This is a genomic window from Burkholderia sp. AU45274 (assembly GCF_030482505.1).
Classification (GTDB): Bacteria; Pseudomonadota; Gammaproteobacteria; order Burkholderiales; family Burkholderiaceae; genus Burkholderia.
On the sequence record NZ_JAUJQE010000001.1, the window covers coordinates 225,952 to 338,520 of the forward strand.

103 protein-coding genes and 2 pseudogenes (2 of these 105 cut by a window edge) are annotated in these 112,569 nt (G+C 68.5%); 50 read left to right on the plus strand and 55 right to left on the minus strand.

Features of this window, described 5'->3' with window-relative positions; all coding sequences use genetic code 11:
* Positions 1-406 carry the 3' portion of an ABC transporter substrate-binding protein gene (locus tag QZM35_RS01075; RefSeq protein ID WP_089428293.1) on the plus strand. 383 nt of this gene lie to the left of the window's left edge, so only the last 406 of its 789 coding nucleotides appear in the window; its start codon lies off the left edge, out of view; the stop codon is at positions 404-406.
* 51 nt (positions 407-457) lie between these two features.
* Positions 458-1,648, plus strand: coding sequence for a porin (locus tag QZM35_RS01080; RefSeq protein WP_301775236.1), 1,191 nt, complete (start codon positions 458-460; stop codon positions 1,646-1,648).
* A 51-nt stretch (positions 1,649-1,699) separates the two neighbouring features.
* Here the strand turns inward: QZM35_RS01080 and QZM35_RS01085 are convergent, their stop codons facing one another.
* Positions 1,700-2,719, minus strand: a complete 1,020-nt coding sequence (locus QZM35_RS01085; protein ID WP_301775237.1) for an NAD(P)-dependent alcohol dehydrogenase — start codon at positions 2,717-2,719, stop codon at positions 1,700-1,702.
* A 126-nt stretch (positions 2,720-2,845) separates the two neighbouring features.
* On the opposite strand from QZM35_RS01085, the gene QZM35_RS01090 reads away from it, so the two are divergent.
* A complete protein-coding gene (locus tag QZM35_RS01090; protein WP_089428290.1) occupies positions 2,846-3,757 on the plus strand; it encodes a LysR family transcriptional regulator in 912 nt (303 codons plus the stop codon).
* A 45-nt stretch (positions 3,758-3,802) separates the two neighbouring features.
* Here the strand turns inward: QZM35_RS01090 and csgH are convergent, their stop codons facing one another.
* From csgH to QZM35_RS01120, 6 genes are all read right to left on the minus strand, one after another.
* Positions 3,803-4,123 (minus strand): curli-like amyloid fiber formation chaperone CsgH, encoded by a 321-nt coding sequence (csgH, locus tag QZM35_RS01095; protein WP_089432162.1) that lies wholly within the window; start codon positions 4,121-4,123, stop codon positions 3,803-3,805.
* 71 nt (positions 4,124-4,194) lie between these two features.
* Entirely contained in the window at positions 4,195-5,571 is a 1,377-nt protein-coding gene (locus QZM35_RS01100; RefSeq protein ID WP_089432163.1) for a hypothetical protein, read from the minus strand.
* A gap of 132 nt (positions 5,572-5,703) precedes the next feature.
* Complete coding sequence (locus tag QZM35_RS01105) at positions 5,704-6,243, minus strand: hypothetical protein (RefSeq protein WP_301775238.1); 540 nt, start codon at positions 6,241-6,243, stop codon at positions 5,704-5,706.
* A 31-nt stretch (positions 6,244-6,274) separates the two neighbouring features.
* Positions 6,275-7,159 carry a CsgG/HfaB family protein gene (locus QZM35_RS01110; protein ID WP_254600260.1) on the minus strand — a complete coding sequence of 295 codons (885 nt, stop codon included), beginning with the start codon at positions 7,157-7,159 and terminating at the stop codon, positions 6,275-6,277.
* A 79-nt stretch (positions 7,160-7,238) separates the two neighbouring features.
* Positions 7,239-7,676, minus strand: coding sequence for a curli assembly protein CsgF (locus QZM35_RS01115; protein WP_089428285.1), 438 nt, complete (start codon positions 7,674-7,676; stop codon positions 7,239-7,241).
* A gap of 30 nt (positions 7,677-7,706) precedes the next feature.
* Complete coding sequence (locus QZM35_RS01120; protein WP_143329867.1) at positions 7,707-8,075, minus strand: CsgE family curli-type amyloid fiber assembly protein; 369 nt, start codon at positions 8,073-8,075, stop codon at positions 7,707-7,709.
* A gap of 826 nt (positions 8,076-8,901) precedes the next feature.
* On the opposite strand from QZM35_RS01120, the gene QZM35_RS01125 reads away from it, so the two are divergent.
* From QZM35_RS01125 to QZM35_RS01155, 7 genes are all read left to right on the plus strand, one after another.
* On the plus strand, positions 8,902-10,860 hold the full coding sequence (locus tag QZM35_RS01125; RefSeq protein ID WP_301775239.1) for an arylsulfatase: 1,959 nt from the start codon (positions 8,902-8,904) through the stop codon (positions 10,858-10,860).
* 16 nt (positions 10,861-10,876) lie between these two features.
* Positions 10,877-11,926 carry a formylglycine-generating enzyme family protein gene (locus tag QZM35_RS01130; RefSeq protein ID WP_089432168.1) on the plus strand — a complete coding sequence of 350 codons (1,050 nt, stop codon included), beginning with the start codon at positions 10,877-10,879 and terminating at the stop codon, positions 11,924-11,926.
* Positions 11,923-12,732, plus strand: a complete 810-nt coding sequence (locus QZM35_RS01135; protein WP_089432169.1) for a MetQ/NlpA family lipoprotein — start codon at positions 11,923-11,925, stop codon at positions 12,730-12,732. Before QZM35_RS01130 ends, QZM35_RS01135 begins: the two co-directional genes overlap by 4 nt.
* Positions 12,726-13,712, plus strand: coding sequence for a YkgJ family cysteine cluster protein (locus tag QZM35_RS01140; protein WP_301775240.1), 987 nt, complete (start codon positions 12,726-12,728; stop codon positions 13,710-13,712). Before QZM35_RS01135 ends, QZM35_RS01140 begins: the two co-directional genes overlap by 7 nt.
* Positions 13,713-13,777: 65 nt before the next feature.
* Entirely contained in the window at positions 13,778-14,104 is a 327-nt protein-coding gene (locus tag QZM35_RS01145; protein WP_039354446.1) for an antibiotic biosynthesis monooxygenase, read from the plus strand.
* Between the two features lie 197 nt (positions 14,105-14,301).
* Positions 14,302-14,511 (plus strand): hypothetical protein, encoded by a 210-nt coding sequence (locus QZM35_RS01150; protein WP_301775241.1) that lies wholly within the window; start codon positions 14,302-14,304, stop codon positions 14,509-14,511.
* A 189-nt stretch (positions 14,512-14,700) separates the two neighbouring features.
* Complete coding sequence (locus tag QZM35_RS01155) at positions 14,701-16,002, plus strand: hypothetical protein (RefSeq protein ID WP_301775242.1); 1,302 nt, start codon at positions 14,701-14,703, stop codon at positions 16,000-16,002.
* Between the two features lie 322 nt (positions 16,003-16,324).
* On the opposite strand, the gene QZM35_RS01160 is transcribed toward QZM35_RS01155, so the two are convergent.
* The gene (locus tag QZM35_RS01160; RefSeq protein WP_089428277.1) at positions 16,325-17,257 is read right to left on the minus strand and encodes a LysR family transcriptional regulator; all 933 of its coding nucleotides are present in this window, start codon (positions 17,255-17,257) and stop codon (positions 16,325-16,327) included.
* Between the two features lie 206 nt (positions 17,258-17,463).
* On the opposite strand from QZM35_RS01160, the gene QZM35_RS01165 reads away from it, so the two are divergent.
* The 4 genes from QZM35_RS01165 (at position 17,464) to pdeR (ending at position 25,958) form a co-directional block, all read left to right on the plus strand.
* Positions 17,464-18,237: a putative hydro-lyase gene (locus QZM35_RS01165; protein WP_089474194.1), complete on the plus strand. Its 774-nt coding sequence runs from the start codon at positions 17,464-17,466 to the stop codon at positions 18,235-18,237.
* A gap of 83 nt (positions 18,238-18,320) precedes the next feature.
* Positions 18,321-19,619, plus strand: coding sequence for an MFS transporter (locus QZM35_RS01170; protein WP_089432173.1), 1,299 nt, complete (start codon positions 18,321-18,323; stop codon positions 19,617-19,619).
* Between the two features lie 120 nt (positions 19,620-19,739).
* Complete coding sequence (locus QZM35_RS01175) at positions 19,740-23,390, plus strand: hydantoinase B/oxoprolinase family protein (protein WP_301775243.1); 3,651 nt, start codon at positions 19,740-19,742, stop codon at positions 23,388-23,390.
* A gap of 564 nt (positions 23,391-23,954) precedes the next feature.
* The gene (pdeR, locus tag QZM35_RS01180; RefSeq protein WP_089428273.1) at positions 23,955-25,958 is read left to right on the plus strand and encodes a cyclic di-GMP phosphodiesterase; all 2,004 of its coding nucleotides are present in this window, start codon (positions 23,955-23,957) and stop codon (positions 25,956-25,958) included.
* 48 nt (positions 25,959-26,006) lie between these two features.
* On the opposite strand, the gene QZM35_RS01185 is transcribed toward pdeR, so the two are convergent.
* A complete protein-coding gene (locus tag QZM35_RS01185; protein WP_089432175.1) occupies positions 26,007-26,870 on the minus strand; it encodes a crotonase/enoyl-CoA hydratase family protein in 864 nt (287 codons plus the stop codon).
* Between the two features lie 476 nt (positions 26,871-27,346).
* Here QZM35_RS01185 and QZM35_RS01190 point away from each other — a divergent pair, with 476 nt between their 5' ends.
* Positions 27,347-29,317 (plus strand): APC family permease, encoded by a 1,971-nt coding sequence (locus QZM35_RS01190; RefSeq protein ID WP_301775244.1) that lies wholly within the window; start codon positions 27,347-27,349, stop codon positions 29,315-29,317.
* Positions 29,318-29,453: 136 nt separating this feature from the next.
* On the opposite strand, the gene QZM35_RS01195 is transcribed toward QZM35_RS01190, so the two are convergent.
* Positions 29,454-29,612 (minus strand): hypothetical protein, encoded by a 159-nt coding sequence (locus QZM35_RS01195; protein ID WP_179255077.1) that lies wholly within the window; start codon positions 29,610-29,612, stop codon positions 29,454-29,456.
* 189 nt (positions 29,613-29,801) lie between these two features.
* Complete coding sequence (locus tag QZM35_RS01200; RefSeq protein WP_069250820.1) at positions 29,802-29,990, minus strand: hypothetical protein; 189 nt, start codon at positions 29,988-29,990, stop codon at positions 29,802-29,804.
* 267 nt (positions 29,991-30,257) lie between these two features.
* Between QZM35_RS01200 and QZM35_RS01205 the strand changes: the two genes are divergently transcribed.
* Together QZM35_RS01205 and QZM35_RS01210 are read left to right on the plus strand one after the other, a co-directional pair.
* A complete protein-coding gene (locus tag QZM35_RS01205) occupies positions 30,258-32,180 on the plus strand; it encodes a DUF3857 domain-containing protein (RefSeq protein ID WP_301775245.1) in 1,923 nt (640 codons plus the stop codon).
* A gap of 56 nt (positions 32,181-32,236) precedes the next feature.
* On the plus strand, positions 32,237-32,404 hold the full coding sequence (locus tag QZM35_RS01210) for a hypothetical protein (protein WP_174976067.1): 168 nt from the start codon (positions 32,237-32,239) through the stop codon (positions 32,402-32,404).
* A gap of 76 nt (positions 32,405-32,480) precedes the next feature.
* On the opposite strand, the gene QZM35_RS01215 is transcribed toward QZM35_RS01210, so the two are convergent.
* A complete protein-coding gene (locus QZM35_RS01215; protein ID WP_089428271.1) occupies positions 32,481-33,530 on the minus strand; it encodes an AraC family transcriptional regulator in 1,050 nt (349 codons plus the stop codon).
* Between the two features lie 70 nt (positions 33,531-33,600).
* Between QZM35_RS01215 and QZM35_RS01220 the strand changes: the two genes are divergently transcribed.
* Positions 33,601-34,812, plus strand: coding sequence for an MFS transporter (locus tag QZM35_RS01220; RefSeq protein ID WP_089428270.1), 1,212 nt, complete (start codon positions 33,601-33,603; stop codon positions 34,810-34,812).
* A gap of 30 nt (positions 34,813-34,842) precedes the next feature.
* Here QZM35_RS01220 and QZM35_RS01225 read toward each other — a convergent pair whose 3' ends face one another.
* From QZM35_RS01225 to QZM35_RS01240, 4 genes are all read right to left on the minus strand, one after another.
* Entirely contained in the window at positions 34,843-35,688 is an 846-nt protein-coding gene (locus QZM35_RS01225) for a helix-turn-helix domain-containing protein (protein WP_301775246.1), read from the minus strand.
* Positions 35,689-35,736: 48 nt separating this feature from the next.
* The gene (locus QZM35_RS01230) at positions 35,737-36,294 is read right to left on the minus strand and encodes a carboxymuconolactone decarboxylase family protein (protein WP_089432178.1); all 558 of its coding nucleotides are present in this window, start codon (positions 36,292-36,294) and stop codon (positions 35,737-35,739) included.
* A gap of 114 nt (positions 36,295-36,408) precedes the next feature.
* The gene (locus QZM35_RS01235; protein ID WP_301775247.1) at positions 36,409-37,170 is read right to left on the minus strand and encodes an isocitrate lyase/phosphoenolpyruvate mutase family protein; all 762 of its coding nucleotides are present in this window, start codon (positions 37,168-37,170) and stop codon (positions 36,409-36,411) included.
* Positions 37,167-38,219, minus strand: a complete 1,053-nt coding sequence (locus tag QZM35_RS01240) for a trans-acting enoyl reductase family protein (protein ID WP_301775248.1) — start codon at positions 38,217-38,219, stop codon at positions 37,167-37,169. Before QZM35_RS01240 ends, QZM35_RS01235 begins: the two co-directional genes overlap by 4 nt.
* Before the next feature lie 118 nt (positions 38,220-38,337).
* Here QZM35_RS01240 and QZM35_RS01245 point away from each other — a divergent pair, with 118 nt between their 5' ends.
* Positions 38,338-38,931: a TetR/AcrR family transcriptional regulator gene (locus tag QZM35_RS01245; RefSeq protein ID WP_089432181.1), complete on the plus strand. Its 594-nt coding sequence runs from the start codon at positions 38,338-38,340 to the stop codon at positions 38,929-38,931.
* 36 nt (positions 38,932-38,967) lie between these two features.
* Here the strand turns inward: QZM35_RS01245 and QZM35_RS01250 are convergent, their stop codons facing one another.
* Positions 38,968-39,435, minus strand: a complete 468-nt coding sequence (locus QZM35_RS01250; RefSeq protein ID WP_174976071.1) for a MarR family winged helix-turn-helix transcriptional regulator — start codon at positions 39,433-39,435, stop codon at positions 38,968-38,970.
* Positions 39,436-39,516: 81 nt separating this feature from the next.
* On the opposite strand from QZM35_RS01250, the gene QZM35_RS01255 reads away from it, so the two are divergent.
* Both QZM35_RS01255 and QZM35_RS01260 read left to right on the plus strand, forming a co-directional pair.
* Entirely contained in the window at positions 39,517-39,885 is a 369-nt protein-coding gene (locus QZM35_RS01255; RefSeq protein ID WP_089428263.1) for a hypothetical protein, read from the plus strand.
* Positions 39,886-39,973: 88 nt separating this feature from the next.
* Positions 39,974-40,591 carry a glutathione S-transferase family protein gene (locus tag QZM35_RS01260; RefSeq protein WP_069250828.1) on the plus strand — a complete coding sequence of 206 codons (618 nt, stop codon included), beginning with the start codon at positions 39,974-39,976 and terminating at the stop codon, positions 40,589-40,591.
* A 128-nt stretch (positions 40,592-40,719) separates the two neighbouring features.
* Here QZM35_RS01260 and QZM35_RS01265 read toward each other — a convergent pair whose 3' ends face one another.
* The 5 genes from QZM35_RS01265 to QZM35_RS01285 form a co-directional block, all read right to left on the minus strand.
* A complete protein-coding gene (locus QZM35_RS01265; RefSeq protein WP_089432182.1) occupies positions 40,720-41,442 on the minus strand; it encodes an HAD family hydrolase in 723 nt (240 codons plus the stop codon).
* A gap of 23 nt (positions 41,443-41,465) precedes the next feature.
* Positions 41,466-42,437: an ornithine cyclodeaminase family protein gene (locus QZM35_RS01270; protein WP_089428261.1), complete on the minus strand. Its 972-nt coding sequence runs from the start codon at positions 42,435-42,437 to the stop codon at positions 41,466-41,468.
* 109 nt (positions 42,438-42,546) lie between these two features.
* Positions 42,547-43,677, minus strand: coding sequence for a DSD1 family PLP-dependent enzyme (locus QZM35_RS01275; RefSeq protein ID WP_089428260.1), 1,131 nt, complete (start codon positions 43,675-43,677; stop codon positions 42,547-42,549).
* A gap of 133 nt (positions 43,678-43,810) precedes the next feature.
* Positions 43,811-44,737 carry a LysR substrate-binding domain-containing protein gene (locus tag QZM35_RS01280; RefSeq protein WP_174976073.1) on the minus strand — a complete coding sequence of 309 codons (927 nt, stop codon included), beginning with the start codon at positions 44,735-44,737 and terminating at the stop codon, positions 43,811-43,813.
* A 147-nt stretch (positions 44,738-44,884) separates the two neighbouring features.
* Positions 44,885-45,799, minus strand: a complete 915-nt coding sequence (locus tag QZM35_RS01285; protein WP_301775249.1) for an NAD(P)/FAD-dependent oxidoreductase — start codon at positions 45,797-45,799, stop codon at positions 44,885-44,887.
* A 156-nt stretch (positions 45,800-45,955) separates the two neighbouring features.
* Here QZM35_RS01285 and QZM35_RS01290 point away from each other — a divergent pair, with 156 nt between their 5' ends.
* The 4 genes from QZM35_RS01290 (at position 45,956) to QZM35_RS01305 (ending at position 51,823) form a co-directional block, all read left to right on the plus strand.
* A complete protein-coding gene (locus tag QZM35_RS01290; protein WP_089428257.1) occupies positions 45,956-46,396 on the plus strand; it encodes an Rrf2 family transcriptional regulator in 441 nt (146 codons plus the stop codon).
* A gap of 251 nt (positions 46,397-46,647) precedes the next feature.
* Positions 46,648-47,235, plus strand: coding sequence for a DUF2760 domain-containing protein (locus QZM35_RS01295; RefSeq protein ID WP_069250834.1), 588 nt, complete (start codon positions 46,648-46,650; stop codon positions 47,233-47,235).
* Entirely contained in the window at positions 47,232-49,073 is a 1,842-nt protein-coding gene (locus QZM35_RS01300; RefSeq protein WP_089428255.1) for an Hsp70 family protein, read from the plus strand. Before QZM35_RS01295 ends, QZM35_RS01300 begins: the two co-directional genes overlap by 4 nt.
* A 5-nt stretch (positions 49,074-49,078) precedes the next feature.
* A complete protein-coding gene (locus tag QZM35_RS01305; protein WP_301775250.1) occupies positions 49,079-51,823 on the plus strand; it encodes an Hsp70 family protein in 2,745 nt (914 codons plus the stop codon).
* A 153-nt stretch (positions 51,824-51,976) separates the two neighbouring features.
* Here the strand turns inward: QZM35_RS01305 and ctlX are convergent, their stop codons facing one another.
* Together ctlX and QZM35_RS01315 are read right to left on the minus strand one after the other, a co-directional pair.
* Complete coding sequence (ctlX, locus tag QZM35_RS01310) at positions 51,977-52,981, minus strand: citrulline utilization hydrolase CtlX (RefSeq protein WP_301775251.1); 1,005 nt, start codon at positions 52,979-52,981, stop codon at positions 51,977-51,979.
* A gap of 59 nt (positions 52,982-53,040) precedes the next feature.
* Positions 53,041-54,120 (minus strand): ornithine cyclodeaminase, encoded by a 1,080-nt coding sequence (locus QZM35_RS01315; RefSeq protein ID WP_301775252.1) that lies wholly within the window; start codon positions 54,118-54,120, stop codon positions 53,041-53,043.
* Positions 54,121-54,414: 294 nt separating this feature from the next.
* Between QZM35_RS01315 and QZM35_RS01320 the strand changes: the two genes are divergently transcribed.
* Entirely contained in the window at positions 54,415-54,846 is a 432-nt protein-coding gene (locus QZM35_RS01320) for an Lrp/AsnC family transcriptional regulator (protein ID WP_006479718.1), read from the plus strand.
* Between the two features lie 45 nt (positions 54,847-54,891).
* Here the strand turns inward: QZM35_RS01320 and QZM35_RS01325 are convergent, their stop codons facing one another.
* Genes QZM35_RS01325 through QZM35_RS01340 form a run of 4 tightly spaced genes read right to left on the minus strand, consistent with a single transcriptional unit; the run spans position 54,892 to position 58,501 of the window.
* Positions 54,892-55,485 (minus strand): peroxidase-related enzyme, encoded by a 594-nt coding sequence (locus QZM35_RS01325; RefSeq protein WP_089428251.1) that lies wholly within the window; start codon positions 55,483-55,485, stop codon positions 54,892-54,894.
* On the minus strand, positions 55,482-56,012 hold the full coding sequence (locus QZM35_RS01330; RefSeq protein WP_089474216.1) for a CMD domain-containing protein: 531 nt from the start codon (positions 56,010-56,012) through the stop codon (positions 55,482-55,484). The genes QZM35_RS01325 and QZM35_RS01330 overlap by 4 nt, the downstream gene beginning before the upstream one ends.
* Before the next feature lie 45 nt (positions 56,013-56,057).
* Entirely contained in the window at positions 56,058-57,488 is a 1,431-nt protein-coding gene (locus tag QZM35_RS01335) for an NAD(P)-binding domain-containing protein (RefSeq protein ID WP_301775253.1), read from the minus strand.
* Positions 57,485-58,501: a LysR family transcriptional regulator gene (locus QZM35_RS01340; protein ID WP_089428248.1), complete on the minus strand. Its 1,017-nt coding sequence runs from the start codon at positions 58,499-58,501 to the stop codon at positions 57,485-57,487. Before QZM35_RS01340 ends, QZM35_RS01335 begins: the two co-directional genes overlap by 4 nt.
* Before the next feature lie 354 nt (positions 58,502-58,855).
* Between QZM35_RS01340 and QZM35_RS01345 the strand changes: the two genes are divergently transcribed.
* The 5 genes from QZM35_RS01345 (at position 58,856) to QZM35_RS01365 (ending at position 64,074) form a co-directional block, all read left to right on the plus strand.
* Positions 58,856-60,049 carry an ABC transporter substrate-binding protein gene (locus tag QZM35_RS01345; RefSeq protein WP_089428247.1) on the plus strand — a complete coding sequence of 398 codons (1,194 nt, stop codon included), beginning with the start codon at positions 58,856-58,858 and terminating at the stop codon, positions 60,047-60,049.
* A gap of 40 nt (positions 60,050-60,089) precedes the next feature.
* Positions 60,090-61,901, plus strand: coding sequence for an ABC transporter permease (locus QZM35_RS01350; RefSeq protein WP_089428246.1), 1,812 nt, complete (start codon positions 60,090-60,092; stop codon positions 61,899-61,901).
* 11 nt (positions 61,902-61,912) lie between these two features.
* Positions 61,913-62,770 (plus strand): ABC transporter ATP-binding protein, encoded by an 858-nt coding sequence (locus QZM35_RS01355; RefSeq protein WP_089428245.1) that lies wholly within the window; start codon positions 61,913-61,915, stop codon positions 62,768-62,770.
* A complete protein-coding gene (locus QZM35_RS01360) occupies positions 62,767-63,531 on the plus strand; it encodes an ABC transporter ATP-binding protein (RefSeq protein ID WP_039354526.1) in 765 nt (254 codons plus the stop codon). The genes QZM35_RS01355 and QZM35_RS01360 overlap by 4 nt, the downstream gene beginning before the upstream one ends.
* A gap of 96 nt (positions 63,532-63,627) precedes the next feature.
* The gene (locus tag QZM35_RS01365) at positions 63,628-64,074 is read left to right on the plus strand and encodes a hypothetical protein (protein WP_301775254.1); all 447 of its coding nucleotides are present in this window, start codon (positions 63,628-63,630) and stop codon (positions 64,072-64,074) included.
* 43 nt (positions 64,075-64,117) lie between these two features.
* Here the strand turns inward: QZM35_RS01365 and QZM35_RS01370 are convergent, their stop codons facing one another.
* Together QZM35_RS01370 and QZM35_RS01375 are read right to left on the minus strand one after the other, a co-directional pair.
* Positions 64,118-65,539, minus strand: coding sequence for a sensor histidine kinase (locus QZM35_RS01370; protein ID WP_089432193.1), 1,422 nt, complete (start codon positions 65,537-65,539; stop codon positions 64,118-64,120).
* Complete coding sequence (locus QZM35_RS01375; RefSeq protein WP_069250848.1) at positions 65,526-66,191, minus strand: response regulator transcription factor; 666 nt, start codon at positions 66,189-66,191, stop codon at positions 65,526-65,528. The genes QZM35_RS01370 and QZM35_RS01375 overlap by 14 nt, the downstream gene beginning before the upstream one ends.
* Positions 66,192-66,453: 262 nt before the next feature.
* On the opposite strand from QZM35_RS01375, the gene QZM35_RS01380 reads away from it, so the two are divergent.
* Together QZM35_RS01380 and QZM35_RS01385 are read left to right on the plus strand one after the other, a co-directional pair.
* Positions 66,454-67,470 (plus strand): ABC transporter substrate-binding protein, encoded by a 1,017-nt coding sequence (locus QZM35_RS01380; protein WP_301775255.1) that lies wholly within the window; start codon positions 66,454-66,456, stop codon positions 67,468-67,470.
* A 100-nt stretch (positions 67,471-67,570) separates the two neighbouring features.
* Positions 67,571-68,881 carry an MFS transporter gene (locus tag QZM35_RS01385; RefSeq protein ID WP_089432194.1) on the plus strand — a complete coding sequence of 437 codons (1,311 nt, stop codon included), beginning with the start codon at positions 67,571-67,573 and terminating at the stop codon, positions 68,879-68,881.
* A 66-nt stretch (positions 68,882-68,947) separates the two neighbouring features.
* Here the strand turns inward: QZM35_RS01385 and QZM35_RS01390 are convergent, their stop codons facing one another.
* Positions 68,948-70,747 carry a sensor histidine kinase gene (locus tag QZM35_RS01390; RefSeq protein ID WP_301775256.1) on the minus strand — a complete coding sequence of 600 codons (1,800 nt, stop codon included), beginning with the start codon at positions 70,745-70,747 and terminating at the stop codon, positions 68,948-68,950.
* Positions 70,744-71,388: a response regulator transcription factor gene (locus QZM35_RS01395; protein ID WP_089428238.1), complete on the minus strand. Its 645-nt coding sequence runs from the start codon at positions 71,386-71,388 to the stop codon at positions 70,744-70,746. The genes QZM35_RS01390 and QZM35_RS01395 overlap by 4 nt, the downstream gene beginning before the upstream one ends.
* Positions 71,389-71,709: 321 nt before the next feature.
* On the opposite strand from QZM35_RS01395, the gene QZM35_RS01400 reads away from it, so the two are divergent.
* Together QZM35_RS01400 and QZM35_RS01405 are read left to right on the plus strand one after the other, a co-directional pair.
* A complete protein-coding gene (locus QZM35_RS01400) occupies positions 71,710-72,162 on the plus strand; it encodes a hypothetical protein (RefSeq protein WP_089432195.1) in 453 nt (150 codons plus the stop codon).
* A 102-nt stretch (positions 72,163-72,264) separates the two neighbouring features.
* Positions 72,265-74,283 (plus strand): LssY C-terminal domain-containing protein, encoded by a 2,019-nt coding sequence (locus tag QZM35_RS01405; RefSeq protein WP_301775257.1) that lies wholly within the window; start codon positions 72,265-72,267, stop codon positions 74,281-74,283.
* A gap of 16 nt (positions 74,284-74,299) precedes the next feature.
* Here QZM35_RS01405 and QZM35_RS01410 read toward each other — a convergent pair whose 3' ends face one another.
* The 5 genes from QZM35_RS01410 to QZM35_RS01430 all read right to left on the minus strand — a co-directional run bounded on the left by QZM35_RS01410 (position 74,300) and on the right by QZM35_RS01430 (position 80,231).
* Positions 74,300-74,629, minus strand: coding sequence for a DNA-binding protein (locus QZM35_RS01410; RefSeq protein ID WP_039354565.1), 330 nt, complete (start codon positions 74,627-74,629; stop codon positions 74,300-74,302).
* Positions 74,626-74,958, minus strand: a complete 333-nt coding sequence (locus tag QZM35_RS01415) for a type II toxin-antitoxin system RelE/ParE family toxin (protein WP_301775258.1) — start codon at positions 74,956-74,958, stop codon at positions 74,626-74,628. Before QZM35_RS01415 ends, QZM35_RS01410 begins: the two co-directional genes overlap by 4 nt.
* 354 nt (positions 74,959-75,312) lie before the next feature.
* The gene (locus tag QZM35_RS01420; protein WP_089428234.1) at positions 75,313-75,867 is read right to left on the minus strand and encodes a protein tyrosine phosphatase; all 555 of its coding nucleotides are present in this window, start codon (positions 75,865-75,867) and stop codon (positions 75,313-75,315) included.
* A gap of 211 nt (positions 75,868-76,078) precedes the next feature.
* Positions 76,079-78,529: an alpha/beta hydrolase fold domain-containing protein gene (locus QZM35_RS01425; protein ID WP_301775259.1), complete on the minus strand. Its 2,451-nt coding sequence runs from the start codon at positions 78,527-78,529 to the stop codon at positions 76,079-76,081.
* Entirely contained in the window at positions 78,516-80,231 is a 1,716-nt protein-coding gene (locus tag QZM35_RS01430; protein ID WP_089432198.1) for a GMC family oxidoreductase, read from the minus strand. Before QZM35_RS01430 ends, QZM35_RS01425 begins: the two co-directional genes overlap by 14 nt.
* 318 nt (positions 80,232-80,549) lie before the next feature.
* On the opposite strand from QZM35_RS01430, the gene QZM35_RS01435 reads away from it, so the two are divergent.
* Together QZM35_RS01435 and QZM35_RS01440 are read left to right on the plus strand one after the other, a co-directional pair.
* A complete protein-coding gene (locus tag QZM35_RS01435; RefSeq protein WP_301775260.1) occupies positions 80,550-81,581 on the plus strand; it encodes an AraC family transcriptional regulator in 1,032 nt (343 codons plus the stop codon).
* Positions 81,582-81,636: 55 nt separating this feature from the next.
* On the plus strand, positions 81,637-82,146 hold the full coding sequence (locus QZM35_RS01440) for a GNAT family N-acetyltransferase (protein ID WP_301775261.1): 510 nt from the start codon (positions 81,637-81,639) through the stop codon (positions 82,144-82,146).
* Positions 82,147-82,162: 16 nt separating this feature from the next.
* Here the strand turns inward: QZM35_RS01440 and QZM35_RS01445 are convergent, their stop codons facing one another.
* From QZM35_RS01445 to QZM35_RS01455, 3 genes are all read right to left on the minus strand, one after another.
* Complete coding sequence (locus QZM35_RS01445) at positions 82,163-83,116, minus strand: leucyl aminopeptidase (protein ID WP_301775262.1); 954 nt, start codon at positions 83,114-83,116, stop codon at positions 82,163-82,165.
* A 58-nt stretch (positions 83,117-83,174) separates the two neighbouring features.
* Positions 83,175-83,297 (minus strand): hypothetical protein, encoded by a 123-nt coding sequence (locus QZM35_RS01450; RefSeq protein ID WP_006766865.1) that lies wholly within the window; start codon positions 83,295-83,297, stop codon positions 83,175-83,177.
* A gap of 384 nt (positions 83,298-83,681) precedes the next feature.
* Positions 83,682-84,137 (minus strand): Lrp/AsnC family transcriptional regulator, encoded by a 456-nt coding sequence (locus QZM35_RS01455; RefSeq protein ID WP_089432202.1) that lies wholly within the window; start codon positions 84,135-84,137, stop codon positions 83,682-83,684.
* Between the two features lie 117 nt (positions 84,138-84,254).
* Between QZM35_RS01455 and QZM35_RS01460 the strand changes: the two genes are divergently transcribed.
* Positions 84,255-84,800, plus strand: coding sequence for an alpha/beta hydrolase (locus QZM35_RS01460; RefSeq protein ID WP_301775263.1), 546 nt, complete (start codon positions 84,255-84,257; stop codon positions 84,798-84,800).
* A gap of 196 nt (positions 84,801-84,996) precedes the next feature.
* Here the strand turns inward: QZM35_RS01460 and QZM35_RS01465 are convergent.
* Positions 84,997-85,116, minus strand: a pseudogene (locus QZM35_RS01465) (IS200/IS605 family transposase); the annotation flags it as partial.
* A gap of 83 nt (positions 85,117-85,199) precedes the next feature.
* Between QZM35_RS01465 and QZM35_RS01470 the strand changes: the two are divergent.
* Positions 85,200-86,402 (plus strand): annotated as a pseudogene (locus QZM35_RS01470) (RNA-guided endonuclease InsQ/TnpB family protein).
* 167 nt (positions 86,403-86,569) lie between these two features.
* Positions 86,570-87,838 (plus strand): YbfB/YjiJ family MFS transporter, encoded by a 1,269-nt coding sequence (locus tag QZM35_RS01475; protein WP_301775264.1) that lies wholly within the window; start codon positions 86,570-86,572, stop codon positions 87,836-87,838.
* 20 nt (positions 87,839-87,858) lie between these two features.
* Here the strand turns inward: QZM35_RS01475 and hpaC are convergent, their stop codons facing one another.
* On the minus strand, positions 87,859-88,404 hold the full coding sequence (hpaC, locus tag QZM35_RS01480; protein WP_089433257.1) for a 4-hydroxyphenylacetate 3-monooxygenase, reductase component: 546 nt from the start codon (positions 88,402-88,404) through the stop codon (positions 87,859-87,861).
* A gap of 352 nt (positions 88,405-88,756) precedes the next feature.
* On the opposite strand from hpaC, the gene QZM35_RS01485 reads away from it, so the two are divergent.
* Positions 88,757-89,389: a response regulator transcription factor gene (locus QZM35_RS01485; RefSeq protein ID WP_043178278.1), complete on the plus strand. Its 633-nt coding sequence runs from the start codon at positions 88,757-88,759 to the stop codon at positions 89,387-89,389.
* Between the two features lie 52 nt (positions 89,390-89,441).
* Here the strand turns inward: QZM35_RS01485 and QZM35_RS01490 are convergent, their stop codons facing one another.
* The 5 genes from QZM35_RS01490 to QZM35_RS01510 all read right to left on the minus strand — a co-directional run bounded on the left by QZM35_RS01490 (position 89,442) and on the right by QZM35_RS01510 (position 93,600).
* Positions 89,442-90,185, minus strand: coding sequence for an SDR family NAD(P)-dependent oxidoreductase (locus QZM35_RS01490; protein WP_301775265.1), 744 nt, complete (start codon positions 90,183-90,185; stop codon positions 89,442-89,444).
* Between the two features lie 59 nt (positions 90,186-90,244).
* Positions 90,245-91,369, minus strand: coding sequence for an amidase (locus tag QZM35_RS01495; RefSeq protein WP_301775266.1), 1,125 nt, complete (start codon positions 91,367-91,369; stop codon positions 90,245-90,247).
* A 38-nt stretch (positions 91,370-91,407) separates the two neighbouring features.
* Positions 91,408-91,926, minus strand: a complete 519-nt coding sequence (locus QZM35_RS01500; protein ID WP_301775267.1) for a nuclear transport factor 2 family protein — start codon at positions 91,924-91,926, stop codon at positions 91,408-91,410.
* 8 nt (positions 91,927-91,934) lie between these two features.
* Positions 91,935-92,312, minus strand: coding sequence for a hypothetical protein (locus QZM35_RS01505; RefSeq protein WP_011356094.1), 378 nt, complete (start codon positions 92,310-92,312; stop codon positions 91,935-91,937).
* Between the two features lie 94 nt (positions 92,313-92,406).
* Positions 92,407-93,600, minus strand: coding sequence for an acyl-CoA dehydrogenase family protein (locus tag QZM35_RS01510; RefSeq protein ID WP_089432209.1), 1,194 nt, complete (start codon positions 93,598-93,600; stop codon positions 92,407-92,409).
* Positions 93,601-93,744: 144 nt separating this feature from the next.
* On the opposite strand from QZM35_RS01510, the gene QZM35_RS01515 reads away from it, so the two are divergent.
* Positions 93,745-95,328, plus strand: coding sequence for a sensor histidine kinase (locus QZM35_RS01515; protein ID WP_089432210.1), 1,584 nt, complete (start codon positions 93,745-93,747; stop codon positions 95,326-95,328).
* Positions 95,329-95,387: 59 nt separating this feature from the next.
* Here the strand turns inward: QZM35_RS01515 and QZM35_RS01520 are convergent, their stop codons facing one another.
* The 3 genes from QZM35_RS01520 to QZM35_RS01530 all read right to left on the minus strand — a co-directional run bounded on the left by QZM35_RS01520 (position 95,388) and on the right by QZM35_RS01530 (position 97,739).
* Positions 95,388-95,774: a tautomerase family protein gene (locus tag QZM35_RS01520; RefSeq protein WP_089432211.1), complete on the minus strand. Its 387-nt coding sequence runs from the start codon at positions 95,772-95,774 to the stop codon at positions 95,388-95,390.
* Between the two features lie 181 nt (positions 95,775-95,955).
* Entirely contained in the window at positions 95,956-96,459 is a 504-nt protein-coding gene (locus QZM35_RS01525; RefSeq protein ID WP_301775268.1) for an aromatic-ring-hydroxylating dioxygenase subunit beta, read from the minus strand.
* The gene (locus tag QZM35_RS01530) at positions 96,456-97,739 is read right to left on the minus strand and encodes a Rieske 2Fe-2S domain-containing protein (RefSeq protein WP_089432213.1); all 1,284 of its coding nucleotides are present in this window, start codon (positions 97,737-97,739) and stop codon (positions 96,456-96,458) included. Before QZM35_RS01530 ends, QZM35_RS01525 begins: the two co-directional genes overlap by 4 nt.
* A 139-nt stretch (positions 97,740-97,878) precedes the next feature.
* Here QZM35_RS01530 and QZM35_RS01535 point away from each other — a divergent pair, with 139 nt between their 5' ends.
* A complete protein-coding gene (locus tag QZM35_RS01535; RefSeq protein WP_089433259.1) occupies positions 97,879-98,799 on the plus strand; it encodes a LysR family transcriptional regulator in 921 nt (306 codons plus the stop codon).
* A 265-nt stretch (positions 98,800-99,064) separates the two neighbouring features.
* Here the strand turns inward: QZM35_RS01535 and QZM35_RS01540 are convergent, their stop codons facing one another.
* Both QZM35_RS01540 and QZM35_RS01545 read right to left on the minus strand, forming a co-directional pair.
* The gene (locus QZM35_RS01540) at positions 99,065-100,057 is read right to left on the minus strand and encodes a PDR/VanB family oxidoreductase (protein ID WP_301775269.1); all 993 of its coding nucleotides are present in this window, start codon (positions 100,055-100,057) and stop codon (positions 99,065-99,067) included.
* A 157-nt stretch (positions 100,058-100,214) separates the two neighbouring features.
* A complete protein-coding gene (locus tag QZM35_RS01545; RefSeq protein ID WP_089432215.1) occupies positions 100,215-101,609 on the minus strand; it encodes an MFS transporter in 1,395 nt (464 codons plus the stop codon).
* A gap of 409 nt (positions 101,610-102,018) precedes the next feature.
* Here QZM35_RS01545 and QZM35_RS01550 point away from each other — a divergent pair, with 409 nt between their 5' ends.
* Positions 102,019-103,137: a porin gene (locus QZM35_RS01550; protein WP_089428215.1), complete on the plus strand. Its 1,119-nt coding sequence runs from the start codon at positions 102,019-102,021 to the stop codon at positions 103,135-103,137.
* A gap of 44 nt (positions 103,138-103,181) precedes the next feature.
* Here the strand turns inward: QZM35_RS01550 and QZM35_RS01555 are convergent, their stop codons facing one another.
* Together QZM35_RS01555 and QZM35_RS01560 are read right to left on the minus strand one after the other, a co-directional pair.
* A complete protein-coding gene (locus tag QZM35_RS01555) occupies positions 103,182-104,216 on the minus strand; it encodes a LysR family transcriptional regulator (RefSeq protein ID WP_089428214.1) in 1,035 nt (344 codons plus the stop codon).
* Positions 104,213-105,187 carry an AraC family transcriptional regulator gene (locus QZM35_RS01560; RefSeq protein ID WP_089432216.1) on the minus strand — a complete coding sequence of 325 codons (975 nt, stop codon included), beginning with the start codon at positions 105,185-105,187 and terminating at the stop codon, positions 104,213-104,215. The genes QZM35_RS01555 and QZM35_RS01560 overlap by 4 nt, the downstream gene beginning before the upstream one ends.
* Before the next feature lie 150 nt (positions 105,188-105,337).
* On the opposite strand from QZM35_RS01560, the gene QZM35_RS01565 reads away from it, so the two are divergent.
* Positions 105,338-106,453 carry an NAD/NADP-dependent octopine/nopaline dehydrogenase family protein gene (locus QZM35_RS01565; protein WP_301775270.1) on the plus strand — a complete coding sequence of 372 codons (1,116 nt, stop codon included), beginning with the start codon at positions 105,338-105,340 and terminating at the stop codon, positions 106,451-106,453.
* Positions 106,450-107,460, plus strand: coding sequence for a 3-hydroxybutyryl-CoA dehydrogenase (locus tag QZM35_RS01570; RefSeq protein ID WP_301775271.1), 1,011 nt, complete (start codon positions 106,450-106,452; stop codon positions 107,458-107,460). The genes QZM35_RS01565 and QZM35_RS01570 overlap by 4 nt, the downstream gene beginning before the upstream one ends.
* A gap of 131 nt (positions 107,461-107,591) precedes the next feature.
* On the opposite strand, the gene QZM35_RS01575 is transcribed toward QZM35_RS01570, so the two are convergent.
* Positions 107,592-108,929, minus strand: a complete 1,338-nt coding sequence (locus QZM35_RS01575) for an MFS transporter (protein ID WP_301775272.1) — start codon at positions 108,927-108,929, stop codon at positions 107,592-107,594.
* Positions 108,930-109,475: 546 nt separating this feature from the next.
* Here QZM35_RS01575 and QZM35_RS01580 point away from each other — a divergent pair.
* The 4 genes in view from QZM35_RS01580 to QZM35_RS01595 are tightly spaced (at most 56 nt apart) and all read left to right on the plus strand, a layout consistent with a single transcriptional unit that may run on beyond the window.
* A complete protein-coding gene (locus QZM35_RS01580) occupies positions 109,476-110,546 on the plus strand; it encodes a porin (RefSeq protein ID WP_254600345.1) in 1,071 nt (356 codons plus the stop codon).
* Between the two features lie 37 nt (positions 110,547-110,583).
* Positions 110,584-110,796 carry a DUF3311 domain-containing protein gene (locus QZM35_RS01585; protein WP_301775273.1) on the plus strand — a complete coding sequence of 71 codons (213 nt, stop codon included), beginning with the start codon at positions 110,584-110,586 and terminating at the stop codon, positions 110,794-110,796.
* Positions 110,793-112,271 carry a sodium:solute symporter gene (locus tag QZM35_RS01590; RefSeq protein WP_301775274.1) on the plus strand — a complete coding sequence of 493 codons (1,479 nt, stop codon included), beginning with the start codon at positions 110,793-110,795 and terminating at the stop codon, positions 112,269-112,271. Before QZM35_RS01585 ends, QZM35_RS01590 begins: the two co-directional genes overlap by 4 nt.
* A 56-nt stretch (positions 112,272-112,327) precedes the next feature.
* Positions 112,328-112,569: the 5' portion of an amidohydrolase family protein gene (locus QZM35_RS01595; protein WP_301775275.1), read on the plus strand. The gene runs 1,231 nt beyond the window's last position; 242 of the gene's 1,473 nt are visible here — the first part of the coding sequence; its start codon is at positions 112,328-112,330; its stop codon lies off the right edge, out of view.

A 112,569-nucleotide genomic window follows, 5' to 3' on the forward strand; every position in this document is an offset into this window, starting at 1 on the left:
GGCAGACGCGCTGAAGGGCAAGCGCGTGGGCGTCGAGCAGGGTTCCGCGCAGGCTGACTACGCGGTCGCGAACTGGCAGCCGGCCGGCGTGCAGGTCGTGTCGTACCAGAACCAGGATCAGGTCTATGCCGATCTCGTGACGGGCCGGCTCGACGCGGCGTTCCAGGCATCGATCGCGGCGAGCGACGGCTTCCTGAAGAAGCCGCAGGGCAAGGATTTCGCGTTCGTCGGCGCCGCGATCGACGACGTGAAGTACTTCGGGCAGGGCGACGGGCTCGGGCTGCGCAAGCAGGACAACGACCTGCGCGAGGCCTTCAACCACGCACTTGCGACGATCCTCGCGAACGGCACGTACCAGCGGATCAACAAGAAGTACTTCGACTTCGACATCTACGGCGCGAAGTAAGCGGCGACGCCCGGAAACGGGCAGTCACGACACGATAAATAAGGAAAACGAATGAACTGGAGATTGGCTTTCGTCGCGGTCCCGGCGCTGTGTGCGGCGCCCGCGCTCGCATTCGCGCAAGGCAGCGTCACGCTTTACGGGCTCGTCGATGCGGGCATCGACTACACGAACAACGTCGGCGGCCACAGCGCGTGGCAGATGGCAAGCGGCTTCGCGCAAGGCAGCCGCTGGGGGCTGAAGGGCACCGAGGACCTGGGCGGCGGCTACAGCGCGCTGTTCCAGCTCGAGAACGGCTTCAACGTGAACAACGGCACGCTCGCGCAGGGCGGCCGCATGTTCGGGCGGCAGGCGTACGTCGGGCTCAGCAGCGCGCGGTTCGGCACGCTGACGCTCGGCCGCCAATACGATGCGGTGGTCGACTATCTCGCGCCGACGACCGCGAACGGCAGCTGGGGCGTCTACCCGTTCTCGCATCCGCTCGACAACGACAACACCGGCAACACGTTCCGCGTGAACAACACGGTGAAGTATGCGAGCCCGGATTTCGCCGGCTTTTCGTTCGGCGGTACGTACAGCTTCAGCAACGACACGGGCTTCGCGAACAACCGGCAGTGGAGCGTCGGCGCGCAGTACGAGCAGGGCGGCTTGCTGGTCGGCGCGGCGTTCCTGAATGCGGACAACCCGGGCGCGACGTCGGGCGGCGCGATCGCGGGCTCGGGGTCGGTCGGCGCCGATGCGAACTTTGCGTCGGCGCGGCTGCGGATTTTCGGTGCGGGCATCAACTACACGGCGGGGCCCGCGACGGTCGGGTTCGCGTACACGAACAGCAACGTCACGCGGCCGACCGCGAACGTCGGCTACCTGTTCGGCGACGAAACGATCGAGCCGGTGACCGGCCCGCTCGCGGGGGGCACGGTGTCGTCGATCAAGTACCAGAACTTCGAGGTGAACGGCAAATACCAGTTCACGCCGGCGTTGTTCGTCGGGGCGCAGTACGTGTACACGACGGTGCGCTATAACGCGACGACGGGCAGCGCGAAGCCGAAGATCCATTCGCTCGGGCTGATGGCCGACTACAACCTGTCGAAGCGCACGGACGTGTACCTGATGGGCGCGTACCAGCGGATCGCGGGCGACGCGACGGGTTCGTCGCTCGACCAGGCCTATGTTCCCGGCGCGGCGGACCTGTCGTCGACTTCGAAGCAGCTGATGGTTCACGCGGGGATCCGTCACAAGTTCTGAGTGCGATGACGGAAGAGGCGGCGGGCCGAGCGACCCGCCGCCTCGACGCGCTTACTGCGCGACGCGGATCACGACCTTGCCGAAGTGCTGCCCCGACTGCAGGTGCGCATAAGCCTGCGGTGCTTCGTCGAAGCCGAACACGCGATCGACCACGGGCCTGATCTGCTTCGCGTCGACGAGGCGCACGACATCGTCGAGCATCGCGCGGCTGCCGACCATGATCCCGTGCAACTTCCGGATCCCGCCGATCAGCGACAGCAGCCCGAGTTCGGGGCCGGCGAAGCTGCTGAGGCCGCCGATCACCGACACGATGCCGCCCAGCTTCGTCGCGGCGACCGAGCGCGGCAGCGTGTCCTTGCCGCCGACCTCGACGACCAGATCCGCCCCCGCCCCGCCGGTGAGCCGCAGCACGTCGTGCTGCCATTCGGGCGTCGCGCGATAGTTGATGGTGGCGTCCGCACCGAGTGCGCGGGCGCGCTCGAGCTTCGCATCGCTCGACGACGTGACGATCGTGCGCAGCCCCGCCGCATGCGCGAGCTGCAGTGCGATGATCGACACGCCGCCGGTGCCGAGCAGCACGACGGTCGCGCCGGGCCGCAGGCCGCCGTCGGCGAACAGCGCGTTCCACGCGGTAATCCCGGCGCACGACAGCGTCGCCGCCTCGTCGTAGTTCAGATGCGCGGGAATCGCGACCAGCGCGGCTTCGTCGGATACGAAATGTTCGGCCAGCACGCCGTCGAATTGCGCGCCGGGCGACCCCGAGACTTTCTGCGGCGTCGGTGGCCCGTCGATCCAGTGCGGGAAGTACGTGTTGATCACGCGATCGCCCGGCTTGAAGCGCGTGACGTCGCGGCCGGTTTCGATGATTTCGCCGGCGCCGTCGGCCACCGGGATCAGCGCGTCCGTGCCGATGCCGAGATAGTCGCCGCGCGCGAACATCAGGTCGCGGTAGTTCAGGCCGGCGGAGTGGATCTTCACGACGACGTCGGTCGGCCCGACCGCGCGGCGTGTCGCGTCGATGCGCCGAAGCCCGGCCGCGCCGTCGCCCGGTTTCACTTGCCATGCGTGCATGTCGACTCCTTTTCGAGATAGAGCGGACTATCATAGTGTTGCGCACGGGGACGCATTGGCGAGAATTCGGCCGATGACTGTCGCCTGTGTGGACACAAACCTGTGACCCAACTGGAGCGGAATCGCATGGACGAGCGGCTGAGAGGCGTGGCCGAATTTGTCGACGTGGTGGAGTCGGGCAGCTTCGCGGCGGCTGCGCTGCGGCTCGGCGTCACGCGCTCGGCCGTCGCGAAGGTCGTCGCGCGCCTCGAACGCCGCCTCGGCGCGCGGCTCCTGCAGCGCACGACCCGCCAGCTCGGCCTGACCGACGAGGGGCTCGTCTATTACGAGCAGTGCCGGCGGCTGCTGGCCGAACTCGGCGAGACGGAGGCCGCGCTCGACGCGGGGCAGCGCGAGCCGGCGGGGCGGCTGCGCGTCAGCGTGCCCGTGCTGTTCGGGCGGCAGTGCGTGGCGCCCGTCATGCGGCGCCTCGTCGAGCGCCATCCGCGGCTCGAGATCGACGTGTCGTTCAGCGACCGCGTGGCCGACCTGGTCAATGACGGCTTCGACATCGCGGTGCGCATCGGCGAGCTGGCCGATACGAGCGCGCTGGTCGGCCGCAAGCTCGGCGTGCAGCGCATGGGGATCTGCGCGTCGCCCGCGTATCTCGACCGTCATGGCCGGCCGGCGGGGCTCGACGCGCTCGCGTCGCACGTCGGCATCGCGTATTCGCGCGGCGGGCAACCGACGCCGTGGCGGGTCCTCGGCGCGGACGGCGCGGTGCACGACCATCGCCCGGCCGGCCGCCTGCGGCTCGACGACCTGCAGGCGATCGCCGATGCGGCCGCCGCCGGCGCGGGCCTCGCGTGGCTGCCGTGCTGGCTGATGGCGCCTTACCTGCGCGACGGCCGCCTCGCGCTCGTGATGGACAGCAACAGCGTGTCGGGCGCCGAAGTGTTCGCGGTGCGGCCGGCCTCGCGCCAGGTGCCGTCGAAGGTGCGCGTCGTCATCGATGCGCTCGTCGACGAGATACCGCGCATGCTGGCGTCGGACGATTGAGGCGGGCGCGGTGCGGCGATCGCGACAGGCGCACGCCGCACCGGCTCAATTCGTGGCCCGGTGCGGATTGCAGTCCACCGAATACTCCGCGTGCTCGCCATTGACGTGCAGGACCAGCGTCGCCTGGCAGATGTCGCCCGAATCGACGCTCAGCCGCAGCGTCGCCAGCGACTGATCCTCGCCGCCGGCGAGTCGCGATTCGCCGGAGCGCGTCAGCGAGGCCGAGCCGGCGCCGCCGGTCCTGGTGATGCGCAGGCTGTACGACACGTCGACCGGCGCGGCCGCCCGCACGTGCGGCACGATGTTCACGCCGCCGGCACTGGCGGCGATGTCGAAATAGGCGTTGAGATCGTGAATGCCGACCATGATCGTCCCCTGTCGAATGAAAAAAAGGCCGAACGGGCAACCGTCCGGCCTTTTCGTTACGCCGGCGGTGCTTAGTGCTGCTTGAGCGAAACGGTGTTGTTGAAGCCGTTCTGGTTGATGCTCGCGTAGTTCGCGTTGCCTTGCTGTACCAGCGTGGCGTTGTTGTTGTAGCCGATCTGCGTCACGTAGCCCTGGTTGCCCGTGCCCGACACCTGCGACGCGTTGATGATGTTGAAGCCGCCGGCCTGCGACAGGCTCAGCACGTCATCCGCGCCCGTCTGCGACGCATTGGCGTAGTTGCCGATGTCGCCCGACTGGCTCACCGTCACCGACGAGCCCGATGCGGCCGACTGCGTCACCGCCGCCAGGTTGTCCGCCGACGCCTGCGTGATGGATGCCGTCGAACCGGCCGAGTTGCTCTGCGTGATCGACGCCGTGTTGAACGCGGCCGTTTGCGTGATGGACGCGCCGTTACCGTAGCCGTACTGCTGCGTGATCGTCGCGTTGTTCGACGCGGCCGACTGGTTGATCGTCGCGTTGTCGCCGAACTCGAACCACTGATTGACGGTTGCATTGTTGCCGTCGGCGGTCTGCGTGATCGACGTCGCGTTGCCGGCCGCCGCGAGCTGGTGCACCGTGGCGTTGTTGCCGCTCACGCCGCCCGATTGCGAAATCGTCGTCGTGTTGCCGCCGCCGAACGACGAGTTCACGGTGGCGGTTTCGGTGCCGCTCTGGGTCGTCGTGACCTGGTCGCCAGCCTCGGCAAACTGCGTCACGCTGGCGTTGGTCGTGCCGCCCGTTTGCGTGATCGACGTCGCGTTCCCGCCGCCCCAGGTCGTCTGGACGTTCGCGGTGCCGTTGTTGCCGGTCTGCGCGATGCCGACGGTGTTGCCGACCGTGTCCGTCTGCGCGACGGTCGCGTTGTTGCCGATCGCCGACTGGCTCGGCGTGCCCTGGTTGATCGTCACGTTGTTCCAGCCGCCGCCTTGCTGCGAAATCGACGCGCTGTCGATGTAGCTGTACTGGTTGATCGTGTTGGTGTCGTATTGCGGGCCGCCCGTGTAGGCCGACGTCGTCTGCGTGATGGTCGCCGAGAAGTCGCCGCCGCCGGACTGCGTCACGTAGTTCCGCTCGTTCGACGTGCCCGTCTGCGACACGTTCACGCTCGAATACGGCTGCGCCCACCAGGAGTTCTGCTGGATCACGGTCGTGTCGCCGTTGCCGCCCTGCGTCGTCACGTTGGCGACGAACCCGTAGCGGGGATCGTTGCCGGCTGCCGACTGGTTGATCGACACCGCATCACCGTTCGTCGCCGTCTGTTCGACGGTGGCCGAGTTGAAGTTGCCGGTTTGCCCGATGTTCACGGTGTTACCCGACGAATCGGCCTGTGCGGCAGCCGATGCGAGCATCAGCACTGCGATTGCGATTGCAGACTTGGTCACCTTCATTTGTTGCTCCTGATTCGAAAGAAAATTCGCCGGAAAAGCGGATCTTTTGCCGGCACCCCCGCCAATTGAGGACGCTCTCACGTCCCGCACCTCACACCACTTGAAGCAAAGCACCTGCAAACTGCATAACCGTTACCGCGTCAGCACCGTGGCGCGCGCACCGTTGCCGGTCTGGATCACCTGGATGCCGGTGTTCGATCCGCCCTGCACGAGGTTCACCGCGTTGTTGCTGCCGTTCTGCGTGACGCGCGCCGACAGCGATGTGCCGACCTGCGTCGAGTCGACCGAATTGCCGGCGCCGTTCTGTTGCACCTGCAACGTGTTGCCGTTGCCGCGCTGCGTCGCATGCAACCTGTTGCCGACGCCGGCCTGCGACGCAGCGATCCAGTTCTGCGCACCGGCCTGCCGCGCGACGATCGCGTTGCCGTCGCCGGCCTGCCAGATCAGCGCACCGTTGTGGCCGGCCTGGTCCAGCGACGCGGCATTGCCGACACCGCTCTGGCGGACCGCGACGATGTTGCCGCTGTAGTCGAATGCCGGTTCGGGCGGGCCGAGATCGTTGAGCGGCACGGGTGCCGCAAACGCCGCCTGCATGGCGGCCGCTGCCCACACGGTCGCGAGCGCCTGCCGCGCCACGCGGGCGCGCCCGTTCCGATCATGGTGTCGATTCATCCTGTTTTCTCCGCTGGCCGGCGTGGGCCGGTTAATGAGTGGACGCGCCCTGGCGATCGATCTTCTGCGGGTCGTACGCGGTGTTCGCGTCTTCCATGTCCTGCGCGTATTTCCGGTCTTCCTGCAGATACCGCTGCATCGTCGGGTCGTACCAGTCCTGGTCGTTCTTCAGCACCCAGGTCTGGTTCGCGACGCCCTGGACGATCAGGTGCGTGAGCGCCGATTCGATTGCTTCGTTCACGCAGATCTGCGCGGGTTCGTTACGTGTCAGCCCGGCTTCCGCCTGCAGCAGGTCCTTGAAGCCGACGAAGCGATAGATGCCCGTGTCGACCTGATACGAGTAGACGGTCTTGGTCGTCGACACGCTGTTGAGCACCTGGCCCGTGCGGATGTCGATCGCGCGCAGGTTGACCGTGACCTGGTCGATCCGGTACTGCGTCGACCCGCTGATCCCGAGGTAGGCGACACCGGCCCCGCCGGTCCGGACGTTCGTGTCGTAGCCGACGATGCCGCCTTCGAGCACGATGTTCGCGGGCATCAGCGGTGCCATCGCATCGTTCTGCGCCTTCTTCGCATCCGCGCCGTCGGTGGCGCGCATGATCTTGCGTTCGGTCAGCAGGTCCTGCAGGTTCTCGCGTTCCACCGGCGTGAACCAGCCGGAGTCGCGCATCGCCTTGACGAGGAACGACGCGCCGCCCTGCGTGACCTGCGACGAGAAGGAGCTGTCCGGCGATGCCTTGTACTGCCCCGTCAGATCGCGAAAGCCGTACACGGCCGCGACGATCTTGCCCTTCGGCGGCGGCAGGTGCGTGAGGTCGCGCGTGGTGCGCGTCGGCGGCGTCAGCGTCGCGTTGCTCAAGGCCGGCATCGGCCGCGTGACGCAGCCGACCAGCGACAGCAGCAACAGCGCGCCCATGGCGATCCGTGTCGTCCCCGTGTTCAAGCGTGTGCGTTCAGCATTTTTTTTCATGATTCGCTCAGTCTTTTTTTTCGATTTATTGGCCGTTGCTGACGATGAACGTCGAGGTCGCTCCCGTCGTCTTGTCGGTGGTCGTCACTTGCAGGTTGCCGTTGCCGGCCGCACTCACGACGATCGTGAAGTTGCCTGTGCTGATCGTCCCCGGCTTGAGCTCGCCGTTGGTGCCGACGATCGAGTTCGTCACCGAGCCGGCGACGCGCGACAGGATTGCCTGCTGCAGCTGCGCATTGAACTGGTCGAGCGATGACGTGGACGTCGGCGATGAAAAGGCCGACAGCGACGGATCCGTGTGCTTGTTTTGCGCGTTGGCCTCGTTGAGCAGATTGGGGCCGTTTGCCGGGTTGCCGCCGAAGTTCGGGTTGTTCGGCTGATAAACCAGCGTCGACGACCACGCATACGGCGACACCGCGGTCATCGCGACCAGCGCGATCACGCTCAATCTGATTCGATTCATTTTCCCTAACCCCTGTTTTTGATTAATCGACTAAATCTCGTCTTTGGCCAGATCCGAATCGGGAAACAGCAAATTCGACAGATCGTCCTGAATGACGGTTTGAAAGGAAATACTGGCGGCGCTTTCGGCCACGGCCTTGACGTTTGCGCGTGCGATCGGCAGGAAGGTCTGGAACACGCGCTTTTGCTGGAATTCGACCCAGATCAGGCTGCCGTAGCGCCCAGAAGGGCGTTCGTGAATGGCGACCATGTAGCGCTCGCTCAGCGGGATTTCCGACCACGTCTGCGAGAAGTAGGTATAGAAATCGCGGCCGGCGAGCGTCACGGCATCGGTCGTGACCGTGCCGCCGAGCTGGTCTTCCGGAAGGGCATGGCGGGCGGCGGCCCGGGCGCCGGCCAACGCGGCGCCGGTGGCCGGCTTCGCCGCGGCCGGGCCCGCGCCGGGCGCGGGCTTCGGTGCTTCAAGGACGCGTTCGGCGTTCAGCAGCGTCGAGGGCGGCGCAATCGGATGCCCGCCGTTCACCGCCGCGGAAGGCGGTGCGTCGACGGTGTCTTGTGCCTGCGCGCGCGCCGTCGCGAATAGCGACAGGCACGTCACGACCCCCCAGGCCAATCGCCTGCTTGCGCTCGATACCATTTCCCCGACCCCGGAATCATTTGTACGAAATAAGGCCCCGCCCGATTTTCGGGTTATTCGTTCCTGGTCGAACGCGGCACATGGTGGGGGGAATCAGCAAGAGGCATGCCCGCCGCTGTTTTAAACGGTATATTTTTTTAAGTCGTTATTCGTCTAATTTTTGAATCGCATATTCTCGACATGTAAAACGTTTGCGAGTTTGTTATTCATTAACAAGCTTTCTTTTATAAATGTAGAATTACAGTTTAATCAGACGATATTTAATGAAAATCGTGATTTGGAAATTCCTCGCGATGCTGACGCGGAGAAAACGTAACGTGTTGCTACGGCTTCGGCCGTAACGACACGACGTAACGTCCCGTTACGCACATGGAATCGTCCGATGAAAGCGCAGGTTCCGGTGCTCGCGACGATTCCCGCGCGCCGGTGTCGGCGCGCATCGCGCTCGCGCACATGTGTGCGCGCTGATGGCGGGTATTCTGTTTGCGCGCATATTCCGCCACCCCGTTAGCATGTGACGAATCGGACTTTGGTTGCCGCGCACGCGACGCTAAGATCGCCGATCCCGTAGATCGAGCGTTCCAGAACAATGAAAAAGTCCGCGTCGCCGTTGCATGCTTTTCGTTTCCGTGTCGTCTGCGCCGCGATTGCCGGCGCGCTGTCGCTTGCATCGTGCGGCGGCGTCGACAGCGATACGCCGTCGTCCCAGACGAACACCCCGCCGCCGCTGGCCGCGAAACGCCCGAACATCCTGTACATCATGGCCGACGATCTCGGCTATTCCGACATCCATGCATTCGGCGGCGAGATCAACACGCCGAACCTCGACGCGCTCGTCGCGTCGGGCCGCATCCTGTCGAACCATCACACGGGCACCGTCTGCGCGATCACGCGCGCGATGCTGGTGTCCGGCACCGACCACCATCTCGTCGGCGAAGGCACGATGGGCGTGCCGACCGACGAACGGCGCGGGCTGCCCGGCTACGAGGGCTACCTGAACGACCGTGCCCTGTCGTTCGCACAACTATTGAAGGACGCCGGCTACCACACGTACATCGCGGGCAAGTGGCACATCGGCTCGGGGATCGTCGGCAGCGCGACGGGCAGCGGGCAGACGCCCGACCAGTGGGGCTTCGAGCGCAGCTACGTGCTGCTCGGCGGCGCGGCGACGAATCACTTCGCGCACGAGCCGGCCGGCTCGTCGAACTACACGGAAGACGGCCGCTACGTGCAGCCTGGCCAGCCCGGCCAGCCGGGCGGCACGGGCGGCAGCCCGGCCGTGTTCTATTCGACCGATTTCTATACGCAGAAGCTGATCTCGTACATCGATTCGAACCAGCGCGACGGCAAGCCGTTCTTCGCGTACGCGGCCTACACGTCGCCGCACTGGCCGCTGCAGGTGCCCGAGCCATGGCTGCACAAGTACGCGGGCGTCTATGACGCCGGCTACGACGCGATCCGCAACGCACGGATCGCGCGGCAGAAGGCGCTCGGCCTGATCCCCGCCGATTTCAAGCCGTTCGACGGACTGCCTGAAACCACGGCTGCGTCGCCCGCGACCGCGAACAACGGCACGGCCGCCGCGAAATACATCAGCGCGGTGCATTCGGCCGCGGACGGCTACAGCGACTACGGCCCCGGCAAGGTCGACAAGCTGTGGTCGAGCCTGTCGCCGGCCGAGCGCCGTGCACAGGCGCGCTACATGGAGATCTATGCGGGGATGGTCGAGAACCTCGACTACAACATCGGCCTGCTGATCCAGCACCTGAAGGACATCGGCGAATACGACAACACGTTCATCATGTTCCAGTCGGACAACGGTGCGGAAGGCTGGCCGATCGATTCGGGCGCCGACCCGACGGCGACCGATACCGCGAACGGGCAGGATCCGATCTATTCGACGCTCGGCACCGACAACGGCAAGCAGAACGCGCAGCGCCTGCAGTACGGGTTGCGCTGGGCCGAAGTGAGCGCGTCGCCGTTCCGGCTCACGAAGGGCTATTCGGCCGAAGGCGGCGTCTCGACGCCGACGATCGTGCGCCTGCCGGGCCAGACGCAGCAGTTGCCGACGCTGCGCGCGTTCACGCACGTGACCGACAACACGGCGACGTTCCTCGCGGTCGCGGGCGTCACGCCGCCGTCGCAGCCGGCGCCGCCGCTCGTCAATACGCTGACGGGCGTCGACCAGAACAAGGGCAAGGTGATCTACAACAACCGCTACGTGTACCCGGTCACCGGCCAGTCGCTGCTGCCGGTGCTGACGGGCACGGCGACGGGCGAGGTGCATACCGCGCCGTTCGGCGACGAAGCGTACGGCCGCGCGTACCTGCGCAGCGCCGACGGCCGCTGGAAGGCGTTGTGGACCGAGCCGCCGCTCGGGCCGCTCGACGGTCACTGGCAGCTGTACGACCTCGCGGCGGATCGCGGCGAGACGACCGACGTGTCCGCGCAGAACCCGTCGGTGATCCGCACGCTCGTCGACCAGTGGAAGACCTACATGAGCAACGTCGGCGGTGTCGAACCGCTGCGTCCGCGCGGCTACTACTGAAGCCGGGAGCGACACGATGCGGTTCCGGTTCTGGACGATCGGCGCGGCGCTGGCCGGCACGCTGTTCGCCGCCGCGTTCGCGGCCGGCTATGCGAATCCCGTCGCACCGGCGGGCGGCGCCTTCGACGACGCGAATCGCGGCCGCGCGCTCGCGCCGCTGGGCTCGGAGCGACAGTGCGCGCGCTATTCGGGGCTGCCGGCCGGATGGCGCGACGACCCGAAGGCCGGGATGGTGCACCTGCGCGGCGGCGCGTTCGTGTTCGGCAGCACGCGCGGCTATGCGGACGAGCGCCCGGCGGGCGACGGCCGCACGCGTGTCGGCGGGTTCTGGATCGACCAGACCGACGTGACGATCGCGCAGTTCGCCGCGTTCGTGCAGGCGACCGGCTACGTGACCGAGGCCGAGCAGCAGGACGGGGCGGCCGTGTTCCATGTGCCGACGCGCGACGAGATGAACACGCGCGATCTTGCCTGGTGGTCGTGGGTGAAGGGCGCGTCGTGGCGTCACCCGCACGGGCCGGGCAGCGGCATCGACGGGCTCGGCAACCTGCCCGTCACGCTCGTCACGCAGCGCGATGCGCTCGCGTATGCGCGCTGGCTCGGCCGCGACCTGCCGACCGAAGCCGAATGGGAATACGCGGGCAAGGCCGGCCGCGACGACGCAGCGCTCGACGCGGCGCCGCGCGATGCGCAGGGCAAGCCGGCCGCGAACTACTGGCAGGGCGTGTTCCCGGTGCTCGATACGGCCGAGGACGGCCATGCGGGGCTCGCGCCCGTCGGCTGCTACGCGGCGAACGGGTTCCGGCTCTACGACATGATCGGCAATGCCTGGGAATGGACCAAGGACACGTACACGGGCCCGCACCAGTCGCATACGAACGGCGACACGGCGGCCGTCGCGCCGCCGACGCGGCGGCACGACACGCCGATGGTCATCAAGGGCGGCTCGTTCCTGTGCTCGCGCGACTACTGCGTGCGCTATCGCGCGTCGTCGCGCGAACAGCAGGAAGCCGATCTCGGCGCGTCGCATATCGGGTTTCGCACGATTCTGAGGGATGCGTCATGAAGCGCGTCGTGGTTTGCATGGGCGCGTGGCTGATGGCGGCGTGTGCAATCGTTCATTCGGGTTTGACCGTGGCCGCCGAATCGGCCGCACCGGCGGTACGCGTCGGCGTGACGCGCGGCGTACATGCGCAGATCCTGGACGAAGTGAAGCGGGTCGCCGCGTCGCGAGGATTCGGCATCGACGTCGTCGAATTCGACGATGCATCGCGCATCGACGCGGCACTGGCCGACGGCCGGATCGACGCAGCCAGCTTCGAGGATGCACAACAGCTTGCCGCGACGCGCGCGCAGAAGCGCTACGCGCTGACCGAAGTCGCGCCGACCGTCACGCTGCCGATGGCACTCTATTCGCGCAAGCTGAAGAACCTGAACGAACTGCAGCCCGGCGCGACGGTCGCGATTCCTGCCGATCCGCGCGGGATGGCGCGCTCGCTCGTGCTGCTGCAGAACGACACGCTGGTGACGCTGCGCGAGCGGGCCGGCCTGCGTGCGACGCTGCGCGACGTGACCGGCAACCGGCTCGGGCTGAAGCTCGTCGCGCTGCGCCGCGATCGCCTTTATGCTGCGCTCGACACGGCCGCGTTCGTCGCGATCGACAGCGACGATGCCGCGCGTGCCGGGCTGCAGCCCGCACGCGACAGCATCAGCATCGAGGATGCGCGCTCGCCGTATGCGAACGTGCTGACGGTGCGCGAGGCCGATCGCGCGAAGCCGTGGGTCACGCAGCTCGTCGCCGCGTATCACTCGGACGACGTCGCGCGCTTCATCCTCACGCGTTACCAGGATTCGGTGCGACGGCCGTGGTAGACACGTACCTGCTCGCGTGCAACGCATGCGGACGCTGCTGCAACAGCGCGCCGACGCTGTCGTTGCGCGAACTGTTTCGGCACGGGCATCGCTTCGTCGGTGCGCTGACGATCCGTCGCGTGCCGACGCGTCGAACCGGCGAGCGCTGGCGTGCGGGCGGTCGCGAGCACACGCTCGATGCGGAGGACGTCGCGGCGTCCGATGCGCTGTCGGCGCGGTTGTTTCATCGCACCGGCGGCGCGGGGAGCGAATGGATCGCGCTGACGCTGCAGGGCTACGACTATCCGTCGCTCGGCCGCTGCGCGGCGCTGGCCGACGACGGACGCTGCAGCGTGCATGCGGACAAGCCGTCGATCTGCCGCGCGGTGCCGCTCGATCCGATGCTGCCCGACCGCTTGCAGTCCCGTGTGCTGGCCGCGCGGCGCGACGATGCGGGATGGCTCGGTGCGAACTGCATCGTCGAAACGTCGAGCACGCAATCTGCTGTTGAATCGTCATTCCCGATTCCGTTGGTGACGGCCGGACAGGTCGCGGACCGTGCGGCGCTCGACGCGTATCGCGATGCGCTGGTATTCGAGCGCGCGGTGTGGCGGGATGCCGTGTTCGCATCGTTGACTGATGGCGGCCAGGATGTGCGGCATGCGCTGTCGCGGCTTGCGCCCGGCGGCTACCTGACCGTGTCGATCGTGCCGGTGCTGCTGGCCGTCGCATCGATATCAGCGCATTGCCGCGCACGCTGCCTCGCGTTCATCGACGCGCAACTCGCGTTGATCGGTGTGAACATCGAAGCAGCGCTCGCGCGCCGGCACGCCGACGACCGGCCCGCCACGCGCGAGTTGCGCGGCTTCGCGCAGGCGCTTGAACGGGCACGGCACGCCCTGGCCGCGATGCCGGCGCCCGCGGCCGGCATGCGCGAGGACGCCCCACGCATCGACGCGTGGCTCGCCGACCGGCCCGACCTCGATACGCTCGCCGCATAACGACGGCGGCCAGCCGCACGTGCCTTACAATCGGCGCTCTTTCAATCGCTTTCGATGGAGCGGGCATGTACGCGTCGACCTTCATTTTCCGTGCCGGGCAATACGACGACGAATTCCACCGGCTCGACCGGCAGATTGCCGACATGGCGCGCGCGACGCCCGGCTATCTCGGCGAGGAGACGTGGGAGAACGCCGAATCGGGGCTGATCCAGAACGTCTACTACTGGGAGTCGGAGGCGGCGCTGCAGCAGCTGATGCAGCACCCGGCGCATCTCGAGGCAAAGACGAAACAGGCGCGCTGGCTGGACGGCTATCGCGTCGTGATTTCGAAAGTGTTGCGCGAGTATGGCGACGGCAAGCTCACGCAACCGCATGCGGGCCAATCCGCCTGATTGGCTGTCTGATTCATTTCTTTCGCGTTACGGATCAATAACAACGCGCCGCACTCGGCAGCCCGCGTTTTCACGCGGGCTTCCGCGGGATCGCGTGCAATCAATTCTTCATCAAGCATGGCTAAGGTGGCGGGGCTTCACGTCGTCAGTCTGTCCACCCACAACGTCCTCACTCGATGTCGTACGGAGCCTTGTCCATGCCGAATCTCGCCTTGTCCGCGAAGCGCCGCCGCGCGCTGCGCGATCGTGCCGTTCCCGTCTTCGCACTGACGCTGATTGCCGCGAGCATCGGCGCACACGCTGCCCCGCATGACAACGACGGCGACAGCCGTTTCGCGCCGGGTTTCGTGCCGGGCTTCCTGGTCGTCAGCCGCAGCGTGTACGACAACGTGTCGGCCAACGTCTAGCCCGGCGCGATCCTGCCGCCGAACTGCGCGAAGACCACCGGTGGTTGCGGCGCGGCATCCGGCGCGCCGAACGACGGCACCTATCCGTACGTCTGGAACAACGACCGCTACGACGGCAGCTTCGGCATCACGTCGCGCATCTTCCTCGACCAGATCACGCCGGCAGGCGGTGTCGTCAGCACGCTCGAAGTGCCGAACAGCCTGCAGAAAGGCTTCGCGCACGACCAGCTGGTGACGAGCTTCAGCTCGAAGTCGGAGCTCGGCCTGCACCTGTCGCTCGACGGCCGCTATCTGACGTTCATGGGCTACGTCGCGCCGGTCAATACGGTCGACGTGTCGAACTCGAACACGCTGCTCGCGGTCGATACGACCAACCCGGACGGGCAGAACTTTTATCGCGCGATCGCGCGCGTCGATCGCCACGGGCATTTCCGCTTCACCGAGACGAACGCGTACAGCGGCAACAACGGCCGCGCGGCGATCCTGAACAATCGCGACGGCCGCGAGATCTACTACACGTCGGGCAACGCCGGCAACGGCGCGAACCCGCAGCCGGACAACGTGATCCTCGGCGCGGGCGCGCAGCTCATCGACGGCGCGAAGCATCACGAAGCGCAGCAGGATCCGGGCGTGCCGACGCCGCTCGCGAGCTTCTCGGTCACGGAACTCGGCGCGAAGGCCGACAAGATCGGCAAGGACGACAACTTCCGCGGCATCGCGGTGCACGACAACGTCGTGTACTACACGAAGGGCAGCGGCGGCAACGGCGTGAACACGGTGTACTTCGTCGATACGACCGGCACCGCGTGCCCGTCGGGCGTCGGCGTGCCGTCACCGAAGGCCGTGCTGCCGACCGCGCCGCTCGCGTACAACGCTGCCACGCTGCAGACGGCTGGCCTGCCGAACACCATGTGCGTGCTGGCCGGTTTCCCGAGCACGCCGAACAAGACCGCGACGACGCTCGCCTATCCGTTCGGGATCTGGTTCGCCGACGCGAACACGCTGTATGTCGCGGACGAGGGCGACGGCTACACGGGCGGCGCGGACCTGTACACGCACGCCGCTGCGCAGAAGACGGCGGGCCTGCAGAAGTGGGTTTACGACGCGGGTACGAATCAGTGGAAGCTCGCGTACACGCTGCAGAACGGGTTGAACCTCGGTCAGCCGTATGCCGTCGCCGGCTATCCGGCGGGCAACAATTCGGCCACGGGCCTGCCGTGGGCACCGGCGACGGCCGGCCTGCGCAACCTGACGGGCCGCGTCGAGCGAGACGGCACGGTGACGATCTGGGCGATTACGTCGACCGTCAGCGGCAATGGCGACGTTGGTGCGGATCCGAACCGGCTGGTTGCAGTGCGTGACGTGTTGAAGAACACGAGCGCGGCGACGGCTGCGCATGAGCAATTCGCAGTGCTGCGGACTGCGAAGTTCGCGGAAGTGCTGCGGGGGATCGAGTTCGCGCCGGGGACGGATACGGGGCGGTCGCACTGAAGTAGGAGAGCCTCGGCTGATTGATGCCGGGTGACTCGGGCACGGCCGCGCGTTGGTGTGGCCGTGCCCTTCGACTTTGTCGTGGTACGGATTCAGCTGGCGCGTTGCGTTTCGCTGTCTTTCGGCTCAGCCCGAGCCGCACGCTGCCAGATCGGAAACATCGCATTCGTGTCTGATGCCTGCGCGTCGATGACGTTGCGGTGATCGACGCCCGGCATGCACGACGCATGGGGCGCACGCGTCGCAGGCGAGTGTGGGTGATTCGCGCGATGTCGAATGCGTGCCGGATACCCGGCCCCGCCATTCACCGGCTTGCACCGCATCAAAGCGCCTCAACCAGCAACCGCTTGCTTTTCTCGCAATACTCATGACAAGCCGCCCGCGCGGCAATCGACGCGCCATGCACGAACCGCGGCGCATCGGCCCGCCGCGACATCGACACGACGATCGACGGCGGCGACGGCTGCAGCGGCAACTCGACGACTTCGCCGCTTTCGATCAACGCATCGACGAACAGCACCGGAATCGCCGCCACGCCAAACCCGTCGCGCACGAGCTGCACGATCACCGAGATCGACGGCGAGCCGGTGATGCGCGTGTCCGACAGCGGCACGCCGTGCGCATGCGCGAGCGTGCGGACGATATCCTCCAGCGCGCGATGCGGCGCCGTACCGCGCCCGTAGGTGAGAATCGGCTGCCGCAGCACCTGCCTGGCGAGCCCCGTGCGCGTGTTCGGCAGCAGCCCCGCGCGCGCGATCCAGCGCACCGGGTAGTTCGCGAGCGCATCGCACACGACCGACGCCTCGTCGCTGCCTTCCACGCGGATGATCAGGTCGAGCTCGCCGGCCATCAGCCGGCGCTGCAGCACGACGCTGACGTCGACGGTCAGGTCGATCTCGAGCTGCGGATAGTCGGCCGCCAGCCGCCGCATGTAGTGCGGCAGCCAGCTGTGCACGACGGTCTCGATCACGCCGAGCCGCAGCTTGCCGCGCAGCGCGCGCTCGCCGGAGGCCGCGGCCTGCAGCTCCTGCGTCGCCTCGACCACGGCCTTCGCATAGCCGAGCAGGTATTCGCCGTTCGGCGTGAGCCGGAATTCGCGGCTGTCGCGGTCGACGAGTACCGTCTGCAGTTCGTCCTCGAGCGCTTTCAGGCGCTGCGAGATCGCGGCCGGCGTCGCGTGCAGCGCGGCGGCCGTCGTGCGGAAGTTGCGCAACTTCGCGAGCGTGACGAAGGTTTCGAGAAAACGCGTGTTCATGGCGGTCGGACGGGAAGGTGAGCGCGCACTTTGCCGGTGAGGAAAAGTGAACGGAGCCGGGGAAAACCCCAAGATCCGTTAAGAAATTCTATACACGAAGCGCAAAAAAACTCGTTGGCGACAAAATTTTTTCTTTTCTACTCTTCGCTGTATCCGATGACACGGCACCGTCATCCCGACGCCACACCGATCCGCGACAGAACCTCATGACCCCTTCCGAATTCCGCCAGTCCGTGCGCCACGGCGCGTTCCGCGGCCCGACCGCCGGCCACTGCGGCCCGTACGCGCAAGCGAACCTCGCGATCCTGCCCGACGCGTTCGCGCACGATTTCCTGCGCTTCTGCCAGGCGAACCCGAAAGCCTGCCCGCTGCTGGGCGTCGGCGAACCGGGCGCGTTCCGGGTCGACGTCCTCGGCGAGGATCTCGACATCCGCACCGACGTGCCGAGCTACAACGTCTACCGCGACGGCCGCCTGACCGAACGCGTCGAATCGCTGGAGGCACTGTGGCGCGACGATTTCGTCGTGTTCGCGATCGGCTGCTCGTTCTCGTTCGAGGACATGCTGGCGCGCGAAGGCATCGGCCTGCGCCATGTGGAGGAGGGGCGCAACGTGCCGATGTACCGCACGTCGATCCCGAATCGCCGCGCGGGGATCTTCGGCGGCCAGCTCGTCGTGTCGATGCGGCCGATGCGCGGCGCCGACGCGATTCGGGCGGTGCAGATCACCAGCCGGTTTCCGGGCGTGCACGGCGCGCCGATCCATCTCGGCGATCCGCGCGAGTTGGGCATCACCGACCTGAACGCCCCCGAATTCGGCGACGCGGTGACGATCCGCGACGGCGAGCTGCCGGTGTTCTGGGCGTGCGGCGTGACGCCGCAAACCGCGCTGATGGACGCGAAGCTGCCGATCGCGATCGCGCATACGCCCGGCCACATGCTGATGACCGACATCACGAACGCGTCGCTGGCCGTGTTCTGAGCCCGGACGACGACAACCCGACCCGCACGGCACGCCGCACGCGCGACAATCATTCGACGGCGCATAACGACAGGAGCACCACCATGGAAAGCAAGACCCTCGCGGCGCACGCCGCGGAGCCCGCGAGCCCCGAGCGTAACGGCCTGTTCTCGTGGTACGGGGACGCGCAGCCGCGCGAGCGCCGCGCGTTCTGGAGCTGCAAGGTCGGCTACATGCTCGACGGGATGGACACGCAGATGCTGTCGTTCGTGATCCCGACGCTCGTCGCGACCTGGGGCATCTCGCTCGCCGACGCGGGCTTCATCGGCACGATTACGCTGCTCGCGTCGGCGCTCGGCGGCTGGATCGCGGGCATCCTGTCCGACCGGATCGGCCGCGTGCGCACGCTGCAGCTCACGGTGCTGTGGTTCGCCGTGTTCACCGCGCTGTGCGGGCTCGCGCAGAACTACCACCAGCTGCTCGCGGCGCGCGCGCTGATGGGCTTCGGCTTCGGCGGCGAATGGACGGCCGGCGCGGTGCTGATCGGCGAAGTGATCCGCGCGCGTGATCGCGGCCGGGCGGTCGGCCTCGTGCAGTCGGGCTGGGCGATCGGCTGGGGGCTGTGCGCGCTGCTGTATGCGCTGCTGTTCTCGGTGCTGCCGGCCGAGCAGGCGTGGCGCGCGCTGTTCCTCGTTGGCCTCGCACCGGCGCTGCTGGTCGTCGCGATCCGTCGCTACGTGAAGGAGCCGGACGTCTACGAGAAGGAGAAGGCCGCGCAGGCGAAAGTGGCCGATGCGCCGCGCCTCACCGAGATCTTCGCGCCGAAGCTGATCACGACGACGCTGCGCGCGGCGCTGCTGACCACCGGCGCGCAGGGCGGCTACTACGCGATCACGACGTGGCTGCCGACCTTCCTGAAGACCGAGCGTCACCTCACGGTGATGGGCACCGGCGGCTATCTCGCGATGATCATCTTCGGCTCGTGGGTCGGCTACCTGACGAGCGCGTACCTGACCGACCGCCTGGGCCGCAAGCCGAACTTCATCCTGTTCGCGGTCGGCTCGATGGTGATCGCGTTCGCGTACACGTCGCTGAACCTGACCAACGCGTCGATGCTGTGGCTCGGCTTTCCGCTCGGCTTCTTCGCATCGGGCATCTTCTCGGGGATGGGCGCGTTCCTCACCGAACTGTTCCCGACCCGCGTGCGCGGTTCCGGCCAGGGCTTCTGCTACAACGTGGGCCGCGCGATCGGTGCGCTGTTCCCGTTCCTGATCGGCGCGCTGTCCAAGCAATACGGGCTCGGCACGAGCATCGGCATCTTCGCGGTCGCCGCGTACGGCGTGGTGATCGTCGCCGCGCTGACGCTGCCCGAGACTCGCGGCCGCGAACTCGACGCCGCGTAAGCGGCGGGGCAGCCCGCCCTTCATTTTTCTTCCCCTTTGACCGACCCCGTGACACGGCGCGCGACGCGCGCCGTGCGGCGGCGCTCATCCCTCGATTCCACGACGCATCGACCCGACATCATGACAGACCGACACCTTTCCTCCGTTCCGTCCGACGCCGCACGCTGGCAATTCTGGATCGACCGCGGCGGCACTTTCACCGACATCGTCGCGCGCCGGCCCGACGGCACGCTCGTCACGCACAAGCTGCTGTCGGAGAACCCCGAGCAGTACCGCGACGCGGCCGTGGCCGGCATTCGCCACCTGCTCGGCCTCGCGGCCGGCGAGCCGATCACGCCCGAGCGCGTCGACATGGTGAAGATGGGCACGACGGTCGCGACCAACGCGCTGCTCGAACGCAAGGGCGAACGCACGGCGCTCGCGACGACGCGCGGCTTTCGCGACGTGCTGCGCATCGCGTACCAGAACCGGCCGCGCCTGTTCGATCTCGACATCGTGCTGCCCGACGCGCTGTACGAGGCCGTCGTCGAGATCGACGAGCGCATCGGCGCGCACGGCGAAATCGTCGTGCCGTTCGATGCGCAGGGCGCCGAAGCGTCACTGCGCCGCGTGTTCGACTCGGGCGTGCGCGCGCTCGCGATCGTGCTGATCCACGGCTATCGCTACACCGCGCACGAACGCGCGCTGGGGGACCTGGCGCGCCGCATCGGCTTCACGCAGGTGTCGGTGTCGCACGAGGTGTCGCCGTTGATGAAGATGGTGTCGCGCGGCGATACGACGGTAGTCGACGCGTACCTGTCGCCGATCCTGCGCCGCTATGTCGAGCAGGTCGCGCACGAGATGCCGGGCGTGAACCTGCAGTTCATGCAGAGCAGCGGCGGGCTGACGCGCGCCGATGCGTTCCAGGGCAAGGACGCGATCCTGTCGGGCCCGGCCGGCGGCATCGTCGGGATGGTGCGCGCCGCGCAGGCGGCCGGCTTCGAGCGCGTGATCGGCTTCGACATGGGCGGCACGTCGACCGACGTGTCGCACTATCACGGCGAGTTCGAGCGCGTGTTCGAGACGCAGGTGGCCGGCGTGCGGATGCGCGCGCCGATGATGAGTATCCATACTGTGGCCGCGGGCGGCGGCTCGGTGCTCGGCTTCGACGGCGCGCGGCTGCGCGTCGGGCCAGAGTCGGCCGGCGCGAACCCGGGGCCGGCCGCCTATCGGCGCGGCGGCCCGCTGACGGTGACCGACTGCAACGTGATGCTCGGCAAGATCCAGCCCGATCATTTCCCGCGCGTGTTCGGCCCGCACGCGGACGAACCGCTCGACCGCGACGGCGTGGTCGCGAAGTTCGCCGCGCTCGCCGACGAGATCCACGCGGCGACCGGGCGGCGCGAGACGCCCGAGGCGCTCGCCGAAGGCTTCCTGGAAATCGCGATCGGCAGCATGGCGAACGCAATCAAGAAGATTTCCGTGCAGCGCGGCCACGACGTGTCGCGCTACGTGCTGACGACGTTCGGCGGCGCGGGCGGCCAGCACGCGTGCGGCGTCGCCGACGCGCTCGGCATGACGCAGGTGTTCGCGCATCCGCTGGCGGGCGTGCTGTCCGCATACGGGATGGGCCTCGCCGACCAGACCGCGATGCGCGAGCGCGCGGTCGAGGCCGTGTTGTCCGACGATTCGCTGCCGGCGCTGAATGCCGCGCTCGACCGGCTGGCCGACGAGGCCGTCGGCGCGCTGCTCGAACAGGGCGTGCCGCCGGAGCGGATCGCGACCGAGCGGCGCGTGCACCTGCGCTACCAGGGCACCGATTCGGCGCTCGACGTGCCGGCCGGCAGCGTCGCCGAGATGCAGCACGCGTTCGAGGCCGCCTACCGGCAGCGCTACGCGTTCCTGATGCCCGGCACGCCGCTCGTCGCCGAGCTCGCGTCGGTCGAGGCGATCGGCCGCTCCGACGCGCCGGTGGAGATCGCCCCGCTCGCGCCGCGCCACGCGGGCAACGGCGACGATGCCGCGCCGCGCGCCCATTCCGCGGTGCGCTTCCATTCCGGCGGCCAATGGCACGACGCGGCGCTCTACGTGCGCGACACGCTGCTGGCCGGCGACGCGATCGACGGCCCGGCGATCGTCGCGGAGCAGAACGGCACGACCGTCGTCGAGCCCGGCTGGCGCGCGCAGATGACCGCGCAGGGCAACCTCGTGCTGACGCGCACGACGCCGCTGCCGACGCGCCGCTCGCTCGGCACCGATGCCGACCCGGTGCGGCTCGAGATCTTCAACAACCTGTTCATGTCGATCGCCGAGCAGATGGGGCTGCGGCTGCAGAACACCGCGTACTCGGTGAACATCAAGGAGCGGCTCGACTTCTCGTGCGCGATCTTCGACGGCGACGGCAACCTGATCGCGAACGCGCCGCACATGCCCGTGCACCTCGGCTCGATGGGCGAGAGCATCCGCACGGTGATCGAGCGCAACCGCGGCCGCATGCGCGACGGCGACGTGTTCATGCTGAACGACCCGTATCACGGCGGCACGCACCTGCCGGACGTGACGGTCATCACGCCGGTGTTCGCGGACGGGTCGGACGCGCCGCTGTTCTACGTCGGCTCGCGCGGCCACCACGCGGACATCGGCGGCACGACGCCGGGCTCGATGCCGCCCGATTCGACCCACATCGACGAGGAGGGCGTGCTGATCGACAACTGGCAGCTCGTGTCGGCCGGCACGCTGCGCGATGCGCAAACCCGCGCGCTGCTCGCATCGGGCCGCTACCCGGCGCGCAACGTCGAGCAGAACATGGCCGACCTGCGCGCGCAGGTCGCCGCGAACCAGAAGGGCGTCGACGAGTTGCGCCGGATGGTCGCGCAGTTCGGCCGCGACGTCGTGCTCGCGTTCATGGGGCACGTGCAGGACAACGCGGAAGAAGCCGTGCGGCGCGTGATCGGCGCGCTGCAGGACGGCGCGTACCGCTACCCGCTCGACAACGGCGCGGAGATTCGCGTCGCGATCCGCGTCGACCGGGCGGCGCGGCGCGCGGAAATCGATTTCACGGGCACGTCCGCGCAGCTCGACAACAACTTCAACGCGCCGAAGGCCGTGTGCATGGCCGCCGTGCTGTACGTGTTCCGCACGCTGGTCGGCGACGACATCCCGCTGAACGCCGGCTGCCTGAAGCCGCTCACGGTGATCGTGCCCGCCCGCTCGATGCTGAACCCCGAGTATCCGGCGGCGGTCGTGTCGGGCAACGTCGAGACGTCGTCGGCCATCACCAACGCGCTGTACGGCGCGCTCGGCTGCGTCGCGTCGAGCCAGGGAACGATGAACAACTTCACATTCGGCAACGATCGCTACCAGTACTACGAGACGATTGCGGGCGGCAGTGGCGCCGGCGACGGGTTCGCGGGCGTCGGCGCGGTGCAGACGCACATGACGAACTCGCGGCTCACCGATCCGGAGGTGCTCGAATGGCGCTACCCGGTGCGGCTCGACTCGCACCGGATCCGCGCCGGGTCGGGCGGCGGCGGGCGCTGGCGCGGCGGCGACGGCGCGGTGCGGCGGATTCGCTTCCTCGAGCCGATGACCGCGTCGATCCTGTCGAACAACCGGATCCACGCACCGTTCGGCGCGGCGGGCGGCGAGGCCGGCGCGCTCGGCCGCAACACGATCGAGCGCGCGGACGGCACGGTCGAGGCGCTCGACCATATCGGCCGCGCGCAGATGGCGCCGGGTGATGTATTCGTCGTCGAAACGCCGGGCGGCGGCGGATACGGCGCGGCGGGCTGAGCCGGGCAGCTGGTGCCGGCGTGCCGCGCCGGTGCTCGAACGGCATTGCAACGGACTGTGGAATAAAGCTGCGCATTGACGCACCAAAGGAATCAAATTCGACGGAAAGTCGGGTCGCCGGAGGGCGATCCGACCCTGTCGCCACGCGCGGGCCAAAGCATTGCCGCCGAATCCTGAAATCAGCCGCAAACGCCCGCCTGGCGGGGCGCTCGGCCCGACTCGCCGAACCCGTTGCGCACCGCCGCGACCGCGATTGAGCCGCCTGCCCATCATGAAAGATCCGGCTTGCCAATCGAGTCCCAATTCCTTGACACTCTGCTCTAAATGTGAGTGCCAATCCTGATCGTCATTTGATAAGATGGCTCTCATCATTCGTTAGGCAGCACCTGCGCGCATGACGCGCGAACGCCGGGTCGCATTAGCGGGAAACAAGTACGGGACGAGGCCCATCATCACGGCACTCACGGCCGCCTTGCCGGACGCGCATCACGCGCGCCCCGGCACGGCGGCCGGCCGGCTCGCCTCCGTCTACACTGTGCGTTTTTTCTGGATCGGGGCGTCTCCATGGATGACGAAAACGATAGCGCGGTGCTCGAGGCGCACGTCGGTACGCGCAGCCCCTGCTGGCGTCTCGGCAGCGACAGCAACGCACTCGAACTGGCGGCCGTCCGCGGCCTGACCAACGTCGCCGTCGCGCTGACGGTCGAACAGGCCGCGTGCATCCGCGCGCTGACCGGTGTCACGTCGCACCTGGTGCTCGACATCGCGCTGTTCGGCGAACCGGTCAAGCTCCATCTCGTCGGTCGGAAGGTCGACACGACCAACTGGGCCGGCACGGCGTCCGCCTATTCGGATGCCGAGTCCGTCGCGGGCGATCTCGCGCACGGGCTCGCGTTCGCCGAGCAGGTCGTGTCCGAAGTGAATTCGCTCGTGGTGATCCTCGACCGCAACGGGATGGTGCAGCGCTTCAACCGTCTGTGCGAGGAAGTGACGGGCAAGCGCGAGGTCGACGTGATCGGCCGCAGCGCGTTCGAGCTGTTCATGACCCCCGAGCAGGGCGCGCAGTCGCGCAGCAACATCACGGGATTTTTCGCGAGCAACCATTCGTTCGCGGTCGAGCGCTACATCAACACGGTCAACGGGCCGCGCCTGTTCCAGTTCCGCAACAAGTTCGTGCAGAGCGGCAGCGGCGTCGACGAGCAGTTCCTGATCTGCTCGGGCATCGACATCACCGAGGAGCGCAGCGCGCAGCAGCGGCTCATCGAGCTCGCGAACACCGACGTGCTGACCGGCCTGCCGAATCGCCATGCGATCAGCGAGCGCATCCACGCGGCGATCGCCGCCGAGACCGCCGCGACGCGCGGGCAGGTCGGCATCCTGTTCCTCGATCTCGACAACTTCAAGCGCGTCAACGATCACTACGGGCACATCACCGGCGACCGGCTGCTGCAGGACGTGTCGGCGATCATCAGCGGCTGCCTGCCGTCCGGCGCGACGCTCGCGCGGCTCGGCGGCGACGAATTCCTCGTGCTGTTCGAGCACGGCACGCGGCCGCTGCTCGAAGCGACCGCGCAGATCATTCTCGAACGGCTGCGCACGCCGATTCATCTCGGGCTGATGGAGGTCTACACGAGCTGCTCGATCGGCATCGCGATGCATCCGCAGCACGGCGATTCGCTCGAGACGCTGATCCGCAGCGCGGATACCGCGATGTACGTCGCGAAGGAAGAGGGCAAGCATACGTATCGCGTGTTCTCGCTGGAGATGAACCAGAAGGTCGCGAAGTACATGTGGCTCGACACGAACCTGCGCAAGGCGCTCGAAGAGGAGCAGTTCGTGCTGCATTACCAGCCGGTCGTCGATATCGCGACCGGCGACGTGCACGGCGTCGAGGCGCTGATCCGCTGGCAGTCGCCCGATCGCGGGCTCGTCGCGCCGGTCGAGTTCATCCGCTTCGCGGAGGAGTCGGGCCTGATCGCGCCGCTCGGGCGCTGGGTGATGCGTACCGCGGCCGCGCAGGCCGCCGCCTGGAAGGCGAAGGGGCTCGGCATCCGGATCGCGGTGAACGTGTCCGCGCGGCAGCTGCAGGACATGAACATCGTGCACCAGCTGGCGTCGATCCTCGACGCCGCGGGGCTCAAGCCCGGCCTGCTCGACATCGAGCTGACCGAGAGCTGCTTCATCGAGGACGAGGATGCGGCCAACGGGCTGATGCGACAGTTCCGCCAGCTCGGCGCGGAGATCCATCTCGACGATTTCGGCACCGGCTATTCGTCGCTGTCGCAGTTGTCGCGCCTGCCGCTCGACGCGATCAAGCTCGACCGCAGCTTCATCACGGGCATCGACCGCAATCCGCGCTCGCAGGCGCTGGTGCGCTCGGTCGTGTCGCTCGCGAAGGCGCTGAATTTCGCGGTGGTCGCCGAAGGCGTCGAAACGCATGCGGAAGCCGAATTCCTCAAGCAGCTCGACGTCGATCATGCGCAAGGCTACTACTACGCCCGCCCGATGCCGGCCCAGGCGTTCGAGGCGTGGCTCGCGGAGACGAGGAAGCTCAGGCTGATCGCCTGAGCCTCGTTCACGAACGGGCGCCGCCGGCGAGCGGCGGCGCCCGTCGCATTACACCGTGCGCAGCTTCGACACGCGCCGGTTCTGCAGCATCACGAGGCGTTCCATGTACGCGAGGTCCTTCGGCTCGATCGTGAACGCCGCATGCACCCAGGCTTCCGTGATGTCCATCAGCTCGGAGCGCGTCAGCTGGAACACCCGCTCGCGTGCGCGCAGCATCGCGCGCACGCCGTTCAGCTTCGGCTTGGTCACGTCGATGAAGGTGCGCGTCGCGAGATACGCGTCACCCGCGTCGAACGTCTGGTCGACCAGCCCGCGATCCTCGTACCACTCGGCGGCGTGCGCTTCACCGGTCGAGATCAGTTGCTCCGCAATACCCCGATCGGCCTTGCGCGCGACGAGCGAATAGCCGCCCATGCCCGGGAACAGGTTGAACGCGATCTCGGGAAACCCGAGCTTCACGCCCTTCTGCGCGAGCACGTAGTGATGCGCGAGCGCGGCCTCGAAGCCACCGCCGAGCGCGCTGCCCTCGACCATCGCGATCGAGATCGCCCCGGTGCCGAAGCCCGTGTAGATCTCGTACACGCCATCGATGCACGAGCGCGCATAGGCCATCAGCAGGTCGCGCTTGCCGCTGCGGATCGCGTCGACGAAAAAGCTCAGGTCGCCGCCGACGTTGAACAGCTCGGGGACGAGCGAGCCCGTCACCCAGAAGTCGAACGGCAGGCCCGAATCGCGTGCGACGCGCGCGAGATGGATGATGTCGGTAACGAGTTGCTGGTTGAAGCACGGCCGCGGCTCCGATCGCAGCATCATCCACATGACATTACGTCCCTCTTCATAAAAGGCAGTCAGTTGCGTGAGTTCGCCGGCTTCATAAAACGGGCGGCACGCGGGATGGGATTGGAGTTGCATGGTATGTCCTCGTGAGATGTGGTTTTTGAAGACCGTCGCGCCCGGTGCCGAGCGGGAGGCGAGTGTCCTGCAGGGCGCCGGGCGCGAGGCATCGCCATTGTTGCGCGCGCACAAAAGTCGAATTGCGAGGAACCACGCACGACCGGGACGCGGGTGCCGGTCGCATCGGTGCGGGTGGGGAAGGGGGCGGCGCGCACGGCCGGCCGGTATCGGGCCAAGGTGGGCGGCGCGTCGGGCGGAGCCGGCAGGCGTGTGAAGGCGGCCTGAACGCTAGCCGGGCAGGTTCGCCGTGTCGCGCGGATGCGTGTAAACGGCCGATCCGGCGCGCGGCCGCCGGCGTTGTCCGCTTACATGCTGAAAGCGGTGCCGGGCCGCCGTGCGGCCCCTATGGAAGATGCGGACTGGCGCCGCGCCCGTGCGTCGATTAGCTTTAAAGGATCACGCCGCGCGTGGCACCGGGCGTGCGGGAGGGGACCATGACCACGTTCCAGAAAGTGTGGCAGTTGCTCGTCGGAAAGCCGCTCGACCCGCTCGATCCGCGCACGCGGCATGCGATCGCCGTGACGCCGCTGCTGGCCTGGGTCGGGCTCGGCGCCGACGGCCTGTCGTCGTCGTGCTACGGCCCGGAAGAAGCGTTCCTCGCGCTGGCGCACCACACGCCGCTCGCGCTGTTCCTCGCGCTCGCGACGGCGGCGACCGTGTTCATCATCGCGCTCGGCTACAACCAGGTGATCGAGCTGTTCCCGACGGGCGGCGGCGGCTACCGCGTCGCGACGTCGCTGCTCGGCTCGAAGCCGGGGCTCGTGTCGGGCGCCGCGTTGCTGGTCGACTACGTGCTGACCGTCGCGACGTCGCTCGCGAGCGGGGTCGACGCGTTCTTCAGCCTGCTGCCGGTCAGCGCGCAGGCGTTCAAGCTCACGACCGAGATCGTGCTGATCGTGCTGATGACGGGGCTCAACTTCCGCGGGATGCGCGAATCGATCATGGTGCTGCTGCCGATCTTCATCGGCTTCGTGATCCTGCACTTCGCGCTGATCGTCTATGGGGTCGCCGTGCACGGCAGCAACCTCGCGATGATCGTGCCCGATGCCGTGCACGAGGCGCACGGCATGTCGCAGTCGCTCGGCGTATTCGTGATGCTCGCGCTGCTGATGCGCGCGTTCTCGCTCGGCGGCGGCACCTACACGGGCCTCGAGGCCGTGTCGAACAACGTGAACATGCTCGCTGACCCGCGCGTGCCGAACGGCAAGGTGACCATGTGGTACATGTCGACGTCGCTCGCGTTCACGGCCGGCGGCATCATCCTGCTGTACATGCTGTGGCACGCCCGGCCCGTCGAAGGCCAGACGCTCAACGCGGTCGTGTTCGGCAGCGTGATCGACCATCTCGGGCTCGGCTCGGCCTTCGCGCGCCACGCATTGCTCGCGGCCGTGCTCGCGTTCGAAGCCGGGCTGCTGATGGTCGGCGCGCAGACCGGCTTCCTCGACGGGCCGGCCGTGCTGTCGAACATGGCGTCGGATTCGTGGGTGCCGCGCCATTTCCGCGACCTGTCGGGGCGCCTCGTGCGGCAGAACGGCATCATCGTCGTCGGGCTGTCGAGCCTGCTGATCCTCCTGTGGACGCACGGCAGCGTCGACGTGCTCGTCGTGCTGTACAGCATCAACGTGTTCCTCACGTTCAGCCTGTCGCTGCTCGGGCTGTGCACGTACTGGTGGCGCCATCGCCGCGAGCAGGGCTGGTTCAAGCACTTCTTCCTGTCGGCACTCGGGCTGAGCGTGACGGCAACCGTGCTCGTCATCACGCTGATCGAGAAGTTCACGGCGGGCGGCTGGCTCACGGTGCTCGTGACGAGCGCGGTGATCGCGCTGTGCTTCATGATCAACCGCCACTACGCCTATACGCGTGCACAGCTCGCGAAGGAAGACGCGCTGTTCTCGGGCAAGCCGCCCGAAGTCGACGAGGCCACCGCGCCGGGCAAGCCCGACCCGTCTCAGCCGACGGCCGTGCTGCTGGTCGGCAAGCATCGCGGCGCGAGCATGCACGCGCTGCTGTGGGTCAACCGGCTGTTTCCCGGGCACTTCCGCAACGTGATCTTCCTCGCGGTCGGCGAAGTCGACGCGAAGGCGTATGACGGTCACGAACACCTCGAGCGGCTGCGGCACACGATCACCGAAGCGCTCGACTACTATGTCGCGCACTGCCGCCGCAACGGCATCGCAGCCGACTACCGGATCGCGTTCGGCACGAATCCCGTCGTCGAATTCATGAACCTGGCTTCGTCGACGCTCGACGAATACCCGAACGCCGTGTGCTTCGCGAGCAAGCTGATCTTCCGGCGCGTGAATTTCCTCACGGCCTGGCTGCACAACCAGACGCCCGTCGAGCTGCAGGCGCGCCTGCACGTCGAGGGCAAGCAGATGGTGCTGTTGCCGATGAACGTCGGGTAGCGGCGGGCGGCAGGACCGCACGCGGTTTTTTGTCGTGCCCGCTGCGGGTCGAACCTCCGCCGGCGGTCTTGCGTCGTACGCTCGAACGACGCGCGCATGACGGCCGGCCTTCCGTGCGGCGCACTGCGTCGGCGCGTTACGGATGACGATGCGTATGCGAACGCGGCCGCCGTGCGCGCTTGCGCTGCAACTGGCCGCGAATCCGATTACGGCTGCGCCCTTCCGCGAAGAACAGCGCGGCAAGCATGACGACCGCAAGCAGGACGAGGGTCGAGACGAGGTCGTGTTCCACCATGTCGCCTCCGATCGGGAGGAGGTTGCGCGCCAGGTGAGCGCCGTGGTTGGGGTCAGCCTGCGGGGATGAAGCCGCCGGCGCGCGGGCGTTCGTGTCCGACCTCACGGATCGGATGAGCGGGCTTGCGCGGCATTTGATCGGATGAATGAAGGCCGCGCCGCGCATCCCGCCGTGCGCGGCGGATCGCCGTCACGTCAGCATCGGCACGGCTTCGACCAGCAGGATACCGATGAGCGCGCCGATCGCGGCGCCGATCAGTTTCGGATGCCACCGCCCGAGATGCAGCTTCGTCAGCAGCGCGCCGAACAGGATCACGCCCAGCAGCGTGAATAGCACCACGAGGAAGCCGGTTTCGAAATCGCTGTTGATCACGGCCATGATGCCTCCTTGCCCATGTTGGGCACGCCGCGTTCGTCGAGACGGCGCTTGTCCTGGCGAGATCGCGCACGCAATGTGACCTGATTTGATTATAGGTTGCGCCAGCCGTCAATTGCGCGTGTGTGCGGCGCCTCGCGGCGCGACCGTGCCGCATCGCCGCGCGTCGCTTGACGCTCGCCGATGCGTCACCCACACTGGGCTGCAAGGCGGCGTGCGACAGGCGCGCGTGAGCGCGGCGCGGATCGTCCGTGCCGGTGTGTTGCCGCCATGTTCCGAAACGAGCGCGACGTGGTGCGTTTTCTTTCCCGACCGACCGGTTTTGCGTTTGCGTGCGTCGTCGCATTCGGCGTCGTCGCGGCCGTGCGGCCGGCTGCGGCCGATACGGTCGATGCTGGCGACACAGCGCCCGTCACGATCGTCAGCGACGTCCACGAATTCGTGATCCAGCACGACGGCTCGCTCGACGAGCACGACGATTCGACGCTGCGCGCGAACGACGCGAACGGCATCGATGCCATCGCCCAGCGCTACGTGTGGTTCGACAAGAATCTCGAGAAGGTGGACCTGCTCGCGGCCGAGACGATCGACCGCGACGGCGTCGCGCATCCGGTCGGCGCGGATAGCATCCGCGACGTGCAGGAACCGCGCTCGGCCGGCGCGCCGACGTTCCAGGACGGGCTGCTGCGCACCGTCGTGTTTCCCGGCGTCGAAGCCGGGTCGAGCACGCGCGTGGCGTTCCGCAAGACCCGCACGAAGCCGGTCAACCGCGGCTACTTCGGCTATACCGTGGAGCCGTCGCGCGAGCCGGTCGACCGCCAGCGGCTGATCTTCGACGTGCCGGCCGACATGCCGCTGTACGCGGATGCGCACGGCTACGTCGCGCTGCCGCCGGTCACCGCGAACGGCCGCACGCGCTACGAATTCGACTACCGGCACGGCCCGTACGACCGCATCGAAAGCGGCGCGGTCGGCTACGCGACCTACGGCGACCGGCTCGTCGTGTCGACGCTGCCCGACTACGCGGCGTTCGCCGCGCGCTATCGCAACGCGGCCGTCGATCCGGGCGCGGACGATCCGGCCGTCGCGCAGCTGGCGCGCACGCTCACCACGGGTGTCGCCGATCCGCACGACCAGGCGCGCATCCTGTACGACTGGGTGCAGGCGAACATCCGCTACGTCGGGCTGTTTCTCGGCGAAACGGCCGCCGCGCCGCATCGCGTGACGGACATCCTGCGCAACCGCTACGGCGACTGCAAGGATCATGTCGCGCTGTTCGGCGCGCTGCTCGCGGCGGTCGGCATCCGCAGCGAGCCGGTGCTGCTCAATCTCGGGTCCGTCTACACGTTGGCGTCGGTGCCCGGCTACGGCGGCGGTGCGATCAATCACGCGATCACGTGGCTGCCCGATCTCGCGCGCTATGCGGACACGACGACGGCCGGCATCGCGTTCGGCTATCTGCCGCCGATCGTGATGGACCGTCCCGCGCTGCTGGTCGACACGAGCGTGCTGTCGCGTACGCCGGCCACGCAACCGCGCGCCCGCATCGCGCGGGTCGAGATCGACGCCGCGGGACCGGGCGCCACGCGTGTTCACGCGTACACCGAGGACGACGGCTGGACGGCCGAGCTCGAACGCAACCTGTTTCGCCGCGCGACGCCCGATGGCATCGCGCAGCTGGCGAACAACCGGCTGCGGCAAAGCGGCTTGCGAGGTCGCGCGCAGCTGTCGACCAGTGACCGGCGCGTCACCGACGGGCCATTCGACGTGACGATGTCGGGCACGCTCGATCATTTCGTGTGGCCTGACGGCACGACCGCGTTGCCCGCGCTGTCGAGCCTGACGGGCGGCATCGCGACGCAGGTCGAGAACTGGCTCGCCGAGCCCGTGCGCACGCAGCCGTGGGGCTGCATCGGCGGCGCGTTCGACGAGACCGGCCAGATCGCGCTGCCGGCCGACGTCGCGGTGACCGACCTGCCGGCCGATACGGCCGTGCACGACCGCTTCGTCGACTTCACGTCGCATTACGTATTCGACGCGGCCGCGCGCGTCGTGCAGGTCACGCGGCGAATGACGGCGGATTTCGGCCGCCAGGTGTGTACGGCGGACGAATTCACGGCGCTGCGCGCGTCGCTCGAGCGCATCGAACGCGACACGCAGGCGCAGATCGTCGTGCGGGCGAAAGGGCGCTGAACGGGCAGGGAACGTGAGCGCGTCGATGCATTCGGTCGACGCGCAGGAGGGACATCATGACGGAACGCGATCACGAGATCGCCGATCTCTCGAAGGAATTGCTGGGCCGGATCGTGCAAGGCACCGTGGCGAGCGGCGCGGTCGTGGACGTGGAGCAGTGCGCGGCGCTTGCCGTGCAGTGCGCGACGGCGCTGATCGACAAGCTGGAAGCGCGCAGCGACTGAACGCTGCCATTACGCGTGACGTCGATGGCGACGACGCCTGATGGCGCGGCCGGCATCATGCGCGCCACGTCACACACTACGCTTCGACGCGCACCTCGCCGTCCGCGCGCACGGCGCCGGGCGGCTTGCCCACTACGCGCTTGAACGCGCGGCTGAACGCGGCGAGCGAGCCGTAGCCGAGCCGGTACGCGACGGCCTCGATCGTCTCGTGGTCGCGCGTGATCCATTGCGCGGCGAGCCGCATCCGCAGCTCGGTCAGGTAGCGCACCGGCGTCATCCCGGTGGCCGCGAGAAAGCGTTCGGCGAACACCGAACGCGACACGCCCGCTTCGGTCGCGAGTTCCGCCACGCTCCAGTTGCGGCCCGGGTCGCGATGCAGCGCGACGATCGCGCGGCCGAGCTTCGGTTCGCGCAGCGCCTGCACCCAGCCCGTCGCATCACCGCATCCGCATTCGACCCAGCCGCGCACGATGAACGCTGCGACCACATCCGCGAGCCGCGCGAGGATACCCGCGAAACCCGCGCGCGCCGAGCACGCTTCGCGCTCCATGGCATCGAGCATCGGGCGGATTTCCGGGTAGCGCGCGAGCAGCGTGCCGACGTGCATGAACTCGGGCATCGTGCCGACCAGCGGCTGCATGCCGCCGAGATCGAGCTCCATGCACGCGCTGAAGATCAGCGCATCGCCGGCGCCCGGCTCGGTCGTCGCGCAACGGGCGGGCGACACGCCGGCCGATGCCACCGACGCGACCGTATCGCAGATTTTCGCGACCTCGAAGCCGTTGATTTCGCGGCACGGTGCATCGGGGTCGGACACCAGCGCGTGCATGCCGCCGTGCGGCAGCAGGATCGCGTCGCCGGCTTCGAGCCGCATCGTGGCGCCCGACGCGTCGCGCAGCAGCACGGGCCCGCGCCCGACGAAATGGAACTGCGCGCGGCCCGTCACGTGGCCGAAATTCAGCCCGAACGGCCGTGCGACCTGGATGCGGCGGTACTGGACGCCGCTCAGGCGCATCCCCAGCAGCAGCTCGCTGACGAGGTCGTGCACGTCGGGAATCGGGGGCAGAAGGGGCTCGGACATTTCGAGATTCGGACGAACGATCAACAAGAACGGATTGTATGTCATAGACCGTCCTGACGTGGTTCCTTACGATACGCCCTCATCAGTACTTTCCCTAACCGACACGGAACCACGCATGAATCCCGGAACCTCCACGGCCGCCTCGACGGCGGCCCCCCGCGAACCGGCCTGGGGCGCGGTATTCGCGATGACGCTCGGCGTGTTCGGGCTCGTCACGGCCGAATTCCTGCCGGCGAGCCTGCTGACGCCGATGGCCGACAGCCTCGGCGTGACCGAAGGCGTGGCCGGGCAGGCCGTCACGGCCACCGCGACGGTCGCGCTCGTCACGAGCCTGCTGATCTCGGCGCTGACGCGCACGATCGACCGGCGGCGCGTGCTGCTCGTGTTCTCGGTGCTGCTCGTCGCGTCGAACCTGGCGGTCGCGTTCGCGCCCAACCTGGCAATGCTGCTGGTCGGCCGCGTCGTGCTCGGCATCGCGCTCGGCGGCTTCTGGACGATGGCGACGGCCACCGCGATGCGGCTCGTGCCGACGGCGATGGTGCCGCGTGCGCTGTCGATCATCTTCAGCGGCGTGGCGGTCGCGACGATCGCGTCCGCGCCGATGGGCAGCTACTTCGGTCACCTGATCGGCTGGCGCAACGTGTTCCTGATCGCGGCTGCGCTTGGCGGCATTGCGTTCGTGTCGCAGATCCTCACGCTGCCGTCGATGCCGCCGAGCGGCACGACGCGGCTGCGCACGCTGATCGACGTGCTGCGCCGGCCGACCGTCGGCCTCGGCATGTTCGCGACGATCCTCGTGTTCACCGGGCACTTCGCGTTCTTCACGTACCTGCGGCCGTTCCTCGAACAGGTCGCGGGCGTCGGCGTGAACGGGTTGTCGGCGATCCTGCTCGGCTACGGCATCGCGAACTTCGTCGGCACGTCGCTTGCCGGCCGCGTGCTCGAACACCGGTTGCGGCCGATGCTGATCGGCATGCCCGCGCTGATGGTCGTGCTCGGCGTCGCGCTCGTCGCACTCGGCCGCGCGCCGATGATCGACGCGGTGCTCGTCGCGTTGTGGGGGATGGCGTTCGGCGGCGTGCCCGTCGCCTGGTCGACGTGGGTCACGCGCACCGTGCCCGATGAGGCCGAGAGCGCGGGCGGGCTGATCGTCGCGGCGATCCAGCTCGCGATCGCGACGGGCGCGGCGGCCGGCGGCGTCGTGTTCGACGCGAACGGGGCGGCCGGCGTGTTCGTTGCCGCGGCCGTCGTGCTGGCCGTCGCGGTCGCGACGATCGTGACCGGCGTGCCCAAGCGTGTCGGCGTGGTGTCCGCGCTGGCGGAATGAGTTGCACCGGCGGGCCGCCCGGCCCGCCGCTCAGCGCACCGGGGCGTGCGTGTCGAGCAACTGCCGGTGGCGCGCTTCGGTCGCGTCGTCGGCGGGGAACATGCATTCCATGCGCAACTCCTGTGCGGCGGCGCTTTGCGGCGTCCCGACCGTCGTGACCAGCGAGAAGTAACGCAGCACGACGCCTTCATGCACGAAGCCGATCGGGATGACCGGCAGTGATGGTGCCGCGGCTGGCGCCGGCGGCGTTTTCCAGTCGCGCGGCGCATCGGGGCTCGCGAGCAGGTCGTCGAGCAGCTGCCGCGTCTCGTCGTCGATCACGCGGCCGACCGCTTCGCGATGCACGCGTTGCAGCAGGCTGCGCGACACCGTCTCCCAGTCGGCCAGGAACGGCCGCATGCCGTGCGGATCGAACATCAGGCGCAGCAGGTTGCGCGGGCCGTCGCGCGCGGCCATGTCGATGAAGCAGCCAAAGAAGCGCGGCGCCGCGTCGTTGGTCATCAGCACGTTCCAGTGGCGATCCATCACGATCGCCGGAAACGGATCGTGCTGGCGCACGACGCGTTCGAGCGCGCCGATCACGCCCTGCATCTCCTGCGCATCCCACGGCGCTTCCGAATACACCGGTGCATACCCGGCCGCGAGCAGCAGCGCGTTGCGCTCGCGCAGCGGCACGTCCAGCGTTTGCGCGAGCGTCAGCAGCGTGTCGCGGCCCGGCACGCTGCGTCCGCTTTCGATGAAACTGATCTGGCGCTGCGAGATGCCCGCGTCGAGCGACAGGTCGAGCTGGCTCACGCCGCGCACGTCGCGCCAGTAGCGCAGCAACTGGCCGAGTTCGTGCGGCGGCGCGTGCGGTTCGCGACGGCTGGCGTTCATCGTGCCTCCCAGGGCGTTCCGTGAGCGACGCGATCGACTATATCGGACTCACGCGGCGTTCGCCTGCCATGCGAATGCGTCGAACGGCGCTTCGAGCGCGGGCTGCGTCACGCTGCCGACGTAGTTCGTGATCGTCGACGCAGCGACCACCGCGATCACTTCCAGCAACTGTTCGGCGCTGAAGCCGGCGTCGAGGAACGCCTGCCGGTCGGCCTCGGGCAGGCGGCCGCGGGTGTCGATCAGCTTGCGTGCGGTGGCCGACAGCGCGGCCAGTGTCGGGTCGCCGGGCAGGGCGCCGTGGCGGATCGCGTCGACGTCGGCGTGGGTCACCCCCTGTTTCAGCGCCAGCGCGGTGTGGAACGCGACCGGCCATTCGCTCGCGTTCGTGACCGCGTTGGTGAGCAGGAGCGTCTGGATCTGCGGCTCGGTGAGGCTGCTCGCGTGCACGCGTTCGAACAGGCCGATGAAGCCGTTGATCAGCACCGGCGACGCGGCCATGGCCGCGGCGATGTTCGGGACGATGCCGAAGGTTTGCTGGAGCTGCAGGAGGACGGGCTTTGAGGCGGCCGGTGCCGAGTCGATGGTGTGAAGCGGGTAGGCGGACATGATATCTCCGGGGGAGGAGCGCCGCCGGAATGGCGGCGCGACACCCGAAGCGTAGGAGCGGCCGTGTCGTGTGCCAATTACATGCGATGTAATCATCCGATGCGCGCGAAGCTTTCAGCCGCCTTGCCTGACCATCTCCGCCAGCGTCTTCATCGCCTGCAGGTACGGATACGGCCCGTGGCTGATGCGGGCCACGCCGTATTCCGCGAATTCGGCGAGCGTCGGCGTCTCCGTGACGCGCATCACGTTCACCGGCAGCGGCGACGCGGCCGTCAGCGCGCGAATGAGCGCAGGCGAGCCCAGCCCCGGCACGAACAGCCCATCGGCACCGGCCGCGGCATACGCGCGAGCGCGGGCCAGCGTGGCGTCGAGCAGGCGTTCGTCGTGCGTGTCGGCCGGCGCCGTGAAGAACACGTCGGTGCGCGCGTTGATGAAATAGTCGGTGCCCGCGCGATCCGCGGCCTGCCGGGCTGCCGCGAGACGAGCCGCTGCTGCGTCGACGTCACGCAATTCGCCTGTCGCCGGGAAGCTGTCCTCGAGGTTGCAGCCGATCGCGCCGGCCTTGATGCTGAGCGCGATCGTTTCGGCGACATCTTCCGGCCGCTCGCCGTACCCGCTTTCGAGATCGACGGTGACGGGCAGGTTGGTCGCGCGCGTGATCCGCTCGAGCACGTCCATCATCAGCGCGCGCGGCATCTGCTCGCCGTCTCCGAAACCGTTGGCCGCCGCGACCGACCAGCTGCCGGTCGCCAGTGCGACGGCGCCCGCATCGGCCGCCGTGCGCGCGCTGCCGGCGTCCCACACGTTGAACAGCGCCAGCGGCTGGCCCGCACGGTGAAGCGAACGGAAATATGCGCCTTTCTCATTGCTGCTCATGCTTGCGTCTCCTGGTTGAAAACCGGATCGGTTGTCGTGCCGAACGATACTGCCACCGAATCGAGCGCCGCGAGGAAATCGCGTGCGTCGAACAGCTCGCCGAGACTGCGCACGCCGCCCGACACCCCGGTGTCGCCCGCGATCAGGCGCACGGCTGCCTCGACGATGATCGGTGCGCTGACCGCGTAGATGTCCTGCCCGGACGCCGTCGCGCGGTGCGTCGTGCCGCCCTGCACGACGATCGCGTCCATCGCGAACTGCTGCGCCGAGCGGCCCAACGCGTCGGTCGCCTCGGGCGGCGGCGTGGCGGCATCGCGCACGTCGCGCAGCGCGACGGTGGCGAGCCACGATTCGATCGTATCGATGCGCAGGTGACGCGACAGTGTCATCACTTCCGAAAACGGCAGCAGCGTCACGTCGACGCGGCCGATCGGCGGCGGGAACGGCCATGCGCGTTCGCGTGCGGTCGACGGCACCGGCGTCGGCTTCCCGTCCTTCTGCACGAGCCGTACCGCGCGATTGCGTTCGCCCGTCACGCGCGTGCCGCGCGTCGGGTGCCAGCGGTCGAGCCCGGTTGCGATATCGACGCGTTCGATCGGCTGGTGCGGGTCCACGACGGCCGTGACGAGCAGGTCGGCCAGGCCGCCGTAGAACGCCGCGGCGGGCACGATGGTCACGCCCGCCGCGCGCGCCCGCACATCGCAGTGTTCGGCCAGTGCCAGCACCGACGGCTGCTCGGCGGTCAGGTCGAGATAGGGGATGCCGGCCCGCAGCGCGGCATCGGCCAGCGGCAGCGCGGTATCGAGGTACGGGCCCGCGCAGTTGATCACCGCGGCCGCGCCGCGCAATGCGGCGTCGAGCGCGGCCGGATCGTCGATCGCGGCGACGCGCGTGAGCGCGAGCGCCGTATCGCCGCCGTCCTCCGCGAGCCGCGCGGCGTCGCGCCCGATGCGGATCGCGCGCAGGCCGCGCCGGGCCAGTTCGGCGACGACGAACCGCCCGGTATGACCCGTGGCGCCATAGACTGCAACCGTCATTCGATCATCCATGATCAACTCCGATACAGAACGGTCTGTTTTATAGTACAGACCTGTAGCGTCGTCAAGCGTGCGGTGCTATGATCGGCTCACTGTTGAGGGAGTGGGCGGCCAGCCAGGCCGGGTCGGGATGAAAAAGGAAACAGGCACACCAGGGAGCGCGCCCGATACGCGCGAACGCATTCTGCAGACGGCGAGCGAGCTGTTCTACCGGGAGGGTACGCGCGCGGTCGGCGTAGACCTGATCGTCGCGCAGGCAGGCGTGGCGAAGACGAGCCTCTATCGTTACTTCACGACGAAGGACGACCTGATCGAAGCATTCCTGCTGCGCGAGGACGCCGATTTCTGGGCGCATTGGGATGCGGTGGCCGCGCAGTACCGACGCACGCCGCGCGAGGAACTGGACGCGCAGCTGCAATGGATCGGCGAGCGCATTGCGCGCCCCGGCTATCGCGGCTGCCCGCAGATCAACATCGCCGCCGAATACGCGGACGGCAACCATCCGGCCCGCAAGGTGGCCGTCGCGCACAAGCAGGAATTGCGGCGCCGGCTGGCCGAGCTGGCGGATGCGATGGGTGTCGACGAGCCGGAAACCTTCGCGCTGCGGCTTGCGACCGTGATCGACGGCGCGCTGAGCAGCGGGCAGGCGTTGCATGCGCATGGGCCCGTGGCGTTCCTGCAGGAATTCGCGCAACTGCTGTTGCCGAAGAAGGGCCGCAAGTAAGCCGCCCGGCCGCGGCGATCCGCGCGCCGGTCCGGTTCAGTCGCGCGCGGCCGGATCGACCGACAGCGCGCGCAACTGGCCGCGCAACTGATCGACTTCCCCCGGCGCGAACGGCCGTTCGATCTCGGCATGCGTCTGCTGCCACAGTGGAAACGCTTCGGTCAGCAGGTCGTGGCCGGCCTGCGTCAGTTCGAGCAGGCGGCTGCGCCGGTCGTCCGGATCCTGGATGATCGTGACCAGGCCGCGCCGCTCGAGCGGTTTGAGCGCGGCCGTGAGCGTGGTGCGGTCCATCGCGAGCAGCGACGCGACCGATTTCATCGGCGCCGGCTGGGGCCGGTTCAGCGACATCAGCAGCGAAAACTGGCCGTTGGTGAGATCCAGCGGGCGCAGCACATCGTCGAAGATCCGCGCAAGATTGCGCGCCGCGCGCTGCATGTGCAGGCACAGGCAGCAATCGCGCACCATCAGCGTCGTTTCGAAGGGGAGCTTTTCTTTTCGTGCCATGTTGCAATTGTGTTGATATCAACCTATCTTGTCAAGGTCGAGGCGCGGCAGCCCGTCGCGTCCGTCACCGGAGGGGACAGCATGAGTGCTCAACAGCAGTTGTATCTCGCGGTATTTCTCGGGACGAAGGAGAGCCCGGCGATGAAGGCGTGGATGGCGCTGCCGGACGAGGAGCGGCGCACGCGCGAGCGCGACGGCATCGCCGCATGGCATGCGTGGGTCGACCGGCATCGCGACGCGATCGTCGAGATGGGCGGCCCGCTCGGCAAGACGAAGACCATCGATGCCGCCGGTGTCAAGGACACGGCGAACGCGATGAGCGGCTTCACCGTCGTGCGGGCGGCCTCGCACGAAGCCGCGGCCGCGCTGTTCGAAGGCCATCCGCATTTCACGCTGTTCCCGGGCGTGGCGATCGACGTGATGCCGGTGCTGGCGATTCCCGGCGCGTGAACGACGCGCGAGGCCCGGCGCCGTGTATCGGCGATGCGCCGTGGCCGGCAGGTGGACGTTTTCCCGACATTCTGGATGGAGACTGGCGATGAAGCTTTACGGATTTGCCGGCACCCGCTCGCAACGCGCGCTGTGGGGGCTGAAGGAACTGGATGCCGATTTCGAGTTCATCTCGGTGAACCTGCTCCAGGGCGAACACAAGCGACCCGAATTCCTGCGCCTCAATCCGGCCGGCAAGGTGCCCGTGCTGGTGGACGGCGACCTCGTGATTCCCGAATCGGCCGCGATCGTACTGTATCTCGCGGACAAGTACCCGGAGAAGGCACTGCTGCCGGTCGATCCGGCGCTGCGGGCCGAAGCTTACCGGTGGGTCATGTTCGCGGTGACGGAGCTCGAGCAGCCGCTGTGGCGGATCACGCGGCACTCGTTCATCTATCCACCGGAGAAGCGCTCGCCGGCCGACATCGAACTGGCGCGCGAGGATTTCAGGACGATGGCCGCGATCCTCGACAAGCATCTCGAAGGGCGCGAATTCATCGTCGGCGACACGCTGACGGTGGCCGATTGCGTGACGGCTTACCTGATTGACTGGGCGGGCGAGTGCAACCTGATCGAACCGTTTCCGCAGTTGCGTGCGTATCTCGAACGGTTGTATGCGCGGCCGAAGGCGCCGCAGCGGATCGCGGACGCGCGCAAGGCGGCGTGAACGGGCGGCGGCCGGTCATGCGTTGCATCGGCACGGCCGACCGTTACGTTGGTGCGGTCGGCGAGCGGCAGTCTTGCCGCGTTTCATGATGATGAAGCGTGCGTCGCGAACGCGGCGCACGCAGGTGCTCACGCCACGTCGTCAGGCCCGCCGAGCATGCGGCACAGCATCGACAGGTCGCTGAGCGTGACGTGCGGCGTCGCGGCCTGCTGCTGCACACGCTCCGCTTCCGGATGCGTATCGCGCACTACCCACGCCGCCTGAAGCCCCGCGTTCAATGCGCCGACGATATCGAGGTGGTAATCGTCGCCGACATGCAGCAGTTCCGCCGGCCGCACATCGAGCGTTTCTGCCGCCGCATGAAATATCCCGGGCTCCGGCTTCGCGACGCCGAACGCTTGCGCGCTGAGCGTCGCACGAAAGAATTCGCCGCCGCCGGTCAGCCGCAGATCCGCGTTGCCGTTGGTCACCGCGATCAACGGAAACCGCGCACTCAACCACGTGAGCGCCGGCAACGCATCTTCGTAGAATTCAACCCGGTTGCGTGCGGCATAGAACGCTGCGTACGCACGGTCGGTGAGCGCGACATCTTCGTTCGCGCGCTCCAGTGCAAGCCGGATCGAGCCGATTCTCATCGCGCGGAAGTCGCCGGCAAGATCGGGGCACAATCGTTCGTATTCCTCACGCAAGTCGCTGAGCGCCTGCTGCGTGGGCAGCACCCGCTCGGTACCGGGCGCGTGCTCGATCAACCACGTGCGAAGCTCCCCTTCGGCCCGTACGACGGATGGCCCGAACGGCCACAGGGTGTCGTCCAGGTCGAACGAGAGCGCGGAAACTTGGGTGAGACGCATGGAGGTTGACGGAGGGGTTTCGTTTACCAGGGCCACGGAATGGAGATTCCGGTGCCGTTTTCGAGGGCCTGCCGATACAGGAAGCGTGCGACGGTCAGGTCCTGCAGCGCGAGCCCGGTCATGTCGAAGACGGTGATCTCGTGCGGCGCGCGGTCGACCGTCGCGGTTCCCGCGAGGATGTCACCGATTTCCGTGCGTGGCAAATCGGGCGCCCACTGGCACTCGCCGATGCTGCGCGCCTGGTCGTGATCGTCCACGAAAATCCGCGCGCGGTCCAGCACGCCTGCCGGCAGTTCGCGCTTGCCGGCGGTATCGGCGCCCACGCAGGTCAGGTGGGTGCCCGGCTGCACCGCATCCGCGTCGAACAGCGCGCCGCCGCCGGGCGTTGCCGTGATCACCACGTCGCTATTGGCCACCGCGTCGTTCCGGTCGCGCGCCACGCCGATCGTGCATCGTTCCCGGAAGGCCGATTCGAACACCGGGTCGGGCTCGCCGCTGACGTTCACGTACTGCACGGTGCACCGTTGCGGCAGCAGCCCGAGTGCGTAGTCGAGCTGGACGCGCGCCTGCACGCCGGTGCCGAACACGCAGATTCGCGCGCTGTCGCGACGCGCGAGCAGTTGCAGACCGAGGCCGCCGGCGGCGCCGGTTCGCGCGGTGGTGATCGCATTGCCGTCCATGATGCACAGCGGGCGGCCCGTGGCCGGGTCGAACAGCGCGACGGTGGCCTGATGCGGTTCGCCGCCGAGCCCGCGGTTGCCGGGCCAGAATCCGGCCGCCTTGAAACCGAGCAGGTCCTGATTCGCGACATCGCCCGACTTGATGCCGAACACGCCGCCGGTGTGCAGTTTCTCACGCACCACCGGGAACACGCGTCCGGCCCGCTGACTGTGCAGCACGAAGGCTTCGCGAACGGCCGCCGTCACTTGCGCGGCCTGGAGGGCGGGCGCGACGGTATCGCGGTCGAGAAGCAGGAGTCGGTCGTCGGTCGGCATGTTCGGGCAAGCGCTTTCGGCGCCAGGCAAATCAGGGTGGTTTAAATTTTGTCCAGATTTGGACAAATAGTCAATTAATCGACGGGGCGGCGCGGGTGCGCGGTTTTGCTCACCACCCGTAGAAGCGCGGCCACGTCTGCGCGCCGCCGTCTTCGCCGATCGCCTGATATTCGGGATGTTGCGCACCGGTGGCGCACGCGTGATTCGGCAGGATGCGCAGGCGGGTGCCGATCGGAAACCGTTGCGCGATGCCGGCGTCGGGCGTGCCTGCCCGCGACACGATCCCGTGCTCCTGGTTGGCGGCGCTCATCACGTAGTCGCCGAGCACGTCGCCTTGTTCGGTGCAAACCTGCCCGTAGCCGAAGTCGTGCGCCTGGCGCTGCGTGCCGCGGTCGCGGCTCATCGCCATCCAGCCGGCGTCGACGATCGCCCAGCCTTTCTCTTCCTGGTGCCCGATGACGGTGGTCAGCACCGACAGCGCGATGTCGGACAGGTCGCACACGCCGATGTTGTGCATCACGAGGTCGAACATCACGTACACGCCGGCGCGCACTTCGGTCACGCCTTCGAGGTGTTCCGCCGCGAGGGCGGTGGGGGTCGAGCCGATGCTCACGACCGGGCAGGGCAGCCCGGCGGCCCGGAGGCGCTCCGCCGCCCGCACGGTGCGGCTGCGTTCCTGCTCGGCGATCGCCGCCAGCGCGTCGGGCGTGTTGTATTCGTAGCTGGAGCCCGCGTGCGCGAGCACCCCGCCGAGCACCATCCCGCCGTCGACCAGCGCGCGGCCCACGTCGATCAGCAGGTCGGCGTCGGGCGGAATCCCGGAGCGGTGACCATCGACGTCGACCTCGATCCACACGTCGAAGCGCTCGTCGTGCGCGCGCCCGAATTCGGCGATCGCGTGCGCGGCCGGCAGGCTGTCGGCGACTAGCTTCAGGTCGCAGCCCTGCCGGCGCAGCGCGAGCGCCTGGCCGAGTTTCGCGGGCACCATGCCGACCGCGTAGACGATGTCCCGGATACCGTGCGCGAAAAACTGTTCGGCTTCCTTGAGCGTCGACACCGTGATGCCCTGCGCGCCGGCCGCGATCTGGGCATCGACGACGTGCGTGCATTTGGTGGTCTTGACGTGCGGCCGGAACCTGACGCCGAGTGCGTCCAGATGCGCCTGCATGCGGCCGATGTTGTGTTGCATGCGGCCGACGTCTATCAGGGCGGTCGGGGTGTTGAGGGTTTGAAGGTCCACGATGCGTTGCCTCGGAGGGTTGCCGATGTGGACACTGTAGGGCCGTCGATGAGTCTCGGGTTTAACGCATCCCTAATCCGGCATTAAAGGCTGTTTAATCGAATCGAAAGAATCGCATGGACCGTGGCGCGGCTCACGCGTCGCCGCGCCACGGCGGCGGGCTGAGAAACCGCGTCGCGGCTTCGAGAAACACCCGTTGCCGTGCGGAGCGGCCGGTGCGCGACGGCAGCAGCGCCGTCACGGGGGCGGGCGGCAGGTGCCAGTCGGGCAACAACCGCACGAGCTTGCCGTTCGCCAGCAGCGGCGCGACGTCCCACTCGGAGCGCTCGACGATCCCGAGCCCGGCCAGCGCCCAATCCGTGATGACGGTGCCGTCGTTCGACGACAGCGCGCCGGTCACGCGGATCACGGCGGACCGGCGCGGTTCGCCCTTGACGTCGCCGCCTTGCGAGAAGCGCCAGCGCGGGATGTCCTCGTCGTTCTCGCGCAGGCACAGGCAGTCGTAGCGGGCCAGGTCGGACGGATGGTTCAGTTCCTTGATGCGGCGCGCATAGGCGGGGCTCGCGCACAGAAAGCGGTCATTGGGCGCGAGCGGATACCCGATCCACGACGACGACTTGAGGCTGCCGACGTGAACGACCACGTCGGCGCCCGGCGCGCTGGTCAACGGGCTCTCCGACAGGTGGAGCGCGATGTCGAGCTTCGGATGCGCGCGCTGCACGTCGCGCACGATCCGCGCGACGTACTTGCGGCCGAAGCCGAGCGGGGCGACGACGCGCAGCGTGCCGCGCACGTCGCCGTGGTCGCCCGAGATGCTGACCGGCAGCGCCTCCACGCGCTCGAGGATGTCGACGGCTTCCTGGTACAGCCGTTGCCCTTCGTCGGTCAGCGCGATCCCTTTCGGCTGCCGCACGGCGAGCCGGGCGTTCAGTCGCGCTTCCATCCGCTGCAGCCGAATCGTGACCGCGGGCGGCGTGAGATCGAGCAGCCGCGCGGCCGCGGCCAGCGAGCGCGACGTGCCGATCGCGCGGACGAGTCGAAGGTCGTCGAGGTCGAGCATTTCGTTTCTCTTAATGCTGGGTGTGCCGAGCATTAAACCGCACATCGCGACGCGAATCCATCGATGCTGCTGTGGATCGCGTCGGTCGCGCATCGAATCGGATTGCCTGGCTGCTTCGAATGACACGGCCCGCTGTGCCACGCACCGTTACCGGCCGAGCCCGACAATCAGCGACCGGTGCGCGGCGACCCCGGCCATCACCCCCGACGCCGATGCGAACGTTGCGTTGGTCATCGGCGTCGACGCGTCGCCGGCCGCGAACACGCCGGCGACGCTCGTCTGCTTCATTGCATCGACGCGCACGACCGGGCCGAGCGGCCCGTCGTCGAATGCACAGCCGAGCTGCTGCGCGAGATCGCTCGCCATCGCCGTGTGCGCGCCGACGAACAGCGCATCGATCGGCACGACCTGCCCGTCGGCGAGCCGCAACGCATCGATCCGCGGCGCATCGCCGAGGATTTCCACGACCGGCGACCGCTCGATGCGCACGCCGCGCGCATCGAGCAACGCGGCTTCTTCTTCGTTCGCTTCGGCCACGCCCTGCGTGAACCACGTCGTCGGGCCCCAGTCCGGAATCACGATCGCCTGATGCACCGACAGCGGATGCGTGGCGAGCACGCCGAGCCGCTGGCCGCTCACCTCGTATCCGTGGCAGTACGGACAATGCAGCACGCTGACACCCCAGCGTTCCGCAAGCCCCGGCAGTGCAGGCAATTCGTCGCGGATACCGGTCGCGAGGATCAACCGGTCGGCACTCGCCCGGCTGCCGTCGGCGAGCGTCACGTGGAAGCGGCCGTCCGCATCGCGCTCGGCCGTGCGCACGTCGCCTGCGATCCGCTGCACGGTGGGGTACGCGGCGAGCTGCGCGGCGGCTTCGTCGACGATCTGCGCGGGCGGCTTGCCGTCCTGCCCGAAAAAACCGTGCGCGTGCGCGGCAAAGCGGTTGCGCGGCCGGCCGGCATCGATCACGAGCACGCGGCGGCGCGCCCGCGCAAGCTGCATCGCGGCCGACAGCCCTGCAAAGCTGCCGCCGATCACGATCACTTCATGATGGCCATGCATGCACCGACTCCTTTCCTGAACCTGCGTGAATGACGGACGTGCTCCGATGGTGGTCGTCTCAACTCAACCCATCTCAAGAAACACGAGAAGTTGCATGATAGGGCGATGGTATCATTCACGCAACTTCAAAAGTTTCGAGAGAGGGGAGCACCGCTCGTGAGAACCGATAGCCGCTTGTCGCGGATGCTGCATGCGCTGATCCACCTGGATCAGGCCGACGGCCCGATGACGTCCGACGCGATCGCGACGATGTTGTGCACGAACCCGGTCGTCGTGCGGCGCCTGCTCGGCGGCTTGCGCGACTGCGGCTACGTGCAGTCGGAGAAGGGGCATGGCGGCGGCTGGGTGCTGAGTGTCGCGCTCGACGACATCACGCTGCTCGACGTCTATCGCGCGGTGGGCGAGCCGCCGCTGTTCTCCGATCTGGTGACCGACGACGAGGCCGAATGCCTGGTCGAGCAGGCCGTCAATGCGCACCTGTCGGCCACGCTGAAGGAGGCCGAGACGACGCTGCTCGCCCGCTTCGGCGAAGTCACGCTCGGCATGCTGTCGCGCGATTTCGACGCGAAGCACGCGAAGCGGCGCAAGCCGCGCTGACGCACCGCAGCATCGCCATCGGGCGTCGCCAACGCGCGCGCCGACGCGGCCGAAAACACCGCGCCGCGATGTTCTGTCCCCCAACTTCTGCCCGGTTCGCCCGCCACAGGGCAAAATACGGGTTTTCCGCACCCGCGAGGGCGCGACCGAATCACGCGCCGGGCGGCGCCAGTGCGCCATCCGCACGCTGCCGCCGGGCGCCCAGGCAAGAAACGCTCGCCCAGTCGCGAGCCCACAGGAGTCCAGACCCCATGCCCGAATCCAACCTGTCCTTCTTCGGCCGGCTGTCGCTGGCCGTCGGCACGTTCTTCTCCGTGCTCGGCAACCGCGAGTTCGCGGCCGGCGTGCTGCGCGTGCGCGATGGCGCCCCGGCCCCGGTCGCGCCGGCCCCCGCCGCGGCCCCGGCCCCGGCGCCTGCCGCCGCGCCCGTGAAGGCGCCGGCGCCCGAGCTGCGCGAGGCGAGCCCGCAGGCTGCATTGCAACTGCTCGGCCTGCTGCAGCGCGATGCGCGCTTCATCGACTTCGTCGAGGAAGACATCGCCGGCTACGCGGACGCCGACATCGGCGCGGCCGCACGCCTCGTGCACGACGGCTGCCGTGCCGCGCTGCGCGAACACTTCACGATCGTGCCGGTGCGCGACGAAGCCGAAGGGAGCCGCGTGACGCTGCCGGCCGGCTTCGACGCGACGGCCGTGCGCGTGACGGGCAACGTGGTCGGCGCCGCGCCGTTCACGGGCACGGTCAGCCATCGCGGCTGGCGGGTCGCCGACGTGCGCCTGCCGAAGCTGACGGGCAGCCACGACGCCTCGGTCGTCGCACCGGCGGAGGTGGAACTGTGAGCGATCCGCGCTATTCGATCGGTATCGATCTCGGGACGACCCACTGCGCGCTGTCGTACGTCGACAGCGCCGCGAGCGACGGCGAAACCATCACGCAGCAGGTGCTGCCGATCGCGCAGCTCACCGCGCCCGGCGCGCTGGAGTCGCGCGACCTGCTGCCGTCGTTCCTTTACCTGCCGCATGAAAGCGAACTCACGCAGGGCGACCTGACGCTGCCGTGGACGGCCTCGCGCGCTTTCGCAGTCGGCGAAATGGCCCGCACGCGCGGCGCCGGCACGCCGATCCGCCTCGTGTCGAGCGCGAAGAGCTGGCTGTGCCACCCGGGCGTCGACCGCCGCGCGGCGATCCTGCCGAGCGATGCGCCGCCGGAAGTGGCGCGCGTGTCGCCGCTGGAAAGCTCGATCCGCTACCTGACGCACCTGCGCGAAGCGTGGGACCACGCGCATCCCGACGCGCCGTTCGCCGACCAGGACGTGACGGTGACGATCCCCGCGTCGTTCGACCCGGCCGCGCGCGAACTGACGGCCGAGGCCGCGCGCGCCGCCGGCTACTCGCGGATGACGCTGCTCGAGGAGCCGCAGGCCGCGCTGTACAGCTGGATCCAGAAGAGCCAGGGCGGCTGGCGCAAGCAGGTGCAGGTCGGCGACCTGATCCTGTGCGTCGACGTCGGCGGCGGCACGACCGACCTGTCGCTGATCGCGGTGGTCGAGCGCGACGGCAATCTCGAACTGCATCGCGTGGCGGTCGGCGAGCACATCCTGCTCGGCGGCGACAACATGGACCTCGCGCTCGCGCACGTCGTCGCGCGCAAGCTCGCGCAGCAGGGCACGCAGGCCGATCCGTGGCAACTGCGCGCGCTCACGTACGCATGCCGTTCCGCGAAGGAAACGCTGCTGTCCGACCCGACGACCGACGCGGTGCCGCTCGTCGTGCCGAGCCGCGGCTCGAAGCTGATCGGCGGGTCGATCCGCACGGAGCTGACGCGCGCCGAACTCACGCAGACGATCCTCGAAGGCTTCTTCCCGCAAGTCGACGCGGCCGCGCGCCCGGTGAGCCGCGCCCGTGTCGGCCTGACGCAGCTCGGCCTGCCGTATGCGCAGGACGCGGGCATCACGCGCCATCTCGCGGCGTTCCTCGGCCGTCAGGTCGCGGCGCTCGACTCGCTCGAAGGTGTGCAGCGCACGCTGCCGCAGGGCGCGACGTTCCTGCATCCGACCGCCGTGCTGTTCAACGGCGGCGTGTTCAAGTCGACGCTGCTCACGCAGCGCGTGCTCGATACGCTCAACAGCTGGCTCGCCGCTGAAGGCGCGCCGCCCGCGCGCCTGCTCGAAGGCGCGGATCTCGATCTCGCGGTTGCGCGCGGCGCCGCGTACTACGGCTACGTGAAGCGCGGCCGTGGCGTGCGCATTCGCGGCGGCACGGCGCGTGCGTACTACGTCGCGATCGAATCGGCAATGCCGGCCGTGCCGGGGCTCGAACCGCCGGTGCAGGCGCTGTGCGTCGCGCCGTTCGGGATGGAGGAAGGCTCGGACGCGGCGCTGCCGCCGCAGGAGTTCGGCCTCGTCGTCGGCGAACCGGTGCAGTTCCGCTTCTTCGGTTCGTCGGTGCGCCGCCAGGACCAGGTCGGCACGCTGCTCGACTACTGGTCGCCGGAAGAGCTGCAGGAGCTGGAGGAAATCCAGGCGACGCTGCCCGCCGAAGGGCGCACCGTCGGCGAGGTCGTGCCCGTGAAGCTGCATGCGCGCGTGACCGAAGCCGGCACGCTCGAACTCGAGGCGATCCCGAGCGGCACGGACGAGCGCTGGAAGGTCGAGTTCGACGTGCGCGGCGCCGCCTGAGCGCGATGAAGCGCTATACGGTCGGGATCGACCTCGGCACGAGCAATACGGTCGTCGCATACGTCGAGGCCGGTTCCGACGCGATCCGCGTGTTCGACGTCGAGCAGCTGGTCGGCCCCGGCGCGGTGGCCGCGCAGCCGCTGCTGCCGTCGGTACGCTATCACCCGGCGGCGGGCGAGCTGCCGCCGGACACGCTGCGGCTGCCGTGGGCGGCCCACGCGAAAGCGAGCGCGGCCGGTGCGACGCCGGCCGTGATCGGCCGCTACGCGCGCACGCTCGGCGCGCAGGTGCCGGGCCGGCTCGTCACGAGCGCGAAGAGCTGGCTGTCGCACGCGTCGGTCGACCGGCTCGCGGCGATTCTGCCGTGGGGCGCGGCCGACGGCGTCGACAAGGTGTCGCCGGTCGACGCGAGCGCGAGCTATCTCGCGCACGTGCGTGACGCATGGGATGCCCGTTTTCCCGACGCACCGCTCGCGAAGCAGGACGTGATCCTGACGGTGCCTGCGTCGTTCGACGACGGCGCGCGCGCGCTGACGGTCGAGGCCGCGCGGCGTGCGAAGCTGCCCGCGCTGCGGCTGCTGGAAGAGCCGCAGGCCGCGTTCTACGACTGGCTGTACGGGCAGCGTGACACGCTGCGCGAGACGTTTGCCGCTGCGCGCCGCGTGCTGATCTGCGACGTCGGCGGCGGCACGACCGATCTCACGCTCGTCGATGTCGCGCCGGGCGACGACGGCGAGCCGACCTTCACGCGTGTCGGCGTCGGCAACCACCTGATGCTCGGCGGCGACAACATGGACCTCGCGCTCGCGCGCCTGGTCGAGTCGCGGCTGACCGAGCCCGGCACGCGGCTGTCGGCCGCGAGCCTGTCGCAGCTCGTCGAGCGTTGCCGTGCCGCGAAGGAGCGGCTGCTCGGCGACGATGCGCCCGAATCCGTCAACGTCACGCTGCTCGGCGCGGGCAGCAAGCTCGTCGGCGGCGCGCGCTCGGCCGAGCTGACGCGGCAGGAAGTCGAGCAGATCGTCGTCGACGGGTTCTTTCCGCAGGTCGAAGCCGGCGAGTTGCCGCGCCGCGCGCGCGCCGCGATCGTCGAATTCGGGCTGCCCTATGCGAGCGACGCGGCCGTCACGCGGCACGTCGCCGCGTTCCTGAATCGTCATGCGGAAGGCCCGCTGCCGGACACGCTGCTGCTCAACGGCGGCGTGTTCCGCGCGGGCGCGCTCGCCGGCCGTCTCGCGCAGACGCTCGGCGCGTGGCGCGGTGCGCCGCTCGACGTGCTGCACAACGCGCATCCGGACGTCGCGGTCGCACGCGGTGCGGTGGCCTACGGGCTCGCACGCGCCGGGCATGTGCCGCGCATCGGCGGCGGTTCCGCGCGCAGCTATTTCCTCGTGCTCGACGATGGCGCCGAAGGCGCGGCCGCGCGTGGCGTCTGCCTGCTGCCGCGCGGCACGGAGGAGGGCCACGAGATCCGGCTCGACGATCGCACGTTCGCGCTGCAACTCGGGCAGCCGGTGCGTTTCCACCTCGTGTCGACGGTGGCCGACACCGCGTACCGGCCCGGCGATCTCGTCGATTTCGACGGCGGCGATTTCGTGCGGCTGCCGCCGATCGCGACGGTCGTCGACGCAAAAGCGGGCGGCGATGCGCGCGAAACACCGGTGAAGCTCACCGCGTCGCTGACGGAAGTCGGCACGCTCGAAATGCACTGCATCGCGACCGACGATGCATCGCGCCGCTGGCGGCTCGAATTCCAGCTGCGCGGCGATGCGCCCGTGCAGGGCGACGACGCTGCGCTCGCGCGGCATCCTCGGCTCGACCAGGCGCTCGAACTGATCGAGCGCTCGTTCGGCAGCAAGGCCGCCGGCGTCACGCCGAAAGACACGCGACGGCTGCGCGCGCAGCTTGAGCAGGTGCTCGGTGCGCGGGAAGAGTGGGACGTTGCGCTCGCGCGTGAATTGTTCGATGCGTTGCTCGCGCGCGCACGGCGCCGCCGGCGCTCGGCCGATCACGAACGTGCGTGGCTGAACCTCGCCGGCTATTGCCTGCGCCCGGGCTTCGGGCATCCGCTCGATGCATGGCGCATCGAGCAGCTGTGGCCGTTGTTCGACGACGGGATTCAGTATGTGACCGACGCTCAGGTGTGGTCCGAGTGGTGGACGCTGTGGCGGCGCGTGGCCGGCGGCCTCGACGACGATGCGCAGACGCAGGTGCGCGACGCGATCGCCTTCCTCGAACCGACCGACGACAAGCGGCGCAAGCTGCCGTTCGACCCGGGCAAGGTCGGGCCGGCCGATATGACGCGGTTGTCCGCGTCGCTTGAGCGACTGCCCGTCGAACGCAAGGTCGAGCTGGCCGAGCGGTTGATCGCGCAATTGCAGAAGCCGGCGGAGCGCACGCTGTGCGCGTGGGCGCTCGGACGCATCGGTGCGCGCCGGCCGTTCTACGGCAGCGCGCACAGTGTCGTGCCGGCGGAAGTCGCCACCGGCTGGCTCGATGCGCTGTTCGCGCTCGACTGGAAGCAGGTTGAACCGGCTGCGTTCGCGGCTGCACAGATTGCGCGGATGACCGGAGACCGTTCGCGCGACCTGCCGGACGATACCCGCGAGGCCGTGATCAAGCGCCTGTCGGCCGCAAATGCGTCGGCGGCGTGGATCGACATGGTTCGCGAGGCGATCGCGTTCGACGAAGCCGACACGGTGCGTGTGTTCGGCGAAACGCTGCCGGCGGGGTTGAAGCTGCTGGCGGGGTGAGCAGCGCGGTGTGCTCCGGCATCATTCGGACGCCGGAGCATTGCGCGGCGTTGCCGATGCGGGCTGACGCTCACCGATTCAACGTCCTTCGAATACGCAAACGGCTGCCGTTGCATTGCATCGGCAGCCGTTTGTGCGTTGTGAGCGCGCCGATCACATCTGTGGCGTCGTCTCGCATGACGATGCGGCCGATTCCACGGCCATCACGTTCGGCGCCACCGCCCGCCGCGCCAGATGAATTCCCGCCAGCATGCAGCGCACCGAGCCGCCGGCCAGTTCGATCGTCGGCACGTCGAGCGGCAGCAGCCGTGCCGAACGCTCGATCGTCGCGCGCTGCACCGGCGTGAGGCAGTCGTACGCGCGCCGCGACAGCGCGAGCACACGCCCTTCCTTGCCCGACAATTCCAGCGTATTGCCCGCGAAATTCGCGATCTGCGAGGCATCGAGCGCGATCACCGTGCGGCCCGTTTCGGCGAGACGCTGTGCGATCTCGTCACGACGACGGCGGTCGGCAATGAGTTCGAGGCCGACCATCGCGAACTCGGTCGCGACGCTCATCATCACGTTCGTGTGATAGATCGGCCGCCCGTCGGCATCGGCCGTATCGAAGCAGATCGGCTCGAAATTGAAGTGCGTGCAGAAGCGTTCGAGCGCGACCGGATCGGCGCGGCGCGAACGCGCGGTGTACGCGATCCGAGCGACGTGGTCGAGCACCAGCGCGCCGGTGCCTTCGAGGAACACGTCGTCGTATTCGAGGCCCGAGTAGTCGATCACGTCCTGCACGCGGTACTCGGCCTTAAGCATCTCGATCACGTCCGCGCGCCGCTCACGGCGCCGGTTCGCGCTGAACATCGGAAAGAGCGCGACGTGGCCGCCCGGATGCGTCGAGAACCAGTTGTTCGGGAACACGGAGTCGGGCGTGTCGCGCTCGCCGTGGTCGTCGAACACATGCACGCGCACGCCCGCATCGGCGAGCGTCCGCGCGGCGGCCGTGACTTCGTCGCGCGCGGCGGCCGACACGGATGCCGCGCCGTGCGCGCCGTCGCCGCCGGCCGTGCGCTGGAACGCGTTGTCGGCCGCGGTCTGCGGGTTCGGCAGGAAGCGGTGCGGCCGGATCATCACGACGGCGGCCGGCGCCTGGATCGATACGAGATTCATGGAAGGCAGGAGCGAAAGGCAAGGGGCCGGGCGGCGCACGGGCCGCCCGGGGATGACCGTCAGCGCGCGAACGCGGCGACGGCTTCGGTCACGTATGCCGCGTGGCCCTGCGCGATCGCGGCCGGGTCGTCGATCAGCGCGAACAGGTTCTTCGGGTCGACGGCCGGCGGAATCAGCGCGATCTCGACGCCCGCGTTGTGCTGCTGCGCGAGCGCATACAGGTAGCGCAACGCCGAGTAATCCTCGAGCGCGAAGCCGACCGAGTCTAACACCGTGACTTCGTCCGCGCGTTCGCGGCCGGTCGTCTCGCCCTGCAGCACGCGCCACAGCTCGGTGACGGGGAAGTCGGCCGGCATCTGCTGGATCTCGCCCTCGATGCGCGACTGCGGCTCGAATTCGACGAACACGCGGCCCGCATGCAGCACGCCGGCCTCGAGTTCGGTCTTGCCCGGGCAATCGCCGCCCACCGCGTTCAGGTGCATGCCGGGCTCGATCATGTCGGCCGTGACGATCGTCGCGTACGCCTTGTCGGCGGTGACGGTCGTCACGATGTCGGCGCCGCGCACGGCGTCGGCGGTCGATGCGGCGCGCACCACGCGCAACGCGGGGTAGGCGGCGAGGTTCTGCACGAGCTTGTCGGTCGCGTGCGGATCGACGTCGAACACGCGGATTTCGTCGATGCCGAGCAGCGTGTGGAACGCGATCGCCTGGAATTCGCTCTGCGCGCCGTTGCCGATCAGCGCCATCGTGCGCGAATCGGGGCGGGCGAGGGCTTGCGCGGCGAGCACCGACGTGGCGGCCGTGCGCAGCGCGGTGGTCAGCGTGAGTTCGGCGAGCAGCAGCGGGTAGCCGGTATCGACTTCGGCGAGCGCGCCGAACGCCATCACCGTGTGCATCCCGCGCGCGGCATTGACGGGGTGGCCGTTCACGTACTTGAACGCGAACAGCGACGCGTTCGCGACGGGCATCAGTTCGATCACGCCGTCGCGCGAGTGGCACGCGACGCGCGGCGACTTGTCGAAGTCGGCCCAGTGCAGGTAATCGGCGCGCAGCGTGTCGACGAGCTCGCGGAGGAACGTCGTGACGCCGGTTTGGGCGATCAGTCGGGCGGTGGCGGGAACGTCGAGGAAGCGGGTCATGCGTCTGTCTCCATATTCGTGGCCGGTACGGGTGCCCGGCGTTCTGATCGACCGGGCGGGGCTTCGGCGCGCATCCGGGCTTCCTGGAACAGCAGCGGCGCGGCGGGTCGGCCGGTCGATGGAGTCATTATTTCCGCGAGTCGAGCCAACAAAAAGACGGCAAAAGTGGCAGATTTATCGATAGACTTGGCAAATTGCTGGCCAGATATGGCAATTTGACTAAATCGCACTGGTCGGAATGCAAAGGCTCCGGCACGCTGGCGGCCGGTTCACGTTCAACAGGAAGGCCCGTTCATGATCACGCTCGACGACGTCGACCGGCAGCTCATCGCGCTGCTGCGCGACAACGCGCGACTGCCCGTCGTCGCGCTGGCGAAGGAATTGCGCGTCGCGCGCGCGACCGTGCAGAACCGGCTGACGCGGCTGGAGAAGAACGGCGTGATCGTCGGCTATACGGTGCGGCTCAAGCCGGCGGCCGAACGGCACCGGATCCGCGCGCTGATGTCGATCGCCGTGCAAGGCAATCGCGGCGCGGAAGTGGTGAAGGTGCTGCGCGGGCATCCGAACGTCGCGTCGATCCACAGCACCAACGGGCGCTGGGATCTCGTCGCCGAGCTGCATGCCGATTCGCTCGAGCACTTCGATCGCGTGCTCGGCGCGATCCGGCTGATCGACGGGATCGCGAATACCGAGACGAGTATTTTGCTGTCGACGCACAAGGCGTGACGCGGGCAGGCGGCGCCTGCGTCAGCGCTCAGGTTTGCTCAGGCGTCAGGCGCTGGTCGCCGATTCCGGAAATACCGGCTCACCTAGCGTCAGCATCAACCGGTTCGCCCACGCGAAGATCGCGACCGCGTGCGACAGGTCGAGAATCTCCTCATGTGTCAGCCCTTCGGCTTCCAGCGCGGCGATATCGCCCGCGTCGACCGTATCGGGCCGCTCCGTCAGCGCGATCGCATAGCGAATGATCGCGCGTTCGCGCGCCGTCGTGCCGGCCGTCGCCGGAGCGTCGAACACCTGCTCGATCGCGTCGGTGCGCTTCGCGAGCTGGGTAAAGCGCTGCGCATGCACGGACGCGCAGTACACGCAGCCGTTCACGCGCGACACGGCCGTGCTCGCCAGTTCGCGCTCCGCGCGCGACAGTCCGCCGGGGCCGTACATGATCGCGTTGAATACGCCCGAGCGTTGCCGCAGGATCTCGGGAAGATGGACGAGCAGCAGGTAATAGTCGGACGTCTTCGCTTGCGGGTGACTCGCTTCGAGCACGGCCAGCTGGTCGGGTGTCGCGGCATCGAGCGAGACGGTGTCGAGCCAGGCACGCCAGCCGAGCGTGTCGGACGTGAAGCCGTGCGTGGTCGTCGTCATGCGGCCTCCGCTGCGGCACGTGCCTGAAGCGCCTGCGCGGCCACCGCGACGCGCAACTGATACGCGACGAACGCGACGAGCTGCGACAGCGCGACGATCGCGGGCGTCGTGAGTCCGGCCGACTTCAGCGCGTCGAGATCGGACGGACGTGCATCGACCGGCGCGCGCGTCAGCAGGCGTGCATGCGCGAGGATCGCGCCGATGCGGCGGGGCAAGGTGTCGAATGCATCAGCGTCCGCACGTGCGATATCGTCGAGCGTGCCGCCTGCATCGATCAGTCGTGCGCGATAGGTGTCGGCCAGCACGCGAGCGTTCGATTGTTCTGCGACATACCGCGCCGCGTGCAGTCGTTCGATTAACGAAAGATCGGGCAACGCGGGATCGAACAGCGCCGCTTCGCTCAGCCGCGTATGGAGCAGCACCTTGTCGCGTGCGCGACGCAGCGCGGCGACGGCGTCGCCATCGCGCAGGCCGGCCACCGCATCGATCGTGTCCGGCGCATCGGCCGGCGTGATGGATTCAGTCATCGTTTCGGGTTCCCTTCGTCGTCAATGTGATCGATGAATGCGCGCTCATGCGTCGGCGTCGCGCCATTCGTCGCCTTGCAGTTCGGCGTTGGCATACGCGACGAGCGCGTCGTAGTGGCGATCGCGGTCCGCGTCGAACAGCCGGCTCGCGATCCCGCGCGCGAGCCGCCTAGCGCCCGCGCTGATGGCCGGGATATCGCCGGACAGCTTGCCGTGGCTCAGGCTCGCCGCATGGTTGAAGCAGTGAATTCGCGTGATGGCCGCACATGCGCCGGGCTCGCGCTCCTGGAACGCGAACGCGGGGCCGAGGTCGGGCGATTCGGCGAGCTCATCGATCCACGTGCCCGGCTCCGGTCGATAGCGATCCTTCCAGCGCCGCACCTGCGCGCCGAACGACGCGAATTCCGCGCGCGTCGTCCAGTCCGAATGAAAACCGGTCGCGAAGATCAGGAAGTCGACCGTGTAGCGTCCGCGCGGCGTCGTCACGTCGAGGCCGTCCGCATGTTCCGCGAGCGTCTCGATCGGGCTGCCCGCATGAAAGTGCGCCTGTTCGTGACGCGACACGCGCAGCACGCTGTCGCGCGGCGGCGGCGTCTGCGACGTCAGCGCGTAGTGCATGAAGCGCCATTTCGTCGCGTCGTCGAGATCGGCGTAGCCATGCACGAGCCCCGGGCTGCCGATGCCCGTCAGCTTGTTGATGCGCGGAATGTCCGTGCGGCGGAAGAACAGGTCGACGCGCGCGGCGCCGGCTTCGAGCGCGGTGCCCGCATTGTCGAACGCGGACGCACCCGCGCCGACCACGCCGACACGCTTGCCCGCGAGCGCCGCGAAATCGATCGGCTCGGACGAATGGGCCCAGCGCGTGCGCGGTGCGCGTTGCGCGACGGGCGGTACGTACGGGCCGCCGAGCCCGTCGCGGCCGGTGGCGAGCACCACGTGCCGCGCGAGCAGCGTCTGCGCTTCGCTGTTGCCGCGCACGTCGAGCGCGAGCAGGCCGTCGTCACGCGGGCGCAGCGCGACGAGCGTGGTGTCGTTGCGCACCTGCAGGTCGAGCACGCGCCGGTACCAGCGCAGGTAGTCCATCCATTGCGTGCGCGGAATCTTGTAGAGCGCGTCCCACGCGTCGCGGCCGTATTGCGCTTCGAACCACGCGCGGAACGTCAGCGCGGGCAGGCCGAGCGCGGGGCCCGCGAGCTGCTTCGGCGAGCGCAGCGTGTCCATCCGCGCGAACGTGACCCACGGGCCTTCGTAGCCGGCCGGCGCGCGGTCGATCACGCACTGGTTGTCGATGCCGAGCAGGCGCAGTTCGGCGGACGCCGCGAGCCCGGCCATGCCGCCGCCGACGATCGCGACGTCGAGCACGCGTGTGCCGTCGGCCTCGCGCGGCGGCACCCACGACGGTGCGGGCAGGTCGAGCCAGCGCAGGTCTTGCGCGAGCCGGGCTTCGAGTGCCTGCAATGGATCGGTCGTTGTCATGCGGCCTCCGGGCGGGTCCGGCGTGCACGCGTCGTGCGGGTTGCCCCACGCGGCGCGCGCTCGGCGCGCAGCCGGTCGCCGCGCAGCAGCGCGTCGTGCGCGGCGGCATCGTGGAAGATCACGTCGTCGAGCAGCGCGCGCGTCGTACGGTGCAACGCGTCGAGCAGCGCATCGACCGCTGACGTGCGTGCCTTGCCGGCGGGCGTCGCGACGCCGAACGCGAACGGGATGTCGACGTCGAGCGGGCGCGCGACGACGCCCTCCACCGGCAGTGCCACGCCCGTGGCCGGATCGACGATGCCGATCCCGATGCCCGCGCGCGCGGCCATCACCGCATTCAGCGACGCATTGGTTTCGATGAACACGCGTGCATCGACCCGCGCGGCCGCGAATGCCGCATCGATCCGCTGGCGCAACCGGTGGCGGTTCGCGACCGTCACGATGCGGCGGCGCGCGAGGTCGCGCAGCGCGATGCGCGGCTGCGCCGCGAGCGGGTCGCCGGCCGGCAGCACGGCCACGCACGGCGTCTGCGCGATCCAGTGCACGTCGAGCCCCGCGTGCGCCATCGGCAGCGTGACGACGCCGACATCGGCCGTGCCGGCCAGCACCTCGTGCACGACATGCTCGGCCGATTCGCTGCGCAACTGGTAGTGGGGCGCCTGCGCGCCGTCGGGCAGCACGGCGAGCGCGGCCGGCACGAGCGTGGCCGCGAGCGAAGGTGTGGCCGCGATGCGCACGGGCTCGGCGCTTTCATCGCCGAGTGCCCGGGCGCGCGCCTCGATCGCGCGCAGGCCGACCAGCGAGCGTTCGACTTCCTCGTAGAGCAGGAATGCGCGCCGCGTCGGCGTGACGCGCGGGCCGTGCCGGTCGAACAGCGCGTAGCCGAGATCGGCTTCGAGCTCCTGGATCTGCCGCGTGACGGCCGGCTGCGAACGGCCGAGCAGTTCGCCCGCGCCGGTCACGCTGCCGGCCGACATGACTGCGGAAAAGGCTTCGAGTTGATGCAGCTCCATGACACCTTCCGATGATGCGATTTGCGCATTGTAGAAGTGTGAGCATGCGCGATTCATATAATGATTTTTGCTATCGACAGCGCGAAAACTGCGAAGGGCACGATCGTTGCGACGGCCGGTGGTGCGTGCCCGAGCGTGGGTTGCGATCGGCGCCGTGAACGAAACGCCAATCGAATCAACGCGATGCGTTGCATGCCGATACATCGCGCGAGGCGGGGAGTGCGGATGGCCGCTCGCCAGCATCACTCCTTCGCGCCGCGCACGATATCGATATGCGCAAAACTTCGTTGGATCGTCCTGAACCGGGTGGTTACATGCCCTCACTCTTTTCGACTGACTGAAGCTGGGGGACGCATGAACGTTTCGGGGAACGACGCACGCGGCGCATGGCGGCGCGTGCTGGGCACGGTGGCGGCGCTCGCTGCCGCATGGGGCTTGTCGACGGGCGGCGCGCTCGCGGCGGGCGTGTCGGGCGAGCCGGTGGTGATCGGCGTGAGCGGCCCGCTCACGGGCCAGGACGCGCAGTACGGCGAACAATGGAAGCGCGGCTTCGATCTCGCGCTCGACGAGATCAACGGCAGCGGCGGCATTCACGGCCGGCCGCTCGCGGTCGACTTCCAGGACAGCCGCAGCGACCCGCGCCAGGCGGTGGCGATCGCGCAGAAGTTCGTCGCCGATCCGCGCATCGCGATCGAGCTGGGCGACTTCTCCAGCGCGACGTCGATGGCCGCATCGCCGATCTACCAGCGCGGGCAGCTGATCCAGTTCGGCTTCACGAACTCGCATCCGGACTTCACGAAGGGCGGCGACTATCTGTGGAGCACCGCGCTGAGCCAGGCCGAGGAGCAGCCGCTGCTCGCGCGCTACGCGGTGAAGGAGCTCGGCTTCAAGCGGATCGCGGTGCTGTACCTGAACACTGACTGGGGCCGCACCAGCAAGGACATCTTCGCGAAGGCGGTAGCCGGGCTCGGCGCGCAGGTCGTCGCGGCCGAAGGCTATCAGCCGACGGAGAAGGATTTCCGCTCGACGCTCGTGCGCATCGGCGAATCGAAGCCCGATTCGATCGTGTTGATCTCGTACTATGCGGACGGTGCGCAGATCGTGCGCCAGGCGCGTACATCGGGGCTCACGCTGCCGATCGCGGCGGTCGGTTCGGTGTACTCGCCGAAGTTCCTCGAACTGGGCGGCACGGCCGTCGACGGCGTCTATACCGAATCGAACTTCTTCCCGGCCGAACCGCGCCCCGAGGTGCAGGCGTTCGTGCAGCGCTATCGCGCGAAATTCCACGCCGATCCCGATTCGTTCGTCGCGCGTGCATACGATGCGCTGATCCTGTCGGCGGAAGTGCTGCGCCGCTACGGCACGACGCGCCAGGCCGCGCACGACGGCTTCGCGAAAATCAGCGACGTGCCGAGCGTGATCTTCGGCAAGGTGCGCTTCGATCCGCAGACGCGCCGCGTCGCGGGCGCACGGACCGTGTATCTGGTCGTGAAGCAGGGGCAGTGGGCGCTGTGGGACGGCGCGAAACCGCAGCTCGCCGCGCGTTGAACCCGGCGCTGAACAGCATGCACGTAACGGACGCATCGTGATGGCTTCCTGGCTCGACTACACGCTCAACGGCCTCATCGTCGGCAACATCTACGCGCTGCTCGCGGTCGGGCTCGCGCTGATCTTCGGCGTGTCGCACCTGATCAACTTCGCGCACGGCTCGGTCTACATGGTCGGCGCGTTCATCGGCTGGCTGTGCCTGACGCGCTTCGGGCTGCCGCTGCCGGTCGCACTGGCGGCGGTCGTCGTCGGCTGCGGCACGCTCGGCATCGCGATCGAACGGATCGGGCTGCGGCCGCTGCGTCACGCGGCACGCATCGCGCCGCTGCTCGCGACGATCGGCATCAGCTTCATCCTCGACCAGCTCGCGCAGCTCGCGTTCGGCGCCGACCCGCGCGCGGTGCCGACGCCGCTGCCCGACTGGCACGTGCGGATCGCCGGCGCGACGCTCGGCTCGCTCGACCTGCTGATCGCGGGCATCGGTATCGCGGCGGCCGCGCTGTTGTACGGCTTCCTGCGCTTCACACGGCTCGGCTGGGCGGTGCGCGCGACCGCGCAGGATCGCGACGCGGCGCTGCAGATGGGTGTCGACGTCGACCGCGTGAACCAGACCGTGTTCGCGATCGCGTGCGCGCTCGGCGGCGTGAGCGGGCTGCTGGTCGGCATGTACTACAACAGCATCGATCCGGCGATGGGCTTCCAGGCCACGCTGAAGGGCGTGGTCGCGCTACTGATCGGTGGGCTCGGCAACGTGCCGGGCGCGATCGCGGGCAGCCTGCTGCTCGGTCTCGTCGAAAGCTACGGCGTCGCGCTGTTCGGCACCAGCTATCGCGACCTGTTCGCGTTCGGGCTGCTGATCGTGTTCCTCGTGTGGCGGCCGAACGGGCTGTTCAGCGCGAACCGCGCGCTGCCGCCCGAGCCGATGACGGGCACCTTCCTCGCGGCCGCGAAGGCCGTGCGCGTACCGCGTCCGGTACTCGTCGCGCTGATCGTGGCGGCGGCCGTGCTGCCGTGGCTCGGCGCGTCGCCGTACGTGCTGCAGACGCTGACCAACGCGTGGCTGTACGGGCTGCTCGCGTTGAGTCTCACGCTGGTGGCGGGCACGGTCGGGCAGATCTCGCTCGGCCACGCGGCGCTGCTCGTGATCGGCGCGTATGCGTCGGCGCTGCTGTCGTCGGATCTCGGCTGGTCGCCGGCCGTGACGATTCCGTGCGCGGGCGTGATCACCGCCGTGCTCGGCACGCTGCTCGTGTATCCGGCGTTCCGGCTGCGCGGGCACTACGTGTCGATCGCGACGCTCGGCATCGGCGAAGTGGTGAGCCTCGTGATCCTGAACTGGGACGGCCTCACGCGCGGCCCGCTCGGCATCACCGGCATCGCGCCGCTGCCGTGGGCGACGACCGCGCGTGCCGCGTACTGGTTCACGTTCGCGGTGCTCGTCGTGTTCGCGCTCGTGCAGGTGCGGCTGCTGCGCTCGCATCTCGGCCGCACGCTGCGCGCGGTGCGCGAGGACGACGTCGCCGCGCGTGCGCACGGCATCGCACCGAACCGCTACAAGGCAATCGCGTTCGCGGTCGGCGGCGTTGCGGCCGGCGTGAGCGGCGGGATCGCCGCGCACCTGTACAGCTACATCAATCACCAGACCTTCGATTCGCAGGTGTCGATCCTCGCGCTGACGATGGTGATCCTCGGCGGGCTCGGCAACGTGCTCGGCGGCATCGCCGGCGCGATCGCGCTGATCGGGCTGCCCGAGCTGTTCCGCTGGGCGGCCGACTACCGGATGCTGATCTACGGCCTCGTGCTGTTGCTGCTCGTCCGGTTCCGGCCGCAGGGCCTGCTCGGCACGGTGTGAGGAGGAACGCGATGACCAACCATCAACCCCTGCTCGACGTGCAGGGCCTGACGCGCCGCTTCGACGGCGTGACCGCGCTCGACGGCGCGAGCCTGTCACTCGCCGAAGGCGAACTGCTGAGCGTGATCGGGCCGAACGGCGCGGGCAAGTCGACGCTGTTCAACCTGATCGCGGGCGCCGACCGGCCCGATGCCGGCCGCGTGACGTTCGACGGCCGCGACATCACGGGCACCGCGCCCGAACGCCTCGCGACGCTCGGCATCGCGCGCACGTTCCAGCACGGTCGCGTGTTCGGCAACCTGAGCGTGCTCGACAACGTGCTGATCGGCGCGCATGCGCGGCTGCGCGCGGCCCGGCCGGGCTGGCCCGCGCTGGGTGCCGCGGCCGAGGTGCTGCGCGCGCTCGTGCGGCCCGCATCGGTGCGGCGCGAGGAAGCCGCGCTGCGCGACGAGGCACGCGCGATCGTCGCCGGGTTCGGCGAGCGGTTGACGCCGCGCATCGATCATCCGGCGCACAGCCTGTCGTATGCGAACCGGCGGCGCGTGGAGATCGGCCGCGCGCTCGCGCTGCATCCGCGCCTGCTGCTGCTCGACGAACCGACGGCCGGCATGAACGAGACGGAGACGGCCGAGATGCTGCAGCTGATCCAGTCGCTGAAGGCGCGCGGCCTGACGATCCTGCTGATCGAGCACAAGCTCGAACTCGTGATGCGCGTGTCCGACCGCGTGATGGTGCTCGACAACGGCGTGAAGATCGCCGAAGGCGCGCCGCGCGACGTGCGGCACGATCCACGCGTGATCGAGGCGTACCTCGGCCGCCGGCATGCGGGCGGCGCGCCGGCCGACCGCACGGCACAGGCGGCCGCATGACGGCACTTTCTTCCGGACCCGACACGACCATGACCGACGCGCTGCTGAAACTCGAACACCTGGACACGTTCTACGGGCCGGTGCAGGTGCATTTCGACGTGAACTTCGAAGTGGGCCGCGGGCAGATCGTCAGCCTGCTCGGCGGCAACGCGAGCGGCAAGTCGACGACGATGAAGCTGATTCTCGGGCTGATGCGGCCGCGCCGCGGCGTCGTGCGCTTCGACGGCGACGACGTGACGGCGCTCGCCACGCCGCAGCGCGTGCGGCGCGGGATCGCGGCCGTGCCCGAGGCGCGGCGGCTGTTCGGCGACATGAGCGTGCGCGAGAACCTGCTGATGGGCGCGTACACGCGTGGCGACCGTGCGGCGGTGGCGGAGGACTACGAGCGCGTGCTCGACCTGTTTCCGCGTGTGCGCGAGCGGCTGACGCAGCGCGCGGGCACGCTGTCGGGCGGCGAGCAGCAGATGCTCGCGATGGCGCGCGCGCTGATGGCGCGGCCGAAGCTGATCTGCATGGACGAGCCGACGATGGGGCTGTCGCCGCTGTACGTCGACAAAGTGCTCGAACTGATCGACGCGATCAACCGGCAGGGCGTGACCGTGTTCATGGTCGAGCAGAACGCGAGCCTCGCGCTGGAGATCGCGCACTACGGGTATGTGCTGCAGACGGGGCGCGTCGTGCTCGAAGGGCCTGCGAAGGCGCTGCTCGACGACGAGCGTGTGCGCGATGCGTATCTCGGCGGGGAGGCGGTGGCGGCGTAGCGGGCGGGGTGGCGGGGCAAAAAAACGGCGATGCGCGCCGGATTGTCAGGTAGATTGGCGCTCAGTCGCCATCATCGCCACCGGGAGCGCCGCACCATGTTGACTTATTCCGTTCAGAAAGTCGGCTACGCATTCGAGCAACTGGATCCGCAGGGCGCGACGGATTATCCGTCGTTCACGCAGGCGTTCGACGCGTTCCCGTGGGCGGCGCAGCATGCCGAATGGGACGACAAGCAGGACGGCCCGTTGCCGGCCCTCGTGCTGCAGCATGCCGACGATCAGCGGGAGTTGTGGGTGACCGCGCTGCGCGATGCGCATGCGGACGGCTTCCAGCTGAATGCCGTCTCGATGCGGATGAAAAAGGGGCCGTTCGGGATCGGCAAGGGCAAGCTGGAGCAGCATGTCGATACGATCGACGTCGACACGCGCGCGGATGTCGATACGTTGTGCCGGCTGTTCTGCGATCGTCAGTATGACGAGCTGGACCGGCTGGTCGCGCGGCATGCGGAGCGCAACCGCTTCGATGACGACAGCGACGATTGAGTACATGTCGCGCGCGTGCATGAACCGGCCCGGGTCCGTCGGTTCATGCCTTCTTTTCGCCGCTTCCCGCCGCGCGCGGAAACGTCAGCACCACCGCAAACCCGCCCGCCTCGGGAAATGCAAACCCGACACGCCCGCCGTGCGCCTTCATCACTTCCTGCACGATCGCGAGCCCGAGGCCCGACCCCGTGCGCCGCTCGCTGCCGTCCGGTGCGATCCGCACGAACGGTTGCAGCGCGGCATCCCAGTGCTCGCGCGGAATCCCGCGGCCGTTGTCGGTGACGGTCAGCGTCACCGCATCGTCCGCGTTGCCCTGCGTCGCGACCGAGACGACGATATCGTCCGCATGCCCATGCAGCAGCGCGTTGTGCAGTACGTTCGACAGCGCTTCCTGCAGGCTGATCGCGTCGCCGTCGATCCACGCGAGCGGCGCGTCGCTCGCGAACGCGACGGCGACATCGCGCTCGCCCGCGAGCGGAATCGCGCGGCCGAGCACGTCCTTCGCGAGCGCGACAAGTTCGACGGGTTGCAGCGGCACGGCCTCGGTGCGATGAATCACCATCGCATGATTGAGCAGCTGGCCGGTGAGCCGGCCGACGTCCGACGAGGTCGCACGCAGCGCATCGAGCCGCGCTGCGTGACGCGCGGGATCGGATTCGCCGTCGAGCAGCTCGATCTGCGCGTCGAGCCGCGCGAGCGGCGTGCGCATCTGATGCGCGGCATCGGCGATGAAGCGCTGCATCGCGTTGATCCGCTCGGCGAGACGGTGCATCAGCCCGTTGATCGACCCGATGATCGCGTCGATCTCGCTCGGCGTGTCGACGGCCACTGGCCGCAGGTCGGCCGGGTCGCGCGAGGCGATGATCGTGCCGATCTGCGCGAGCGGACGCAGGCCGCGCCGGATCGCGAGGCCGCTCGCGCCGATCGCGAGCACGCTCATCAGCAGGATCAGCGTCCACACCTTGATGCTCATGTCGTTCGTGAGCTGCTGGCGCGCGTTGGTGGTTTGCGCGACCGTCACGAGCGCCCAGCCCGGCGTGCTCTCCTCGGGCATGTACCGTGCGATGGTCGCGGTGCGGATCCGGTGCCCCTGGTACAGGCCGTTCGCGAACGCGGGGCCCTGTTTCGCAGCGGCGAGCGTCGCGGGGCTCGCGAGATCGTTGTAGCCGGCCACGACGATGCCGCGCGAATCGACGACCTTGTAGTAGACGAGGTCGTAGCGCGACAGCGTCGACAGCGCGGCCACCGGCGGATTCAGCGCGAGCACGCCGCCCTGCACGTAGAGGTTTTCCGCGACCTGGATCGATGCGCCCGCAAGCAACTGGTCGTAAGCCCGTTCGGCCGCGACGCCCGCGTAGTAGCGGGCGATCGCCGCGAGCGCGAGCGCGCCAGTCGCGACGACGAGCGCGATGAAGAGCAGCGTGCGCCCGAAGAGCGTCTTCGGGAACCAGTCAGTGCGCCGCAATCTGATACCCCATCCCGCGCGCGGTGCGGATCTCGACCGAGCTGCCCTGCAGCTTCTTGCGCACGCGGGTCACGTATTGCTCGACCGCGTTCGTGGTCGGCTCGTTGCCGAAGCTGAACAGCTGGTTCAGCAGTTCGTCCTTCGAGAAGATCCGCTGCGGGCGGCTGGCAAGGATCTCGAGCAGCGCGAATTCCTGGCGCGACAGCGACAGCGGCTGGCCGTCGAGTTCCGCGAGACGGCTGCTGCGGTCGATCACGAGGCCGCCGAGCGTCAGCACGTCGTTCGCGTGGCCGCTGTTGCGGCGCAGGAGCGCCTGCACGCGCGCATCGAGCTCGCGGTAGTCGAACGGCTTCACCAGGTAGTCGTCGGCGCCGAGGCCGAGGCCACTTACGCGGTCGTCGATCGCCGAGCGCGCGGTGACGAGCAGCACGGGTGTCGTGCTGCCCGATGCGCGCAGGTGGCGCAGCACCGTGAAGCCGTCCATGCCGGGCAGGTTCGCGTCGAGCACGACGAGGTCGAAGCGCTCGACGCGCAGCAGCCCGTGCGCGGTCGCGCCGTCGGTTTCGAGATCGACGGCGTGGCCGAGCCGCGCCAGGCGGCTGCGGATCGCCGCGCCGATTTCGGCATCGTCCTCCACGACGAGAATGCGCATGGTGCCGTTTCGCAGGTGGGTGGGTTAGGGGTTTTCCCGGGGCCGGGATGTCAGCATTTTCTCAGACTCGGTCGATAACCTGTGTCGAGCCGGACGTTGCAAGGACGGCCATTAATACCAGAACCACAGGAGACGGCAACATGCAGCAGCAAACGGGTGCGACGAACGCGCGGTGCAGCGCGTCGCCGGCCGGTGCTCGCCGGTGCGGCGACGCGGGCCCCAGCCGCCTGGCGCTTGCCGCTCGTGCAGGGAAGGCCGGCGCATGACGACGTCGCCGCGCCGCCGCGCGTTGATCGCCGCCGGCCTCGGCGTGCTCGCCGCGCCTGCGCTCGTGCGCGCGAAGCCGCGCACAGTGCGGATTTCCAAAGGCTATGGCGTGCTGTACCTGCCGCTGCTCGTGATGGAGAAGCAGCGGCTGTTCGAGCGGCACGCGGCGCGCCACGGTGTGCGCGACGTCGCGGTCGACTGGGTGCTGCTCGACGGCGGCAATTCCGTCAACGACGCGATGATGGCCGGCACGCTCGATTTCGCCGGCGCCGGCGCACCGGGTTTCATCGAGCTGTGGGCACGGGCGCGCGGCATTCCGAACGTCGAGGTGATCGGCATCAGCGGGCTGTCGACCACGTCGCTGTCGCTGAACGCGAACCGGCCGGGGCTCGCGTCGCTGCGCGACTTCACGCCGGCCGACCGGATCGCGGTGCCGGGCATCCGCACGTCGTTGTCGGCGGTGGTGCTGCAGATGGTCGCGAGCCGGCAGCTCGGCCCGACGCATTTCGCGCAGCTCGATTCGATCACCGTGAACCTGCCGCATCCGCAGGCGATGCAGGCGCTGATCCGCCGCGAGAACGGCGTCACCGCGCACTTCACGTCGCCGCCGTTCTCGACGCTCGAGCTGCGGCAGCCGGGCATCCACCGCGTCGTGAATTCGGTCGACGTGCTCGGCCCGCTGACGCTCGACGTCGTGTTCGCACCGAAGCGGCTCGTCGATACGGAGCCCGCGCTGGCCAGCGCGTTTCTCGGCGCGCTCGACGAAGCGAACCACCTGATCGCGCAGGACCCGCGCGCGGCGGCCGCGCTCTATGCGGCGTCGTCGGGCGTCGGCGTGTCGCACGACGACGTGATGCGGATGCTCGCCGCGCCCGACACGCGCTTCTCGGTGCTGCCGAACCAGCTGATGGACTACGTCGAATTCCTGTACCTCGCCGGCACGATCAAGGCGAAGCCGCGGGCGTGGCACGAGATGTTCGCGCCGATGCTCGACGCCTATCGATCGGGTTGATGCCGCCGCGCCCTTTCATCGAAATACCTCGTGCCCGCGCGCTTGTCGCGCGCAGCGCCGATTCAACCGCAATGCAACCGCTTCACGCAAGGAGCCTCAAGTGAACGCCACCGAAACCCTGGACCCCGCGTCCGCCGAAGAGCAGCGCATCATGTCGAAGATGGCGCGGCGCCTGCTGCCCATCCTCGTCGTGATGTTCCTGATCGCGTTCATCGACCGGCAGAACGTCGGCTTCGCGAAGCTGCAGATGGTGCACAGCCTCGGGATGACGGAGGCCGCGTTCGGGCTCGCGTCGTCGCTGTTCTTCATCGGCTACCTGCTGTTCGAGGTGCCGAGCACGCTCGCGCTGCATCGCTACGGCGCACGCGTGTGGCTCGCGCGGATCATGCTGACGTGGGGGCTCATCACCGTGCTGATGGGCTTCACGACGTCGATGCCCGCGTTCTGCGGGCTGCGCTTCGTGCTCGGTATCGCCGAGGCCGGCTTTTATCCGGGCGTGATCTACTACCTGACGCTGTGGTTCCCGCAGAGCTACCGCGCGAAGGTGCTCGGCATCTTCACGCTCGGCAGCGCGCTCGCGAACATGCTCGGCTCGCTGGTCGGCGGCGTGCTGCTGAGCCTGAACGGCGTGTGGGGGCTCGCGGGCTGGCAGTGGGTGTTCGTGGCGACGGGTATTCCGGCGGTGATCGTCGCGGTCGTCGTGTTCCGCGTGCTGCCCGCGTCGGTGCGCGACGCACGTTTCCTCGACGACCGCGAGAAGCAGATCGTCGAGGCCGCGCTCGAACGCGAGAAGCCGGCGAAGGCCGAGCATGGGCAGCCGTGGAAGGCGCTGCTCGATCCGCGCGTGATGCTGTTCGCGGCGACCTACATGCTGATGTCGACGTCGCTGTACGGCGTCACGTACTGGCTGCCGACGCTCGTGAAATCGTTCGGCGTGTCGAGCAGCATGAACGGCTTCCTGAGCATGCTGCCGTGGGCGCTCGCCGTGTTGCTGCTGCTGTGGCTGCCGGCGAAGCTGCGCCGCGCGAAGAGCATCCTGCGCACGATCGCGATCGTCGCGGCGCTCGGTGCGCTCGGCTTCCTGCTGAGCCTCGTGCTGCCCTCGACGCCGCTGCGCTTCATCGCGCTGGTGCTCGGTGGCGCATGCATCCCGCTGCTGTATCCGTGCTTCTGGTCGATGCCGCCGCGTTACTTCACCGGCGCGCGGGCGGCGGCGAGCGTCGCGGCGATCAACTCGATCGGCAACCTCGGCGGCTTCTTCAGCCAGAACCTGATGCCGTTTGCCGGCAAGGTGACGGGCACCGCGTTCGGCCCGATGATCGTGCCGATCGTGTGTCTCGCACTGCTCGGGATCGGCGCGCTGGTCGCGTGGACGCGCTCGGAGCGGGGGATGGTGGCGGCGCGCGCGTGAGGGCGCGCGGCGTTATCGCTTCATCGACGGGTTCCCGACGAACGCACCACCGCCTTCGCCGGGAACCTACCCCCGCGGCGCCCCAACCCCACCATGCGCGACCGTCACCTGCGCAGGCGCCAGCGGAATCTCCACCTCGACCGTCGTCCCTTCGCCGAGCGTCGTCGCGATCCGCAGCGTGCCGCCGACGAGATACGCGCGCTCGCGTAACCCGACCAGCCCGAACGATCCCGACTTGCGCGGCACGCCGGGATCGAAACCCGCGCCGTCGTCGCGAATCGTCAGCTCGATCGCATTGCTCGCATGCACGAGTTCGACTGTCGCATGCGACGCGGCCGCGTGCCGCGCGACGTTCGCGAGCGCTTCCTGCGCGATGCGAAACACCGCCGTCGCGTAAGGCTCGTCGAGCTGCAGCTCGGGAGGCTCGACGTGCAGCGTGCACTCGATACCGTGACGGTGCCGGAAATCCTCCACGAGCCACTGCATCGCCGCGGCGAAGCCGAGATCGTCGAGCATCAGCGGGCGCAGGTCCGACGCGATGCGGCGCGTCGCGGCCACCGCGCCGCGCGCCAGCGCGTGCATCGCCGCGATCTTGCGCGCCAGCTGCGCATCGTCCTGCGGCACGCGGTCGATCAGCCATTCGAGATCGTTCTTCAGCGTCGCGAGCGTCTGCGCGAGTTCGTCGTGCAGCTCGCGTGCGATGCGGCGCTGCTCGGCTTCGCGTGCGCTCGCGCTGATCGCGGCGATCTCGCGCAGCTCCTCGCGCGACGCCTGCAGCGCCCGTTCGGCACGCACGCGGTCCTCGACTTCGCGTCGCAGGTCGCGGTTCGACGCGCTCAGTTGCGCGGTGCGCGCGGCGACGCGTTGTTCGAGCCGTTCGTTCGCGTCGTTCAGCTGCGCGCTCTTCTGCGCGACGAGCAGATGCTGGTAGCGCGCGCCGGCCAGCGCGCGCACCGTCTGCGCATGCAGCCGGCCGTTCTCGAACAGCATCGCGAACAGCACGACGCCGGACGCGACGAGGCCGTACGCGCGCCCCGCGTAGAAGCCGAGGTCGTAGCGCCCGTGATTCAGCATCGACGACAGCGCGATGTCGAACAGCCACGCGACGAGCACCGTCATCACCCACAGGTCGAGCACGGAATGGCGCCGCCGCCGCCGCCACATCAGCATCAGCGCGACCAGGTTCAGCCCCCAGACGATCGTGATCGCGTTCGTCATCGTCGCGGCCATCCGGTTGCCGTTCATGATGCGCGGCAGCAGGTCGTGGCCGGCCGTCGCGAGCAGCGCGAGCGCGACCGTCGCGCCGACCGCGGCCGCGATGCACAGCACGACGGGAATCGCCGCGCGGCGCTGCGGGGCCGGAATCGGGCCCGGCGCACGCGACTTCGCGCGCAGCAGCGCGTAAGTGGCGACCGCCAGCGGAAAGCCGCCGTGCCAGAACAGGTACAGCCAGGCGGTGGTCTGGTCGCCGCCGCCGAGCAGGCCGGTCGGTGCGAACAGTCCGGGAAAGGTCAGCATGTGGGTGCCGGCCATGAAACCCGTGAACAGGTAGCCGCCCGCGAGCACGAGCAGCGGCCGCTGGCGCAGGATCGCGTACTGGCCGAGCAGCAGGCCGGCCGTCACCATGTCGTTGACGACGATTGCCGACTGGTACACGGGGATGAACGCCCAGCCCGGCGCAAGCGGCCTGCCCGCGAACGGTGTAAGCGCGGCGAAGATCACGGCGGAGATGAGGACGGTCGCGAGTGCGAACCGCCGTTCGCGCCGGCCCGGCGGCAGCGACGACATGAACAGGCGCGACGCGTCCGGGTCGTCGTCCGCGGGCGAGGGCCGGGATGAGGGCGGGAAGCGGAAGGCGGCGGTCATGCGTCGCCGCCGGGGTCGAGTTCGTGGCGCACCGCGTAGCGGACCAGCGCGGCTTCGTGCGGCAGCTCCATCTTCTCGAGGATCCGGGTCTTGTAGGTGCTGACCGTCTTTGCGCTGAGCGCGAGTTCGGTCGCGATCTGCGTGACGGTCTGGCCGGCGACGATGCGGCGCATCACGTCGAGCTCGCGCGCGGACAGCCGTTCGTGCGGCAGCGCGGCGGCCGGCGTGCGCAGCGTGAGCGCGAGGCTCTCGGCCGCCGACGGGCTCACGTAGACGCCGCCCGCGGCCACCTTGCCGACCGCCTCGACGAGCTCGGCGGTCGCGCTGTCCTTCGTCAGGTAGCCGGTCGCGCCGGCCTTGAACGCGCGCGCCGCGTACTGCGCCTCCGCATGCATCGTTAGCACCAGCGTGCGCAGCGACGGCGCGTGGCGTTTCACCAGCCGGATCAGCTCGATGCCGGTCGGCGCGGGCATCGACAGGTCGAGCAGCAGCACGTCGGCGGCACCGCGCTCGACCAGCGCAAGCGTGGCCGAGCCGTCGCTCGCCTCGCCGACGATTTCGAAACCGCCGGCCGTTTCCAGGATGTAACGCAGTCCGTCCCGCATGACTGCGTGATCGTCAGCCAGAATTACCCTGATCATCTAGCGATCCTCTTCGGGATGACGCCGCGCCCTGCTGTCCGGGTGTCGCCGCGGCTGTTCTTCTGATCAATATATTCCGCCGAATCCGAAAACGGTACACATCCGGGAAATTTTCGAGATAGCCGAACGTGGAATGTGTACTGAAACGAAACAATCCCAGGGAAAAGGCAGGCGGCGGAGCCGGCGAAAATCAGGGTATTCCCTGATTATTATTGAGGCGGTGAAGAGGCGGCGCGTCGTGTCGCGCGCTACCCCGCGAACCGTTCCGATTCGGGACTAAACTGGTGCCCGATGCCACTACAACCCCCGAGGAGCCCCGCGATGATCGATCTTGCCGATATCCTGCCGTCCGCACTGCCCGCTGCCGTTGCATGGGCGGAAGCCGAGGCGGCGCGCGGGATCGCGCAGGGGGCGCCGCTGACGCCCGAGCAAGCCGACGACGCGCGCACGGTGGGCGTCGCTCAGCCCGAGCGGATCCGCGTGGTGACCGTCGACCGCATGCCGTTCCCCGAGGTGCCGTCGCTGGCCGCGATCGCCCGCGACTCGGGGCTCCTGGCGCCGGGGACGATCGGGCTCACGCTTGGCCATGCGGTGTACGTGCTGCGCGGGCAGGACACGCGCCGCCTGCTGACCCACGAATTCCGCCACGTGCATCAGTACGAGGCTGCCGGCTCGATCGGCGCGTTTCTCGTGCGCTATCTGCAAGAGATCGCGACGGTCGGCTACCACGACGCGCCGCTCGAGGCCGACGCGCGGCAGCACGAGTTCGATTGACCCGCCCCGCCGGCGCGACCGCGCGCACCGCCCGATGAACATTCCCCATGCCATCACCGGCCCGGTGTCCGCACACCGGGTCGCTCCGCCGAGGCGCGTGCGATGAGCGATACGATCCACGCGTGGATCGGCGCGATCGGCGCACATCCGCTGCTCGTGCTCGCGATCGTATTCATGGCGGCCTGCGCCGAGGCGATCGCGCTGATCGGCACGGTCGTGCCGGCCGGCGCCGTGATGTTCGCGGCCGGTGCGCTGATCGGCGCGGGCGCGCTCGACGCCTGGACGACCATCGGTGTCGCGGCGGTCGGCGCCGTGATCGGCGACGGGATCAGCTATGAACTCGGGCGGCACTACCGCGGCGTGATCCGCAACGCATGGGCGCGCTTCGGCTATGCGGCCGCCTTCGCGCGCGGCGAGGAGTTCGTGCTGCGCCATGGCATGAAGAGCATCGTGCTTGCGCGTTTTCTTGCGCCGGTGCGCGCGGTCGTGCCGGTCGTGGTCGGCTGCGCGACGCTGCCGCGCCGGTCGTTCTATCCGGTCAACGTCGTCTCGGCGCTCATCTGGGCGCCCGTGCACGTCGCGCCGGGCATCCTGTTCGGCGCGTCGGCCGCGCTGGCCGCGGCGATCAGCGTGCGGGTCGCCGTGATCCTGCTGGTCGTCGCGGCGCTCGTCGCCCTCGTGTGGATCGGCGTGCGCGTCTCGTTGCGGCGCGGCTGGCCGCTGTTGCGCCGTGCGCTCGTCGACGGCTTGCACGCCTGCGCGCGGCGCTGGCCGCGCTTCGGTGCACGGCTGCACGACGCGATTGCTTATGTGCGCGGCCTGCCCGGCGCGGTGCCCGTGCTCGCGCTGCTGTTCATCGGCTGCGTGTGGCTGTTCGCGGGCCTCGTGCAGGATGTCGTCGCGAACGATCCGCTGATGCACGCGGACATCGCGCTGTATGCGTTCCTGCAGAACCTGCGCACGCCGCCTGTGGACGCCACGATGCGCGCGCTTGCCGTGCTGCACGGGCACGACACGGGGCTGATCGTCGCGGCCGCGTTTCTCGTCTGGCTGATGATCCACCGCTGCTGGCTGACGGCCGCGTGGTGGCTCGTGACGGTCGGCGTCGCCGTCGTGCTCGGGCCGGTGTTCGGCGCGGGCATACCCGGCGCGACACCCGCGAGCCTGCCGCCCGGTGCGCCGCACGTGCCGCTGCCCGATGCCGAAGCGGCGTTCGCGATTCTCGCGAGCAGCGGCCTCGGCTGGGTGCTCGCGCGCGACCGGCCCGCGCGGTGGCGGATTCCGGTCGTGACGGCGGTGGTGTTGTGGATCGTGCTCGGCGGCTTCGCGCGGCTGTATGTGGGCGACACATGGCTGTCGGGCCTGCTGGGCGGCTGGAGTCTCGGGCTCGCCTGGTTCGCGTTGCTGGCCGGCGCCTATGCATACTGGCGCATACGCGAGCACGTGCAGCCGAGGGGCGGGCTCGTCGCGGTGACGGTGGTGCTCGCGACGGCCGGCGTATGGACGGTTCCCGCGCAATGGCAGCTCGACCGCGCGGCGCGCCCGCATGTCGGCGACGTGGTCGCGATGACCGTCGACCAGTGGCTGCGCGGCGGGTGGCAGCGCGTGCCGGTGCGGCGCACCGAGATCGGCGGCGACCGCGAGGAATATCTGCCGCTGCAATGGAGCGCGACGTCGGACACGCTCGACCGGCATCTCGCGCAGGCCGGCTGGCAGCGCGCGGCGCCGTGGTCGCCGGCCACCGCGCTGCGCTGGCTGCTGCCGCAGGCGCCGGCCGAGGCGCTGCCGGTGCTGCCGCGCTACACGCACGGCGAAAGCACGCGCCGCGTGTTCGTGCGCGTCGATCCGGGGCAGCCGGAAAGCCGCCTCGTGCTGCGGCTGTGGCGTTATCCGTACGTGCTGCAGGACGCGCTCGGCATGCGGCCGCTGTGGTACGGCGCGCTGTATCGCGAGACGCTGCACCGGCCGGCGCGACTGATGACGATCGTGCGCACGACGACGATCGACGATGCGGCGACGATGGCGAAGGCGCTGTCGGTCGAGCCGGCGATCGAGCATCCGCCGACGGGGATGGCTAACGCGCCGGCGGAGATGCTGCTGGTGTGGATGGTGCGGCCGTGAGCGGGCGGTGTGCCGCTTATGCGTGCACCGGCTGTGCAGGGACGACGGACAGGCGCAGGCCGACGGTCTTGAGCACCGCGAGCAGGGTTTTCAGTGTCGGGTTGCCGTTTGGGGACAGCGTGCGATACAGCGATTCGCGGCTGATGCCGGCTTCGGCCGCGACGGCGCCGAGCCCGCCGTACGCTTCCGCGACCGTACGCAGCGCGAGCAGGCCGGCCGCGCGGTTGTCGGGATCGTCGAGCGACTCCATCGCGACGCGCAGATAGGCCACCGCGAGTTCGCGGTCGGCGCCGAGTTCGGCGACTTCCGCGTCATGGTGCGATACCGCACCTTTGAGCTTGGTCATGTTTGACTCCGTTTCCAGTTCGACCAGTGTTCCTTTGCGCGCCTGATGTCGTCGGGTTGACTGCTTTTGTCGCCACCTGAAAGCAACAGCACCAGTGCGCCGCCGTACCGCCCGAAATACACGCGATAGCCGGCGCCGACGTGGACGCGCAGTTCGATCACGCCTTCGCCGACGGGCTCGCAATCGCCGAAGTTGCCTGTCTGCACGCGGCGCAGGCGTTCGCGAATCCGTGCCTGCGCAAGCTTGTCGCGCACGGCGTTCAACCATTCGGTGAAGGGCTCGCGACCATCGTCGCGCTGGTAGCGAAGAAGTTCGAACTTGGAGAGCATTGTAACTTATAAGCTACAAAAAGGGAGTAGGGTAAATGGCGGGGTCGTGCGAGCTGCCGGGTGGTGCGCGCGGGGCGTGCGCGCATTGCCGAGTCGGGGCGACACACGACACCGCATGCGCGTTGCTGCGCATACGATGCCTTCGAAGTGCGGGATGTCAGGCCGCGAAGCCGGCTTCCCGGACGAAGATCATTCTTTCATCCGGTGCGCAGGGTGACGATTCGGCCGGATGGCCAAAGTCAACGGCCCGGTGACGGGCACGCGCGGTGGGTGGGGTGTCGGGGGGAACAACGTGAACAGCAAACCTGTCGGTGCCGGCGCGTCGCGCCTGGCGAGCCGACAGGCCTCCTGACATTACGGCTTCGCCGGCGCGGCCGTCGCGATCTTGTCGAGCGCCGCCGGGATGTACGTGTCGAGCTGCGTGGTGACCGATTCGTAGAAATCGATCGGCTTGCCCCACGCATCGGGCACGTCGACGTGCTTCCCGGACGCATACTCGGCCAGCGTGAACACCTTGCCGGCGGCCGACGGATAGAGCGCGAGCACCTTCTCCTTGTGTTTGTCGGTCATCGTCAGGATTACATCGGAATGCTTGATGTCGTTGGCGTTCAACTGCACCGAACGGTGCGCGGACGTGTCGATGCCGCGGCGCTTCATCAGGATCACGCCGTTTTCTTCGGGCTTTTCGTCATACGGATCTTCGTCGACCGCACGTGAAATCACCGCGATGTGCGCGTGGCGTTGCGCGATCAACTGGCCGGCGATCGCTTCGGCCATCACGCTGCGCCCGGTGTTGCCGGTGTCGACGAACGCGACCTTCTTCGGCTCGTCGGCGAACGCCGACGTCGCGCACTGGATGCCGACGCAACAGAGCAGGGCCAGCGTGTTGAGGGTGTGCCTTCTTTTCATGATGTCTCCGCGAGGGTGAGGAACCCCGGCGGCGCGCCGGGGCCTGCGGGAGATCATGACGGCCGCATGCGACGGAAAAAAATAAACGGCCGGTTTTTGCAAGACGACGTCGCTTCGTGGCAAGCGGGTTCGGTGACGGCGCATGCACCGCGCACCCGACCGGGGAAGCCGCGAACCACGGCCCCGATCGCGGCGCGTGACTGTTTCATCGTCACGTCGTCGCCGCCACCCGTTCCGCCGCAAACCCCGCCAGCGTTCGCAACGCATCCCGCGCCGACCGCAGGTAAAACGCCTGCAGATGAAACACATGCCAGCGCGCCGCATGAACCTCCAGCCGGCACGGCACGCCGCAGGCCTGCGCATGACGGGCCAGCCGCTGCGCATCCGAGAGCAGCACCTCCTGGTCGCCGGCCTGAACGAGCATCGGCGGCAGGCCGCGCAGGTCGGTGTCGAGCGGGCCGCGGGCGGCCACCGAACCGGCGCCGTGATACCAGCGCAGCCCCTGTTCGAGCCAGCCGCGACGGATCATCGGGTCGTCATGCCGGCGCGACGCCAGCGTCGCGCCGCCGAGCGCGGGATCGGTCACGGGCGAAATCAGCAGCAGCGCGGCGGCAGCCGGCTCGCCGCGTTCGCGCAGCGCGATGGCCAGTGCGAGCGCCAGCGCACCGCCGGCCGAATCGCCGGCGATCACGATCCGGTGCGGCGCATGGCCCTGCGCGCGCATCGCGTCGTAGACGGCCAGCGCATCGTCGAGCGCGGCCGGGCTCGGATGCTCGGGCGCCAGCCGGTAGTCGGGCACCCACACCGGCAGGCCCGCATCATTCGCGAGCCGCGTCGTCACGCCGCGATGCGTATGCGGCCCGCCGAGACAGAATGCGCCGCCGTGCAGATAGAGGATCGCGCCGCCCGTGTCGCCGCGTTTCGGCGCCACGACTTCGACCGGCACGCGATGCGCGGACGTGCGGTAGCGCAGCGTGCCGCTCGTGCCCGGCATCAGCGGCGACAGCAGCGCGACGACGCGGCGTTGCATGCGCGCGCCGAACGGCGGCCCGATCAGCGGCCGGAAGGCCAGCCGCAGGAAGCCGCGCAGCGATGCGGCGGTCAGTGCCTCCAGCCGGCCGGCGGGCGGCGCGACCACCACGTCGCGCGCCGGTGCGGCCGACTCCGGCAACGGATGCGTGAAGCGGTAAGCGCCCATCCCGGTGAAGCGCGTGATCCACCGGTAGGTCAGCGTGAAGCCCGGCCAGTTCGTGCTGTTGTGTCCCGACGCATCGACGTACCAGCTCTTGCAGCTGTTCCACACCGAGCCTTCGAGACGCTGCTGCACATGCACGTTGAAGCGCCGGTAGCGGCGCGCATCGACGTCGATCTCGCGCGCACCGTCACGCCGCATCGTGCGCAGGCAGCGCATCACGTGCGCGATCTGGCTTTCGAGCATATAGACGATCGAGTTGTGGCCGAGGTTGGTGTTCGGGCCGTACAGCATGAAGAAGTTCGGAAAACCGGGCACCGTGAGCCCGAGATACGCCTGCGCGCCGCGCCGCCATGCGTCGTTCAGGTCGAGCCCGTCGCGGCCCGTGATACGCATCGGCGACAGGAACTCGGTCGCCGCGAACCCCGTGCCGTAGATGATCGCATCGACCGGATGATGCACGCCGTCGACGGTCTCGATGCCGTCCTCCGTCACGCGCCGGATCCGCTGCGTGACGAGTTCGACGTTGTCGCGGCTCATCGCGGCAAGGTAGTCGCTCGACAGCAGGATGCGCTTGCAGCCGATCGGGTAGTCGGGCGTGAGCCGCGCACGCAGCGCGGGGTCCGGCACGTCGCGTGCAAGCAGTTGGTGGAACGGCCGGCCGACCGCGACCTTCATCAGCTTGTGCAGACGCGTGAACGCGATCGCGCGCGATTCGTAGCGCAGGTAGATCGATGCGCGATGCAGCTTCATCGCCCACGGCAACCGGCGGAACAGCGCTTTCTCCCACGGGCGGTACGCGCGGTCGGGGCGCGGCATCACATAGGCAGGCGAACGCTGGAATACGACCAGCTGCTTCACGTCGCCCGCGATCGCCGGGACGAACTGGATCGCCGACGCGCCGGTGCCCACGACCGCCACGCGCTTGCCAGCGAGCGAATAGTCGTGATCCCAGTGCGCGGAGTGGAACGCGCGGCCGCGAAACGTGTCGATGCCGGGCAGGTCGGGCATCGCCGGGCGGCTCAGCTGCCCGGTGCCGCTGACGAGCACGGCGGCGCTGAGCGTCGTGCCGTCGGCGAGCGTGACGCGCCACAGCGCGGCGGCTTCGTCGTAGCGGGCGTGCGCGACCTCGGCGCCGAAGCGCAGGTAGCGCGCGAGGCCGTACTTGCGCGCGCAATGCTGCAGGTACGCATGGATTTCGGGCTGCGGCGCGAACACGCGCGACCATGCCGGATTGGGCTCGAACGAGAACGAGTACAGGTGCGAGGGCACGTCGCAGGCGGCGCCCGGGTAGCGGTTGTCGCGCCACACGCCGCCGACGTCGTGCGAGCGTTCGACGATCGTGAAGTCGTGGATGCCGGCACGTTGCAGCGCGATCGCCATGCCGATGCCGGCGAAGCCGGCGCCGATGATGATTGCCGCAAGCGGGGCGGCGGAGTCGGCGGCGCGAGCGGTATCAGGCGACAACATGGCGGGTTTCCTCGGAGTGGATGGCATCGTGCGCGGCACACGCGGCGGGAACTGTGTCGAGATCCGTCGCTGTCCTGACGGTTTCGCGTTGCGGTTGTGCGGACGTTCGGCACACGCCCCGGATCAGGTCGACGGCCTTTTCGGCGATCATGATCGTCGGTGCGTTGGTATTGCCGCCGATGAGGGTCGGCATCACCGACGCATCGACGATGCGCAGCCCCTGCAGGCCGCGCACGCGCAGTTGCGGGTCGACGACGGCGAGCGCGTCGTGCCCCATCCGGCACGTGCCGACCGGGTGATACACGGTGTCGGTGCGCCGCCGCAGCACGTCGCGGATTTCATCGTCGGTGTTGACGTTCGCGGTGAACAGGTCGCGCGTGGTCCAGCCGGCGAGTGACGGCGCTTCCATCAGCCGTCGTGTGAGGCGGAAGCCCGCAACCATGTCGTCGAGATCGCGCGGATCGTCGAAGAACGCGGGATCGATGCGCGGCGCCGCGAGCGGATCGGCGCTGTTCAGCGTGACCGAGCCGCGGCTGCGCGGCCGCAGCAGGCACACGTGGCACGACAGCCCGTGGCCGGCGTGCAGCTTGCGCGCATGATCGTCGACGAGCGCGACGACGAAGTGCAGCTGGATGTCCGGCGCGTCGAGCTCGGCGCGCGTCTTCAGGAAGCCGCCGCCTTCCGCGAAATTCGACGTCAGCATCCCGCGCCGTTCGCGGCGAAAACGCGCCAGCTCGCGCAGCATGCGCAGGCCGCCGCCCACGGACACGCCCATCGTGTCGACGCTGCGCGTGCGGTAGCCGAAGATGAAATCCGGATGATCCTGCAGGTTGCGGCCGACGCCGGGCAGGTCGGCGTGCACGGCGATGCCCTGTTGCTGGAGTTCGCGGCCCGGGCCGACGCCCGACAGCATCAGCAACTGCGGCGTTTGCAGCGCGCCGGCCGCGAGCACGACTTCACGCCGCGCGCGCAGCGTGCGGACCTCGCCATGCTGCCGCACCTCGACGCCGGTCGCGCGCGTGCCGTCGAACAGGATGCGCAGCACCTGCGCGTGCGTCTCGACCGTCAGGTTGTCGCGGCGGCCGACGTGCGGCAGCAGGTATGCGCGCGCCGCGCTCCACCGTTCGCCGTGCTTCTGCGTGACCTGGTAGAGGCCGATGCCTTCCTGCTGCGCGCCGTTGAAATCGTCGGTGAGCGGCAGGCCGGCCTGCCGCGCGGCTTCCAGGTAGCGCGCATGGAACGGGTTGCCGGTGCGCAGGTCGCTCACCCACAGCGGGCCGTCGCGGCCGTGCCACGCATCGTCGAAGCGCTCGTTGTGCTCGCTCAGGCGGAAGTACGGCAGCACGTCGTCGTAGCTCCAGCCTTCGTTGCCGAGCGCGGCCCAGCCGTCGTAGTCGACGCGATGGCCGCGGATATAGACCATCGCGTTGATCGCCGACGAACCGCCCAGCACCTTGCCGCGCGGCTGGTAGCCGATGCGCCCGCCGAGGCCCGGCTGCGGCACCGTGTCGAAGGCCCAGTTGTTGATGCGGGTCGGCATCATCGCGACCGCGCCGGTCGGCACGTTGACGAGCGTGCCGTCGCCGCGGCCGCCGGCCTCGAGCACGCAGACGGTCACGGCCGGGTCGTCGGTCAGCCGCCCGGCGACGACGCTGCCGCCCGAACCGCCGCCCACGACGATGTAGTCGAAAGTCTTGCTCATGGATTGGTCCTCTGAGGGGCGATGGATCAAGCGGGGCGCGGCAGCGTGCACGGGCGGCCGGTGTGCGGCAGGCGAGGCGCGAGCGGCGGGGCGGGATCGCTGGCGCATGCGGCAAATTCGTCGTGCCGGCATGCGAAGCGGGCTGCGGGATCGGTCGGGCGACTCGGTCGCATGGTGTCTCCTCCGGAGGGCGATGGCGTCGTTCGGATGACGACTGGATGACGCCGATGGTGCTGGCCGCATGGGAAAACACCAATGCTGCTTCGGGACAATTGTTTTAGTATTTGGGCCAAATCGGCGCTTCGAGGGTTTCTCCGCATGAGCTTCTGGGATTTCACCCGGAGTCCGGCCAGCGCCCGGCTGCTGGTCGATTTCGGCGACGAACGCGGCGTGCCGCACACGACGCTGCTGGCCGGCACGGGCCTCGCGGACGCGCAGCTCGACGATCCGAAGGTCGAGGTGACGGCCGCGCAGGAACTGCGGCTGACCGGCAACCTGCTGCGCGCGCTCGGGCGCGCGCCGGGCCTCGGGTTCGAGGTCGGCCAGCGCTATCACTTCTCCGCGTACGGGGTGTGGGGCTACGGGCTGATCGCCAGCGCGACCGCACGCGACGCGCTCGCGCTGGCGCTGCGCTTCCTGCCGCTCACCTATGCGTTCACGGTGATCACGTACCGCGAGGAAGGCGGCTCGTGCGTGCTCAATTTCGGCGCGCCGGAACTCGATGGCACGCTGAGCCGGTTCCTGGTCGAGCGCGACATGGCGGCCGCGGCCGTGCTGCTGCAGGAAATCGGCGACGACACATTCGCATTGTCGCGCTTCACGGTGCAGGCGGCGCGCACGCCGACCACGCCGGTGCCACGCATCGCCGGCATCGAGCCCGCGTTCTCGGCGCGCGCGAACAGCCTCGCTTTCGACCGCGCGTTTCTCGACCGGCTGCTGCCGCACGCGAATCCGCTGACGGTGTCGATGTGCGAGCAGATGTGCGGCCAGCTGCTCGAAGCGCGGCGTGCGCGCGTGGGCACGTCGGAGATGGTGCGCCAGTACCTGAGCGCGACGCCCGGCCCCGCGCCGTTCTCGCTCGAGGACATGGCGCGGCTGATGAACACGAGCCCGCGCACGCTCAAGCGCCGGCTGCAGGAGGAGGGCACGACCTTCCGCGCACTGCTCGCGCAGGCGCGCGGCGCGATGGCCGAGACGCTGCTCGGCGACGCGCGGCTGTCGCTCGCGGAAGTCGCGGAGCGGCTCGGCTTCAGCGACCTGTCGAGTTTCTCGCAGGCGTTCAAGCGCTGGTACGGCGTGCCGCCGGGCGCGTATCGCAGCGCGGCGCAACGGGACGGCAGCCGTTCCTGAATCACGGTACGATCGCTGGCATGCCTGCCGACATTCCCATCACGAGAGACTTCGCATGATCACGATTCGCCCGATGACCGACGACGATTTCCCGCGCTTCTGGCCGACCTATCGCGCGATCGTCGCCGCTCAGGAAACCTATGCATTCGATGCGGCGCCGACACAGGAAGCGGCGCGCGCACTGTGGCTCGATGCGCCGCTGTGCACGTGGATCGCCGAAGAGGGCGGCGTGGTCCTGGGCTCGTACTACCTGAAGGCGAACGCCGGTGGCCCCGGCAATCACGTGAGCAACTGCGGCTACATGGTGAGCGAGGCCGCGCGTGGCCGCGGCGTCGCGCGCCTGATGTGCGAGCACTCGCAGCAGGTCGCACGTGAGCGCGGTTTCCTCGCGATGCAGTTCAACTCGGTGGTGTCGACCAACGAAGTGGCGGTCGCACTGTGGCAGAAGCTGGGATTTGAAATCGTCGGCCGCCTGCCGCGGGCGTACCGTCACGCGCGGCTCGGCTTCGTCGACAGCCTCGTGATGTTCAAGTGGCTCGGCGACACGGCGGCCGCCGAAGCCTGAGCACGCAGCCGCTTCGTCAGACGGCGAACGCGCCGTCGAACACGATTCGGTCATCGAGCGCGAGCGTGCCGCGCGCGAAGATCAGGTCGAGATGGTGGCTGCCGTTTTCGCCGCCGCCGAGCCCGAGATGCAGGCCCGGATGGCGTTCCTCGAATCCCGCGTTGCGGCCGTACAGCCCGCGAATCCCGAGGTTCGTGCCGATGCCGAATTCCTCGATCCGCCGGTGATTCGGATGCCGGTCGAGATAGGTCGAGAAATCGCGCCGGAAACCTTCGTTGTCGGTGTCGAACCCGACGATCGTGCTGTTCTCGACCTGCAGCGTGGCCAGTTGCTCGGCCACCTTGTACTTGATCGCGAACGGCACGGTGCCGAGAAACGTGCCGCTGAAGACGACCGAGCCGTTGAGGTCGATGACGTGCGTCGCGATCTCGCCGGGCACGACGTCGAGGTTGCCCATGCCGTCCACGCTCGTCCATTTCTGGTCCGGCGCGAGCGAGCCCGTCAGCGTGTTGCCGGCTTCGTCGATGAAGCGGATCTGCGATGCGCGCGCGGCCGCGTCGATCAGCCGGCCGTTGCGTGCCGCGATGTCGTCGAGCGATTCGGCGAATGCCTCGTCGAGATGCGGGCCGTAATCCTTGAACAGGACCGACTTGCTCCAGTGCTCGACGATCGCGGGGCGGATCGCGGCGAGGAACGGCGGCCCGCTTGGCGACGGCGTCGGCAGGCACGACGAGTCGTACAGCAGCACGAACAGATCGGCGCGATCGAGCGCGGCGGCGATATCGGCGGGTGGGGTGCTTTCGAGGCAGAGGGTGGTCGCGTCGAGCGAATCGGGCAGGGCGGAAAACGCGCGCAATGCGATGTCGCGGTTGCGGGTGTCATGGCCGACCAGCAGTTTTCCCGACTCGCCGCGCGCGAGCTTGTCGCGCAGCGCGGGGTGGAAGCCCAGCGCGCGATGCAGGTTCAGCATGCGTGTCTCCGGAAGCGGCGGAAGGGCCGCAGCCCTTCCGCGAGAACGGGTGGCCCGCTCAGACCGGCCAGAGCGCGGTGCCGAACGGCACCACGGCGTCCTCGACCATCATGTCGACGGCCTCGGGGTGCGTGTCTTCCTGCATCCAGTCAAGCAATTCGATCTGCTGGGTGTCCTGCATGTCAATTCTCCTGTGGTGAACATGAGTGATTCAACATGAAAGCGCGGCTAAAAAGTTGCCACTCCTCATCACACATTTCGTGAATGCGCGACGAGTGGCGTTGATATTAGTCTGACGAATTTGCGAATGCAATGCGTTGCAAGGATTTTAGCCGGGGCGTGCTAAACACGGGGGATTTACGGGGCGCGTGCGATAAAACAAAAATAAAGTGAATGACGGATTCAACGTCATTTTTTCAATGACCGGAATCTCATGCGCTGCATTGCATTCGGCGATTTTTCATCGGAAATTCGATCGCTGAGACCGATGGTGTTCTCGGCGACCATGCCTGCGCGCGAACGCGTCGCCGCTCATCGGCGGCGCGTCAGCGGCCCGCTGCCCGTGTCAACCGAGCAGCGCCTTGCCGAGCGGCTTGGCCGGCTCGGATCGCAGCACGAGTGACGTCGTGACCGCGCCGAAGCGGGCGATCGCATCGATGATGGTTTCCAGTTGTCCCGGCGTCGGCACCAGGACCTTCAGCAGGAAGCAATCCTCGCCGGTCATCCGGTGGACCTCGATGACGTGCGGCATCTCCGCGAACGCACGCAGCGCGGGCTTGATGTGTTCGTGCGTCGTCTTCAACCGGATGATGGCCATCATCCCCAATCCGAGCGCGGCCGGATCGATCCGCGCGCCGTAGCCCGCGATGATGCCGCGCTCTTCCAGCCGCTTGACGCGCTCCGACGTAGCCGGCTGCGACAGGCCGATGCGGCGGCCCACTTCTGACAGCGGCATCCGTGCATTGTCCTGAAGCGCCTCGAGGATCGACAGATCCAGGCGATCGAGCTCTCCGTTCGACATGTCCGCTTTCCCGCTCCGTTAATTCATCGGCATATTGTCTCAATATCCGATGATTTGCCATTCCCGGCCGGTTTCCGGCCGGCCAGACTGCGAGCTCGCTCATTCATGGAGACGGAGATGGACCAGACGATCGTGATCGTGCCGGGGATCGGCAACTCGGGACCGGATCATTGGCAGAGCCACTGGGAGGCTGCGCTGCCGGGCGCCGTGCGCATCGCGCCGGCGTCATGGGATGCGCCCGACCTGCGCGACTGGATGGCGGCGCTCGATGAAGCCGTTGCGCAAGCCGCGACGCCGCCGGTGGTGATCTGTCATTCGCTGGGGTGCCTGCTGTTCGCGCACTGGCGGGCGGCGTCGACGCGCGTCGTGCGCGCTGCGTGGCTCGTGGCGGTGCCTGATTCGGGCGGCCCGCGTTTTCCGGTTGCGGCCCGTGCGTTCGCGGATGTGCCGGAGGCCGATTTCGCCAGCTTTCCGGTGCTGGCGATCGCCAGCTCGGATGACGGGTACGACCCGGCCGGGCGCGGCATTGCATGGGCGCAAGCGCGCGGCGCGACGCCGTTGCTGCTCGGCCCGCGCGGCCATCTGAATACGGAAGCGGGATTGGCGGAATGGCCCGAGGGACGCGCGTTGTTCACGGCTTTCATGGCGGGATTGCGGGGGTAGCGCGGGCAGGCAGCCGACGTACTTTCGCGATGGCTTGCGGCGGGCGATGCATGGACGATCCGGCTGCCGCGGCGGGGCTCCTGTCGACAACGCATGCCGGCCCGCGACGGCTCAAGTATGATCTGCATGCGCGTCAAACCTCGTCCTTCAGGGCGGGGAAGGATAGCGCGGACGTCGTAGGCGTCCTTTCGGGCGGCTAGCGGGGCGTTTTCTGTTGGTCGATGTCTTTGCGAACGATTTCGACAGGCGCTCCGCCACAACTTCCGGCAAAGTAAGACAGAGACCCCAGCGCGCCGTCCCACGCCTTTTTCCGAATGCTCGAGTAGCACTTGAAAGACGTAATAGCGACCGCGTCGAAAGGCTTGACTCGCTCTTGTGGGCCAGACATACAATCGTCCGATGCGACGACTCCAGGCCTTCAAGTTCGAACTGATGCCGAACGGCGAGCAGCAGCGCGATATGCGCCGCTTCGCCGGATCGTGCCGGTTCGTTTACAACAAGGCACTGGCGTTGCAGAAGGAGAACTACGAGGCGGGCGGCAAGTTCATTGGCTACGTAGCAATGGCCAAGCATCTGACGGAGTGGCGTAACGGAGGCGAAACGCCATGGCTCAAGGACGCCCCCGTTCACCCGTTGCAACACGCCCTCAAGGATATGGAGCGGGCCTACAAGAACTTCTTCGCCAAGCGAGCGGCGTTTCCGAAGTTCAAGAAGCGCGGCCAGCGCGACAGTTTTCGCTACCCGGACCCCAAGCAATTCAAGCTCGACCAGCCCAATGGGCGCATTTTCCTGCCCAAGCTGGGCTGGATGCGGCTGAGGCTGTCGCGTCCCGTGCTTGGCGAACTGCGCAACGCAACGGTCAGCTTCAACGCGGGCAAGTGGTGGGTCTCGATCCAGACCGAGCGGGAGGTCGAGCAGCCGGTGCCCCATGCCACCAGCGTGATCGGCATCGATGTGGGCATTGCCCGCTTCGCCACGATGAGCGACGGCACGTTTCTCACACCGCTCAACAGTTTCAAGAAACATGAGGCTCGTCTGCGTCGATGCCAACGTGCGATGAGCCGCAAGGTCAAGTTCAGCAATAACTGGATAAAAGCTAGGGCCAGAGTCCAGCGCATCCATGCGCGCATCGCCAATGCTCGCCGCGACTACCTGCACAAGGCCACGACCACGATCAGCAAAAACCACGCGATGGTGTGTATCGAGGACTTGCAGGTTCGGAATATGTCCAGGTCGGCGGCGGGCAGCACCGATGCGCCTGGCAAGAACGTTCGGGCCAAGTCCGGTCTGAATAAGGCCATCCTCGACCAAGGGTGGTTCGAGTTCAGGCGGTAGTTGGAATACAAGCTGGCCTGGAACGGCGGCTGGCTCGTGGCGGTTCCGCCCGCGAATACAAGCCGGACGTGTCCAGCTTGTGGATACGTGAGTGCGGATAACCGGACCACGCAGGAAAAATTCGCCTGTGTCGAATGCAGTTACGAGGAGAACGCCGATGTCGTCGGCGCTCTGAACATTCTGGCGCGGGGACACCGCGTCGCAGCCTGTGGAGAGACGGTGCAGTCGGGCCGCTCAATGAAGCAGGAACCCGCCGAGGCGATCTGAGATAAGTATTGTCGTTTCAGACGCGGTAGGAATCGCCCGTCATCAGACGGGGGAGGATGTCAACGTCCGACACAATCGGAAGCCTCGACAGTCGGGATTGCCGCGTGCGGAACACCGGTTCCGCCGTCACGACTGGCCGCGGCTTCGAACGACCAAGGAGACATGCGATGCGCGCAGCGCCGCAACCGGAGCAGGCCGGCCCGTCGCGGCCGGACACCGGCGCGACCAGCCCCTTCCCGGAACGTGACCCCGAACGCATCGCCGCGTGGCGGCTCGCGATCTGCCTGTCGCTCGGCAGCGCGATCGCGCTCGGCCTCGCGCGCTTTTCGTATGCGCTGCTGCTGCCGCCGATGAAGGCCGATCTCGGCTGGACGTTCGCGCAGGCCGGCGCGCTGAACACGGCGAACGCGGCCGGCTACCTGGTCGGCGCACTCGCGTTTCCGTGGCTGTCGCGGCGCTGGCGAGCAGGCTCGCTGCTGGTGGCCGGATGCGTGTTGACCGCGTTGCTGATGGCCGCGTGCGGGCTCACGTCCGGCATGCATGCGCTGCTCGTGCAACGGCTCGCGACCGGTGTCGGCAGCGCGCTGATCTTCATCAGCGGCGGCGTGCTGGCCGCGCGGCTCGCGTCGGCGTCGCCGCGTGATGCGGGCTTGCTGCTCGGGCTCTACTACGGCGGCACGGGATGGGGCATCGTCGCATCGTCATTGCTCGTGCCGGCGACGCTCTCACACGGCGTACACGGCTGGCAACCCGCGTGGTTCGCGCTCGCCTTCGCGTGCGTGCTGTTCTCGGCGGTGGCCGTGTCGGCCGCGCGCCGCATCGAGCGCATGCACGCGGCACCGACTGCGCCGCGCGGCGAAGCGACGGCGGCCGCGACCGCGAGCCCCGCGCGCTTCGCGCTCGCGCTGGCCGGCTACGGCCTGTTCGGCGTCGGTTACATCGGCTACATGACGTTCATCGTCGCGCTGCTGCGCGGCGCGGGGATGAGCGGCACGGTGGTCGCCGCGTTCTACGTGATGCTCGGTGTCGCGACCGTCGTGTCGGCGCGGCTGTGGTCGGGGCTGCTCGACCGGATGCGCGGCGGCCAGGCGCTCGCCGTGCTCAACGCGCTGCTCGGCATCGCGACGCTGATGCCGGCGATGTTCGTGCATCCGGTGGCCGCGTTCGCGTCGGGCGTGCTGTTCGGCGCGACGTTCCTGTCGGCCGTCGCATCGACGACGGCCTTCGTGCGCCACAACCTGCCGCCGGACGGCTGGGCGAAGGGGATCAGCGCGTTCACGACGGTCTTCGCGTTCGGGCAGATCGCCGGGCCGGTCGCGATCGGCTGGGTGTCGGACAGTGCCGGGCTCGCGCGCGGGCTCGTGTATTCGGCGCTGACGCTGTTCGCGGGCGCCGCGCTCGCGGCCGGGCAGCGCGCATTGCGAGCCGCCGCGTAATCACGCGCGACACGCGCCATTCACCGCACGCACGCCGTGCGTGACACGCGATGAAACGCACGGCTGAAGTAGATCAGGCTGTCGCCGTCGTCGCGCACGCGGATCGACGTCGCCTCGATGAACATCACCGAATGCGAGCCGACTTCCTTCATGTCGGCGATCGTGCCCTGCAGGCTCGCGAGCGCGTCGCGCAGCACGGGCACGTCCTGCTCGCCGCGATCCCACACGGGCAGGTCGAAGCGCCGCGCCATCGGCAGGTCGGTGAGCCCCGCGAAGTGCCGTGCAAGTTGCTCGTGTTCGGCCGGCAGCACGTTGATGCAGACGTGGCGGTTGCGTTCGAACGTCGCCCGCATCGCGCTCGACCGGTTGAGGCACACGAGCAGCGTCGGCGGCGTGTCGGTGACGGAGCACACGGCGCTCGCGGTGATGCCGCAGCGGCCGTGCGGCCCGGCGGTGGTGATCACGTTGACGGCCGCGCCGAGGTGGGCCATCGCTTGCCTGAAGGCCTTCTGCGCGTCGGTCGGCTCGACGCGTGCCGGTCGCTGGATATCGGTCGTGGAAGACATGGGCGCTCCTAGTTGGGCGAACGCGGCGATCGCGTGGCACTGCCGGTGCAGCGCCGGATCGCCGACGATGACCCAAGCGTACGACGCGAAAATGCCGGCGACCATTCGCACGATTGACGATGGAGATGGCGTTCTCGCCAACGCGTCTAAAGGTTCTACCTAGATGCGCGCCGCACCGCGTGAAAAAAAGCGGGATTGCATGTTCATGCGGCACGTGAAGGGGTTTTCAGCGGGTTTTCGGCTCGTTATGATGTGCCGCACACCCCCAGCGAACGACGCGCGCGACGAGCCGGAACCGGCCCCGTATGCGGCGCGTGCGATACCGATACCGATATTCAGTGAGACACCCGCGATGACGTCACCCGCACCGATCGTATACATCGTCGACGACGACAACGGCATGCGGACGTCGCTCGCGTGGCTGCTCGAATCGGTCGGCATCGCGTCCGAAGGGTTCGCGAACGCCACCGATTTTCTCGCGCGCTTCGACGTGAACCTCCCTGCGTGCCTGGTGCTCGACGTGCGGATGCCGGAGAAGAGCGGCTTCGACGTGCAGGCCGAGCTCAACGCGCGCGGCGCGACGCTGCCGGTGATCTTCGTCAGCGGGCACGGCGATATCCCGATGTCCGTGCGTGCGCTGCAGAACGGCGCGATCGATTTCGTCGAGAAGCCGTACAACTCGCAGCAGATGCTCGAGCGCGTGCAACGCGCGCTGCGGCTCGCGCAGCAGCGGCATGCGGTGAGCCAGCGTCACCGCGAGCTGCGCCAGCGGCTCGATGCGCTGACCGCGCGCGAGAAGGAAGTGCTGCGCGGCGTGGTGGACGGCAAGGGCAGCAAGCAGATCGCGTCGGATCTGTCGATCAGCGTGAAGACCGTCGACGTGCATCGCGCGAGCATCAAGGAGAAGCTCGGCGCGACGTCGATCGCCGCGCTCGTGCGCGATGTGATGGTCGTGTGGGGCGACGACGGGGAGTCGTCGCGATAGGGCCATGCCGGGGTTCGGCGAGGCGCCGCGTGCAGTGCTCGGTACTTGGCGCTCAGCGCATGTACAACCCGCCGTTGATGTCCCAGCACGCGCCGTTCGCGAAATGCGCGTCGCCCGACGCGAGCAGCACGGCCGCATCCGCCACGAAACCGGCCGAGCCGAGCTTGCCGCCCGGCAGGCTCGCGAGCACCTGGCGCAGCTTCTCCGGTGCGACGCTTTCATACACGATCGGCAAGTCGAGCGGGCCCGGCGAGATCGCGTTGACGGTCACGCCCTGCGCGGCGAGATCGCGCGCGAACACCTTGGTCAGCGTCAGCGTGCCGCCTTTCGCGGCCGCGTAGTGCGCGCCCGTCGCCGAGCCGCCGTTCTGCCCGGCGAGCGACGCGATGTTGACGATACGGCCCGCGCCGCGTTCCGCGAAGTACTGGCCGAACACCTGGCAGCCGAACAGCACGCTGCGCAGGTTCACGTCGATCACCTGGTCGAACTGCTCGGCCGTGATCTCCATCGCGGGCACGACCTTCGATGCGCCCGCATTGTTCACGAGCACGTCGATCCTGCCCCAGCGCGCGACGAGCGCATCGCGCGCGGCTTCGAAATCGCGTTTCGACGTGACGTCGAGCGGCAGCGCGATCGCGTGTTCGCCGCTCGGGTCGAGTTCGCGTGCATGCGCCTGAATGGCGTCGGCGGCGATATCGGCCAGCGCGACGCGGTAGCCGGCCGCATGAAAACGTTCGGCGATGACGGCGCCGAGCCCGCGCGCGGCGCCGGTGACGAGGACGACTCGGTTTGACATGGTGTGTGATTCCGTGGTTCGCGAGCGCGCATCCGTCGATGTCGCGCCCGCATCGTGGTTCATGCGGCGAGTGCCGTTTCGAAGTGTGCCGCGATCGCACAGACGTGTTCGTCCGCACCCTTGCGGCCGATGATCTGCAGGCCGGCCTTCAGCGGCGAACCGGCGAGCGGTAGCGGCAGGCTGAGTGCCGGATGGCCGCTCAGGTTGAACGGCCGGATCAGCGACGACATCGCGATCACCGATACGCCATCGCGCGCCTGCTGCAGCGTGATCGGCAGCGCGGGCAGCGTCGGCAGCACGAGCACGTCGGCGTGTTCGAGCGCGGCGTCGACCTGTGCGGTGAAGCGTGCGCGTACGGCTTCGGCTTCTTTCAATGCCGCGGGCGTAGTCGTTGCGGCCGCACGCAATCGCGCATCGAGGTCGGCGCCGAGCTTGCCGGTTTCGACGAGATGGCCGAACGCGCGCGACGTTTCCGCGTTGATCACGGTGAGCCCGGCGGCGAACGACGCCCGCATGTCGTCGAGCACGACGGCGTGCGAGCGCAGGCCCGACGCGCGTACGGCCGCGTCGAGCGCGGCGGCGATGGCCGGGTCGGCGTCGACCGTGATGTGCGCGACCGTGCAGCCTGCCACGGAGGCCGCGGCTTGCGCACGATCGAAGCCTGGCGCGATCGCGGCCATCACCGCAACCAGCGTGCGGATATCGCGTGCGAACGGCCCGACGCAATCGAGCGTGGTGTCGGCGGGCGCGACGCCGCGTCGCGACACGCGGCCGAACGTCGGTTTCAGCCCGGCCACGCCGCAGCAGGCCGCCGGCCCGCGAATCGAGCCGCCCGTGTCGGTGCCGAGCGCCGCATCGACCGTGCCGAGCCCGACGAGCGAAGCGGAACCGCTCGACGAGCCGCCCGGAATGCGCGTCGCGTCCTGCGGATTGACGGGCGTGCCCGTGTAGTCGTTGATGCCGGTCATGCCGAATGCGAGCTCGTGCATGTTCGCCTTGCCGGCGATCTGCCAGCCCGCGTCGAGCAGCAGGCGGACGACGTCCGCGTGTTGGGTGGCCGGCGGTGCGTCGGCGAGCGCGCGGCTCGCCGCGCGGGTCGGATGGCCCGCGATGTCGATCGTGTCCTTGATCGCGATCGTGGGGCCGGGGCCGCCGAGCGTGAAGGTGTCGATGAAGCCTGTCATGGACGGTATCGTGAGCAAGCGGTGAAAAGGAGCAGGAATCAGGGCCGTGGCGCGGCGAGCGGCCAGGGGCCGTCGAGCACGCGCTCGGTGCGGAAATGGCGGATCAGCCACGCAGAGCCGTTGCCGGCCGGCGCGAAATCGACGGTCAGCCGCGCGGCGATCAACTCGGCCGAGCCGTCCGCGTAGCGCGACGCCTGCAGCATGATCCAGCGGCCGCGCGCGCTCGTGTTGCCGGCGCCGATCTCGATCGACTCCGACGTCAGGAAGTGCAGGTTCGCCGAGAAGTGCGGATCGGGCGGCAGGTAGCGGCCCAGCATCGCGACGATCGCGGCCGTGCCTTCGAGGCGGCCGAACTTTTGCGCATACTGCGGGCCGATGCCTTCCCACACGGCATCGGGCGTGAACAGCCCGGCGAGCGACGGGCCGTCGCCGGCATCCTCGGGCACGTCGCAAAGCGCCATGTAGCGCGTGATCGTCGCGCGCACCGCGCGCTCGGCGTCGAGCGCCGCCAGGCGCTGCGCGAGCGCATCGATCAGGCCGGGGGACAGGTCGGTCATCGCGTGCCTCACGCCGCGGGCTTCGCGGCCGGCGGCACCGTCAGCGCACGGCCGACGCGCGCCTCGATCTTGCCGTAGCGCCACAGGTTGTATTCGCCGACCGGCGTCGTGCGATACAGGTTGCACACGGCGACCGTCGTGTCGAAGTCGGCGACGTCGGCCATGATGTAGAAGGTCCACGGCGCGCCGTCGGCCTGGCCGACCACGAGGCGGTCGTCGTCCATCACGCCGAGCACGCGCACGCCGGGCATCGCTTCGACGGCGGCGAGCATCGCGCCGTACGCCTGCCACACTTCGCCGATCTTCTCGCGCGGCAGGTCGAAGAAGTTTTGCGACACGCCGCAGCAGAACAGGACGCGCAACGGCAGCGGATTCGAATCGGACATATCAGGTTCTCCAGAGGAATCGGTGGGGCGCATGAACCGGCCGGCGACGGCGCTTCGGCTTCATGCGCGTTCAAAACAATTCGGTCGATGCCGGTTACAGATAGCCGGGGAACGGCGTGACACCGGTGAACACCGCGCCGGCGCCGTCGAAGTTGCCTTCGCCGAGAAACGCGTGCTGCGTGACGACCATCGCGTCGCGCAGCAGCCGCTGCAGCGGGTGCGTGCGATAGATCGCCGCCGTGCCGCCGAGGCGGTACGCGCGTTCGACGACGCTCGCGCCTTCGCGTGCGATCTGCGTGGCCGCGAGCCGCAGCAGGCTGACCTGGTCGGGCGTCACCGGGTTGCCGGCGAGGATCGATTGCCATACGCCGTCGGTCGCGTCGTAGAAGAACGCGCGCGCCGAGCGCAGTTGCGCTTCGGCCTTCGCGAGTTCGATGCGGTAGTACGCGCGATCGGCGAGGCGCGGTGCGCCGGTCGTTGTCTGCCGGCCACCCGACATCCGGTTCACGACGTCGAGCGCCGCGCGCGCGAGGCCGAGGTTCACGACGGCCAGCACCTGCGCCGCATACGCGACGGTCGGATAGCGGTACAGCGGCTCGTCGACGGTCGGCTCGCCGCCGCGCACGAAGGTCCACGCTTCAGGCACGAAGCGGTCGTCCACGCGCAGGTCGTGGCTGCCGGTGCCCTGCATGCCGACGACGCTCCAGTTCTCGACGATCTCGACGTCGGCCGCGCGGAACACGGCCGTGCGCGGCTTGTTCGGCGCGGCGTCCTGCGCGCCCGGCACGGCGATGCCGACGCCGAGCCAGTCGGCCCCCTTGCAGCCGCTCGCGAACTTCCACGTGCCGTTCACGCGCCAGCCGCCCGGCGCGGGCTGGGCCGGCTGCACCGGGAACAAACCGCCCGCGAACACCTGATCGGGGCCGCTCGCATACAGCTCGGCCTGGGTGTCGAGCGGCAGCGCAGCGAGATACACGTTCGCGGAGCCGAAGCTCGCGACCCATGCGGCCGAGCCGTCGGCGGTCGCGATCCGCTCGATCATGTCGAGGAACGCGGTCGGCGCGAGCGCATCGCCGCCGAACCGGCGCGGCGTGCCCGCGCGATAGATGCCGGCCTGCTTGAACAGCGCGATCACGTCGCGCGGCACGTGTGACAGGCGCTCGAATTCCTCGCGGCGCGCGGCGACCGTCTCGATCACGGCGTCGAGCGGCGACAGCCGGGCGGCCGGTTCGCTGGCCGCGTGGGGAGCGCTCGGTGCGGTGTCGAGGGCGAGGGCGGCGTGGGGCATGGCTGTCTCCTGGGGCGGATGGGGGTTCGAATGCGGGGTGGTCACGACGATGCAACCAGTCTAGAAACGCCGAAAACACGCAGCAATTGGGACGACAAGCCGTGCGACTGGTGACGTTCCGTGCCGCACTAAAGAAATCTTCAGATGCGGGCGGCGCGTGCCGGTGCTATGTTGGGTTTCCGGCCGCGCGACGCCGCGCGACCTCATCCGAAGCCGATCATGAGTTTCCCCGACGAAGACGATTTCCACCGGCTGCTCGACGCGCTGACGACCTGCGTGCTGCTGCACGATGCGCACACCAAGGCGATCGTGTGGGCGAACCGCGCCGCGTGCATCGCGCTCGGTTTTTCCGTCGAGGAACTGCTGCCGCTGAAGGCGCCGGACATGACGCGTCCCGAACCGAAATACCAGCGCGAGATCGCCGTGAGCGCGTGGGATCGCGCGCTCGTCGACGGGCCGCAGGTGTACGAGTGGTGCTACCGGTCGCGCACGGGCGTCGACATGTTGTCCGAGGCGACCGCCACCTACGTGCCGCTGCGCGGGCGCGACGTCGTGATGGTGCAGTTCCGCGACATCAGCGCGGAAGAGGCGGTGCGCCAGCAGTTGCGCCGCTACGAGGCGCGGCTGCGCGAATTCATGCAGGACCTCGACGAAGGCATCGCGGTCGTCACGCCGCACGGCGGCGTGCAGTTCATCAGCGAGTCGGGCCGCCGCGTGCTCGGCCTCGCACCCGACGAAGCGCTCGGCGAGGTGCTCGACTACTGCTCCGAGGCCGACCGCGACCGGCTCGTCGCGCAGCTGCGCGATGCGCCGTCCGCGTATCCGTCCGCGCCGCAGCGCTACCGGATCGTGCGGCGCGACGGCTCGTCGTGCTGGCTGCGCATCCTGTGCCGGCAAGTCGAGATCGAGGACGATCTCGTCGGGCTGCTCGTGCAGTTCCGCGACGTGAGCGACGAAGTCGCGATCGAGGATGCCCGCCGCGCGGAAGCGCGCATGCTCGAACACGCGGGCCGTTACAACGCGATGGGCGAGATGGCGAGCGTGATCGCGCACGAGTTGAGCCAGCCGCTCGCGGCCGTGCGCAATTTCATCGAAGGCGCGGTGCAGCGGCTGAACGCGCGCGGCGCGATCGACGACGCGATCTGGGGGCTGCGCAGCGCGGACCGGCAGGCCGAGCATGCGGCGCTGATCATCAAGAGCGTGCGCGAGTTCATCGTGAAGCGCGAACCGGTCGTCGCGCTCGCCGACTTGCGCGACATCCTCGCGGACGTCGCGTATTTCATCGAGCTGCGCGCGAAGGAAGCCGGCGTGACGGTCACGATCGTTCAGGCCGACGCGCCGCTGCCGATCCGCTGCGAGCGCGTGCTGATCGGGCAGGTGATCCTGAATCTCGCGTTCAACGCGATCGAGGCGTTCGCCGGTTGCGAGCGTGTGCCGCGCACGCTGACGCTCGGCACTGCGAACGTCGACGGGCATGCCGAGCTGCGCGCGATCGACAACGGCCCGGGTATCGCGGCCGATGCACACGATCGGCTGTTCGACGGCTTCTCGTCGTCGAAGGCCGGTGGGAACGGAATCGGGCTGTCGCTGTGCAAGAGCATCGTGACGCGCCACGGTGGCCGGATCGCTGCCAGCCCGGCCGATGGCGGCGGGCTCGACTGCCGCGTGACGCTGCCGCTCGCCGGGACGAAGGCTCGGGCGGGCACATCGTCGCCGGGGAATGCTTGATGCCGCGGCCGCCCGGCGGCCGTCGTGCATGAGCGGGCAGGCACGCGCGCAGCGCATGATCAGCGCCCGAGCGCCCGTGCGGTTTGCCCGCCGATGCCGAAATCGGTGTTCGGGATGTCCTTGATCATCACGCGGGTGGCTTGCAGCGGCGCATCGAGCACGCCAGCGCTTGTCTCCGACAGCGCGGCGATCAGCGCACGCTTCTGTTCGTCGGTGCGGCCGGCGATCAGGATCGCGACGATCACGGGCAGCGACGGCGGCGCACCGTCCGCGGCGCTGCGGCCGCCGAGGCCGATGTGCGTCGCGGGCAATTCGTTCAGCAGCACGCGCACCGATTCGATCGGTGCGCCGATCGAATCGACGGTCGCACCGGTCAGCCGTGCGATCAGTTCGGCCTTGCGGGCGCCGTCATGGCCGGCCGGCAGGAAAACTTCGAGTGTGGGCATGGTCGTCCGGAAAGGTGAAGGTGACCGGCTCACCGTTGCGGTGGCGATGGGCGAACCGGTGGTCACTTAAAGGTGAAGGTGGCCGGCTCTCCGTAGCGTCGGCGACGGGCGAACCGGGGGGCGCTTACAGGTGAAGGTGACCGGCTCACCGTTGCGTTGGCGATGGCGAACCGGTGGCCGCTTACAGCAGGAAGCCGATCGTGCTGAGCGCTTCGGTCGAATCGATCAGGCGCACGACCTTCTCGGCGATCCGTATCTCGCCTTCCGCATCGACGTGCAGCTTGTGCGTGACGTCAGCCGCGAACAGCGTCGCGACGCCGCGCTTGTACGCGACGACGACCTGCGCCGATTTCAGTTCCACGGTGTCGGCGCTGCCGCTTTCCAGCGTGAAGCGCGACACGGTGCGCACCGTGCGCGCCGCGTCGGTCGCCGACGCCGAATAGCCGGACACCATCCGCTGCACGCGCTTCTCGCGCATGTCGTGGTCGTCGAACACGTAGTTCAGCGTCGCGGCGAAGTCGGTCGTGTCGGGATCGATCGGCACCACGTAGTGGCCGGCCGGGTCCCACAGGTCGAGCCACGCGCGATAGTCGCGGCGGTCGAGCATCTCGGCTTCGCGCCACACGAATTCGACCGCGCGGGCGAAGGTCTGCTCGGAAAAGAGGGCGTTGCGGTCGTCCATCATTGTTGCTCCATCATCTTGCGCCATTGCTGGTAGGCCTCGCGCATGCCGGTCTCATCGGTTGCATGCGCGGTCTTTTCGCCGTTCGCGGCAGTCGTCTCACGATTCAGCCCGCGATTCACGAGGATCGGCACGTCGGGGCCCGCATGCGCGCCGCGTTGCACGCGCTCCCACGCTTCCGCGTCGTCGGGGCTGCCGAAACCGAACGGGCCCTGGAAGTGTTCGTGAATGCGCAGCCGCTCGCGGTTCGCTTCGTCGGGGCCGCCGTCCATCGCGAGCGCGACGTGGCGGATCTCGGTTTCGTTCGCGGAGATCGGCCGCAGCACGCGGAAGAACGCCATCGACAGCGCGAGGTTCGGGAACAGGTTCAGGTTGAAGCCGACACCCATCAGCGAGCGCACGATGCGGCGCACTTCCTCCGGCGTGTGACGTTCGGCGAGCTTCGCCGCGAGCGGCGCGAAGCGCTCGGGCAGCGGCGCGCCGTCGTCTTCGTCGAGGTCGATCAGCTCGGGCATCAGCACCGCGAGGCTGTGGCCGTTGCCGAGCCCGCGGCAGAACGCGTCCTCGCTCGTCATGAAGCTCGTGATCGCGGCGGCCGTTTCATCGTCGATCGACTTCATCCACGACTTGTGCACGACCGGGAAGTGATAGAGGTCGGTCGTGTTCTCGAGCTGGATCTTCCAGTTGCCCTTGAACTTGAACTTGTGCTCGCCGTTCGCCTTGATCGGGTAGCCGGCGCCCTGTTTCATGAACAGGTCGATCCACGGCTTCGCACCGCCGAGGAAATCCTCGAGCGGTTCGATCGCATCGTTGAAGCTCGCGAAGATCAGCCCCTGGTACACGCCGACGCGCAGCTTCACGAGCGGCAGGTCGCCTTTCTCGCACACGCCTTCGTAGCCGTCGCCGTACGGCAGCGCGCGCAGCGTGCCGTCGAGCGCGTACGACCAGCTGTGATACGGGCACGTGAAGCCCTTCGCATTGCCCTTGTGCGATTCGCACACGGTCGCGCCGCGATGGCGGCAGCGGTTCTGCAGCACGTTGATCTCGCCGGTCTTGTCGCGCACGACGATCACCGGCTGGCGGCCGATCGTCGTCGTGATGAAGTCGCCCGGGTTCGGCAGCTCGCTTTCGTGCGCGACCCAGATCCAGGTGCGGTAGAAGATGCGGTCGAGCTCGGCTTCGAACAGCGCGGGATCGTGATACATCGCGGGCGCGATGCGGTCGGGTTGCGCGAGGCCATGCAACGCGCTGGTGTCGATCGTCTGGTAGGAAATGTCGCTCATCGTTGTCGTGGGGAAAGAGTCGCGAAATCGGGCCGCGCAGCGCGCGGTGTCGAGTACCCAGTCTCGTCGCCCACTACATATCCGTCAAATTGATCTAAAATTGGCCGATCAATAAATACGGCAAATGATGGAGGCGATGATGACATCGGTCGATCATCTCGATCTGAACCTGTTGCGTGTGTTCCAGGCGATCGTCGAGGAACGCAGCCTGACGAAGGCCGGCGAGCGGCTCGCGCTGTCGCAGCCGGCCGTCAGCTATTCGCTCGGCCGGCTGCGTACGCTGTTCGACGATCCGCTGTTCGTGCGCACGCGCGCGGGCATGCAGCCGACGCCGGTCGCGCTCGAACTCGCGGGCATCGTCGGCAAGGCGCTCGATATGGTTCGCGTGGCGCTGCGCTATGCGGAGCGCTTCGATCCGGCCACCAGCACGCGCACGTTCCGGCTGTCGTTGTCGGACGCGGGCGAGATGGCGTACCTGCCGGCGATCTGCCAGGCGCTGCGCGAGCGCGCGCCGCGCGTGACGCTGAGCGTGCAGCCGCTGCCGGTGGAGGAGATCGAGGAAGCGCTGCGCGCGAGCCGGCTGGATTTCGCGATCGGCAACCTGCCGGAGCTGATGCCGCGCACGCGTCACCAGACGCTGTTCGAGGAAACCTACGTGTGCATGACGGGCCGCCGGCGCGGGGTGCCGAGCGGTGCCGCGCTGAGCCTCGAGCAATTCGTGCGCGCCGCGCACATCAACGTGAAATCGGTCGAGCACAGCCACCACGCGCTCGACGATGCGTTGCGCGCGCAGGGCGTGGGACGCAACATCGCGCTCGAAGTGCCGCACTTCGTCGCGCTGCCGAGCGTGCTGTCGGTCACGGATCTGTATGCGACGCTGCCGAAGCGGCTCGCGCAGATCCTGAACCGCGACAATGCGTTCCGGCTGTACGAGCTGCCCGTCACGCTGCCGCCCGCGCCGGTGACGATGCACTGGCACGAGCATTTTCATGAAGACGAGGGCAACGCGTGGATGCGCGCGTTGCTGGCCGAGCTTGTCGAGCGGTTCGATGACATGTGAGTGATGAGGGCGCGAGCAACGCACGGTTGCACGCGTTGCTTGCCGAGCGGGTCGGATCGCGCGACGACGCGTGACGCATGAGGACGAGGGCAGCGCGTGGATGCGCACGCCGCTGGTCGAGCGCGTCGAGCGTGTCGGGCGTGTCGGCGACGTGTGATCCACGAATGCGCGGGCAGCGCGTTGGAGGCGCGCGTGGCTGGCCGAATGCGTCGAGCAGTTCGAGAGCGCGCGACGTCCTTAAAGGCCGTCGCCCGAACCGCGCGCATCAGAGATCGAGCACGAGCACCGCGGAGCGCGCACGCGACACGCAGCAGCAGATCACCGTGTTGCTCGCGCGCTCGGCCTTGCTGAGGCAATGGTCGCGATGGTCGGGCTCGCCGTCGATCACGGGCACCATGCAGGTGCCGCACACGCCTTCGCCGCATGACGTGTCGACTTCGATGCCGATGCGTGCGAGTGCGTCGACGATCGACGTGTCGGGCGTGACGCGTACCGATTGCCCGCTGCGCTGCAGGCGCACTTCGAAACCGTCGGCGGCCGGGCCGGCGCCGGCATCGGCATTGCCCGCACCGGCGGCGGCCGGTTCCGCCGCGAAGCGTTCGAGATGGATCGAATCTTCCGGCAAGCGCGTCGCGGCCGCCGCGACGACCGCATCCATGAATGGCCCCGGGCCGCATGTATAGACGTGTGCATGCGCGTCGACCGATTCGACGCAGCGGTTCAGCTCGGCCGCGAGCGCGGCGGGCTCGACGCCGTAGTGGAACGTCACGTGCGACGCGAACGGCTCGGCCGACAGTTCGTCGACGAAGGCCGCATGCTCGCGGCTGCGCGCGAAGTAGTGCAACCGGTAGCGCGCGCCGCGCCGGTGCAGCGCATACGCCATCGACAGCAGCGGCGTGATGCCGATGCCGGCCGCGATCAGCACGTGCTCGCTCGCGTCATCCGTCAGACGAAACAGGTTGCGCGGCGCGCCGATCGACAGCTCGGCGCCGACTTGCACGTCGTCGTGCAGCGAACGCGAGCCGCCGCGCGACTGCGCTTCCTTCTTCACCGCGAACAGGTAGCTGCCGCGCTCGTCGGGGTTGCCGCACAGCGAGTATTGCCGGGTGATGCCTGACGGCGCGGTCACATCGATATGGGCGCCTGGTTCGTACGCGTCGAACGGCTGGCCGTCGACGCGCGACACCCGGAAACAGCGGATGTCCTGCGCCGCGTCGATCAGCGCGTCGATCCGGACTTGGTGGCGGTTCGCTTGCATGGGTCAATCCATGGGGTAGGGGGAACGCGGCGCGACAGACACCGCGCCGTCATGCGATCGAGAATAGGGATGGGCATCGCATAAATCAAATCGATTAAAAAGCGATACCAGAATCAGTGGTATGGATGATGGCGGGGTGGCGCGATTGCGCCGGTGTTCAGCGCGCGGCGATCGCGTTGCCCGCTTCGGCCGCGTGCGGCGCGGCGGCGGACGCAAGGCCGCGTTCGCGATCGAGGCTGCGGCGATAGTGCCGGCACCCGGCGGCGAGCAGCAGCGCGGCGAGCGTGGCCGCCGCGACGTTGACGATCGACATCGAATGACCGACCGCCGCCGGCGCGCCGAACACGCGATCGGTGAACAGCGCGACGACGGTCGTCCCGATCCCGAGCGCGATCAGGTTCGACACGAGCAGGAACAGCGCGGAGATCTGCGCGCGCATCTGGTTCGGCGCGAGCGTCTGCATCGCGGCTGTGGACGTCGGCATCGGGAACGACGCGAAGAACATCGCGACCACGAGCATCGCGAGCGACGCGGGCAGCGAGTCGAGCTGCGTGAACAGCGTCGCGGGGATCACCATGCACGCGGCGCCGATCGCACCGGCGCGCATCGGCGCATCCTCGCGGCCGCGCCGCAGCAGCCAGTCGTTGAGCCAGCCGCCGCAGAACACGCCGGCCGTGTTCGCGACCAGCAGCACGATGCCGAGCGTGTAGCCGGCTTCGACGGCCGTCATCCCGAAGTGGCGGATATAGAACGCGGGCGTCCAGCTCAGCAGGCAGTACAGCGTCATCGCGTAGAACGAGAAACCGAGGTAGTGGCACGAGAAAGTCGCGCGATGCGTACCGACGAAGCGCAGCGAATCGCGCATCGACACGCGCCGCACGGCGCCCGAGCGATCCTGCGCGAGCCCCTTGCGCTGCGGGTCGCGCACGGTCACGGCGAACAGCAGTGCGACGAGGATCCCCGGCAGCCCGACGATCAGGAACGTGACCTGCCACGCATGCACCTGCCCGACCACCGGCAGCGTGAACGCGCTCGCATGCTTGAGCAGCGCGATCACGTAGCCGCCGATCAGGAACGCGACGCCGCCGCCGATGAACGAGCCGAGCGAGTACACGGCGATCGCGCGCCCGAGCTTCTCCTTCGGGAAATAGTCGGCGAGCATCGAGTACGCGCCGGGCGACAGCGCGGCTTCGCCCACACCGACGCCCATCCGCGCGATGAACATCTGCACGAAATGCTGGCTGAGCCCGCACGCGGCGGTCGCGACGCTCCACAGCGCGATGCCGAGCGAGATGATCCGCGGCCGCGCGTAACGATCGGCGAGATAGGCGACGGGCAGTCCCATCACCGCATAGAACAGCGAGAACGCGAAGCCGTTCAGCAGGCTGAACTGCGTGTCGGACAGGTGCAGGTCGCGCTTGATCGGCTCGATCATCAGCACGAGGACCTGGCGGTCGACGAACGAGAAGACGTACGCGAGCATGCAGATGACGACGACATACCATTCGTATGTATAGCGCTTGCCGGCAGCGCGGGCCGTGGATGCGGACATGCGGATTCTCCAGGAGCGGGCGGTGGAAACGCGCGGCAGCGGCCTGGCGGGCCGGGCGCCGTCGCGGCACGAAAGCGTGCGGGGCACGTATCGGAAACGCAGCGTAGTCGGCCAAATTCAGCCGCCATAGCCGGAGTGACAGCCGCGCCACGCGGGCATTTACCGACCCGGATAAAGAAAACACCAGGGTCCCGCGCACCGGCCGCCGCGCAGCGCGCGTGCGGCGGGGCGCAGGTGCCTCATGCGGCGCATCTATAAGCGTTATAGAGCGCATTGCGTCGACGTCCGAAATTGTCGTTCCTAGACTCGGCCCGTTTTTGATCGGCAGCGTTGGCCCTTCGCGGCGAACGCGCTTCATGCCACGCGGCGCGACGCCGAACTGCGCCGCAAACTCTACGGGACGACGACGATGAACCAACCGAACGGGCGGGCCGACCGGCTTGCCGTACCGCTTGCCGCGCTGCTTGCCTGCGCGGCGTTGCCCGCCTTCGCGCAATCGAGCGTGACGCTCTACGGCCGCGTCGACACCGCGATCGAATACGCGAACGCCGGGCCGAACCACGTGACGCGCATGGGCAGCGGCAACCTGTTCGCGTCGCAGTGGGGGCTGAAGGGCGTCGAGGATCTCGGCGGCGGCTACGCGACGATCTTCAAGCTGGAGGATGGCTTCAACGCGGCGAGCGGCGCACTGTCGAACAGCAGCGCACTGTTCGGCCGCGAAGCGTGGGTCGGCATCACGGGGCCGTTCGGCGGCGTGCAGTTCGGCGAGCTTTACACGATCCTGCACACGACGCTCGTCACCTACAGCCTGCCGGGCCTCGGCGCGGGGCTCGCGTGGGGCAATGCGACGAACAACTTCGTCGGGCCCGCGTTCCTGCGCGTGCGCAACTCGATGCGCTACACGTCGCCGCGCCATGCGGGCTTCATGCTGCGCGCGATGGCCGCGCGCGGCACCAACGGCGCGGCCGGGCAGCCGTCGACGCTCGGCGATACGTACGGCGTGGGACTCAACTACGTGCGCGGCGGCCTGTCGGTGGACGTCGACACCATGCAGCAGAAGTTCAGCCCGGTGGCCGCGTCCGCGCTCGGCGGCACGAGCCCGGCCGCGAACGGCAACTACACGCTCGGCGCGATTTCGTACGATTTCAGCGTCGTGAAGGTGGCCGCGCTGTACATGCGTCATCGCGGCGGCCCCGACGTCGCGACCGCGATCGACAGCCAGAGCGCGTATCCGCACAGCGACATCATGGAGCTGAGCGCGACGGTGCCGATCGGGCGTGCGTCGCTGTTGTTGAGCGTGGGCCACTACCGCAAGGTCGCGGACAGCGACGGCAACGCCGATTCATACGGCATCCGTTTCGACTATCCGCTGTCGAAGCGCACGGTGCTGTACACGGGCGCCGCGATGGTGCGCAACGGCGCGCATGCACGCTTCGTCGTGAACGGCGCGGCGGGGGGCGGTGTCGCGGTCGCCAAGCCGGGCGCGACCGCGAGTTCGATCGTCGCGGGCATCCTCACGTCGTTCTGAGCGTTTCGGTCGCTCTGGAACCGCGTGCCCTCCCGCTTGCACCGCTATGCGCAGGCGGGCGGCTGCGGCGCGAGCCATGCGTCGAACGGCGCCAGCTCGCCGATGTTGAACAGTTCGAGCAGCAGCGCACGCAGCCAGCGATGGCCGGGGTCGGCGTCGAAGCGCCGGTGCCAGTACGCATTGACGGCCCATTCGCCCGCACCGGCGATCTCGTACAGCACGCACGGCTGCCGCGCGGCAAACGTGATCGCGATCGTCTCCGGCAGGATCAGCGCATAGTCGCCGTCCTGCAGCAGCGCGGGCACCACCATGAAATCGGGGAGCGCCGCGCGCACGCGCGGCATCAGCCCGTGCCGTTCCAGCAACTGCATCGATTGCGGATGCGACGTGACCGCGACGAAGCGCAGCGTGTCGGGCGCGTCGCCATCGAGCACGTAATCGTCGGGTAGCGCGACGCGCTGCGCGGTGCGACGCGGCATCAGCAGCACGCAGCGCTCGTGCAGCAGCGCGGTGCGCTGGAAGTGGCTCGACGCATCGGCGAAATGCCCGAGCGCGAAGTCGATGCGCCCCGATTCGAGTGCGACATTGAGCTGGCATTCGTCGACGTGCAGCGTCTCGATCACCGCGCCCGGCGCGCGGCGGTCGAAGGCCGCGAGCAGCGTCGGCAGAAACGCGCTCGCCGCGAAATCGCTCATGTGCAGGCGGAACACGCGCTGCGTGCTGTCGGGCGTGAAGCGCGAGCCTTCGTCGAGCACGTCCTGCAGGATCGCGAGCGCCTTGTCGACCGACAGCGCGAGCCGCTGCGCGCGCGGTGTCGGCTCGACGCCGGTGCCGGTGCGCACGAACAGCGCGTCGCGGAACATCAGCCGCAGCCGGCCGAGCGCGTAGCTGACGGACGGCTGCGTGACGCCGAGCCGCAGCGCCGCGCGGCCGACGTGCCGCTCCTCGTACACGGCACGAAACGTCTTCAGCAAGTTGAGATCGAGATCCTGCACACGCAGTTCGGATGCATCGTTGTCGTGCGGTGCGGAATCGGTGCGGGCGGGGGCCGCCGAACGGCCGGGTGCGGAGTGCGTCATCGGGGTTGCCTCGCGGTGACGGAAGGCGCGTGGCCGTAACGCCGCGCATACGCCTTCGCGAAATGGCCGAAGCCATGGATGCCGTGTGCGATCAGCACGTCGGTCACGCTGCGCGCGTCGCCGCGTTGCAGCGCCGCGTGCACGGCGGCGAGCCGGCATTCGCGCACGTAGGCGGCCGGCGTGGTGTGCAGGAACGCGCGGAATGCGTGCTGCAGCGTGCGCGGCGCGACGCCCGCGACGGCCGCCAGCGCGGCGAGTGCGAGCGGTTCGCCGAGGTGCGCGTTGACGTGATCGCACGCGCGCCGCACGTGCGCCGGTAGCGGCGGCGTGCCGCGCGTGAGCGCATCGCTGTACGAGTGCGGCAGGTGCGTGAGCAGCAGCGACATCAGCCACGTGGTGAGGTCGGCACCGAAGGTCGTCGCGGCCGTGCCGAGGCCCGGCTGCGCGCCGAGCCGGCACAGGTATTCGAAGGTCGGCAGCAGCAGCGCGGCGCCCGCGCCGGTGCCACCGGCCGCGAGATCGAACTGCAGCGGCCGCGTGAGCGTGGCCTGCAGCATGTCCTGCAGCTTGCGTTCGAGCGCGCCGCGTTCGAGCCGCAGCACGAGGTTGCGGCAATCGGGGCTCGTGCTCAGGCGGCTCGCGAGCGCCGGCGACGACACGGTCAGCGCGCCGGGGCCGGCGCGCGCGACGACGCTGCCGGCCTGCAGTTCACATGCACCGGCGAGCGTCAGCCTGAACAGGAAGTGCTCGGCATCGTCGCCGAAGTCGATGCGCGTTTCGCGGCCGTAGCAGAGTTCAAGCAGCGCGCCGTGATGCAGCGGCACTTCGTACAGCTCCGCATGAAACGGATCACGGCCACGCGCGGCCATCCGGTGCGGCCCGAGCCGGTGGGCGACCGCGCGTTCGACTTCGTCGGGGGCATGCAGCGTGCCGAGCCGGTTCGGCGCATGGCGGGACAGGGCGATATCCATTCACGGACCTCGTAGCGGATGCGGCGAGCGCGGCGGCATGCGCGTCGCCGCGATTGCGTTGCGCGAACGGGCGTGCCGTTGCGCGTTTTGAAGCGACGCGGCGAAAGCCGCCGCGTAGTCTCGGAAACACACAATCACTGGGAGAAGACGATGAAGGTATGTGTTCTGGGCGGCGGCCACGGCTGCCATGCGGCGGCGATCGACCTGCTCGAGAAAGGCCACGACGTGACGTGGTGGCGGCGCGACCGCGAGCCGCACGCGCGGCTGCGCGAGCTTGGCGTGCTGAACGTGACCGACTATCGCGGCACGCGCGGGGTGCCGCTCGGCGACGCGCCGGGTGCGATCCGCCTGACCGGCGAGCTCGCGGCCGCGCTGCGCGGTGCGCAACTCGTCGTGGTGCCGCTGCCGGCTACGTCGCATGACGCGCTCGCCGCGCAGGTCGCGCCGTTGCTGGAGGACGGCCAGGTCGTGTTCCTGCCGCCCGGCACGTTCGGCAGCGTCGTGTTCGCGCAGGCGGCGGCCGATGCCGGCAACCGTTCGCGCGTCGCATTCGCCGAGACGGGCACGCTGCCGTACCTCGTGCGCAAGCATGGCGACAACGACGTCGTGATCAGCGCCTATGCGACACGCTTGCCGACCGGCGTATTTCCCGCGAATGCGGCCGGCTGGGCGTTCGACGTGCTGCGTGCGGGCTATCCGTCGGTCGAGCCGGTCGAGGATGCGTTGTCCGGTGCGCTGATGAACGCGGGGCCGGTGATCCATCCGCCGCTGATCCTGATGAACGCCGGGCCGCTCGAACACTTCGACGCATGGGACATCCACAACGAAGGCACGCAGCCGTCGATCCGCCGCGTGACGAACGCGCTGGATGCCGAGCGCATCGCGGTGCGCGAAGCGCTCGGCTACCGCGCGCCGCATTTCCCGCTCGCGGATCACTACGCGGCCGATGGTGACGAATGGATGTACGGGAGCGGCGCGCACGGCAAGCTGACCGATAGCGGCGACTGGCGCGAGAAGATCGATCTGCGTGCCCATCGCTACATGCTCGAGGACACCCGGCTCGGGCTGTCGTTCATCGTGTCGTGCGGGCACTGGGCCGGCGTGCCGACGCCGGTCGCGCAGGGGCTGCTGAGCATCGCGAGCGCGGTGGCGGTGCGCGACCTGTATGCGGAAGGGCGCACGCTGGAGCGGCTCGGGATCGCGGCGCTGTCGAAGGACGCGATGCGTGCGCTGCTCGACAACGGAGTCGCGGGAGTATCAGCATGAGCGCGGCCGCCGATGTGACGCGTGTACACGTGCTCGGCGCGGGGCGCATGGGGCAGGGGATCGCGCTCGTGTTTGCTTTCGCGGGCCTCGACGTGACGCTGATCGACTTCAAGCGGCGCGATGCGGCTAGCCAACGCGCCTTCGACGATCGCACGCGTGACGAGATCGCCAGGCCACTGCATGCGCAGGTTGCGCTCGGACGCATCGATGCCGCGCAGGCCGATGCGGTCGTCGCACGCATCGCGATTGTTTCTCGGGATGGCGCTGAGGAAGCCGTGCGTGATGCAGAGGTCGTGTTCGAGGCGCTGCCCGAAGTGCTCGACGCGAAGGCCGACGCGTTGCGCTGGCTCGGCGAGCATGTAGATGCGCGCGCAACGATTGCATCGACCACGTCGACGTTCGTCGTCACCGAATTGCAGCGCCACGTCGTGCACCCCGAACGAATGCTGAATGCGCACTGGCTGAACCCTGCATTGCTGATGCCGCTCGTCGAGATCAGCCGCAGCGACGCAACCGGCCAGTCGGTGGTCGATGCGCTCGCTGCGCTGCTCGAACGTGTCGGCAAGAAGCCGGTGATCTGCGGGCCGGCGCCCGGCTACATCGTGCCGCGCATCCAGGCGCTCGCGATGAACGAGGCCGCGCGGATGGTCGAGGAGGGTGTCGCAAGCGCGGAGGATATCGACACGGCCATCCGCACGGGTTTCGGCCCGCGCTTCGCGGTGCTCGGGCTGCTCGAATTCATCGACTGGGGCGGCTGCGACATCCTGTACTACGCGTCGACGTATCTGGCAGGCGAGATCGGCCCGCGCTTCGCGCCGGCCGCGAGCGTCGTGCGCAATATGGAAACCGGGTGCGACGGCGTGCGCACGGGGGCCGGCTTCCACGACTATGCGGACGTGGACGTGCCCGCGTACATGCGGCAGCGGCTCGGCGAATTCGCGCGGCTGCTCGATCATCTGGGATTGGCGCCGGTGTTCGACGGCGGGCGAAGCAGACAGGACGCGTAGCCCGGACGTCGATGTCGCGTGCGCTCGCGGTGCCACGAAAGCGCGCACGTGGCACCGTGAGCCGGTGTGTCCGACAGCCGCCGGCAAGCGCACGGGAACGGAAGCGGAGGCGGCCGACGCGTGCCGCACGCTCACACCGTGTCGCCGCGCGTGCCGGCATCAGGCGCGACGCGCGTCTCGCGCATCACGCACAGCGTCGCGACGGTCACGAGGCCGAGTGCAATGAGGAACAGCGACACCGGCCACGACGCGTGATAGCGCGCGAGCAGCGCGGTCGCGATCAGCGGCGACATCCCGCCCGCGAAGATCGACGCGACTTCATGCCCGAGCGCGACGCCGGAGTACCGCACCTCGGTGCTGAACAGCTCGCCGACGAGCGCGGGCAGCGTGCCGATCATCGCGCCGTGACTCACGGCGGTGCCGACCGTGAGCGCGAGCCACACGAGCGGCGTCACGCGCGTGTCGAGCAGCCAGAAGAACGGGAACGCGCACGCGACGAGGCTCAGCGCGCCGATCAGGTACACGGGCTTGCGGCCGATCCGGTCGGACAGCTTGCCCCACGCGAGCATCGCGCCCATCTCGACGATCATCGCGATCATCACGCCGGTCAGCATCACGCCGTTCGGGATGCCGACGTACTTGCCGTAGACGAGCGAGAACGCGAGGAAGATATAAGCGCCGCCGTTCTCGGCCACGCGCAGCCCCATCGCGAGCAGGATTTCCTTCGGATGGCGACGAATGCATTCGACGATCGGCAGGTGCGTGTGCGCGCCGCGCTTGCCGGCCTGCTCGAAGTCGCGGCTTTCCGGCAGATGGCGGCGGATATAGATGCCGATCGCGAAGATGGCGATGCTCGCGAGGAACGGCAGCCGCCAGCCCCAGGTGCGGAATGCGTCGTCCGGCAGCGCCTGCGCGGCGAGAAACGCGGCCGACGACAGCACGAAGCCGCCGCCCACGCCGAGCTGGCTCCACGCGGCGTAGTAGCCGCGCTGTTCCGGCGGCGCGTTCTCGCTGATCATCAGCACGCCGCCGCCCCATTCGCCGCCGGACGCGATCCCTTGCAGCAGGCGCAGCACGACGAGCGCGGCCGGCGCCCACACGCCGACCTGCGCATAGGTCGGCAGCAGGCCGATCGCGAAGGTCGACGCGCCCATGATCAGCAGCGTCCACACGAGCGACGCCTTGCGCCCGTAGCGATCGCCGACGTGGCCGAACACGATCCCGCCGAGCGGCCGCGCGACGAAGCCGAGCGCAAAGGCCGCGAACGCGGCGAGGCTACCGGCGAGCGGCGACGCACCCGGCGGGAAGAACACGTGGCCGAACACGAGCGCCGCGGCCGTGCCGTACACGAAGAAGTCGTACCACTCCATCGCATTGCCGGCGACGGAGGCGATGACGATCCGGCGCAACTGCCGGTCGGCGAGCGGCCGGGCGGCGCTCGGGGATTGCACGATGTCGGTCGGGACCATGGCGGACTCTGAAGGGGAGGCGGGCGCGTGCCGTCTTTGCAGCACTGCGGGCTAGTGTTGTCGGCACCGTGCCCCCGGTCAAATCCGCAGAAAAAGGGGAGGGTCATCACTCCGGCTGATGATTGAGATGGGCGCGGCCGCGCACGGATCCGTTCGACGCCGCGCCACACCCACCATCCGGGAAAACCACATCGGCACATCGCCTGTCGCCGTTTCGTCAGCTTGCTTACGCAGGCCATTCACGTCTGAGCAAAGCGCGCCGCGTCCAGCGGGCGTGCGCGCTTTCGTTTCTCTTGCAGGGGCGCACCGTCCCCGCTCATCTCCCCGCCATTCGATTTTCAACTGCCGCCCAGTTGAACATTTCATTTCTTGATGCGATTACGGCTGGATACCATCCAGCGACTGTCTATACAACCCGATCGGTGCGTATGGGCAGGATCAAAAAAACACAACACATCGATGAACAGGTTTGGAGAGGAGAAGACGGAGATGGTGCGAATGAAGGGTGGGAAGACGGGCGCCGCGCGCGTGGGCACAGCCGTGGCCATGCTGTTTGCCGGCGCCGCGCACGCGCAGTCGACGGTGACGCTGTACGGGATCGTCGACGCGGGCGTGACCTACACGAACAACGCGAAGGGCCACGCATTGTGGCAATTCACCGGCGGCAACGAATCGGGCCCGCGCTGGGGCTTGATCGGCACCGAGGATCTCGGCGGCGGCCTGAAGGCGAACTTCCGTCTCGAGAACGGCTTCAACGTCGCGAACGGCGCGCTCGGGCAGGGCGGCCGGATGTTCGGGCGGTCGGCGTGGGTCGGCCTGAGCGGCGCGAACTGGGGCGCGGTGACGCTCGGCCGCCAGTACAACTCGACGCAGGACATCCTCGGCTCGCTGCAGATGAGCAGCTTCCTCGCGCAGTACTCGACGCACCCGTTCGACAACGACGACATCAACAACACGTTCCGCACCAACAACGCGGTGAAGTACCTGTCGCCGACGATCGCGGGCTTGCAGGCGAATCTCGTGTACGGCTTCTCGAACTCGACCGGCTTCGCGAACGACAACAGCTGGAGCGCGGGCGTCACGTACGTGAACGGCCCGCTCAACGCGGGCGCCGCGTATGCGCGCGTGAACCATCCGGCGGTCAGCACGAGCGGCGCCGTTGCTTCGGACAACTACTATCCGGCGTCGGAATCGGTGTTCGGCGCGAGCCTCGGGAACGCGATCCGCCAGCAGATCTGGGGCGCGGGCGGCAGCTACGCGATCGGGCCGGCTACGCTCGGCCTGCTGTACACGGGCTCGAACTTCGGGCAGGCGACGGGCGGCGCGCTGCGCTTCAACAACTACGAAGGCAGCCTGCGCTACCTGATCACGCCGGCGCTGATGGCCGCGGCCGGCTACACCTATACGCAGGTCGCGCGCGCCAGCGACAGCGGCCACTACCACCAGGTATCGGCCGGCGTGCAGTACCTGCTGTCCAAGCGCACCGACGTGTATGTGAACGGCTTCTACCAGAAGGCGTCGTCGGGTGTCGGCCGGGCGTGGATCGACGGCACCGACAGCGCGTCGTCGACGACGTCGCAGGTGGCGGTGGTGGTCGGCATCCGCCAGAAGTTCTGATGTCCTGACGCATACGCGTCTTCCGGAGGAGGCACTCATGAAACTCAAACTGTTGCTGGCGGCGTTGCCGTTCGTCGGGATGTATGCGGGCGGCTCGCTCGCCGAGGGGCGGCCGCTGCTGTTCGGGCTGCCGTTCCTGCTCGTGTGGAACCTGGTCTGGATGGCGGCCACCGCCGCGATCCTCGCGATCCTGTTCCATCTCGACGAGCGCGACGCGGCCCGCGCCGGCCGCCCGGGAGACGCGCGATGAACGCATCGATCCTCATCATCGCGGCGTTCGCCGTGTTCGCGCTGGCGATCGGCGTGATGGCGCGCCGCGGCCGCAAGCTCACGCTCGAGCAGTGGGCGGTCGGCGGGCGCGGCTTCGGCTCGCTGCTCACGTTCCTGCTGATGGCCGGCGAGGCGTTCTCGACGTTCTCGTTCCTCGGCGCGAGCGGCTGGACCTACAGCAAGGGCGTGCCCGCGTTCTACATCCTGTCGTACGGCTGCCTCGCGTTCGTGATCGGCTACTGGATGCTGCCGGCCGTCTGGCGTTACGCGAAGGCGCGCGGGCTCGTGTCGTTCGCCGACTACTTCGCGGCGAAGTACGACAGCCGCGCGATCGGCGTGCTGGTGTCGGTCGTCGCGGTGTTCGCGATGGTGTCGCTGCTGATGATCCAGTTGCGCGGGCTCGGCGTGATCGTGTCGGAGATGTCGTACGGGCTGATTCCGCAAGCGGCCGCGATCTGGATCGCCGCGACGCTGATGGCCGTGTACATGGTCGTGTCGGGCATTCACGGTTCGGCGAGCATCGCGATCTTCAAGGACGTGCTGATCCTCGCGATCGCGATCTTCCTCGGCCTGTACCTGCCGATGCATTACTACGGCGGCCTCGGCGCGATGTTCGCGAAGCTCGACGCCGCGCATCCCGAACTGCTGCGCATGCCCGAGCACGGCTTCAACCTGATCTGGTACAACTCGACGATCCTGCTCACGTCGCTCGGCTACTACCTGTATCCGCACGGGTTCACCGCGATCTACGTCGCGAAGGACGAGCGCGCGCTGCGCCGCAACGTGATCCTGATGCCGCTGTACCAGGTGCTGATCGCGTTCCTGTTCCTCGTCGGCTTCGCGGCCGTGATGACCGTGCACGGGCTCGAAGGCGCGCAGGCCGATCTCGCGCTGCTGCGCCTCGTGAAGCAGACGTTCCCCGCGTGGTTCGTCGGCATCGTCGGCGGCACGGGCCTGCTGACCGCGCTGGTGCCGGGTTCGCTGATCATGCTGAACGCGTCGACGACGATCGCGCGCAACATCTACCGCGAAGGTTTCGCGCCGAATGCGACCGACCGCGAGGTGACGCGCGTCGCGCGGATCGCGCTGCCGATCTTCACGCTGGTGGTCGTCTACTTCGTGCTGCGCGGCGGCGCGACGTTCGTCACGCTCGCGATCTTCTCGTCGAGCCTGCTCACGCAGCTCGTGCCGATGCTCGCGTCGAGCTTCCTGAAGCGGCCGTTCGGCACGCGCGAAGGTGCGTTCGCGGGGATCGTCGCCGGCGCGATCGTGATCGCGATGACGAACTACTATGGCGTGACGCTCGCGTCGCTGTTCCCGCGCGCGTCGAACACGCTGACGTCGATCAACCCCGGGCTCGTCGCGCTTGCGGTGAATGCGGTGGTGTTCATCGTGATCAGCGCGGGGCAGCGCAGGCTGAAGGCGCGGGTTGCTGCGCCGGTCGGTTCCGCGTGATGACGGGGCGACTGGACGGCAATGAAATCAATCGAACGACAACAGGACACTGTGCGATGACGACCGAGGACAACCAGGCGGACAACCGCGAAGCGATCGACACGTTGATCGCGAATGGCTGCGTGATCACGATGGACCCGCAGCGGCGCGTGATCGAGCATGGCGCGGTGGCCGTGAAAGGCGATCGCATCGTCGCCGTGGGCGGCACCGATGAACTGCAGGCCCGCTACCGCGCCGCACGCACGATCGATGCGCGCCGCAAGGCCGTGCTGCCGGGCCTGATCGATGCCCATGCGCA

Bases quoted from the DNA above. Each gene is read 5' to 3' on its own strand.
- hpaC (WP_089433257.1), bottom strand. From the start codon at position 88,404: ATGTCTTCCACGACCGATATCCAGCGACCGGCACGCGTCGAGCCGACC.
- QZM35_RS01285 (WP_301775249.1), bottom strand. From the start codon at position 45,799: ATGCATGGCCATCATGAAGTGATCGTGATCGGCGGCAGCTTTGCAGGG.
- QZM35_RS01280 (WP_174976073.1), bottom strand. From the start codon at position 44,737: ATGCTCGACCTCGACGACCTTCGACTCGTCCGCGCGATCGGCACGTCG.
- QZM35_RS01495 (WP_301775266.1), bottom strand. From the start codon at position 91,369: ATGACAGGCTTCATCGACACCTTCACGCTCGGCGGCCCCGGCCCCACG.
- QZM35_RS01105 (WP_301775238.1), bottom strand. From the start codon at position 6,243: ATGAATCGACACCATGATCGGAACGGGCGCGCCCGCGTGGCGCGGCAG.
- QZM35_RS01510 (WP_089432209.1), bottom strand. From the start codon at position 93,600: ATGCCCCACGCCGCCCTCGCCCTCGACACCGCACCGAGCGCTCCCCAC.
- QZM35_RS01245 (WP_089432181.1), top strand. From the start codon at position 38,338: ATGAAAAAGGAAACAGGCACACCAGGGAGCGCGCCCGATACGCGCGAA.
- QZM35_RS01150 (WP_301775241.1), top strand. From the start codon at position 14,302: ATGCCGAATCTCGCCTTGTCCGCGAAGCGCCGCCGCGCGCTGCGCGAT.
- QZM35_RS01235 (WP_301775247.1), bottom strand. From the start codon at position 37,170: ATGAGCAGCAATGAGAAAGGCGCATATTTCCGTTCGCTTCACCGTGCG.
- QZM35_RS01520 (WP_089432211.1), bottom strand. From the start codon at position 95,774: ATGCCCACACTCGAAGTTTTCCTGCCGGCCGGCCATGACGGCGCCCGC.
- QZM35_RS01590 (WP_301775274.1), top strand. From the start codon at position 110,793: ATGAACGCATCGATCCTCATCATCGCGGCGTTCGCCGTGTTCGCGCTG.
- QZM35_RS01435 (WP_301775260.1), top strand. From the start codon at position 80,550: ATGAGCTTCTGGGATTTCACCCGGAGTCCGGCCAGCGCCCGGCTGCTG.
- QZM35_RS01195 (WP_179255077.1), bottom strand. From the start codon at position 29,612: ATGGTGGAACACGACCTCGTCTCGACCCTCGTCCTGCTTGCGGTCGTC.
- QZM35_RS01130 (WP_089432168.1), top strand. From the start codon at position 10,877: ATGCGGTTCCGGTTCTGGACGATCGGCGCGGCGCTGGCCGGCACGCTG.
- QZM35_RS01490 (WP_301775265.1), bottom strand. From the start codon at position 90,185: ATGTCAAACCGAGTCGTCCTCGTCACCGGCGCCGCGCGCGGGCTCGGC.
- QZM35_RS01460 (WP_301775263.1), top strand. From the start codon at position 84,255: ATGGACCAGACGATCGTGATCGTGCCGGGGATCGGCAACTCGGGACCG.
- QZM35_RS01405 (WP_301775257.1), top strand. From the start codon at position 72,265: ATGAGCGATACGATCCACGCGTGGATCGGCGCGATCGGCGCACATCCG.
- QZM35_RS01330 (WP_089474216.1), bottom strand. From the start codon at position 56,012: ATGACTGAATCCATCACGCCGGCCGATGCGCCGGACACGATCGATGCG.
- QZM35_RS01260 (WP_069250828.1), top strand. From the start codon at position 39,974: ATGAAGCTTTACGGATTTGCCGGCACCCGCTCGCAACGCGCGCTGTGG.
- QZM35_RS01485 (WP_043178278.1), top strand. From the start codon at position 88,757: ATGACGTCACCCGCACCGATCGTATACATCGTCGACGACGACAACGGC.
- QZM35_RS01340 (WP_089428248.1), bottom strand. From the start codon at position 58,501: ATGGAGCTGCATCAACTCGAAGCCTTTTCCGCAGTCATGTCGGCCGGC.
- QZM35_RS01360 (WP_039354526.1), top strand. From the start codon at position 62,767: ATGACGGCACTTTCTTCCGGACCCGACACGACCATGACCGACGCGCTG.
- QZM35_RS01555 (WP_089428214.1), bottom strand. From the start codon at position 104,216: ATGACGCACTCCGCACCCGGCCGTTCGGCGGCCCCCGCCCGCACCGAT.
- pdeR (WP_089428273.1), top strand. From the start codon at position 23,955: ATGGATGACGAAAACGATAGCGCGGTGCTCGAGGCGCACGTCGGTACG.
- QZM35_RS01135 (WP_089432169.1), top strand. From the start codon at position 11,923: ATGAAGCGCGTCGTGGTTTGCATGGGCGCGTGGCTGATGGCGGCGTGT.
- QZM35_RS01535 (WP_089433259.1), top strand. From the start codon at position 97,879: ATGACATCGGTCGATCATCTCGATCTGAACCTGTTGCGTGTGTTCCAG.
- QZM35_RS01160 (WP_089428277.1), bottom strand. From the start codon at position 17,257: ATGAACACGCGTTTTCTCGAAACCTTCGTCACGCTCGCGAAGTTGCGC.
- QZM35_RS01515 (WP_089432210.1), top strand. From the start codon at position 93,745: ATGCGGGCGGCGCGTGCCGGTGCTATGTTGGGTTTCCGGCCGCGCGAC.
- QZM35_RS01230 (WP_089432178.1), bottom strand. From the start codon at position 36,294: ATGTCCGCCTACCCGCTTCACACCATCGACTCGGCACCGGCCGCCTCA.
- QZM35_RS01400 (WP_089432195.1), top strand. From the start codon at position 71,710: ATGATCGATCTTGCCGATATCCTGCCGTCCGCACTGCCCGCTGCCGTT.
- QZM35_RS01110 (WP_254600260.1), bottom strand. From the start codon at position 7,159: ATGGGCGCGCTGTTGCTGCTGTCGCTGGTCGGCTGCGTCACGCGGCCG.
- QZM35_RS01455 (WP_089432202.1), bottom strand. From the start codon at position 84,137: ATGTCGAACGGAGAGCTCGATCGCCTGGATCTGTCGATCCTCGAGGCG.
- QZM35_RS01450 (WP_006766865.1), bottom strand. From the start codon at position 83,297: ATGCAGGACACCCAGCAGATCGAATTGCTTGACTGGATGCAGGAAGAC.
- QZM35_RS01220 (WP_089428270.1), top strand. From the start codon at position 33,601: ATGAATCCCGGAACCTCCACGGCCGCCTCGACGGCGGCCCCCCGCGAA.
- QZM35_RS01500 (WP_301775267.1), bottom strand. From the start codon at position 91,926: ATGACCGACCTGTCCCCCGGCCTGATCGATGCGCTCGCGCAGCGCCTG.
- QZM35_RS01085 (WP_301775237.1), bottom strand. From the start codon at position 2,719: ATGCACGCATGGCAAGTGAAACCGGGCGACGGCGCGGCCGGGCTTCGG.
- QZM35_RS01505 (WP_011356094.1), bottom strand. From the start codon at position 92,312: ATGTCCGATTCGAATCCGCTGCCGTTGCGCGTCCTGTTCTGCTGCGGC.
- csgH (WP_089432162.1), bottom strand. From the start codon at position 4,123: ATGGTCGGCATTCACGATCTCAACGCCTATTTCGACATCGCCGCCAGT.
- QZM35_RS01545 (WP_089432215.1), bottom strand. From the start codon at position 101,609: ATGTCCGCATCCACGGCCCGCGCTGCCGGCAAGCGCTATACATACGAA.
- QZM35_RS01380 (WP_301775255.1), top strand. From the start codon at position 66,454: ATGACGACGTCGCCGCGCCGCCGCGCGTTGATCGCCGCCGGCCTCGGC.
- QZM35_RS01240 (WP_301775248.1), bottom strand. From the start codon at position 38,219: ATGGATGATCGAATGACGGTTGCAGTCTATGGCGCCACGGGTCATACC.
- QZM35_RS01390 (WP_301775256.1), bottom strand. From the start codon at position 70,747: ATGACCGCCGCCTTCCGCTTCCCGCCCTCATCCCGGCCCTCGCCCGCG.
- QZM35_RS01295 (WP_069250834.1), top strand. From the start codon at position 46,648: ATGCCCGAATCCAACCTGTCCTTCTTCGGCCGGCTGTCGCTGGCCGTC.
- QZM35_RS01185 (WP_089432175.1), bottom strand. From the start codon at position 26,870: ATGCAACTCCAATCCCATCCCGCGTGCCGCCCGTTTTATGAAGCCGGC.
- QZM35_RS01320 (WP_006479718.1), top strand. From the start codon at position 54,415: ATGATCACGCTCGACGACGTCGACCGGCAGCTCATCGCGCTGCTGCGC.
- ctlX (WP_301775251.1), bottom strand. From the start codon at position 52,981: ATGAATCTCGTATCGATCCAGGCGCCGGCCGCCGTCGTGATGATCCGG.
- QZM35_RS01395 (WP_089428238.1), bottom strand. From the start codon at position 71,388: ATGATCAGGGTAATTCTGGCTGACGATCACGCAGTCATGCGGGACGGA.
- QZM35_RS01560 (WP_089432216.1), bottom strand. From the start codon at position 105,187: ATGGATATCGCCCTGTCCCGCCATGCGCCGAACCGGCTCGGCACGCTG.
- QZM35_RS01210 (WP_174976067.1), top strand. From the start codon at position 32,237: ATGACGGAACGCGATCACGAGATCGCCGATCTCTCGAAGGAATTGCTG.
- QZM35_RS01115 (WP_089428285.1), bottom strand. From the start codon at position 7,676: ATGAATCGAATCAGATTGAGCGTGATCGCGCTGGTCGCGATGACCGCG.
- QZM35_RS01215 (WP_089428271.1), bottom strand. From the start codon at position 33,530: ATGACATACAATCCGTTCTTGTTGATCGTTCGTCCGAATCTCGAAATG.
- QZM35_RS01325 (WP_089428251.1), bottom strand. From the start codon at position 55,485: ATGACGACGACCACGCACGGCTTCACGTCCGACACGCTCGGCTGGCGT.
- QZM35_RS01415 (WP_301775258.1), bottom strand. From the start codon at position 74,958: ATGCTCTCCAAGTTCGAACTTCTTCGCTACCAGCGCGACGATGGTCGC.
- QZM35_RS01225 (WP_301775246.1), bottom strand. From the start codon at position 35,688: ATGAACGCCAGCCGTCGCGAACCGCACGCGCCGCCGCACGAACTCGGC.
- QZM35_RS01425 (WP_301775259.1), bottom strand. From the start codon at position 78,529: ATGTTGTCGCCTGATACCGCTCGCGCCGCCGACTCCGCCGCCCCGCTT.
- QZM35_RS01190 (WP_301775244.1), top strand. From the start codon at position 27,347: ATGACCACGTTCCAGAAAGTGTGGCAGTTGCTCGTCGGAAAGCCGCTC.
- QZM35_RS01350 (WP_089428246.1), top strand. From the start codon at position 60,090: ATGGCTTCCTGGCTCGACTACACGCTCAACGGCCTCATCGTCGGCAAC.
- QZM35_RS01410 (WP_039354565.1), bottom strand. From the start codon at position 74,629: ATGACCAAGCTCAAAGGTGCGGTATCGCACCATGACGCGGAAGTCGCC.
- QZM35_RS01375 (WP_069250848.1), bottom strand. From the start codon at position 66,191: ATGCGCATTCTCGTCGTGGAGGACGATGCCGAAATCGGCGCGGCGATC.
- QZM35_RS01080 (WP_301775236.1), top strand. From the start codon at position 458: ATGAACTGGAGATTGGCTTTCGTCGCGGTCCCGGCGCTGTGTGCGGCG.
- QZM35_RS01305 (WP_301775250.1), top strand. From the start codon at position 49,079: ATGAAGCGCTATACGGTCGGGATCGACCTCGGCACGAGCAATACGGTC.
- QZM35_RS01250 (WP_174976071.1), bottom strand. From the start codon at position 39,435: ATGGCACGAAAAGAAAAGCTCCCCTTCGAAACGACGCTGATGGTGCGC.
- QZM35_RS01175 (WP_301775243.1), top strand. From the start codon at position 19,740: ATGACAGACCGACACCTTTCCTCCGTTCCGTCCGACGCCGCACGCTGG.
- QZM35_RS01575 (WP_301775272.1), bottom strand. From the start codon at position 108,929: ATGGTCCCGACCGACATCGTGCAATCCCCGAGCGCCGCCCGGCCGCTC.
- QZM35_RS01475 (WP_301775264.1), top strand. From the start codon at position 86,570: ATGCGCGCAGCGCCGCAACCGGAGCAGGCCGGCCCGTCGCGGCCGGAC.
- QZM35_RS01100 (WP_089432163.1), bottom strand. From the start codon at position 5,571: ATGAAGGTGACCAAGTCTGCAATCGCAATCGCAGTGCTGATGCTCGCA.
- QZM35_RS01335 (WP_301775253.1), bottom strand. From the start codon at position 57,488: ATGACAACGACCGATCCATTGCAGGCACTCGAAGCCCGGCTCGCGCAA.
- QZM35_RS01270 (WP_089428261.1), bottom strand. From the start codon at position 42,437: ATGCCGACCGACGACCGACTCCTGCTTCTCGACCGCGATACCGTCGCG.
- QZM35_RS01265 (WP_089432182.1), bottom strand. From the start codon at position 41,442: ATGCGTCTCACCCAAGTTTCCGCGCTCTCGTTCGACCTGGACGACACC.
- QZM35_RS01585 (WP_301775273.1), top strand. From the start codon at position 110,584: ATGAAACTCAAACTGTTGCTGGCGGCGTTGCCGTTCGTCGGGATGTAT.
- QZM35_RS01580 (WP_254600345.1), top strand. From the start codon at position 109,476: ATGCTGTTTGCCGGCGCCGCGCACGCGCAGTCGACGGTGACGCTGTAC.
- QZM35_RS01430 (WP_089432198.1), bottom strand. From the start codon at position 80,231: ATGAGCAAGACTTTCGACTACATCGTCGTGGGCGGCGGTTCGGGCGGC.
- QZM35_RS01355 (WP_089428245.1), top strand. From the start codon at position 61,913: ATGACCAACCATCAACCCCTGCTCGACGTGCAGGGCCTGACGCGCCGC.
- QZM35_RS01205 (WP_301775245.1), top strand. From the start codon at position 30,258: ATGTTCCGAAACGAGCGCGACGTGGTGCGTTTTCTTTCCCGACCGACC.
- QZM35_RS01365 (WP_301775254.1), top strand. From the start codon at position 63,628: ATGTTGACTTATTCCGTTCAGAAAGTCGGCTACGCATTCGAGCAACTG.
- QZM35_RS01345 (WP_089428247.1), top strand. From the start codon at position 58,856: ATGAACGTTTCGGGGAACGACGCACGCGGCGCATGGCGGCGCGTGCTG.
- QZM35_RS01255 (WP_089428263.1), top strand. From the start codon at position 39,517: ATGAGTGCTCAACAGCAGTTGTATCTCGCGGTATTTCTCGGGACGAAG.
- QZM35_RS01525 (WP_301775268.1), bottom strand. From the start codon at position 96,459: ATGATGGACGACCGCAACGCCCTCTTTTCCGAGCAGACCTTCGCCCGC.
- QZM35_RS01530 (WP_089432213.1), bottom strand. From the start codon at position 97,739: ATGAGCGACATTTCCTACCAGACGATCGACACCAGCGCGTTGCATGGC.
- QZM35_RS01420 (WP_089428234.1), bottom strand. From the start codon at position 75,867: ATGAAAAGAAGGCACACCCTCAACACGCTGGCCCTGCTCTGTTGCGTC.
- QZM35_RS01125 (WP_301775239.1), top strand. From the start codon at position 8,902: ATGAAAAAGTCCGCGTCGCCGTTGCATGCTTTTCGTTTCCGTGTCGTC.
- QZM35_RS01165 (WP_089474194.1), top strand. From the start codon at position 17,464: ATGACCCCTTCCGAATTCCGCCAGTCCGTGCGCCACGGCGCGTTCCGC.
- QZM35_RS01540 (WP_301775269.1), bottom strand. From the start codon at position 100,057: ATGCAAGCGAACCGCCACCAAGTCCGGATCGACGCGCTGATCGACGCG.
- QZM35_RS01315 (WP_301775252.1), bottom strand. From the start codon at position 54,120: ATGACCCGCTTCCTCGACGTTCCCGCCACCGCCCGACTGATCGCCCAA.
- QZM35_RS01565 (WP_301775270.1), top strand. From the start codon at position 105,338: ATGAAGGTATGTGTTCTGGGCGGCGGCCACGGCTGCCATGCGGCGGCG.
- QZM35_RS01090 (WP_089428290.1), top strand. From the start codon at position 2,846: ATGGACGAGCGGCTGAGAGGCGTGGCCGAATTTGTCGACGTGGTGGAG.
- QZM35_RS01200 (WP_069250820.1), bottom strand. From the start codon at position 29,990: ATGGCCGTGATCAACAGCGATTTCGAAACCGGCTTCCTCGTGGTGCTA.
- QZM35_RS01570 (WP_301775271.1), top strand. From the start codon at position 106,450: ATGAGCGCGGCCGCCGATGTGACGCGTGTACACGTGCTCGGCGCGGGG.
- QZM35_RS01445 (WP_301775262.1), bottom strand. From the start codon at position 83,116: ATGCTGAACCTGCATCGCGCGCTGGGCTTCCACCCCGCGCTGCGCGAC.
- QZM35_RS01145 (WP_039354446.1), top strand. From the start codon at position 13,778: ATGTACGCGTCGACCTTCATTTTCCGTGCCGGGCAATACGACGACGAA.
- QZM35_RS01550 (WP_089428215.1), top strand. From the start codon at position 102,019: ATGAACCAACCGAACGGGCGGGCCGACCGGCTTGCCGTACCGCTTGCC.
- QZM35_RS01440 (WP_301775261.1), top strand. From the start codon at position 81,637: ATGATCACGATTCGCCCGATGACCGACGACGATTTCCCGCGCTTCTGG.
- QZM35_RS01170 (WP_089432173.1), top strand. From the start codon at position 18,321: ATGGAAAGCAAGACCCTCGCGGCGCACGCCGCGGAGCCCGCGAGCCCC.